This window comes from Salipiger sp. H15 (assembly GCF_040409955.1).
Classification (GTDB): domain Bacteria; phylum Pseudomonadota; class Alphaproteobacteria; order Rhodobacterales; family Rhodobacteraceae; genus Salipiger.
On sequence record NZ_CP123384.1, the window covers coordinates 56,663 to 168,453 of the forward strand.

The 111,791-nt window shown below is 67.7% G+C and carries 107 protein-coding genes and 2 tRNA genes (2 of these 109 running past the window's edge); 45 read left to right on the forward strand and 64 right to left on the reverse strand.

The annotated features are described in order from the left end of the window. From PVT71_RS00260 to PVT71_RS00310, 11 genes are all read left to right on the forward strand, one after another. A protein-coding gene (locus PVT71_RS00260; protein ID WP_353472494.1) for a hypothetical protein crosses the window boundary here: on the forward strand, positions 1 to 1,696 show its 3' portion. It extends 509 nt beyond the left edge of the window; the window shows 1,696 of its 2,205 coding nt (coding positions 510-2,205); its start codon lies beyond the left edge, outside the window; its stop codon occupies positions 1,694 to 1,696. 113 nt (positions 1,697 to 1,809) lie between these two features. Then, positions 1,810 to 2,433, forward strand: a complete 624-nt coding sequence (locus PVT71_RS00265) for a hypothetical protein (protein WP_353472495.1) — start codon at positions 1,810 to 1,812, stop codon at positions 2,431 to 2,433. A gap of 200 nt (positions 2,434 to 2,633) precedes the next feature. Further along, entirely contained in the window at positions 2,634 to 4,229 is a 1,596-nt protein-coding gene (locus tag PVT71_RS00270; RefSeq protein ID WP_353472496.1) for a class I SAM-dependent DNA methyltransferase, read from the forward strand. Beyond that, a complete protein-coding gene (locus PVT71_RS00275) occupies positions 4,226 to 5,164 on the forward strand; it encodes a GIY-YIG nuclease family protein (protein WP_353472497.1) in 939 nt (312 codons plus the stop codon). Before PVT71_RS00270 ends, PVT71_RS00275 begins: the two co-directional genes overlap by 4 nt. Continuing rightward, a complete protein-coding gene (locus tag PVT71_RS00280; protein ID WP_353472498.1) occupies positions 5,161 to 6,351 on the forward strand; it encodes a restriction endonuclease subunit S in 1,191 nt (396 codons plus the stop codon). Before PVT71_RS00275 ends, PVT71_RS00280 begins: the two co-directional genes overlap by 4 nt. Positions 6,352 to 6,366: 15 nt before the next feature. Continuing rightward, positions 6,367 to 9,801 (forward strand): DEAD/DEAH box helicase family protein, encoded by a 3,435-nt coding sequence (locus tag PVT71_RS00285; RefSeq protein WP_353472499.1) that lies wholly within the window; start codon positions 6,367 to 6,369, stop codon positions 9,799 to 9,801. Between the two features lie 72 nt (positions 9,802 to 9,873). After that, positions 9,874 to 10,770, forward strand: a complete 897-nt coding sequence (locus PVT71_RS00290) for a uracil-DNA glycosylase family protein (protein WP_353472500.1) — start codon at positions 9,874 to 9,876, stop codon at positions 10,768 to 10,770. A gap of 226 nt (positions 10,771 to 10,996) precedes the next feature. After that, complete coding sequence (locus PVT71_RS00295; RefSeq protein ID WP_353472501.1) at positions 10,997 to 11,638, forward strand: hypothetical protein; 642 nt, start codon at positions 10,997 to 10,999, stop codon at positions 11,636 to 11,638. Next, positions 11,610 to 12,263: a hypothetical protein gene (locus PVT71_RS00300; RefSeq protein ID WP_353472502.1), complete on the forward strand. Its 654-nt coding sequence runs from the start codon at positions 11,610 to 11,612 to the stop codon at positions 12,261 to 12,263. The genes PVT71_RS00295 and PVT71_RS00300 overlap by 29 nt, the downstream gene beginning before the upstream one ends. Before the next feature lie 555 nt (positions 12,264 to 12,818). Beyond that, positions 12,819 to 13,109, forward strand: a complete 291-nt coding sequence (locus PVT71_RS00305) for a helix-turn-helix transcriptional regulator (protein WP_353472503.1) — start codon at positions 12,819 to 12,821, stop codon at positions 13,107 to 13,109. 9 nt (positions 13,110 to 13,118) lie between these two features. After that, on the forward strand, positions 13,119 to 14,120 hold the full coding sequence (locus PVT71_RS00310) for a hypothetical protein (protein ID WP_353472504.1): 1,002 nt from the start codon (positions 13,119 to 13,121) through the stop codon (positions 14,118 to 14,120). Positions 14,121 to 14,300: 180 nt separating this feature from the next. Here the strand turns inward: PVT71_RS00310 and PVT71_RS00315 are convergent, their stop codons facing one another. Then, positions 14,301 to 14,927: a TetR/AcrR family transcriptional regulator gene (locus PVT71_RS00315; protein WP_353472505.1), complete on the reverse strand. Its 627-nt coding sequence runs from the start codon at positions 14,925 to 14,927 to the stop codon at positions 14,301 to 14,303. A 114-nt stretch (positions 14,928 to 15,041) separates the two neighbouring features. Here PVT71_RS00315 and PVT71_RS00320 point away from each other — a divergent pair, with 114 nt between their 5' ends. The 5 genes from PVT71_RS00320 to PVT71_RS00340 are packed head-to-tail and all read left to right on the forward strand — an operon-like array spanning position 15,042 to position 19,496. Continuing rightward, on the forward strand, positions 15,042 to 16,103 hold the full coding sequence (locus tag PVT71_RS00320) for a spermidine/putrescine ABC transporter substrate-binding protein (protein WP_353472506.1): 1,062 nt from the start codon (positions 15,042 to 15,044) through the stop codon (positions 16,101 to 16,103). Positions 16,104 to 16,112: 9 nt separating this feature from the next. Then, entirely contained in the window at positions 16,113 to 16,967 is an 855-nt protein-coding gene (locus tag PVT71_RS00325; protein WP_353472507.1) for an ABC transporter permease, read from the forward strand. Continuing rightward, the gene (locus PVT71_RS00330) at positions 16,967 to 17,737 is read left to right on the forward strand and encodes an ABC transporter permease (protein ID WP_353472508.1); all 771 of its coding nucleotides are present in this window, start codon (positions 16,967 to 16,969) and stop codon (positions 17,735 to 17,737) included. The genes PVT71_RS00325 and PVT71_RS00330 overlap by 1 nt, the downstream gene beginning before the upstream one ends. Further along, the gene (locus PVT71_RS00335) at positions 17,734 to 18,768 is read left to right on the forward strand and encodes an ABC transporter ATP-binding protein (protein ID WP_353472509.1); all 1,035 of its coding nucleotides are present in this window, start codon (positions 17,734 to 17,736) and stop codon (positions 18,766 to 18,768) included. The genes PVT71_RS00330 and PVT71_RS00335 overlap by 4 nt, the downstream gene beginning before the upstream one ends. Beyond that, a complete protein-coding gene (locus PVT71_RS00340) occupies positions 18,765 to 19,496 on the forward strand; it encodes an MBL fold metallo-hydrolase (RefSeq protein WP_353472510.1) in 732 nt (243 codons plus the stop codon). The genes PVT71_RS00335 and PVT71_RS00340 overlap by 4 nt, the downstream gene beginning before the upstream one ends. 10 nt (positions 19,497 to 19,506) lie before the next feature. On the opposite strand, the gene PVT71_RS00345 is transcribed toward PVT71_RS00340, so the two are convergent. The 10 genes from PVT71_RS00345 to PVT71_RS00390 form a co-directional block, all read right to left on the reverse strand. Then, positions 19,507 to 20,781: a hypothetical protein gene (locus tag PVT71_RS00345; protein WP_353472511.1), complete on the reverse strand. Its 1,275-nt coding sequence runs from the start codon at positions 20,779 to 20,781 to the stop codon at positions 19,507 to 19,509. Further along, entirely contained in the window at positions 20,778 to 22,370 is a 1,593-nt protein-coding gene (locus PVT71_RS00350; protein ID WP_353472512.1) for a VWA domain-containing protein, read from the reverse strand. The genes PVT71_RS00345 and PVT71_RS00350 overlap by 4 nt, the downstream gene beginning before the upstream one ends. Beyond that, positions 22,367 to 23,374, reverse strand: coding sequence for a VWA domain-containing protein (locus PVT71_RS00355; protein WP_353472513.1), 1,008 nt, complete (start codon positions 23,372 to 23,374; stop codon positions 22,367 to 22,369). The genes PVT71_RS00350 and PVT71_RS00355 overlap by 4 nt, the downstream gene beginning before the upstream one ends. Further along, a complete protein-coding gene (locus PVT71_RS00360) occupies positions 23,371 to 23,871 on the reverse strand; it encodes a DUF4381 domain-containing protein (protein WP_353472514.1) in 501 nt (166 codons plus the stop codon). Before PVT71_RS00360 ends, PVT71_RS00355 begins: the two co-directional genes overlap by 4 nt. Further along, complete coding sequence (locus PVT71_RS00365; protein WP_353472515.1) at positions 23,868 to 24,845, reverse strand: DUF58 domain-containing protein; 978 nt, start codon at positions 24,843 to 24,845, stop codon at positions 23,868 to 23,870. The genes PVT71_RS00360 and PVT71_RS00365 overlap by 4 nt, the downstream gene beginning before the upstream one ends. 10 nt (positions 24,846 to 24,855) lie before the next feature. Beyond that, positions 24,856 to 25,803, reverse strand: a complete 948-nt coding sequence (locus PVT71_RS00370; RefSeq protein ID WP_353473892.1) for an AAA family ATPase — start codon at positions 25,801 to 25,803, stop codon at positions 24,856 to 24,858. Positions 25,804 to 25,884: 81 nt separating this feature from the next. Then, positions 25,885 to 26,868, reverse strand: a complete 984-nt coding sequence (locus tag PVT71_RS00375; RefSeq protein WP_353472516.1) for an HAD family hydrolase — start codon at positions 26,866 to 26,868, stop codon at positions 25,885 to 25,887. 100 nt (positions 26,869 to 26,968) lie between these two features. After that, the gene (locus PVT71_RS00380; protein WP_353473893.1) at positions 26,969 to 28,501 is read right to left on the reverse strand and encodes an arylsulfatase; all 1,533 of its coding nucleotides are present in this window, start codon (positions 28,499 to 28,501) and stop codon (positions 26,969 to 26,971) included. Positions 28,502 to 28,852: 351 nt separating this feature from the next. Then, complete coding sequence (locus PVT71_RS00385) at positions 28,853 to 29,233, reverse strand: hypothetical protein (RefSeq protein WP_353473894.1); 381 nt, start codon at positions 29,231 to 29,233, stop codon at positions 28,853 to 28,855. Positions 29,234 to 29,899: 666 nt separating this feature from the next. Next, on the reverse strand, positions 29,900 to 30,835 hold the full coding sequence (locus PVT71_RS00390; RefSeq protein ID WP_353472517.1) for a LysR substrate-binding domain-containing protein: 936 nt from the start codon (positions 30,833 to 30,835) through the stop codon (positions 29,900 to 29,902). 107 nt (positions 30,836 to 30,942) lie between these two features. Here PVT71_RS00390 and PVT71_RS00395 point away from each other — a divergent pair, with 107 nt between their 5' ends. Next, complete coding sequence (locus PVT71_RS00395) at positions 30,943 to 32,457, forward strand: catalase (protein WP_353472518.1); 1,515 nt, start codon at positions 30,943 to 30,945, stop codon at positions 32,455 to 32,457. A gap of 81 nt (positions 32,458 to 32,538) precedes the next feature. Here PVT71_RS00395 and PVT71_RS00400 read toward each other — a convergent pair whose 3' ends face one another. Continuing rightward, entirely contained in the window at positions 32,539 to 33,594 is a 1,056-nt protein-coding gene (locus PVT71_RS00400; RefSeq protein ID WP_353472519.1) for a DUF6456 domain-containing protein, read from the reverse strand. A gap of 286 nt (positions 33,595 to 33,880) precedes the next feature. Between PVT71_RS00400 and PVT71_RS00405 the strand changes: the two genes are divergently transcribed. Further along, entirely contained in the window at positions 33,881 to 34,177 is a 297-nt protein-coding gene (locus PVT71_RS00405; protein ID WP_353472520.1) for a DUF6477 family protein, read from the forward strand. Positions 34,178 to 34,189: 12 nt separating this feature from the next. Here the strand turns inward: PVT71_RS00405 and PVT71_RS00410 are convergent, their stop codons facing one another. Beyond that, positions 34,190 to 35,734 (reverse strand): trimethylamine methyltransferase family protein, encoded by a 1,545-nt coding sequence (locus tag PVT71_RS00410; protein ID WP_353472521.1) that lies wholly within the window; start codon positions 35,732 to 35,734, stop codon positions 34,190 to 34,192. Positions 35,735 to 35,953: 219 nt separating this feature from the next. Between PVT71_RS00410 and PVT71_RS00415 the strand changes: the two genes are divergently transcribed. The 6 genes from PVT71_RS00415 (at position 35,954) to PVT71_RS00440 (ending at position 41,664) form a co-directional block, all read left to right on the forward strand. Next, positions 35,954 to 36,637 (forward strand): DUF2270 domain-containing protein, encoded by a 684-nt coding sequence (locus tag PVT71_RS00415; protein ID WP_353472522.1) that lies wholly within the window; start codon positions 35,954 to 35,956, stop codon positions 36,635 to 36,637. Between the two features lie 91 nt (positions 36,638 to 36,728). Further along, positions 36,729 to 37,688 (forward strand): delta-class carbonic anhydrase, encoded by a 960-nt coding sequence (locus PVT71_RS00420; protein ID WP_353472523.1) that lies wholly within the window; start codon positions 36,729 to 36,731, stop codon positions 37,686 to 37,688. Between the two features lie 91 nt (positions 37,689 to 37,779). Continuing rightward, positions 37,780 to 39,345, forward strand: a complete 1,566-nt coding sequence (gene guaA / locus PVT71_RS00425) for a glutamine-hydrolyzing GMP synthase (RefSeq protein WP_353472524.1) — start codon at positions 37,780 to 37,782, stop codon at positions 39,343 to 39,345. A 225-nt stretch (positions 39,346 to 39,570) separates the two neighbouring features. Further along, positions 39,571 to 39,843 (forward strand): antibiotic biosynthesis monooxygenase, encoded by a 273-nt coding sequence (locus PVT71_RS00430; RefSeq protein WP_353472525.1) that lies wholly within the window; start codon positions 39,571 to 39,573, stop codon positions 39,841 to 39,843. Between the two features lie 11 nt (positions 39,844 to 39,854). After that, complete coding sequence (locus PVT71_RS00435; RefSeq protein ID WP_353472526.1) at positions 39,855 to 40,745, forward strand: DMT family transporter; 891 nt, start codon at positions 39,855 to 39,857, stop codon at positions 40,743 to 40,745. A 52-nt stretch (positions 40,746 to 40,797) separates the two neighbouring features. Then, positions 40,798 to 41,664: an ATPase gene (locus PVT71_RS00440; RefSeq protein WP_353472527.1), complete on the forward strand. Its 867-nt coding sequence runs from the start codon at positions 40,798 to 40,800 to the stop codon at positions 41,662 to 41,664. Positions 41,665 to 41,675: 11 nt separating this feature from the next. On the opposite strand, the gene PVT71_RS00445 is transcribed toward PVT71_RS00440, so the two are convergent. Next, positions 41,676 to 43,433 (reverse strand): methyl-accepting chemotaxis protein, encoded by a 1,758-nt coding sequence (locus tag PVT71_RS00445; protein ID WP_353472528.1) that lies wholly within the window; start codon positions 43,431 to 43,433, stop codon positions 41,676 to 41,678. Then, positions 43,430 to 44,053: a hypothetical protein gene (locus tag PVT71_RS00450; RefSeq protein WP_353472529.1), complete on the reverse strand. Its 624-nt coding sequence runs from the start codon at positions 44,051 to 44,053 to the stop codon at positions 43,430 to 43,432. The genes PVT71_RS00445 and PVT71_RS00450 overlap by 4 nt, the downstream gene beginning before the upstream one ends. A 172-nt stretch (positions 44,054 to 44,225) precedes the next feature. Between PVT71_RS00450 and PVT71_RS00455 the strand changes: the two genes are divergently transcribed. Both PVT71_RS00455 and typA read left to right on the forward strand, forming a co-directional pair. Next, positions 44,226 to 44,555, forward strand: coding sequence for an SMR family transporter (locus PVT71_RS00455; RefSeq protein ID WP_353472530.1), 330 nt, complete (start codon positions 44,226 to 44,228; stop codon positions 44,553 to 44,555). Positions 44,556 to 44,618: 63 nt separating this feature from the next. After that, positions 44,619 to 46,436, forward strand: a complete 1,818-nt coding sequence (gene typA / locus PVT71_RS00460; protein WP_353472531.1) for a translational GTPase TypA — start codon at positions 44,619 to 44,621, stop codon at positions 46,434 to 46,436. Positions 46,437 to 46,580: 144 nt separating this feature from the next. On the opposite strand, the gene PVT71_RS00465 is transcribed toward typA, so the two are convergent. The 7 genes from PVT71_RS00465 to PVT71_RS00495 form a co-directional block, all read right to left on the reverse strand. Continuing rightward, complete coding sequence (locus PVT71_RS00465; RefSeq protein WP_353473895.1) at positions 46,581 to 46,877, reverse strand: DMT family protein; 297 nt, start codon at positions 46,875 to 46,877, stop codon at positions 46,581 to 46,583. Between the two features lie 61 nt (positions 46,878 to 46,938). Continuing rightward, positions 46,939 to 47,226 (reverse strand): DUF1330 domain-containing protein, encoded by a 288-nt coding sequence (locus tag PVT71_RS00470; protein WP_353472532.1) that lies wholly within the window; start codon positions 47,224 to 47,226, stop codon positions 46,939 to 46,941. Further along, positions 47,226 to 47,513 (reverse strand): DUF1330 domain-containing protein, encoded by a 288-nt coding sequence (locus PVT71_RS00475; protein ID WP_353472533.1) that lies wholly within the window; start codon positions 47,511 to 47,513, stop codon positions 47,226 to 47,228. Before PVT71_RS00475 ends, PVT71_RS00470 begins: the two co-directional genes overlap by 1 nt. Before the next feature lie 24 nt (positions 47,514 to 47,537). Continuing rightward, positions 47,538 to 50,213, reverse strand: coding sequence for an alanine--tRNA ligase (gene alaS, locus PVT71_RS00480; RefSeq protein ID WP_353472534.1), 2,676 nt, complete (start codon positions 50,211 to 50,213; stop codon positions 47,538 to 47,540). Between the two features lie 122 nt (positions 50,214 to 50,335). Then, positions 50,336 to 51,223: a DMT family transporter gene (locus PVT71_RS00485; protein WP_353472535.1), complete on the reverse strand. Its 888-nt coding sequence runs from the start codon at positions 51,221 to 51,223 to the stop codon at positions 50,336 to 50,338. After that, positions 51,220 to 52,284, reverse strand: coding sequence for a hypothetical protein (locus PVT71_RS00490; protein WP_353472536.1), 1,065 nt, complete (start codon positions 52,282 to 52,284; stop codon positions 51,220 to 51,222). The genes PVT71_RS00485 and PVT71_RS00490 overlap by 4 nt, the downstream gene beginning before the upstream one ends. 110 nt (positions 52,285 to 52,394) lie before the next feature. Continuing rightward, complete coding sequence (locus tag PVT71_RS00495; RefSeq protein WP_353472537.1) at positions 52,395 to 52,802, reverse strand: hypothetical protein; 408 nt, start codon at positions 52,800 to 52,802, stop codon at positions 52,395 to 52,397. Positions 52,803 to 53,131: 329 nt separating this feature from the next. On the opposite strand from PVT71_RS00495, the gene xth reads away from it, so the two are divergent. From xth to PVT71_RS00515, 4 genes are all read left to right on the forward strand, one after another. Further along, complete coding sequence (xth, locus tag PVT71_RS00500) at positions 53,132 to 53,941, forward strand: exodeoxyribonuclease III (RefSeq protein WP_353472538.1); 810 nt, start codon at positions 53,132 to 53,134, stop codon at positions 53,939 to 53,941. A 99-nt stretch (positions 53,942 to 54,040) separates the two neighbouring features. Beyond that, positions 54,041 to 54,283 (forward strand): BolA/IbaG family iron-sulfur metabolism protein, encoded by a 243-nt coding sequence (locus tag PVT71_RS00505; protein ID WP_164195384.1) that lies wholly within the window; start codon positions 54,041 to 54,043, stop codon positions 54,281 to 54,283. 54 nt (positions 54,284 to 54,337) lie between these two features. Then, positions 54,338 to 54,703 (forward strand): Grx4 family monothiol glutaredoxin, encoded by a 366-nt coding sequence (gene grxD, locus PVT71_RS00510; RefSeq protein WP_353472539.1) that lies wholly within the window; start codon positions 54,338 to 54,340, stop codon positions 54,701 to 54,703. A 28-nt stretch (positions 54,704 to 54,731) separates the two neighbouring features. Next, complete coding sequence (locus PVT71_RS00515) at positions 54,732 to 55,232, forward strand: GNAT family N-acetyltransferase (protein ID WP_353472540.1); 501 nt, start codon at positions 54,732 to 54,734, stop codon at positions 55,230 to 55,232. A gap of 10 nt (positions 55,233 to 55,242) precedes the next feature. On the opposite strand, the gene map is transcribed toward PVT71_RS00515, so the two are convergent. The 4 genes from map to PVT71_RS00535 form a co-directional block, all read right to left on the reverse strand. Then, positions 55,243 to 55,992, reverse strand: coding sequence for a type I methionyl aminopeptidase (gene map / locus PVT71_RS00520; protein WP_353472541.1), 750 nt, complete (start codon positions 55,990 to 55,992; stop codon positions 55,243 to 55,245). 185 nt (positions 55,993 to 56,177) lie between these two features. After that, complete coding sequence (ccmE, locus tag PVT71_RS00525) at positions 56,178 to 56,633, reverse strand: cytochrome c maturation protein CcmE (RefSeq protein WP_353472542.1); 456 nt, start codon at positions 56,631 to 56,633, stop codon at positions 56,178 to 56,180. 213 nt (positions 56,634 to 56,846) lie between these two features. Then, entirely contained in the window at positions 56,847 to 57,659 is an 813-nt protein-coding gene (gene murI / locus PVT71_RS00530; protein ID WP_353472543.1) for a glutamate racemase, read from the reverse strand. Positions 57,660 to 57,914: 255 nt separating this feature from the next. Beyond that, entirely contained in the window at positions 57,915 to 61,334 is a 3,420-nt protein-coding gene (locus tag PVT71_RS00535; protein ID WP_353472544.1) for an indolepyruvate ferredoxin oxidoreductase family protein, read from the reverse strand. A gap of 165 nt (positions 61,335 to 61,499) precedes the next feature. Here PVT71_RS00535 and PVT71_RS00540 point away from each other — a divergent pair, with 165 nt between their 5' ends. From PVT71_RS00540 to PVT71_RS00560, 5 genes are all read left to right on the forward strand, one after another. Beyond that, positions 61,500 to 62,405: a LysR family transcriptional regulator gene (locus PVT71_RS00540; RefSeq protein WP_353472545.1), complete on the forward strand. Its 906-nt coding sequence runs from the start codon at positions 61,500 to 61,502 to the stop codon at positions 62,403 to 62,405. A 261-nt stretch (positions 62,406 to 62,666) separates the two neighbouring features. Next, complete coding sequence (locus PVT71_RS00545; protein ID WP_353472546.1) at positions 62,667 to 63,527, forward strand: methyltransferase domain-containing protein; 861 nt, start codon at positions 62,667 to 62,669, stop codon at positions 63,525 to 63,527. A gap of 63 nt (positions 63,528 to 63,590) precedes the next feature. Then, a complete protein-coding gene (gene purL, locus PVT71_RS00550) occupies positions 63,591 to 65,750 on the forward strand; it encodes a phosphoribosylformylglycinamidine synthase subunit PurL (protein WP_353472547.1) in 2,160 nt (719 codons plus the stop codon). Between the two features lie 289 nt (positions 65,751 to 66,039). Next, positions 66,040 to 66,900: a LysR family transcriptional regulator gene (locus PVT71_RS00555; RefSeq protein ID WP_353472548.1), complete on the forward strand. Its 861-nt coding sequence runs from the start codon at positions 66,040 to 66,042 to the stop codon at positions 66,898 to 66,900. Positions 66,901 to 67,017: 117 nt separating this feature from the next. Then, the gene (locus PVT71_RS00560; RefSeq protein WP_353472549.1) at positions 67,018 to 67,407 is read left to right on the forward strand and encodes a hypothetical protein; all 390 of its coding nucleotides are present in this window, start codon (positions 67,018 to 67,020) and stop codon (positions 67,405 to 67,407) included. Positions 67,408 to 67,486: 79 nt separating this feature from the next. Here PVT71_RS00560 and PVT71_RS00565 read toward each other — a convergent pair whose 3' ends face one another. From PVT71_RS00565 to PVT71_RS00575, 3 genes are all read right to left on the reverse strand, one after another. After that, positions 67,487 to 68,959, reverse strand: coding sequence for a carboxypeptidase M32 (locus tag PVT71_RS00565; protein WP_353472550.1), 1,473 nt, complete (start codon positions 68,957 to 68,959; stop codon positions 67,487 to 67,489). Position 68,960: 1 nt separating this feature from the next. Then, positions 68,961 to 70,103 (reverse strand): heme A synthase, encoded by a 1,143-nt coding sequence (gene ctaA / locus PVT71_RS00570; protein WP_353472551.1) that lies wholly within the window; start codon positions 70,101 to 70,103, stop codon positions 68,961 to 68,963. Between the two features lie 80 nt (positions 70,104 to 70,183). Further along, entirely contained in the window at positions 70,184 to 70,927 is a 744-nt protein-coding gene (locus PVT71_RS00575; RefSeq protein WP_353472552.1) for an RNA methyltransferase, read from the reverse strand. Positions 70,928 to 71,096: 169 nt separating this feature from the next. On the opposite strand from PVT71_RS00575, the gene PVT71_RS00580 reads away from it, so the two are divergent. The 3 genes from PVT71_RS00580 to PVT71_RS00590 all read left to right on the forward strand — a co-directional run bounded on the left by PVT71_RS00580 (position 71,097) and on the right by PVT71_RS00590 (position 72,717). Then, entirely contained in the window at positions 71,097 to 71,612 is a 516-nt protein-coding gene (locus PVT71_RS00580) for an N-acetyltransferase (protein ID WP_353472553.1), read from the forward strand. An 86-nt stretch (positions 71,613 to 71,698) separates the two neighbouring features. Then, complete coding sequence (locus PVT71_RS00585; RefSeq protein ID WP_353472554.1) at positions 71,699 to 72,028, forward strand: TfoX/Sxy family protein; 330 nt, start codon at positions 71,699 to 71,701, stop codon at positions 72,026 to 72,028. A 68-nt stretch (positions 72,029 to 72,096) separates the two neighbouring features. Then, positions 72,097 to 72,717 (forward strand): thiamine phosphate synthase, encoded by a 621-nt coding sequence (locus PVT71_RS00590; protein ID WP_353472555.1) that lies wholly within the window; start codon positions 72,097 to 72,099, stop codon positions 72,715 to 72,717. A gap of 26 nt (positions 72,718 to 72,743) precedes the next feature. Here the strand turns inward: PVT71_RS00590 and PVT71_RS00595 are convergent, their stop codons facing one another. From PVT71_RS00595 to PVT71_RS00605, 3 genes are all read right to left on the reverse strand, one after another. Further along, a complete protein-coding gene (locus tag PVT71_RS00595; protein ID WP_353472556.1) occupies positions 72,744 to 73,574 on the reverse strand; it encodes a lysophospholipid acyltransferase family protein in 831 nt (276 codons plus the stop codon). Further along, the gene (locus PVT71_RS00600; RefSeq protein WP_353472557.1) at positions 73,571 to 74,329 is read right to left on the reverse strand and encodes a GNAT family N-acyltransferase; all 759 of its coding nucleotides are present in this window, start codon (positions 74,327 to 74,329) and stop codon (positions 73,571 to 73,573) included. Before PVT71_RS00600 ends, PVT71_RS00595 begins: the two co-directional genes overlap by 4 nt. Before the next feature lie 131 nt (positions 74,330 to 74,460). After that, complete coding sequence (locus PVT71_RS00605; RefSeq protein WP_353472558.1) at positions 74,461 to 74,643, reverse strand: DUF3553 domain-containing protein; 183 nt, start codon at positions 74,641 to 74,643, stop codon at positions 74,461 to 74,463. A gap of 26 nt (positions 74,644 to 74,669) precedes the next feature. Between PVT71_RS00605 and PVT71_RS00610 the strand changes: the two genes are divergently transcribed. Beyond that, entirely contained in the window at positions 74,670 to 75,275 is a 606-nt protein-coding gene (locus tag PVT71_RS00610) for a histidine phosphotransferase family protein (RefSeq protein WP_353472559.1), read from the forward strand. Between the two features lie 3 nt (positions 75,276 to 75,278). Here PVT71_RS00610 and PVT71_RS00615 read toward each other — a convergent pair whose 3' ends face one another. From PVT71_RS00615 to PVT71_RS00640, 6 genes are all read right to left on the reverse strand, one after another. Further along, positions 75,279 to 76,544: a glutamate-5-semialdehyde dehydrogenase gene (locus PVT71_RS00615; protein WP_353472560.1), complete on the reverse strand. Its 1,266-nt coding sequence runs from the start codon at positions 76,542 to 76,544 to the stop codon at positions 75,279 to 75,281. Between the two features lie 203 nt (positions 76,545 to 76,747). Continuing rightward, on the reverse strand, positions 76,748 to 77,854 hold the full coding sequence (gene proB / locus PVT71_RS00620) for a glutamate 5-kinase (protein ID WP_353472561.1): 1,107 nt from the start codon (positions 77,852 to 77,854) through the stop codon (positions 76,748 to 76,750). Beyond that, positions 77,842 to 78,873, reverse strand: coding sequence for a GTPase ObgE (gene obgE, locus PVT71_RS00625; protein ID WP_353472562.1), 1,032 nt, complete (start codon positions 78,871 to 78,873; stop codon positions 77,842 to 77,844). Before obgE ends, proB begins: the two co-directional genes overlap by 13 nt. A 247-nt stretch (positions 78,874 to 79,120) precedes the next feature. Next, positions 79,121 to 79,197, reverse strand: a tRNA-Asp gene (locus PVT71_RS00630). A 33-nt stretch (positions 79,198 to 79,230) separates the two neighbouring features. Continuing rightward, positions 79,231 to 79,307, reverse strand: a tRNA-Asp gene (locus tag PVT71_RS00635). Between the two features lie 226 nt (positions 79,308 to 79,533). Next, a complete protein-coding gene (locus PVT71_RS00640) occupies positions 79,534 to 79,794 on the reverse strand; it encodes a hypothetical protein (RefSeq protein ID WP_353472563.1) in 261 nt (86 codons plus the stop codon). Positions 79,795 to 80,247: 453 nt separating this feature from the next. Here PVT71_RS00640 and PVT71_RS00645 point away from each other — a divergent pair, with 453 nt between their 5' ends. From PVT71_RS00645 to PVT71_RS00655, 3 genes are all read left to right on the forward strand, one after another. Further along, the gene (locus PVT71_RS00645) at positions 80,248 to 81,099 is read left to right on the forward strand and encodes a LytTR family DNA-binding domain-containing protein (protein WP_353472564.1); all 852 of its coding nucleotides are present in this window, start codon (positions 80,248 to 80,250) and stop codon (positions 81,097 to 81,099) included. 91 nt (positions 81,100 to 81,190) lie between these two features. After that, positions 81,191 to 81,547, forward strand: a complete 357-nt coding sequence (locus PVT71_RS00650) for an SUF system Fe-S cluster assembly protein (RefSeq protein ID WP_353472565.1) — start codon at positions 81,191 to 81,193, stop codon at positions 81,545 to 81,547. Between the two features lie 134 nt (positions 81,548 to 81,681). Then, positions 81,682 to 83,343 carry a mechanosensitive ion channel domain-containing protein gene (locus PVT71_RS00655; RefSeq protein ID WP_353472566.1) on the forward strand — a complete coding sequence of 554 codons (1,662 nt, stop codon included), beginning with the start codon at positions 81,682 to 81,684 and terminating at the stop codon, positions 83,341 to 83,343. Between the two features lie 7 nt (positions 83,344 to 83,350). On the opposite strand, the gene PVT71_RS00660 is transcribed toward PVT71_RS00655, so the two are convergent. Then, complete coding sequence (locus PVT71_RS00660; protein WP_353472567.1) at positions 83,351 to 83,902, reverse strand: GNAT family N-acetyltransferase; 552 nt, start codon at positions 83,900 to 83,902, stop codon at positions 83,351 to 83,353. A 125-nt stretch (positions 83,903 to 84,027) separates the two neighbouring features. On the opposite strand from PVT71_RS00660, the gene PVT71_RS00665 reads away from it, so the two are divergent. Together PVT71_RS00665 and tpiA are read left to right on the forward strand one after the other, a co-directional pair. Beyond that, positions 84,028 to 84,411 (forward strand): iron-sulfur cluster assembly accessory protein, encoded by a 384-nt coding sequence (locus PVT71_RS00665; RefSeq protein WP_353472568.1) that lies wholly within the window; start codon positions 84,028 to 84,030, stop codon positions 84,409 to 84,411. A gap of 110 nt (positions 84,412 to 84,521) precedes the next feature. Next, on the forward strand, positions 84,522 to 85,262 hold the full coding sequence (gene tpiA / locus PVT71_RS00670; RefSeq protein WP_353472569.1) for a triose-phosphate isomerase: 741 nt from the start codon (positions 84,522 to 84,524) through the stop codon (positions 85,260 to 85,262). A gap of 167 nt (positions 85,263 to 85,429) precedes the next feature. Here tpiA and PVT71_RS00675 read toward each other — a convergent pair whose 3' ends face one another. From PVT71_RS00675 to PVT71_RS00695, 5 genes are all read right to left on the reverse strand, one after another. Beyond that, on the reverse strand, positions 85,430 to 86,806 hold the full coding sequence (locus tag PVT71_RS00675) for a TRAP transporter large permease (protein WP_353472570.1): 1,377 nt from the start codon (positions 86,804 to 86,806) through the stop codon (positions 85,430 to 85,432). A 5-nt stretch (positions 86,807 to 86,811) separates the two neighbouring features. Further along, positions 86,812 to 87,504, reverse strand: coding sequence for a TRAP transporter small permease (locus PVT71_RS00680; protein WP_353472571.1), 693 nt, complete (start codon positions 87,502 to 87,504; stop codon positions 86,812 to 86,814). Positions 87,505 to 87,612: 108 nt separating this feature from the next. After that, positions 87,613 to 88,617, reverse strand: coding sequence for a DctP family TRAP transporter solute-binding subunit (locus PVT71_RS00685; protein ID WP_353472572.1), 1,005 nt, complete (start codon positions 88,615 to 88,617; stop codon positions 87,613 to 87,615). A gap of 298 nt (positions 88,618 to 88,915) precedes the next feature. Then, positions 88,916 to 90,139 carry a sigma-54 dependent transcriptional regulator gene (locus PVT71_RS00690; RefSeq protein WP_353472573.1) on the reverse strand — a complete coding sequence of 408 codons (1,224 nt, stop codon included), beginning with the start codon at positions 90,137 to 90,139 and terminating at the stop codon, positions 88,916 to 88,918. Continuing rightward, positions 90,136 to 91,914 (reverse strand): ATP-binding protein, encoded by a 1,779-nt coding sequence (locus PVT71_RS00695; protein WP_353472574.1) that lies wholly within the window; start codon positions 91,912 to 91,914, stop codon positions 90,136 to 90,138. The genes PVT71_RS00690 and PVT71_RS00695 overlap by 4 nt, the downstream gene beginning before the upstream one ends. Before the next feature lie 78 nt (positions 91,915 to 91,992). On the opposite strand from PVT71_RS00695, the gene PVT71_RS00700 reads away from it, so the two are divergent. Next, complete coding sequence (locus PVT71_RS00700; protein ID WP_353472575.1) at positions 91,993 to 93,168, forward strand: cytochrome P450; 1,176 nt, start codon at positions 91,993 to 91,995, stop codon at positions 93,166 to 93,168. A gap of 69 nt (positions 93,169 to 93,237) precedes the next feature. Here PVT71_RS00700 and PVT71_RS00705 read toward each other — a convergent pair whose 3' ends face one another. The 20 genes from PVT71_RS00705 to PVT71_RS00800 all read right to left on the reverse strand — a co-directional run. After that, entirely contained in the window at positions 93,238 to 94,905 is a 1,668-nt protein-coding gene (locus tag PVT71_RS00705) for a ribonuclease J (protein ID WP_353472576.1), read from the reverse strand. Further along, positions 94,902 to 95,684, reverse strand: coding sequence for a type III pantothenate kinase (locus tag PVT71_RS00710; protein WP_353472577.1), 783 nt, complete (start codon positions 95,682 to 95,684; stop codon positions 94,902 to 94,904). The genes PVT71_RS00705 and PVT71_RS00710 overlap by 4 nt, the downstream gene beginning before the upstream one ends. An 11-nt stretch (positions 95,685 to 95,695) precedes the next feature. Next, complete coding sequence (locus tag PVT71_RS00715) at positions 95,696 to 96,439, reverse strand: biotin--[acetyl-CoA-carboxylase] ligase (protein ID WP_353472578.1); 744 nt, start codon at positions 96,437 to 96,439, stop codon at positions 95,696 to 95,698. 116 nt (positions 96,440 to 96,555) lie between these two features. Further along, positions 96,556 to 97,998 (reverse strand): NADH-quinone oxidoreductase subunit NuoN, encoded by a 1,443-nt coding sequence (gene nuoN / locus PVT71_RS00720; RefSeq protein WP_353472579.1) that lies wholly within the window; start codon positions 97,996 to 97,998, stop codon positions 96,556 to 96,558. 11 nt (positions 97,999 to 98,009) lie between these two features. After that, positions 98,010 to 99,560, reverse strand: a complete 1,551-nt coding sequence (locus PVT71_RS00725) for an NADH-quinone oxidoreductase subunit M (RefSeq protein WP_353472580.1) — start codon at positions 99,558 to 99,560, stop codon at positions 98,010 to 98,012. Then, the gene (nuoL, locus tag PVT71_RS00730) at positions 99,560 to 101,719 is read right to left on the reverse strand and encodes an NADH-quinone oxidoreductase subunit L (RefSeq protein ID WP_353472581.1); all 2,160 of its coding nucleotides are present in this window, start codon (positions 101,717 to 101,719) and stop codon (positions 99,560 to 99,562) included. The genes PVT71_RS00725 and nuoL overlap by 1 nt, the downstream gene beginning before the upstream one ends. A gap of 6 nt (positions 101,720 to 101,725) precedes the next feature. Further along, positions 101,726 to 102,031, reverse strand: coding sequence for an NADH-quinone oxidoreductase subunit NuoK (gene nuoK / locus PVT71_RS00735; protein WP_020038696.1), 306 nt, complete (start codon positions 102,029 to 102,031; stop codon positions 101,726 to 101,728). A 119-nt stretch (positions 102,032 to 102,150) separates the two neighbouring features. Continuing rightward, the gene (locus tag PVT71_RS00740; RefSeq protein ID WP_353472582.1) at positions 102,151 to 102,759 is read right to left on the reverse strand and encodes an NADH-quinone oxidoreductase subunit J; all 609 of its coding nucleotides are present in this window, start codon (positions 102,757 to 102,759) and stop codon (positions 102,151 to 102,153) included. Further along, positions 102,756 to 103,178: a carboxymuconolactone decarboxylase family protein gene (locus PVT71_RS00745; protein ID WP_353472583.1), complete on the reverse strand. Its 423-nt coding sequence runs from the start codon at positions 103,176 to 103,178 to the stop codon at positions 102,756 to 102,758. The genes PVT71_RS00740 and PVT71_RS00745 overlap by 4 nt, the downstream gene beginning before the upstream one ends. A 122-nt stretch (positions 103,179 to 103,300) precedes the next feature. Then, the gene (gene nuoI, locus PVT71_RS00750; protein WP_353472584.1) at positions 103,301 to 103,795 is read right to left on the reverse strand and encodes an NADH-quinone oxidoreductase subunit NuoI; all 495 of its coding nucleotides are present in this window, start codon (positions 103,793 to 103,795) and stop codon (positions 103,301 to 103,303) included. Positions 103,796 to 103,801: 6 nt separating this feature from the next. Beyond that, on the reverse strand, positions 103,802 to 104,839 hold the full coding sequence (gene nuoH / locus PVT71_RS00755) for an NADH-quinone oxidoreductase subunit NuoH (protein WP_353472585.1): 1,038 nt from the start codon (positions 104,837 to 104,839) through the stop codon (positions 103,802 to 103,804). A gap of 10 nt (positions 104,840 to 104,849) precedes the next feature. Further along, entirely contained in the window at positions 104,850 to 105,242 is a 393-nt protein-coding gene (locus PVT71_RS00760) for a hypothetical protein (protein WP_353472586.1), read from the reverse strand. A gap of 3 nt (positions 105,243 to 105,245) precedes the next feature. Then, positions 105,246 to 107,234 carry an NADH-quinone oxidoreductase subunit NuoG gene (gene nuoG / locus PVT71_RS00765; protein ID WP_353472587.1) on the reverse strand — a complete coding sequence of 663 codons (1,989 nt, stop codon included), beginning with the start codon at positions 107,232 to 107,234 and terminating at the stop codon, positions 105,246 to 105,248. A gap of 85 nt (positions 107,235 to 107,319) precedes the next feature. Further along, entirely contained in the window at positions 107,320 to 107,733 is a 414-nt protein-coding gene (locus PVT71_RS00770) for a DUF5333 domain-containing protein (protein WP_353472588.1), read from the reverse strand. A 128-nt stretch (positions 107,734 to 107,861) separates the two neighbouring features. Beyond that, positions 107,862 to 108,209, reverse strand: a complete 348-nt coding sequence (locus PVT71_RS00775; RefSeq protein ID WP_353472589.1) for a hypothetical protein — start codon at positions 108,207 to 108,209, stop codon at positions 107,862 to 107,864. 2 nt (positions 108,210 to 108,211) lie between these two features. Beyond that, positions 108,212 to 108,670, reverse strand: a complete 459-nt coding sequence (locus tag PVT71_RS00780; protein ID WP_353472590.1) for a DUF5333 family protein — start codon at positions 108,668 to 108,670, stop codon at positions 108,212 to 108,214. A 4-nt stretch (positions 108,671 to 108,674) separates the two neighbouring features. After that, positions 108,675 to 109,970, reverse strand: a complete 1,296-nt coding sequence (gene nuoF, locus PVT71_RS00785) for an NADH-quinone oxidoreductase subunit NuoF (RefSeq protein ID WP_353472591.1) — start codon at positions 109,968 to 109,970, stop codon at positions 108,675 to 108,677. Positions 109,971 to 109,973: 3 nt separating this feature from the next. Next, complete coding sequence (locus PVT71_RS00790) at positions 109,974 to 110,192, reverse strand: DUF5337 domain-containing protein (RefSeq protein WP_353472592.1); 219 nt, start codon at positions 110,190 to 110,192, stop codon at positions 109,974 to 109,976. A gap of 64 nt (positions 110,193 to 110,256) precedes the next feature. Continuing rightward, positions 110,257 to 111,000 carry an endonuclease gene (locus PVT71_RS00795; RefSeq protein WP_353472593.1) on the reverse strand — a complete coding sequence of 248 codons (744 nt, stop codon included), beginning with the start codon at positions 110,998 to 111,000 and terminating at the stop codon, positions 110,257 to 110,259. 27 nt (positions 111,001 to 111,027) lie between these two features. Next, on the reverse strand, positions 111,028 to 111,791 hold the 3' portion of the coding sequence (locus PVT71_RS00800; RefSeq protein ID WP_353472594.1) for an NADH-quinone oxidoreductase subunit E. It continues 385 nt past the right edge of the window; only the last 764 of its 1,149 coding nucleotides appear in the window; the start codon falls outside the window, past its right edge; the stop codon is at positions 111,028 to 111,030.

Below are 111,791 nucleotides of genomic sequence, written 5' to 3' on the forward strand. Positions count from 1 at the left end.
GATGGCGGGCGATGCCGGAATTCACTTCATGGCTCACAGCTATCTCGGGACATTTCCGCCCATCGACCGCTCAACACCGATTGCGCTCCGCGTCATTGACGAAAAGGTCTGGCCGAGCCTTGTTTCGGCAAGTGATATCCGTGTCGAAGAGTTTCTCCAGGCCCCAACGCGATCATTTCCGGTCGAACTCCAGGCCGATCTGGCGGTCGCAAAATCCGGGATCGTCGCGGCGCTTCAGAATGGGCTCGACGTCCGCTCCCATCTCCGAGTTCTCGGATTGGATCAGGGCAGGCTCGCGGCCCTGGCCAGGGCGGAAGCCGACTCTCAGGCAAGGCTGGATATCCACCCCAAGGACAGCCAGGCGCGTGTCGACTTCCTAATCAGCACCTTTGACCAGCGCGCGCTCTACGCGTCGCGAAAACGGCAGGCGCTTTTCGACTTGCTTGCATCTGCCGAAGCGATCGGTCCGAACAGGTTGACAATCGAAGACCAACAAACTCCGTCGGGCCAGAGGCAGACGATCCGGCTGAACCGCCTCATTGCCATCGATCGCGATGCGCCTCTGCTCATGCTCGATGCCGACGCCGACCCCCTCATCGCCGATAGACTGGCACAAGGGACCAGTTTTGTAGCAATTGAAGCAAGTCCCCGGGCAGAGATCGTCCAGATCTCAGACCGAACGCTTTCCAATACATGGCTCCTCGACAAGGCGCGCGGTTCGGAGAGGCGAGCGAAGGTGCTCGGGATTGTGAAGCGCGAGGTCGAGCGTGCCGGAGGTCAGGGCGTGCTTCTCGTTGCGACGAAGGCTGTGCTTGCCCAGCTTCACGCGGATCTCGGGCATCCGCTCTATCATGGTAGCGATGCCGAACTCACGCGTTCAATTCACGGGGCGACGACCCGCTGGTTTGGTCCGAAGATGCTCGGGGTCAACGACTTCGAGCGATATCGCTCGATCATCCTTGTCGGGCGCCTGCAACCCGACATCAGAGAGATGGAGCAGCAAACGCGCGCGCTCTTCCTCGAAGAAGAAAGGATTGAAGGGCATCAGAACGGCCCTCTGCCCGAAACGCCCTCGCTCCGCGTTTTGGGGGATGGAACGCTCAAAAACGCTACGTCGCGATCCCATGCCGACCCGCGGGTACGGGCGCTCCTGCGTCAGGTCCGTGAGTGCGCGACGATGCAGGCCATCGCGCGGCTGCGGCTCATTTCTCCATCGGAACCAAAACGGGTCGTCCTGCTCTGCAGCATGCCGCTGCCTGAGCTGCCGGTCTCGAAGCTGGTAACCCTGGAGACACTGTATCATGGCCTCGAGGACGAGCCTGATCCCGCCGGCTACCTTCGCCTCGAACGGTCGCTGCGCGCGACCATGGGCCAGACGGTTCGCGGCACCCGCGTATCCGCGGCCGGTCTTGCTGCCGACCTGCCGGCAGACTTCGAGAGCTTGAGCACGGCGAAAGAATTTCGGCGAGGTCGCGAGACGGACCACATGCTCGACCAAATCGAGCGTATCGCCGCCCGAAACGCCTGGCCAGCGACCCGTGTCCAACTCTCCCGCCGGGGCCACGGTGGCCGCCCTACATTTGGCATTGTCCTTGCCCCTTGCGAACGGGCGCTGTTCCAGGCTGGGAAGCTATGGCCCGAGCTCACCGCAACGGTGCCCCTACCCGCCTCGAAACGCCAAGGTGCCGCAAGGTAAATGCTTCCATGCGACTTGGAGGCGATCCGATCTCCTTTTTGCCTGCCCAAGACGGCAGGTTTCCGAAACCCCATTTCCGAAACTCTTTCGGAAACCTCATTGAGAGCACAGCCATGACCGAGAAGAACAAGGGCGGCCGCCCCCGCAAATACAATGACGCGCAAGTGCAGGAGGCCATCGACAGGATCGAGGCCCGCGGAGCGGTCGCCGACGGTGCCGCCGTAAAGAACCTCCTGCGCGACGAATTCGGCGTATCTCCAGGCATCGATGCCGGCATCCTCGACGGGGAGTTCCGTCGGATCTGCGCGGCGCGCGCCGAGGAGAAGGCCAGGAAGCTGGCGGCGAAGCTTCCGGCATCGGCGAAGTCCGCAGCTGCCGATATCGGCAAAGACGTCATTCGTGCGGTGACCGCCATGCTTGCGAAGCAGTTCGACGACCTCGGCAAAGAGAGCCGAGAGCGTGAGGAGGAACTGGAAGCCGATATCCGGGTCTTCCGGCAACGCATCCATGATCTGGAGGAGCAGGTCAACAAGAGGGATACCGCACTTGCGGAGCTCGAGATGGAGAACCATGGGCTCAAGGAGCAGGCAAAGAAGACCGATGCAAAGATCCTCCTGCTCAAAGCAAAAATTGCCACGCATGACCGAAACAACGAAATCGAGACACGCCTGGCATCACTCATCGAAGATATCGTTGCGAAGAACGCAACGGCACCGGCTAACGAGAACGCTGACTGAGCGACATCAGGTCGGCTTTACTCGCCCCCGGCGCATCGCCTGCCGAAAGACGTTGGTTTTCAAAGCAGAACATTCCGGCGGGACCATCTCGTCGGATTTTTTCCAAGTCATCAATCAGTCCATTGCTCTGCGGTCAGGTGGCTTCGCGGCTGGAAGCCCCCCACCCCCCTGTGCAATATGGCCGAAAAAGAGAGGCGGCCATGATCACCGGTGACTTGAAACGCAAGATTGACGACATCTGGGATGCGATGTGGACGGGCGGCATTTCCAATCCGCAGACCGTGATGGAGCAGCTGACGTTGTTGCTGTTCCTCAAGGGCCTCGACGACGCGCAAACCCTTGCGGAGCGTCAGGCGCGCGCGCGCAATGTTCCTCTCGAGCGCGACCTCTTCCCACCGGATCTCGATGGTATCCCAGTAGTCAGCGAGGGAGGCGAGAAAGTCGCTGAGGGGAGGCCCTATTCCGACCTTCGGTGGCCGCGCTTCACGACACTCCCTCCCGCCGAGATGCAGGAAGCAGCCGAGAACCATCTCGTCCCATTCCTCCGCCGCCTCGGCTCGGATGGGGCACCCTTGCGCAAACACATGGCGAGCGCCCGGTACGAAATTCCGACAGGGCGTCTTCTCGCAAAGGTCGTCGATCTCCTATCGGACCTTCCTATGAAGAGCCGCGACACCAAGGGCGATCTCTACGAGTACATGCTATCCAAAGTCGCCAGCGCTGGGCAAAATGGTCAGTTCCGCACCCCGAGGCATATCATCGACCTTATGGTTGCAATGACTGAACCTCGCCCCGACGACGTCATCTGCGATCCGGCTTGCGGAACGGCCGGTTTCCTCGTCGGGGCAGCCGAGTATCTGCGCGCGCAGCATTCCGATGCTTGGACAGACCCTGGAAAGCGCCTTCATATTGAAACGGCCATGTTCCATGGACACGACTTCGACGGAACCATGCTGCGGCTCGGCGCGATGAACATGGCACTCCACGGCTTTGAAGATGCCGCCATTGTCTACAGGGATTCCCTGACTCAGGCACATGGTGACGAAGCTGAGGCCTATTCCCTGATCCTCGCCAACCCACCCTTTGCCGGCTCCCTGGATGCCGAGGCGGTGGCCAAGGACCTCACCCGCATCGTCGACACCCGGAAGACCGAATTGCTTTTCATGGCGCTCTTCCTACGGCTATTGAAGCGCGGTGGGCGGGCGGCAGTCGTCGTCCCCGACGGGGTCCTCTTCGGCTCCCAAAAGGCGCACAAGGAGGTGCGCCGCATGCTGATCGAGGAACAGCAGCTGCAGGGGGTGGTGAAACTGCCAGCGGGCGTCTTCCGGCCCTACGCGGGGGTCTCCACGGCCATCCTGCTGTTCCAGCGCACCGACTCCGGCGGCACCGATGGCGTGTGGTTCTATGACCTGCATGCCGATGGCCTGAGCCTCGACGATAAACGCCAGCCTTTGGTGTCCGAGGACAAGCTCGGCCCCTGGGCCGAATTGACCGAGCAAGAAGCCAACTTCAACGATCTCCCCGACGCCCTCGCCCGCTGGCAGATGCGTGAGCGCACGGAGAAGGAGAACCCTCGCACCGCCCGCAGCTTCGTCGTCCCGAAGGCCGAGATCGTCGCCGCCAGCTACGATCTCAGCCTCAACCGCTACCGCGAGATCGAACACGACACGGTCGAACACGAACCGCCCGCCCAAATCCTGTCGCGCTTGCGCGAGATGGAGCGGGATATCTTTGACGGCCTCGAAGAGCTCGAGAAAATGCTCGGCGAGAGCATCGCGAAAGAGGCCGCCGAATGAGCATTGGCGAGACCTTCGGCCGCACGATCCAGCTTTTCCTGGTCGACGGCAAACCCACCGGCCTGCGCAAGGCGACCATCCATGGCTGGACCGGGCTCCTCTTCGTCTCGGGAGCCTCCGCCTTCGGTGATCTCACGGCGCGAGACGAGGTGGACCGCACGGGGGTTTACATCCTCTCTGGCCCTGATCCCGTCACTGCAGGCACGACGCGGATCTATATCGGCTCGGGTAACTCCGTCGCCGAGCGCATCAAGCAGAGCGCGGTGAAACGCGATTTCTGGGAGACGGCGATCACCGTCACGACCAGCGACGACGACATGTCGAAAGGCCACGCCGAATACCTGGAGGCCCGGCTGATCGAACAGACGGCCAAGGCCGGGCGAGTGGCGCTCGACAATGGCACGAACCCGGACATCGGCCGTCGGCGCCTGCCCGAGGCTGACATCGCCAACATGGAGCAATTCCTGGCGAACCTGCGGATCATCCTCCCGGTGATCGGGCTCGACATGCTGAAGCCGCAGCCGAAGGCGGTCAGTGCCAAGGCAAATCCCACCTCGCCCTCCGTCTCGGACGAGGTGCAATTCGAGATCCGGCACAAAAGCGGGGTCGAGGCTACGGCAGTAGAGGAGGAGGGTGAGTTCATCGTGCTTGAGGGCTCCGAGGCCCTGAAGGACACAGGCTATGTCCAGCAGAGCTATGGCGGTCTCAAGGCGAAGCTGATCGCCGACGGCGTACTGGTGCCTCAGGAGGTGTCTCCGGGCACGGGCAAGCTGCGCTTCGCCAGGCCCTGGTCCTTCTCCAGCCCCTCGGCGGCAGCCGCGGTCGTGCTGGACCGCAACAGCAATGGACGGCTGGAATGGAAGGTGAAGGGTGCGAGCCAGACCTACCACGACTGGCAGCAGGCGCAGGCGGCGAAGCAGGAGGCGGCGGAATGACTTGGCAGCTGGCCCCCCTCGGCGAGGTCTTGACCCCTATCCAGACGTGGAACCCGAGACGGGCGTCGTCGTCGGAAGTCTTTGACTACATCGACCTCAGCTCGGTCGACCGTGATGAAAAGGCGATCATGGCACCCACGCCGACGATCCCTTCCGAGGCCCCATCCCGGGCGCGCCAATTGGTTAAATCGGGGGACATCCTTGTCTCCACCGTGCGACCGAATCTGAATGCCGTTGCGGTGGTCGAAGAAGATCTCCACGGAGCGACTGCCTCGACCGGGTTTTCCGTCCTTCGCCCGGACGAGAAAAGGGCAGTGTCTCGCTACATCTATCACTGGGTTCGGACACCGTCTTTCGTGGCCGACATGGTTCGGAAGGCCACAGGTGCAAGCTACCCGGCCGTATCTGACAAGATTGTGGCCGAGTCCCTTTTCCCTCTCCCGCCCCTCGAGGAGCAGCGGCGGATTGCGGGGATCCTGGATGCGGCCGACGCCCTGCGCCGCCGACGCCGCGAGGCCCTCGCTCTGCTCGACACCCTCCCGGGCGCGATCTTCGCCGAGATGTTCGGAGTTCTCATGACCTCGAACCGATTCCCGCGAGGGCCATTGAGGAATCTCATCGCAGGGTTCGATACTGGGAAGAACCTCGCTCCGGCTTCGGACGAGGCAGGAACCAGGTACCGGGTCCTCAAGGTCAGTGCGGTAACCAAGGGCGAGTTCATAGAGTCGGAGTCGAAGCCACTCCCTGCCGAATATACTCCACCGGCATCTCATTTCGTAAAGCCTGGAGACCTCTTATTTAGCCGGGCGAATACTTCGTCGTTGATTGGCGCGACCGCCATGGTGGAGAAGGTATCGAACAATATTGTGCTCCCGGATAAGATCTGGCGATTCTGCGTCAACGAAGCCAAGGCCGAACCGATTTTTTTGCATTATCTATTTGGAACTCGGAAGTTTCGTGATGAAGTGTCTCAACGTGCAACGGGATCGAGTGGTTCGATGAAGAATATCTCAAAGGAAAAAGTCTTATCCATTGAAGTGGGTCAGCCACCCGTGGAAATGCAGCGCGAATTTTCCCGGAGGATCAGGATTGCGCGTGGTATGCGGACGCAGGTCACAGAGCACCTCTCCGAACTCGAAAACCTGTTCGCCTCCCTCCAGTCCCGCGCCTTCGCCGGAGAGCTCTGATCCCGGGACATCACCATGACCTCCAGTAACTTTGCCCACCTCGAACGCGACTTCCCCACTGTCCATGCCGCAGCGACTTCGGCGGAGAGACTCGCTATGTCAGAGCCGGAGGCCGCGGCAATCCTGGCGGGCAAGGCGCTTGAGCTGGCGCTCGGCTGGGCCTTTGCCCATGACGCGGGTCTCACGCCTCCTGGCCAGACCGGCGCGAGCCGGATGATCAACGACCCGGACCTGCGGGGCATCATGGGCCAGAAGGTCCATGCCAAGGCCCGCTTCATCAATCTCGTCCGCAACAAATCCGCCCACGAAGGCTCGAACCTGAAGCCCGAGGGCGCACGCCAAGTGGTCGAGGAATTGCACCACGTGATGCACTGGTTCGGGCGAACATATGGCAGGCGCCAGAAACCGCCCGAGCCGAACACCTTCGATCCGGCGCCACTGAGCGCTCGTCTGGACCTGGTCCGCGAGGCGCGGAAGCGCATCCAGTCCACGGACAAGGCGCTTGCGGCACGCACAGAGGAACTGGATGACCTCCGCGCCAGGTTCGCCACCCTTGATGAGGAGTTGAAGGCCAGACGCGCCGAGGTTGCCAAGGCCCGCGCCGATCAGTCTGCCGACCCGCACGACTACAACGAGGCCACCACCCGCCTACGCCTGATCGACCTGCTACTGGCCGAGTCCGGATGGGCTGGCCTGAAGGAAGGCCGGGATCTGGAGTACCGTGTGGAGCCGATGCCCAACGAGCGGGGCCATGGCTTTGCCGATTACGTCCTCTGGGGCGCCGACGGCCTGCCTCTGGCCGTGGTCGAGGCCAAGCGCACCCGGCGCTCTCCTTCCGAAGGGCAACAGCAGGCGAAGCTCTACGCCGACGCCTTGGAGCAGATGCACGGCCGACGCCCGATAATCTTCTACACCAACGGCTATGAGCATTGGATCTGGGACGACGCCCGCAGCATCCCTCCCCGCCGCCTCGGCGGATTCAAGACCGCACAAGAGCTGGGCGAAATGATCGCTCGGCGGTCCGAAGCGAAGCCCTTGACCTCGCAGCAGCCGAAAGCTGCCATCGCCGGGCGCCCCTACCAGACCCGCGCCCTGACCCGCATCGCCGAGCATTTCGATGCCGGCTCGCGCAAGGCGCTTCTGGTGATGGCCACGGGCACCGGCAAGACCCGGACCGTGATCGCCTTAGTGGACATGATGGTCCGGGCTGGTTTGGTGAAGCGCGCTCTGTTCCTTTGCGACCGGATCAGCCTCGTCCGGCAGGCGCGCAATGCCTTCGCCACGCATATGCCGGACAGCTCCCCGGTAAACCTGGTGACCGACTCCTCCGGCACGGGTCGCGTCTATGTTTCGACATATCCGACCATGTTGAACCTGATCGACCGTGCAGATCACAACGGCCGCCGCTTCGGCCCCGGCCATTTCGATCTGGTCATCATCGATGAGGCCCACAGGTCGATTTACAAGCGCTACCGCGCGATTTTCGAGTGGTTCGACAGTTACTTGGTCGGCCTGACGGCGACGCCCCGCGACGAGGTCGATCGCGATACTTATCGGCTCTTTGATCTCGATCCGGGACATCCTACCGATTTCTACGGGCTTGAGGAGGCCTTCCACGATGACTTCCTCAAGCCCTTCGACCCGATCTCGCTGCCGACCCGCTTCATGCGCGAAGGCATCCGCTATGACGATCTGACCGACGACGAAAAGGATCAGTGGGACGAGCTTGACTGGGGGGAGAGCGGCCGCCGCGAAGAGGTTTCCGCCGCTGAGATCAACAAATACCTCTTCAACGCTGACACCGTTGATAAGGTTCTGGCCCATGTCATGGCGCACGGGATCAAGGTCGATGGCGGCGACAAGATCGGGAAGACGATCATCTTCGCGGCCAACAAGGCCCACGCGAAGTTCATCGAAGAAAGATTCAACGCCGGCTGGCCGAACCTCGGCGGCACCTTTGCGCGCCGCATTGTTCATGGCGATAGCTACGCGCAGAGTTTGATCGAAAGCTTCGAGGTCGCCGGCAGGGAGCCGCAGATCGCCATTTCTGTGGACATGATGGACACTGGGGTTGATGTGCCCGAGGTGGTCAACCTGGTCTTCTTCAAACTCGTGCGCTCGAAAACAAAGTTCTGGCAAATGGTCGGGCGAGGCACGCGGCTCTGCCCCGATCTCTTCGGCCCAGGTCAGGACAAGACAGAATTTCGTATCTTCGATGTCTGCGGGAACCTCGAGTTCTTCGGCGCGAACCCCGAATTGTCCGATCCACCGGTCCCGAAATCCCTGACAGAGCGCCTGATCGAAGTCAGGCTGAAAGTTGCAGGTGCCATCGACCAATCTCTGGAAGTTCAGGGTGACAGAGTGAAAGTCGTCGCAGAGGCTCGGATCGCGCCGATCGAGGAAATGTCCAATGTCCGCATCGGCATCGTCGACGATGTCCGCCTTTTCGTCTTGGGTCTCGACACGTCGTCCTTCGTCGTCCGCGGACACCTGCGCGCCGTCGAAACCTGGCAGTCGGATCAGACGTCCTGGTCCAACCTCTCCGACGAGGCGAAAGACGAACTGATGGAGCTTGCAGCGCTTCCAAGCGCGCACGACCTCGGCAAAGAAGAAGCGAAAAGGTTCGACCTGCTCATGTTCGAACTCCAGCTGTGCCTGTTGGGGCGATCAGCCAAGTTGGAGACCTGCCGCCGAAAGGTCTTGGAGATAGCCACCGCGCTGTCGACCAAGATGGACATCCCGGCCGTCGCGCGGCACGGCGAGTTGATCGAGGAGATACTGACCGAAGCCTGGTGGCAGGGCCTGACGGTTCCTATCGCCGAGGTGGCGCGGCTGCGCCTTCGCGAGATCGTCCATCTTATCGATCAGACCTCCCGGGCCATCCTCTACACCGATTTCGAGGATGACCTGGGGATTCCCGCCAGTGTCACCCTCAACCCAGCGGCAGATTTTATCGTCTTCAAGAAGAAGGCCCGTGAATTCTTGTCTCTCCATGGCGAGCACGTCGCGCTGCAACGATTGAAGTCGGGGCGCCCTCTCACCCAACTCGACATCTCCGAGCTCGAAAGGATGCTCTTGGAGGCGGGTATCGGATCAGATGGCGACATCGAAAATGCGAGAAGAACCGAGGCCGCCCAGGTGCAGGGTTTTGGCGTATTCATTCGGTCTCTCGTTGGATTGGATCGCGGTGCCGCCCAACAGCACTTCGCGTCTTTCATCGCTGACGGAGCCTCCGCTGATCAGATTGAATTTGTGGGCATGGTCATCGACCATCTCACGAAAAACGGCGTGATCGATCCGGGCCTGCTCTATGAAAGTCCGTTCACCGACCTGAACCCGGATGGGCCGGACAATGTTTTCGGCGAAGCAAAGGTAGAGCCCTTCCTTTCGCAACTGCGTGCCTTGAATCGAACGGCGGTTGCCGACAGCGGAAGCGCCGAGACAGGTTAGCACGATGAGGATTGGGAGGTACTTGCGGAAAAGCTCGAAGAGTGACGCGGAGGCTACGCCAGGAAGAACACCATGGTGTCTCTGAGAGAGCGGATCGAACGGCATCTTGCCGGGAACTGGCGAGAGGATCTCGCACCGGCCTGGCGTAGGTTCTTTGAGAACGTAGAGCCGGTCATGGATGACCTCCCTGACTGGGACGCTCCGGAAGTGTTTCCGCCGCGCCTCGCTCTGGGCCGACCGCGCGAAGACGCAGATGAGGTTCCTTGTCGCCACATGACCCGAGCTTTCGATGACCTCATACCCGAGCGCGTCCGGGTCGTGATTATTGGCCAAGACCCCTACCCTTCTCAACCGAGAGCTACGGGACGTGCCTTCGAGGACGGAGCATGGAACGAAGCGCAACCCGCGAAAATTGCGGTCAGCCTGCGCCGCCTGCTCCAGTCCGCGGCATCTGCTTCCAGAGGTGACCTCGGAATCACCGAAGATCGCAGTGACTGGCCGTCAGTGCGTGCGGCTATCGCGGCAGGGGAACTTGCTCCCCCGGCAATGCCCGGCTTTTTCGATGCTCTGGCGTCGAGAGATGTACTGTCGGTCAATGCGGCATGGACCTTCACAAGCTCCCAACAACGAGTTCTGGACACTCATATTCGCATCTGGAGGCCCGTCATGGAGCAGCTGCTCTTGAAGTTGCTGCGGCGCGAGGGCGACCCGCCGCTTGTGTTCCTGCTGCTCGGGCGGAAAGCGCAAGACCGGTTCCGAGAAGCTACCTGGCAGCACTTTCAAAATCATCCGGCACGAAATGTCGAACTCGTCTATTGCGCCCATCCCAAAGCATGGACAGGGCGGACCTATTTCGAGCATGACAACCCCTTTGTCAGGATCAATGAAGCGCTGGACCGCCTTGAGTCCCCCCCAATCGAGTGGTGGCCCCGGAATCTTGCTGGACAGCGGGCGCTGGCAGTCCATTGACCATGGCGGTTCCACACCCCTCGCTGGGACTCTTTCGCGGTCAGCCTGTATCTACGCAGTCCACTCCTCATCGCGCCCGCGGTCCGGCGAGTGCGACGCGTTGGCCTGCAGAAGGGGGACGCTCATCGTGCCTCTGCCAAGACGCTCTGGAACGAGGGCAGAAAAGCCCAGGAGGACAACACTTTATGGGGGTCGCACTCGCGCACTCAGGAAGTGAGGCCTCTCGGTGACCCGCTCCGCTCAAACGCCGGCGGGAGATGACCTCAAGCGGCTTGACGAGGCCCTGACAGCCGTCGTGGCAGCCATGCTTCAGCAGTCAAACCGCGCCGCCGGCACGATCATCGGCGTCGCCGCATCCAAGCTCGTCGCTGCCGGGGTCATGGCCGGGACGTTTTGCACTCGATCATATCGGCCTGCTCCGCCGGAAAAACTCTCGCAGCGCTTCCTCGTAGCGTATCACGGTCGGACCGCTGCAACCGATACGGGTCAGAAGCTCCGAATGGAAGACAGCCCGGGAATTGAACTCGCGGTCCATCTTCAGCATCCGATCGACCATTGGCATGCTGTCGCCCATCACGTTCGACGCGTCTCGCATGAGCGATGGCACCAGCTCATTCATGCCCCGCGCAAAATCGTCGAAGGCGGACACCTGCACCGGAAACTGGTCTGCGACATAGCTCTCCCAGATTTCGTATTTCTGGAAGGGAATGTAGGAGTATTCCGGGCCACCCGATCGTGGAGGGACAGGTCACTCCATTCCCGTAAGGGTCCGCGACGGAAGCAATTGCTCTCTGCCGGGCGTCATGCTCTGTCGAAGGCGCACAAGAAAGGCCGTCGCCATGAAGCCGAATTTTCACCAGTTGGTTGAAGGCGCCCTCTGTGCGGTTGCGACCGAAGAGCCGATCTTCCAGTCGGAGGCCAGCCTGCAGCGCGCCCTGGCATCGCAGCTCAAGACCATGACGCCGCTCCTCGATGTCCAGACGGAAGTGCGCCTCTTCGATAACCGAAATACATCCGCAGACATCGTGTTGGGTTTCCGTGGCTGGAAGCATGTCGTTGAGCTGAAATACCCCAAGCAAAAGCTGCTCTGGACGGCACCGGACGGCGAGATCTTTGACCTCCGTTTCGGAGCCAATGACCTATACCGTCATGGCATCCTGATGAAGATCGCCCGCGTCGAGGAATTTATCGCCGCGCTGCCCCAAACGACGGGAAGCGTAGTCGCGCTCACCAATACCGCTGCCCTTTGGAAGACGCCGAAGCCCACCGGATGCGATGCGGAGTTCAACCTCGGTGATGGCGCCCTGGTGACTGGAGACCTCGACTGGGCGCCCCACACCGCAGAAAAGATCGTCGCGAGCTATGGGCGGGTCCCCGCCTTCCGCGGAAGATATCTCGCCCGATGGTCACCCTACTCCGACTTCCACGTGAAGAATGGCGAGTTCCGTTACCTTGCCGTGTCCATCGTTGATGGCTCAGAAGAGACATCGTGACAAGGGACGCAGGGGCAATCATGCACCTGCTCCAGAATTCCTTGATCGTCTCGGCGACGCTGTCGATGACCGCTTGCCCCTTGGCGCAAATCCGGGCACGATCCTTGGCACATCGCGGACTCGCAGAAGAGTCGCACAGAATGACGTCAATGAATTCAATGCCTTAGAGGCAAACCTCCGGCCCCTACCGCCGGAGCCAACTTCCCTCAAAAGAGGTTGGCAAGAACGAAAAAAGGCGCTCCTTCGGGAGCGCCTTTTTTCTTTGGCTCATCCTAGTTTAACATCTAAATCGCGCCATCCACGAATGACATTGGACCGCTCTGCGGCCTGGGCAGCAGCGTCTCGGCCGATATTGCCATTAGCCTTGGCGCGGCTCCTCTTCGCCCCCTGCCTCGAACCTTGCAGAAACCCGGCCCATCACGCTCAGGATCATTCGCACCGAGGTGAATCAATTTTGTGGATTTTTTGTGTACCTTGTAGTACACACTCCACATGACAGAGTTCGGATCATACCTCCGCGAACGCCGCGAGGCCCTGGGCGAGACGGACAGGACCATGTCCCTCCGGCAGGTCGCGCTGCGCATCGGCGTCGAGCCGGCCTTCCTCAGCAAGGTCGAGCGGGGCCTCACCCCGCCGCCGTCCGAGGCCAAGATCGTCGCGCTCGCCGAGGTGCTCGGAGAGGATCCGGACCTGCTGCTCGCCATGGCCGGAAAGGTCTCGTCGGATCTCCTGCAGATCATCCGCAAGCGCCCCCGGCTCTTCGGCGAGCTCCTGAGACAACTCAAGGAACAGCCCGATCATGCAATTCTGAAGGTCGTCCGGCAGGTGTCGGACGGCGACTGGTAGGAGGTACTGATGATTTCTCTCGAAAACGACAGGCTTGAGATCCGCTTCCCGAACATCGCGATCGACGCGGGGATCCACATCGATTTCCAGCGCACGTTGCGCATCCCCGATGACGGCCGCGACCACTTCCTGCCGCCCGGGCTCGGGCGTTTCCCGCTGCGCCACGTCGAGGATTGCGCGCTCGGCGGCCTCGAGCACCGCAAGGCGCGCGGCGGCATCGTCATGCCGATCTTCCAGACCGACGCACTCTGGCTCAACTTCGGCAGCTTCGGCGGCCTCTACCCGAAACTGCCCGTGGCTCTGAAGATCGGCGCGGGCAAGATCAATGCCGTCTCGGGGCTCAGGTGGGCCGAGGGCCTGTCGCAGGACCCGCAGGACTACGTGGTGCTGCCGGGACAGCCGTGGCTCGACGGGTTCAACACCGGCAGGCGCACCGTGCGCCAGTTCGTCGCCGCACCGCTCGGCGAGGGCTACACGGTCGAGGAGCAGATCGACCCGCAGAGCGACGTCGGCGGGCTGCAGATCGAGGCGATCCCGATGAAGAAGTCGCGCTATGCCGAGCTGATCGAGCGGTACAACCGCGAGGAGCGGGAGATACGTTATTGCCTGAGGGCATGCGCCAGCTCCGCGGAGATGGGCCTCGGCATGGGCGGCTCGATGCGCCAGGAGATCCAAGAGGACGAGTACGGGCTTGATGCCTGGGATCTCGAGAACCGCCAGCGCTGCTTCGTCATGCTCGCCAACGCGCAGCAATGGATGGCGATGACGGGAGAGGCGCCGCCGCTCTCGCCGATCTCGGCGCGCGAATACTCCAAGGCCGGCCTGCCCTGGTTCGACTATTACGACGGCGACCGGAAGGCCATCGAGGGCGCAAGGGCGCTTGGACGCATCAAGACGGTGAAGACCCTGTCGCAGCGCCTCCGCGCCGGGATCTGGCCCGAGGACGGGCCCTTGCCCGCCCCGAAGGTGAAGACGATCAGCCCCCACAAGGTCAAGGACGGGTCCTGGTAACACGCCCGTCACGGAGAAGGACGGTCAGGCGCAGCCCTTCATGCGCGGCGTAAGGGACGATGCCGGGCAGGCCACCGGCGCCAGGACCGAAGCTTCTTCGCCAAGGCGCTGCGGCGACGCGGGAAGCGCTCCCTCGGGGGCGCTTCTCTCGCATTCGGCGCTCCGGCAGGCGCGGCGGCCCTAGCCCGCCTCGGCGACGCCGATCTGCGCGGTCAGCGCGCGGACCTTGCGGAACATCGCGGCCTTCAGCTCGTCCAGCGCCATGTCCTCCGACACGGTGTAGGTGGTGAAGAGCCCGTTGAGCCCGAGGAAGGTCAGCTCTCCGAAGGCCCGCGCATCCACCCCGCGCAGCACCTGCCCGCCCTGCTGCAGCCGCTCCATCAGCGCCACCACCTGCTCGGCCAGCGCAAGGTCGAGCTCGCGGTAGCGGCGCGAGAAGGGCGTGTCCGGGCTCTGGATCGAGAAGGCCATGGCGGTGCGCCACATTTCCTTGGTCAGGTAGACCAGTGAGTGGTCGTAGTAGGTCGCCACCAGCGTGCAGATCGCGTCATAGGCATCGGCCTGCGGCGCATCCACCACGCCCTGCCCCTGGTTCAGCACCTCCTCGACCTCCATCGAGACGATCGCCAGCAGGAGGTCGGCCTTGTGCTCGAAGTAGTTGTAGAATGTGCCAACCGAGACCTCGGCGGCCTCGGCAATCGCCTCTATCCGCGCCGCCTCGTACCCGTTCTGCTTAAAAAGCGTGCTCGCTGCCTGAAGAATGGCACGTTGGCGTTTCGCCTTCTGTCTTTCGCGCAGTCCGGCCATGGGGCCCCCTTGGTCACTTCAAAATTGATATTGACTGCAAAACTGAACCGGTTCAACTTTTTTCCCAGACGCAGGGCGGAGAACACCGCCCGCGACCGACAGGAGAGGAAAAAAATGGCACTCACACACAGCTGCTCGCGTCTGGCCATCGCCGCCGGGCTTGCCGCATCCCTGACCTCCGCCGCGCAGGCCGAGGATCTGAACGCGCTGATCTGGTGCGACCACGCCGACCCCGAGCTGCTCGAGCCCTTCGAGAAGGCGCATGACGTCCGGGTCAACGTGAAGGAATACGAGGGCACCGCCGCCGGCCTCACGCTGCTGGAACAGTCCCGCCCGGGCGACTGGGACGTGATGGTGATCGACGCGGTGGACGTCGGCCGCGCGGTCGAGCGCGGGCTGCTCGCCCCCCTGCCCGCGGACCAGCTGAACACCTCCAGCTACTTCCCCGAGGCGGTGCTCGCCGACCACACCACCGTCGATGGCACCACCTACGCGGTGACCGAGAAGTTCGGCTACAACACCATCGCCTACAACAAGGCCAAGGTGGACCCGGCGGACATGCAGAGCCTCGATGCGCTCTGGTCGGGCAAGTACGACGGCCGCATCGCGATCTACGACTACTACCTGCCGGTGCTGGGCCTTGTCGGCCTCGAGGCGGGCATCAAGACGGCCGATCTGGACGCCGCCGCGCTCGAGACCATCCGCGAGCCGCTGATGAAGCTCGGCGCCGCCTCCAAGCAGGTGTCGGACGTGGTGGGCAGCCAGACGGCGCTCGCCACCGGCGAGGTCGACGTGCTGATCGGCGGCGGCGAGTGGCTGACCGCCGTGCTCAACGCCGAGAATCCCGACCTCGACTGGACCATCCCCGAGGAAGGCGGCCTCCTGTGGGCGCAGTCGCTCGCCATCGTCGAGGGCACCGAGAAGCCCGAGCTGGCGCTGGAATTCATCAAGTACATCACCTCGCCCGAGGGACAGGCGCGGCTTGCGACCTCGTCCTGCTACTGGGGCATGCCGGCCAACAAGGCCGCCGGTGACGTGCTGACGGATGAGCAGAAGGCGATCCTGCGCTGGGACGACCAGCCGGACTACCTTGCCCGCGCGCAGCTCTACCCGGTGCCGGACGCGGACACCGATGCCGCGATGCAGGACCTCTGGACCGACATGCTCCAGAACTAAGAGAGACAGATGAGCATCGAAAGACAGGAAAAACGTCAGGGAGCGGCCTTGGTCGCTCCCGCGCTGCTGTGGACGCTGGCCTTCTTCGCCCTGCCCTTCGCGGCGATGGTGATGATGAGCCTTGCCCATCTCGAGGGGCGCGAGATCGTCCAGGGCCATGACCTCGGCAACTACCTGCGGATCTTCACCGACCCGTCGCTGAGGCGGGGCATCTTCGTCTCGCTCGAGATCACCGCGGTGGTCACGGTGATCTCGGTGCTGCTGGCCTGGCCGCTGGCGTGGATCATCGCCACCCGCGTGCCCGCCCGCTGGCGGCGCATGGCGCTTCTGCTCGCGGTGCTGCCGTTCTGGACCTCCTACGTGGTGCGCTCCTATTCCTGGGCGCTGGTGCTGGGCGAGAAGGGCGTGGTGATGAACGCGCTCGTCGGTCTCGGGCTGCTGGCTGAGCCGGTGCAGATCATGGCGACGCGCTCGGCCACGATCATCGGCTTCGTCCATTTCTTCGTGATGCTCCTCACCCTCACCATCTATTCCAACCTGATCCAGCTCTCGCCGAACTACGCCCGCGCCGCCGAGGATCTCGGCGCATCCAAGTGGCAGGTGATCCGGCTGGTGATCCTGCCGCTCACCCTGCCCGGCGTGATGACCGGGGCCTTCCTGACCTTCGTGCTCTGCATCGGCGATTACATCACGCCGCAGATCCTCGGCGGCAACAACGAGCTGACCCTGCCGCAGCTGATCATGCTGCAGCTCGGACGGCGCGGCGACTTCCCCATGGCCTCGGCCCTGTCGGTGGTGCTGATGGCCATGGTCACCCTCGCCTATGCCGCCTGCGCGCGCTGGCTGAAGATGGATCGCGTGTGATGAAGTACTTCTCCTGGGCCTATCTCGTCGCGCTCTTCGCCTTCATCCTGCTGCCCGTCGTGACGCTGGTGATCTTCTCCTTCCAGGACGGCCGCCTGCCGGTGCCGCCGTTCAAGGGCGTGACCTTCGAGTGGTACGCCAAGATCCTGTCGGACCGCGCGATGATGGAGGCGCTCGGCAACTCGCTGGTCGTGGCGCTGCTGTCGTCGCTGGTCGCGCTGACGCTGGGCTTTCTCGCCGCCTCGGGCCTTGCCCGCGTGGTGCTGCCGGGCTCGGTGCTGATGCGCGGGCTGCTGATCGCGCCGATGACCGTCAGCTACCTGATCATCGCGCTCGGCCTCCTGCAGATGTTCAACCAGGTCGGCATCCGCCCCTCGCTGCTGGCGACCGGCATCGGCCACGTGGTGATCAACCTGCCGCTCTGCTTCGCCATCCTCTACGCCGCCATCGGCGAGCACCAGAAGAGCGCGCTGAAGGCGGCACGAGACCTCGGTGCCCGCGAATGGCAGGTGCTCTGGTTCGTCGCAGCCCCGATGCTGACCCCGGCGCTCGCCGCCGCCTTCTTCCTCGCCTTCACCTTCAGCTGGGACGAGTTCATCATCGCGTTCCTGCTGACCCGGTTCGACGTGACCCTGCCGGTCGAGATCTGGTCGATGCTGCGCTCGGGCCTCTCGCCCGCGACCAACGCCGTCGGCTCGCTGGTCTTCCTCGTCTCGGTCGTCGTGGTGGTGGCGCTCGAACTCACGCTTTTCCGAAAGGGATCGAAATGACCGCGGATGTGCATATCAAGGCCGTCGAGCACAGGTTCAACAGCTTCACCGCCCTGCACCGGGTCGACCTGCAGATCGCCGCGGGCGAGTTCATCGTGCTGCTCGGGCCCTCTGGCTGCGGCAAGACCACGCTCCTGTCGATCATCGGCGGGTTCCTCACGCCCTCCGAGGGGCAGCTGCTGATCGGCGGGCGCGACATGACCCACGTGGCACCGAAGGACCGGCCGACCACCACCATGTTCCAGGATTACGCGCTCTTCCCGCACATGAGCCTGCGCGACAACGTCGCCTTCGGCCTGCGCATGCGCGGCATGGGCAAGGCGGCACGAAATGCCAAGGCGCTCGAGATGCTCGAGATGGTGGGCCTCGCCGACAAGGCCGCGCGGCGCCCGCACGAGCTCTCGGGCGGCCAGCGCCAGCGCGTCGCGCTGGCCCGCGCGCTGGCGGTCGAGCCGGACGTTCTGCTGCTCGACGAGCCGCTCGGCGCGCTCGACCTCAAGCTGCGCCGCCAGATGCAGGAGGAGCTGAAGGCGATCCAGCGCCGCGTCGGCACCACCTTCGTGCACGTGACCCACGACCAGGAAGAGGCCATGGCCATCGCCGACCGCATCGTGGTGATGAACCACGGCCGGACCGAGCATTGCGGCACGCCCGAAGAGGTCTATCTCACGCCGAGGACCATGTTCTCGGCCGACTTCATGGGCGAGACCAACCGCATCCCCGTCAGCCCCGCCGGAGCGAGCGTCACCTCGCCGCTCGGCCCGCTTGCCATCGCGCCCGCCGAGGGAATGCTCTGCCTGCGCCCCGAGAGCATCGGCCTCACGGGCGAGTTCAGCCTCGGCCGCGCGACGCTGGTCGAGGCGGCCTTCTACGGCTCCTACCACCGCTGCCACTTCCGCCCGCTCGCCGCGCCGGAGACGCTCCTCACCGCGCACCTGCCGCAGGGCGAGCATCCCCGGCCCGGCGACGAGGTCGAGCTCTTCGGCCGCAACCCGGTCGTGCTGGCCCCCGAGGCGAAGGCCGCCGCATGAGCCCCCGCATCCCGCCCAAGGATTGGTACCGCCAGCGCACCGTCGGCGACGGGATCACCTGGATCGACGAGCCGTTCATCCAGGAATTCTACCGCTGCAACATCTGGCACGTGCGCGGGCGGGACCGGGATCTCATTGTCGACAGCGGCATGGGCGTGGTCAGCTTGCGCGAATGGGTGCCGCTGGTCTCCGAACGGCCTCTGGATGCCGTCGCCAGCCACACCCATTTCGACCACATCGGCTGCCACCACGAGTTTCCCTGCCGCCTCTGCCATTCCGCCGAGGCCGACCTTCTCGCCCAGCCCACCCGGCAGAACACCCTCGCCGATCCCTACGTGACCGACGCGATCTTCGACGCCCTGCCCGACGTGCCCTACAGCTCCGCCACCTACGCGGTGAAGGGCGCCCCCGCGACGCGGCTCCTCGAGGATGGCGACATCATCGACCTCGGCGACCGGCACTTCGAGGTGATCCACACCCCCGGCCACAGCCCCGGCGGCATCGCGCTCTGGGAGCAAGCCTCGGGTGTGCTGATCTCGGGCGACATCGTCTACGACGGCCCGCTGATCGAGGACACCTACCATTCGGACGCCGAGGCCTACATCCACTCGATGCAGCGCCTCGCCGCGCTGCCGGTGCGCATCGTGCATGGCGGGCATTTCCCCTCCTTCTCGGGCGCACGGCTGACCGAGATCGTCACCACCTGGCTGAAGGAAAAGGGCGTCTGATCCCCCGCGCCTAGGTCGCGCCGCCGGGGTTGAGCGGCGGCAGCGACGCGACGCCCGACCCGCGCCCGCCGCGCGGGCGGGCCTTGTCGAGCGCGCCCCTCAGCGCCGTCCAGGCCGTGTCGCCGGGATTGGCCGCGCCGCCGCCGTAGCGCTGCGCCCCGAGCGCCAGCAGCGCCGCCTCGACCGACGGATCGCGGCGCGGGTCCGGCCCCGCCACCCGCCCGGCCCAGAGATCGAGCGCCGGGCGCAGCCCCGCATGGTCGCGCCGCGCGATCACCTGCAGCAGCCCGCGCCAGGCATAAGCCTCGGACGCCAGCACCCTCTCGCGCCGCTCCGCCCGCCACTGCGCCAGCGCGGGCAGCAGGAAGCGCAGCATGGCCCAGAGCAGCACCAGCGCCGCCAGCCCCACCCCGGCCAGCATCGCGATGCGCCGGGGGTCGAGCGGTTCGTTCCGCGCAGGCGGCGGGCCGTCGACGTGAAGCTCCAGCCCCTCCGCGGTGGCAGTCTTCACCACGCCCTCGTCGGTGTCCCACCAGTCGAGCCGCACCTCCGGCAGCGCGCCGCCGCCGCCCGCCTCGGCGAGGTAGGTCACGCTCTCGACCCGGCTGCCGCTCGGCACGCCGCGGTCGTCCTGCTCGGAGACCTGCGGCTCGTCCGGGTAGGCGGCGAGACCCGGCAGCTCGACCGGCCCGAGCAGCACCGGCAGGAACATCGGCGAGACGCCCTGCACCTTTGCGGTCACCCGCCACTTGAGGCTGTCACCGGGCACCATGGCGGCGGGGTCGCCCTCGATCTCCTGCATGAGCGTGAGGTCCGCGGCGGCGATGAAGGGATCGAGCCCCTCGGCCCCCTCCGGCACCACCCCGGCGAAGGCGATCGGCCCGGTGCTCAGCACCGCCTGCCGCGGTTCGCCGGTCTCGAGATCCTGCCAGGTCACCTGCACCTCCTGCGGCGGCAGCGTCACCTGCCCGGGCACCATGGGCGAGATGCGGTAATGCCGCGAGATGCCCGCCCAGGTCTCGCCGTTCACCCGCTCCGAGACGGGGTTGGTGGACCGGGACGGCAGCCGCACCAGCAGGTTCGGCGCCTCGAGGCTGGGCCAGACCGGGGGCTTGGGCATGAAGGTCGGCACCAGCACCGTCAGGCGCAGGCTGAGCGACTGGCCGGGGATCGCCTCGGTCTCGGGAAAGTCGACGATGAGTTGCGGCAAGGTCTCGGGCGCGTCGTCCTGCGCCCGCGCGGCGGCGGGAAGCAGGAGCGCGAGCAGCAGCAGGAGCCGGATCATTCGCCGCCCTCCATCGGTGCAGCAGTCCCGCCCGCACCCCCTAACGCGCCGGGCTGTGCCGCCTCACCCGAATTTGACGGCGGCTGTGCCGCCTCGAGCGAGAACCGTATCCGCAGGAAATCCTCGGTGCGGGTGTCGACGGTGTTCATCCACTGCTCGGCGGTCAGCAGCCCGCTGCCCGCGTCGCTGCCGGCCTCGCGCTCGGTCTCCTCGCCCTGTCCGCTCTCGTTGTCATAGACCTCCTCGTCGGCGCCGATCCCCTCTTCCTCGCCGGTGTCCGAAGCCGCCTGCGCCGCCTCGACATATTCGACGATGCGCTGCGCGGTCTCGAGGTTCTCGGCCGCGCCGGGATAGTCCGGGTCGCGCGCGAGCGCCGTCTCGAAGGCGCGCACCCCGTCGCGGTAGTTGTGGCCCTTGATCTGGGCGAGCCCCTGGATGAAGGCGGCCTGCGCGGTCTCGACCCGGTCCAGCAGCTCGACGGCGGCGTCATACTGCCCGCTGCGGTAGAGCGCGTAGCCGCGCCAGAGCGGGTCAACAAACCGCTCGGCGGCGCGGTCGAAATGCTTGCGGTCAAAGGAGATGCGCCCCTGCTGGTCGGGGGTCAGGAACCAGTCGGCGAGGCCCTCCGCCCGCGCGCCCTGCGGCATCGCGAGCAGGGCAAGCCCGGTCAGCACAACCCAGCGCATGGTCCAGCCGCGGCGGAACCAGAGCAGCACGATCAGCGCCGCGGGCCAGGCCAGCCAATGCGCGCGGTCCTCCCAGGGCTGGTCCACATCGTCGAGCTGCGCCCGGCGATAGGCGGCGTTGAGCAGCCCGTCGAGCCTGCGGATGTCGGACGGGTCCGGCGTCACCTCGATCACCGGCGCGGACAGCGCGTCGAGCCCGCGGTCGCGGCTGCCCTCGGGCCTCACCGAGAGCACGGCGAGCGGCGAGCCGCTGGCATCGAGCGCCGCCACGTCCGCCGGGTCGAGGCTGTCGGTGACGAAGAGGATGCCGCCCGGCGCGCCCTCCCCGGCCAGCATCGCCTCGGCCAGCCCCAGCGCCTCGCCCGCCACCGCGCCCTCGCGCGGCATGATCTCGGGGCTCAGCCCCTCGAGATAGGGCACCATCACCTGCGCGTCCTCGGTCATCGGCAGCACCACGTGGGCGGTGCCCGCATAGGCCACCAGCGCGGTGCGCGCCCCGGCCCGGAGATCGAGGAAGTCGCGGATCTTCTGCTTGCCGCGCTCGAGCCGCGAGGGCGGCAGGTCGGTCTGTTCCATCGCCGGGGTGACCGCCAGCACGATAACGGCGGGGGCCGACTGCGCGGCAAAGGGGTCGGGCTGGCGCGACCATGTCGGCCCCGCCGCGCCAAGCGCCGAAAGGATCAGCACCGCGGCGGTGCCATCGATCGGCAGGACGCGCCGCCGTTCGGCCCGCCCCACGGTCAGCGCCTCGCGCAGGTGCGGCGCCAGCCCATCGACCTCGATCCCGCCGCGCCGCAACGGGCGGCGCACCAGCCACCAGAGCCCCAGCACCAGCGGCACCAGCAGCAGCCAGAGCGGGCGCAGGAAGTGGAAGGCTTCGAGATAGAGGCCAAGGTCGCTCATGCCGCCTCCTCCACCTGCCGCAACGCCCGGCGCCGCCTCTGCACGCGCAACTGAAGCCAGAGCACCGTGCCGAGCCCGAGCAGCGACGCGAGGCCCATCGGGATCCACGACAGCGACCGGCGCGGGCGGAACGACAGCGTTTCGGTCTCGCGCGGGGCGAGCGCGTCGATCCGGTCGTAGACCGCCTGCAGCGCGGCGGCGTCCTCGGCGAAGAAATACTGCCCGCCGGTGCGCAGGGCGATGGCCTGAAGCGTGGCAAGATCGACCCGGTTCTCGCCCGTCGCCTCGGGATCGCCGACGCCGATGGTGAAGATCTCGACCCCGCGGTCGGCGGCGATCTCTGCGGCGTTGACCGGGCTCATGCGGCTGGCGGTGTCCGACCCGTCCGAGAGCAGGATGAGCAGGCGCTGGTCGATGTCGCTGGCCTCGAAGGTTCGGATGGCAAGGCCGATGGCATCGCCAAGCGCGGTGTGCGGCCCGGCCATGCCGACCTCGGTCGTGTCCAGCAGCTCGGTGATCGTGGTCAGATCGTCGGTCAGCGGCGCCTGCAGGTAGGCGGCGGTGCCGAAGACGATCAGCGCCATGCGGTCGCCGTCGCGCCCCGAGACGAACTGGTCCACAACCTGCCGCACCCCGGCGAGGCGCTGCAGGCGCTGCCCGTCCGGCGCGGCGAAGTCCCTGGCGTCCATCGAGCCCGAGATGTCGATCGCCAGCACCACGTCGCGCGCCGCCTTATCGATGGTGATCGGCGCGCCCACCCGCTCGGGCCGGGCCAACGCCAGCACCAGCAGCGCCCAGCAGAGCGTGGCGGTGATCCACGAGATCACCGGGCGCGAGAGCACCACCGCCCCGGCGCGCGGCTCGGCCCCAGCGGCCTCGGTCATGCGGCGGAAGAAGGGAAAGCGCAGCGCGCTCTCGCGCTCGCGGTGCGGCGGCACCAGCCAGCGAACCAGCAGGGGCAGAGGCAGGAGCAGCAGGAGCCAGGGGGCGGCGAGCGAGATCATGCGGCGGCCTCCCCCCTGCGCTCGGCGGCGGGCGCGGCGCGGTGGGTCTTCAGCCAGCGCAGCGCGGCGCGGCGCAGCTCGGGCGAGGGCGCGGCCCGCGGCTGGCGGTAGGGCGCGCGGCGCAGCTCCTCGCCCGCGGTCTCGGGAAAGGTGCCCTTGCCGGTGCGCGACAGGAACCCGGTCCAGGCGGAGCCGGTCAGCGAGGCCACCTCGGTGCGCGGATAGGCGGCCAGCGCGGCGCGGCGCAGGATGGTGGCAAGCTCGGCGGTGGTCTGCGCCCGCTCCGCCTCGGCCAGCGCGGCGCGGCGGTAGGCGTTGGCGGCATGGTATCGATACCAGCGCCAGCCCGCCCAGACCAGCAGCGCCAGCAGGATCAGCGCCAGCGCCGCCCAGCCCCATGTCTGCGGGGTCAGCGGCACGGGCGGCGGCGGCGCGGGCTCGATCAGCTGGTTGACCAGCGCAACGAGGCTGTCGGCTTGCGGGCTCTCCTCGTTCATCGCGGCCCGAGCCCCAGCAGGCGGCGCATCTGCGGCAGCGTCTCCTCGCCGGCCGAGAGCGGCAGGATCGCCACCCCGAAGCGGCGCTGCCAGTCGAGCACATCGGCCAGCCGCCCCTTCGACATCTCGATCAGCCCGCGCCGCGTGCCGGGCTCGGCGGTGTCTATCTCGGCCTGCAGTTCGCCATCGGTGACGATGATGCGCAGCCCGCCCGGGATCTCTCCGGCGCTGGGGTCGGTCACCGGCACGAGGATCAGGTCATTGTGGCGGGAGAGCCCCGAGACGATGCGGTCGGTCTCGGCGTCGATGCCGTCGAAGTCGCTGAGCACGATGATGAGGTGGTTGCGCGAGGCGATGCGGGCGACGGCGCGCAGCACCTCGGTCAGACCGATGGGCGCGACGTTCGGCGCCTCGGCGTGCAGCAGCCCGTTCGCCTCGGCCAGCGCGGTGAGGAAGCGGTTGAGCGCGGCGCGGCTGCGCTGCGGGCGGATCTCGGCGATCACCTCGTCGCCGAAGACGATGCCGCCCACCCGGTCGCCCTGGTCGAGGATGCGGAAGGCGGTCATCGCGGCGGCCTCGGCGGCGGTCACCGATTTCATCGCGCGGCGGGTGCCGAAGAACATCGACATGCGCTGGTCGACGACGATCAGTGCCGGGCGGTCGCGCTCCTCGGTCATCACCCGCACATGCGGCTTGCCGGTGCGGGCGGTGACCTTCCAGTCGATGGCGCGGATGTCGTCGCCGGGCAGGTAGTCGCGCAGTTCCTCGAAGTTGAGCCCGCGCCCGCGCAGGCGCGAGGCGTGGCGGCCGTTGAGCACCGACTGCGCCGGCTGGCGCGGCAGGAAGCTGAGCCCGCGCGCCGGGCCCTCGAGGCTGCGCAGGTAGGCCAGATCGGTGTGGATGCGCGGATCGTCCGTGACCGGCGGGGCCTTCGGCTGTGTGCCGGTGCGGATGCGGGCGGCGCGGTCCTTCATCGTGTCCCCCTCAGGGCAGCGCCACCTGCCGGACGATCTCGGCAACCACCGCGTCGGGGCTGATGCCCTCGCCCTGCGCCTCGTAGCTGAGGCCGAGGCGATGGCGCAGCACGTCGGCGACCACGGCGCGGATGTCCTCGGGGTCGACGTAGTCGCGCCCGGCAAGCCAGGCATGGGTGCGGCCGCACTTGTCGAGCGCCAGCGAGGCGCGCGGGCTGGCGCCGACCTCGATCCAGCGCGGCAGGTCCTCGCCGAACTCGGCGGGCACGCGGGTGGCGTTCACCAGGTCGGCGATGTAGCGCTCCATCTCGGGCGCGACGCGCAGCGCGGCGATCTCGCGGCGGGCGGCAAAGACCGCCTCCTGCGGGATCGGCGTCGGGGGCTGGGCGGCCGCAGCCCCGGCCCCTCCCTGCGCCGCGATCTCCTCGGAGCGCACGAGGCGGATCACCTCGACCTCGTCCTCGACCGGCGGGTAGGTGATGTTCACGTGCATGAGAAAGCGGTCCATCTGCGCCTCGGGCAGCGGATAGGTGCCCTCCTGCTCGATGGGGTTCTGCGTCGCCATGACCATGAAGAGCGGCTCCATCCTGTGGGTGGCGCCCGCGACGGTCACCTGCCGCTCTTCCATCGCCTCGAGCAGCGCCGCCTGCACCTTGGCCGGGGCGCGGTTGATCTCGTCCGCGAGCACGAGGTTTGCGAAGATCGGACCCGGCTCGAAGCGGAACTCGCCGCCGCCCTCGCCCTGGTAGTAGACCTCGGTGCCGGTGACGTCCGAGGGCAGCAGGTCGGGGGTGAACTGGATGCGCGAGAAGTCGCATTCGAGGTTGCGGGCCAGCGCCTTGATCGCGCGGGTCTTGGCAAGGCCGGGCAGCCCCTCGACCAGCAGGTTGCCGTTGGCCAGCAGGCCGATCAGCAGCCGCTCGATCACCTCGCGCTGGCCGATGATCGCCTCGCCCATGCGGGCGCGCAGGGCCTCGATCTGTGCCCGCGCGCCGCTTTCGGTCATGCCTTCCATGGTCCTGTCACCTTTCACCCCCGCTCACTCTGTGGGGAACACCTTGGCCCAGTCCTGCGCCATGTCGACGATCGTCCAGCCGCGATTGGGCCCCTCGTCGAGCCCGCGGTTCAGCGTGCCGATGTGCCCCTCGCGATCATAGGCGAACTCGCGCGCGGCGTCGGTGTGGTGGACCAGCAGGCCGAAGCTCGGCCCCTCGCCCGAGGTGGTGTATTCGAGCATGGCGAAATCGCCATCCGAGTTGCCCGCGGCGAAGATCGGCTTGCGGCCGATGTGGCGCACGATGCCGACCGGCTTGCCCTCCTTGTCGTCGATGAAGGTGACGCCGCCGCTCTTGGTCAGCATCGGCAGCCCGTCGACCACCTCGTAGGCGGTGTTGCCCTCGGTGCCGACCACCTGCCAGGGCGGGATGCCATAGGTCTTCTCGGCGAAGGCGCGGATGAAGTCGATGCCGCCGCCCGAGACGATATAGGTGGTGAACCCCTCGTCGCGCAGGTAGCTCAGAAGCTCGAGCATCGGCTGGTAAACCATGTCGACATAAGGCTTCTTCGTCGTCGGATGGGTGTAGTTCGTCAGCCAATCGAGCGCGTCGGCCTGGAACTCGTCGACGGTCAGCCCGGAATGCGAGACGTTGATCACCTCGAGCAGCCCCTCCATGCCGCTGGCGAGGATGCCCTCGACATCGCCCTTGGCCCCGGCCTTCAGCGCGTCGGAGGTGAGGATGGCGGGATCGGCCTCGGCCTTCTCGTGCAGCACGTCGAGCGCGTAGAGCGCCTGGAAATAGAGCGGCTGCTCGGTCCAGAGCGTGCCGTCGTTGTCGAAGGTGGCGATGCGGTCCTCCTCGGGGACGTAGGTGTCGGAGGCGGGGTCGGTCACGCTCTCGACGAAGGCGATGATCGCCTGCTTGGAGCCCGTGTCGTTCCACGAGGGCAGCGGGTCGGCAAGGGCGGAGCCGGCGGCAAGCAGCGCCACGGCTGCGACGCCCGCGAGAAATCTCGGATGCATCATGAGGACAATCCCTTTTCCGGGAGCGCACGCGGCGCCGTCCGGTCTCAAACTGAAAATCGGTCGGGAGGGCCGCAGGTGGCCCTCCCGGGAAGACAGGAAATCAGTTGCCGCCGCTGATCGAAGCCAAGGCCGCGTTGATGTCTGCCTGGACCTGATCAATCGAGAAGCTGTCCGGGCGCTGCGCGGGCGGGTATTCCTTGAAGGTTTCGAGGAATTGCCCGACGACACCAGCAGCAGGCGCGGCGAGATAGGCATGCTGGAACACCCAATCCCAATAGGTGTTCGAGGTGATGTCAGCCTCTTCGTAGGGATCGGCGTGCAGGTCGAACATCTTGGGCAGGCGCAGCTTGACGAAGGGTTCCGCCCAGATCTGCATGGTGCCCTGCGCGCGCTGCTCCGCAAAGACGAACTTCCAGTTCTCGTACCGCAGGCCAACCACTTCGCCGTCGTCGTTGAAGTAGAAGAACGCGTCACGCGCACTTTCGTCGGACTCGCCCGTCAGATAGGCCAGTTGGTTGTAGCCATCGAGGTGGTTCTTGTATTCCTTGCCATCGATGGTCGTGCCGTCCAGCAGCCGCTGCGTGATGTCGGTGTCTCCGACGGCGGCCATCAGCGTCGGGAACCAGTCCAGACCCGAGAAGAGGTCGTTGGCGATGGTCCCCGGCTCGATGTGGCCCGGCCACTTGATCATGGCGGGCACACGATAGGCACCTTCCCAGTTCGAGTTCTTCTCGTTCCGGAAGGGTGAGGAGGCCGCATCGGGCCAGGTGTTCTTGTGCGGGCCGTTGTCGGTTGTGTAGATGACGATGGTGTTGTCCGCGACGCCCATTTCGTCGAGCGAGTCGAGGATCGTCCCGATCAGCGCATCATGTTCGACCATGCCGTCGGCGTATTCGGTCAATGCGGTCAGGCCGGGTTCGCTGCGGTGTTCCTCGCGGACATGAGTCCGGGCGTGCATCCGCGTGGTGTTGTACCAGGTGAAAAAGGGCGTGTTCGACTCCACCGCGCGCTTCATGAAGTCGATGGCGGCAGCGGCGGTTTCGTCGTCGACGGTTTCCATCCGCTTGCGGGTGAGCGGGCCGGTGTCCTCGATCTCGCCGTCGGCATAGGAGTGGATCACACCGCGCGGACCGAACCGTTCACGGAAGGCCGGATCCTTCGGATAGTTGCGGTCCTCGGGCTCTTCCTCGGCGTTGAGGTGGTAGAGGTTGCCGAAAAACTCGTCGAAGCCATGGGCGGTCGGCAGGAACTCGTCGCGGTCCCCAAGGTGGTTCTTGCCGAATTGCCCGGTGGTATAGCCGAGGTCCTTCAGCGCCGACGCCAGCGTCACGTCGGAATCCTGCAGACCTGCGTTGGCCCCCGGCAGGCCGACCTTCGAGAGGCCCGTGCGGAAGGTCGTCTGACCCGTCAGGAAGGTCGAACGCCCTGCGGTGCAGCTCTGCTCGGCGTAGTAGTCGGTGAATTTCAGACCTTCATTCGCAATGCTGTCGATGTTCGGCGTGGTGTAGCCCATCATGCCGAAAGTGTAGGTCGACAGGTTGGACTGCCCGATGTCATCCCCGAACATGACAAGGATGTTCGGCTTGTCGGAAGCACCGCTGTCCTGCGCCCATACCGCGGTCCCGTAGGCCATGGTACAGGTCGCCGTCAGGGCGACTAAAAGTTCCCGTTTCATGCAATTCTCCCAAGCAAAATCAATTCGAAAACCGCACTCGTAACCCGGCGCAACACATGCCGGGGACCGGACGCGCCGGCGGTACGAATTGCCGGGCCTTCCGTATTGCGGCGCAGCCACATTGCGACAGAAGGGGGACGCCATGTGTACTCAACCAGAGGGACACTTGAATGAAATTGACCGCCCCTGTCGGGAGTATTCTCCTGACGCTAGGGAAAAGCAACCGTGACCTTCCGAACCGCGTCAAACATTTCCTTGACTTAGCGCCGCCTTGCCCACGCGGATCATGGTCCCGCGACAATCCGCCCGTTACCTGAGGGATAGTCCCAGGACATAGGCCACGGTCTCTCCCGCATCGCGATCGTTTCCCCTGAGATAGAGTCGCAGCGTATAGGCGCCGTCCTCGGGAAGGCGCAGCGTCTCCTGCCCGTCATCGTCCATGGAACCTATGTAAATCGCCACGTCGGTGCTGCCGGGCGGCAGGATATTGAGATAGGCTGATCCCCGCTCGCCGCCCTGCGGCGCTTTCAGATCGACGTGGAGCTCCTGCCCCGCGCGCGCCTCGAGCCGGTAGTCGACATGCGCGCGCCCGGTGATCGTGCCGCCAAGCACGGTCGCCTGCCCGCCCGGCGCCAGGATCACGTCGGAGACCGCCTGCGCCGATGCCAGAGGCGCCGCGAGCGTTATCATCAGGAGCAACGCTGTGTTCCGAAGGCCACTCATCCCGAGCCTCCTCGACTCTCCCTTGCGGTGAACAGTATCCGAAGATTATCGTGTTCAGGTTGATCACATCATTGCGTGATCCGCCGCCATTGCGTAAGTATTTGCAACATGTCCCGACCCGCACTTCACATTATTGAAACAATTGGTTTGCGGAAATCGACGCTACGCCGCGGCATCGGCGAAATTTAGCCCATGATTTCCAAGCATTACGTTGCGGCAGCGCAGCAAGGTCTCCTGTTACCGCGATCCGGTGCCGAAATTGTGGGATGGGCGCATCGCACAAAGCCTGTATTCTGCACCTGTTACCAGTCTGACGTCATTTAGAATCATCTGTTGTTACGAGTCCCGCTAGGTCGACCAAGCGTCTTTGCGGCTCGGCGTTAAATTTCCCCAAACGCCGGGCTACCTCAAGGAGGGGAGCCGCGTCCCAAGGCTTCACTCCCCACGTCCTGAAACGACACTACCTGCCTCAGGCATCCTCGTTCCCCAGCGATCACGCGCCTGGGCAAGGGGTGTCGCGAATGGGCCCAGAAGCCGCGCAGTCCCCTGCGCGGCTTCATAGTGCCCTGCGATCAATTTCCGACAAAAAGGTAAATCTCCGACAGGCGTGTTCCGCCCGTGGAGCACCGTGGCTCACGCGGCGCCGGTCTCGGCGCTCTCGCGGACCTTCGCGACAAGGTCCTCGCCCACGGTCTGCAGCACATCCGCGAGTTCGGTGAACCAGCCCTCGCGGTGGCTCGAGGCGCGGCGCGCAAGCGCCACGATCCGCGCGGGCTCCGGCTCGGCAAAGCGACGCAACCGCATCCCCGGCGAGGCGCGCAGCTCGGTCAGCGCCGCCAGTTCGGGCATCAGGGTCAGCCCGAAGCCCGCCGCCACCAGCCGCGACAGGGTCGAGAGCGAGGTCGCCCCCATGTTGATCCGCGCGTTCCCCCGGCCCCGGCCGCAGACCGCCAGCGCCTGGTCGGTCAGGCAATGCCCGTCCTCGAGCAACAGCAGCTGGCTCTCGGCCAGCCCCTCGGGGCGCGACACCCGGCGGATCTGGTCGAGCCGCGCGACGCTGCCGGCGAGCAGGAAGCGGTCCTCGAAGAGCGGCAGCACCTCGATCCCCTCCGCCTCGATCGGCAGCGCCACCAGCGCCGCGTCGAGCCCGCCGTCAGCCAGCCGCGAGAGCAGCCGCTCGGTCTTGTTCTCGGTCACCTCGACGTCGAGCGAGATGTCCCCCGAGCGCAGCGCCGCCAGCGCCTCGGGCAGGAAATAGGGGGCGATGGTGGGAATGACCCCCAACGCGAGCTTGCCGGTCAGCCCGCCCCGCCGCCGCGCCGCGCGCTCGAGCCCGGCGACCTCCGCAAGGATGCGGTCGGCGCTCTCCAGCACCTCGCGGCCGAAGGGGGTCAGCACCACGTCGCGCGCCTGCCGCTCGACCAGCGGGCCGTTGAGCGCCGCCTCGAGCTCGCGGATCTGCACCGAGAGCGCCGGCTGCGAGACGTTGCAGGCCTCGGCGGCGCGGCGGAAGTTGCGCTGCTCGGCGAGGGCGCGGAAATAGCTGAGCTGGCGGAAGGTGACTGGCATAAGAATTTCCTATCACTTTGACAGGAATCTGCAATTGGGAACGAATGGCCGCCCCTCTAGTTGATCGCTCAGCAAGGCATTCCCGCCTGAGTTCCACGGAGGACGTCATGACCAAGCGACTGACCACATCCGCCGGCGCGCCGGTTCCCAGCAACGAGACCTCGGCCACCGCCGGCCCGCGCGGTCCGGTGCTGCTGGAGGACTACCAGCTGATCGAGAAGCTCGCGCACCAGAACCGCGAGCGCATCCCCGAGCGCGTGGTGCACGCCAAGGGTTGGGGCGCGCAGGGCACCTTCACCGTGACCCATGACATCAGCCGCTACACCCGCGCGAGGCTCTTCTCGAAGGTCGGCAACAGCTGCGACATCCTCTCGCGCTGGTCCACCGTCGCCGGCGAGCAGGGCGCGGCCGATGCCGAGCGCGACGTGCGCGGCTTTGCCCTGAAGTTCTACACCGAGGAAGGCAACTGGGACATGGTGGGCAACAACACCCCCATCTTCTTCATCCGCGACGCCTTCAAGTTCCCCGATTTCATCCGCACGCAGAAACGCCACCCCAAGACCAACCTGCGCTCGCCCGAGGCGATGTTCGACTTCTGGGCCGGCCAGCCGGAGTCGGTGCACCAGGTGACCATCCTGATGTCGGACCGGGGCATCCCGCAGAACCCGATGCACATGCACGGCTACGGCTCGCACACCTACTCGCTGTGGAACGACGCGGGCGAGCGGTTCTGGGTGAAGTTCCACTTCCGCTGCCAGCAGCCGATCGCCAACTACACCAACGAGCAGGCCGAGAAGATCGTCGGCGCGACCCGCGACAGCTTCCAGGAGGACCTCTACAACGCGATCGACGAGGGCAAATTCCCGAGATGGGAGATGAACATCCAGGTGATGCCCGAGGCGCAGGCGGAGGCGCTGGACTTCAACCCGTTCGACCTGACCAAGGTCTGGCCGCACGCCGATTTCCCGCTGATCCCGGTGGGCATGCTCGAGTTCAACAAGAACCCCGACAACTACTTCCAGATGATCGAGAACGCCGCCTTCTCGCCGTCGAACAAGGTGCCGGGCATCGGCTTCTCGCCAGACAAGATGCTGCAGGGCCGGATCTTCGCCTATGCCGACGCGCACCGCTACCGGCTGGGAACGCATTACGAGGCGCTGCCCGCCAATGCGCCGAAATGCCCCGTTCACAATTACCACAAGGACGGCGCGATGCGGTTCTTCCCGCCGCAGACCGGGCATATCGACGCCTATTACGAGCCGAACCAGTACGAGGAGGCGGCCAAGGCGGACCCCTCGGTCATGGAGCCGCCGCTGAAGATCTCGGGCGATGCGGACCGCTACGCGCAGGAGGACAAGGATGCCGATTACATCCAGCCGCGCGCGCTTTACGAGCGGGTGCTGGGCGATGACGAGCGGGCGCGCCTGCACCTCAACATGGCCCGCGCCATGGCGCCGGTCTCGGACAAGGTGAAGGAACGCTGGTACGCGGTGATCGCCCGCGTCAGCCCCGCCTACGAGGCGGGCGTGCGCAAGGCCGCCGAGGATCTCAAGAACGGCACCATCGACGACTACCCGGGCATCCCGGTCACCGGCGACACCCCGGTGCGCGCCGCAGAGTGATCCGCGCGCGGGGGCGGAGCCACCGGCTTCGCCCCCCGTCCCCCTGCCCCTGGCCTGCCACATCCGGCGCCACCGGCCGCGTCAGCCGATCAGCCCGCCGCCCGCGGCGTCAAGCTCGCCGTAGTGGCGCCGCAGCCGCTGCAACGCGATGCGCAGCACTACCTTGCCCGAGCGCGCCGCCCAGCCCATGCGCTGCTCGGTCTCCTCGAGCCCCTCGAGATAGCAGCAGCAGCGCAGCGCCACGTCCCCCAGCCCCGGCCCGAGATCGCGCAGCGCCCCGGTGAACCGCAGCCGCGCCGCCTCGGGACCATGGCACGGCGCCAGATCCGCCGCGCCCGGACGCACCCCGGCGGTCAGGAAGTGATCCCAGTTCTGCCCGGTGCGCGGCCCCATCTGCGCGAGCTCGAAATCCTCGCGCAGCCGCTCGCCCGCGCGCACGAGCCCGTCGTCGAGGAAGAGGTTGCCCTCGCGGTCGCGCCGCCGCGCCAGCCCGGCCAACGGGCTGTCACTCACCGCGAAGCGCCGCCGCCCGCGCGGGTCGGCCTCTTCCTCGGCCAGCGCCGCCTCGGCCGCCTGGCCGCTGTCGAAGCCCGCCTGCGACCCGGCAAACCCGCGCAGGCGGCTTTCCTGCTCCGCCATCAGGTGCCCGAGCGCGCCGCGCCCGGCCGGGGTGATGCGGTAGCGCGAGATGCGGCCCGGGCTGTCGCAACGGATCCAGCCCTTGAGCGCCATGGCCTCGGCCACCGGCGCGTCGACCACCGCGGTGCGCGCCGAGCCGCCCTCGCCCGTGTCCCGGACCACGACCGCCTTGTCCATCTCGGCGGCAACCGCCAGGACCGCGCCGCTTTCGCACAGGCGCCGCAGCACCCGCCGCGCTTCACGCGCGAGGGTCGCCGCGTCGGGCGTCATCTCTCCGCCCTGGGGCTGCTTCATCCTTCCGACCTCCATTGCAAGCGCGGCAGGCACCGCCCGCGCCGCGCCAAGCCGGCGCAGCGCCTCGTCCACCAGCGGGTCATCCCGCAGGGTCTCCATCCGGCGCACCTGGCGCAGCACGGTCGAGGCATGGCACCCCGCCGACCGCGCGAGGGCGCGGATTCCCTTCCCCTCCTCGGTGTGGGCCAGGTACAGGCGGGCCATTTCGGGCACCCATGCGGGAAGGCCCGGTGTCTTGGCAAATTCACGGCTCTGGATCATTGAACAAGTCCCCTAGGTTGCACCCTGCCAGCGCAGGATTCTCGGCAGTGAACCTGAAAACTGCTCGCCCCAAAGTTATCTAAAAGTTAATGATATTGTTGATCTATTAGGATTATCCACAAATCATAAACATCGGTGAAGGCGCCGTGCGCAAGCCTCCCCGAGCGGGCAACATCCCCCGATCCTGTGCCAGTCTTCCGCCCTGTCCATCGAATGGGGAGACGACCCGATGCAGGACCTCCAGAGCCTTCTCGGCGCGCTGCGCCGCCCATCCCTGCTGGTGCGCGCGGCGCGCTTCGGCGCGGCGGAGTACCGGCGCGAGACGCAGCTGGGCCGGATCGTCGGCACGCCGTTTCCGGCCCGCAGCGGCGCCGCGCTGATGCGTCTGCTGGAGATCGAGGCCGAGATCGACGCCGGGCGCCGCCGCCGCGCGGCCGGCTATTCGCCCGCCCGCCATGTCGAGGTGCTGGCCGCGATCATCGCCGAGGCGCGCATCCAGCAGGGGGCGGTGGACGCCCCGGCCTGAGCCCCTCCGCGTTCAGACGAAGGCGTCGGGCATCGACGCCTTGCGGCGCGCCACGAATTCCGCCAGCGCCTCGCCGATGCCGGGCTCCATGGGCGGCTGCTCGTAGCTCTCGAGCAGCGCCTTCACCCGCGCCGAGGCCAGCTGCATGGTGTCGCGCCCGCCCTCCTCCGACCAGGTCTCGAAGGGCTTGTAGTCGAAGAGCTCCGAGCGCCAGAAGGCGGTCTTGAAATTCTCCTGCGTGTGGGCGCAGCCAAGGTAATGCCCGCCCGGCCCCACCTCGCGGATCGCGCCCAGCGCCTGCGTGGCCTCGTCCACCGTCACGCCCTGCGCGAACTTGTGCAGCGCGCCGAGCTGGTCGGCATCCATGACGAACTTCTCGTAGGACGCCACCAGCCCGCCCTCGAGCCAGCCGCAGGCATGGAGCATGAAGTTCACCCCGGCGAGCAGCCCCATGTTGAGCGAATTGGCGCTTTCATAGGCGGCCTGCGCGTCGGGCAGCTTCGAGCCGCAGAAGGCCCCGCCCGAGCGGAAGGGCAGCCCCAGCCGCCGGGCGAGCTGCCCCGCGCCGTAGCTGATCTGCGAGGCCTCGGGCGTGCCGAAGGTGGGCGCGCCGGAATTCATGTCGATCGAGGTGACGAAGGCGCCGAAGATCACCGGCGCGCCCTTTCGCACCAATTGCGCATAGGCGATGCCCGCCATCGCCTCGGCCAGCACCTGCGTCAGCGTCCCCGCCACCGACACGGGCGCCATCGCCCCGCCGACGATGAAGGGCGAGACGATGCAGGCCTGGTTATTGCGCGCATAGACCTCGAGCGCGCCCATCATCGTGTCGTCGAAGGTCAGCGGCGAGTTGATGTTGATCAGCGAGGTCATCACCGTGTGCTGCTGCACGAAGTCCTCGCCGAAGAGCAGCCCGCACATGTCGACGCTGTCCTGCGCCCGGCTCGGCTCGGTCACCGAGCCCATGAAGGGCTTGTCGGACAGGGTCATGTGGGCGTGCAGCATGTCGAGGTGGCGCTTGTTCACCGCCACGTCCGTCGGCTCGCAGAGCGTGCCGCCCGAATGGTGCAGCCAGCGCGACATCTGCCCGAGCTTCACGAAATTGCGGAAGTCCTCGATCGTGCCGTAGCGCCGGCCCTTCTCGGCATCCAGCACGAAAGGCGGGCCGTAGACCGGCGCCAGCACCAGCGAGCGCCCGCCGATCTCGACGCTGCGCGCGGGGTTGCGGGCGTGCTGCGTGATGCGCGCGGGCGCATGTCCGCAGAGCTGCCGCGCCAGCCCGCGCGGGATGCGCACCCGCTCGCCCTCGATCTCGGCCCCGGCGTCCTTCCAGAGTGCGAGGGCGCCGGGGTTGTTGACGAAATTGACCCCGATCTCCTCGAGCACCGTGTCGGCCCCGGCCTCGATCATCGCGAGCGCCTCTTCGCCCAAGAGCTCGAAATCGGGGATGTTGCGCTCGATGAAGCGGGCCGTCTCGATGTGCACCGATCCCCGTTCCGCCCGCCGAGCCGCGCCGCCGCCGCTGCGTGTCCGTCTCCGCGTCTCCGTCTCCGGCATGGCGCCTCTCCCCGTTCCTGTCGCATGCCCTTCAAGGTGTACCCCGGCGGCGCCATGTCCAGCGACGGGTTTGCGCCGCCTCGCGGCCAAATGCGACATCGGCAGGCCCCGTCGGCGCGAGGGCGGGGATCTCGAAAGGGGATCTTAAGGTGTCGCGCGTAGCCTCCTTACCGGGTGAACAGCCCGGATCGGGCGTCGATCGCGAAGGCGGGACAGCGGATGAAGGACTTTCAGCTCGAAATCGGCGGACGCGCCCTCAACGGGGCCGAGATCGGGGCGCTGGCCCACCTCTACCGCGGCGAGGTCAACCGCTGCACCGTCTGGCGCACGCGGCTCGACACCACCACCAACTGGGCCGTGGTTACGCTCGGCGTCGCACTCTCCATCGCCTATGCCGCCCCCGATGCCTCGCCGCTGCCGCTGGTGCTGGTCGGCATCTCCAACCTCTTCTTCCTGACGCTCGAGGCGCGGCGCTATCGCTATTGCGACCTCTGGCGGCGGCGCTTCCGCTGCATGGAGATTAACCTCTACGGGCCGATCCTCAGCGGCGAGCGCGCTCCCGTCCCGGACTGGGCAAGCGAGCTGCGCGCCGATTACGAGCGGCCGGAATTCGGCATCTCCTACCTGCACGCGATGGGACGGCGCATCCGCCGCAGCTACCTGTGGATCATGCTGATCCAGCTCCTGGCCTTCCTCGGCAAGATCACCGTGCATCCCAGCCCCGTGCACGGCTTCGAGCAGGCGATGCAGCGCGCCTCGGTTGGCGCCATCCCCGGCGAGGCCATGGCGATCGGCGGCCTCGTCTACGCAGGTGCTTTCGCCGTGCTGGCCATCTGGACCTTCCTGCGCGACCGCCGGATGCGGATCGACGATGACCTCTCCATGCCCGACGCGGTCTACTGACCCGCGCCGGGCGCACAGACGCACCGCGCCCACAGGCCCTGAAGACCCGGGCCAGGGCGGCAACGATCCCTCCCTGCCATAGGATAGAGCCGTGAAATTTCCCCTCGCCAGCCTCGCCCTCGCGGTCGCCCTCCTGCCGTGCCTCCCGGAGCCCTCCCATGCCGAGAACAAGGTGACCTTCCCGCCCGCGGGCCACGGCGGCACGCAGCAGCCCGCCCCGGTCGGCGGCCAGGACGCCGGGCATGGCGCGGCGCAGGCGGCGGCGCACGGCAACACCGCGGCTCCGGCCGGTGGTCACGCGGTCGGCCCTGCAGCTCCCGCCGAGGGCGAGGCGCTCTGCCAGGGCTTCGGTCCGCAGACTCCGCGGGACATCGGCAATCCCTTCGGCCGCAACCCGGTCTCCTTCGGGCTCGCCCCACCCCCGGAAGAGATGAACCTGTGCAACATCCACACCCACACCAATGCCGAGCATCTCGGCCCGGGTTTTTCCATCTATGCCGGACCGGGCGAGCACGGCGGGTTCAAATGCGCGGGCTCGGCGAACCTGAGCCCGGCCGAGCTCTCCCGCCCGAGCGGCCCCGCCCGCTTCGACGGGGTGGAGCCCGGCGACACGATCGAGGTGCACTGGGTCTATTCCTCCTGCGACGTGGCGCCCGGCCCCGGGCTCGGGTCCTGCCTGTCGGACAGCTGCTCCAACCCCGAACTGCGGGTGGAGTCGCAGGTCTTCCTCGTGGTCAACGATCCCAACGCGCTCGACTTCCGCGACTTCATCTACCTCGGCACCATGCGGGGCGGCCACTACCAGGCCCGCGACCTGCCGAGCGGCACCGGCGCGCCGGTCGTCTTCCGCGGCTCGACCACCGGGCCCAGCTACAGCCAGCAGACCTGCTCGCCGCTGCAGGTCACCTGGTCCGTCCGACCGCGCTGCGCCCGGCTCGACATCTCGACGCTGGACGCCTGGGCGGGCATGGGCAACATCTTCGAGGAGACCCACAGCCACGGCGTGCGCCGGCTGGTCACCGCGCCCGCGCTGCTCAGCCAGATCGAGTGAGCCGGCCGCAACGCGCAGGGGGGCGCGGCAATTGGGTCCTGCCGTCACCCAACCTCTTGCGCGCAAGGCCCGGCCCGCCTAAAGCAGCCGCATGACCCAGCATGATCGCCTCCTCATCATCGACTTCGGTAGCCAGGTGACGCAGCTCATCGCGCGGCGCCTGCGCGAGCTGAACGTCTACTGCGAAATCCACCCCTATCAGAACGTCACCGATGCGTTCCTGAAGGACTTCGCCCCCAAGGCCATCGTCTTCTCCGGTGGCCCCGACAGCGTGACGCGCGAGGGCTCGCCTCGCCCGCCCAAATCCGCCTACGACCTCGGCGTGCCGATCCTCGGCATCTGCTACGGCCAGCAGGTCATGATGCATGACCTCGGCGGCAAGGTCGAAGCCGGCCAGAGCCACACCGCCGAGTTCGGCCGCGCCTACGTGACGCCGAAGGAAAATCGCCTCGACCTGCTGTCGGGCTGGTTCCTCGACGGTTCGGGCCGCGAGCAGGTGTGGATGAGCCACGGCGACCACGTCTCGGAAATCGCCCCGGGCTTCGAGGTCTACGCGACCTCGCCCGGCGCGCCCTTCGCGATCACCGCCGACCTCTCGCGCAGGTTCTACGCCGTGCAGTTCCACCCCGAGGTGCACCACACCCCGAACGGCAAGACGCTCTACGAGAACTTCATCCGCGAAGCCGGCTTCACCGGCGACTGGACGATGGACGCCTACCGCGAGGAAGCGGTGCGCAAGATCCGCGAACAGGTGGGCGAGTCCAAGGTGATCTGCGCGCTGTCGGGCGGCGTCGACAGCTCGGTCACCGCCGCGCTGCTGCACGAGGCGATCGGCGAGCAGCTGACCTGCGTCTTCGTCGACCACGGGCTGCTGCGCCTCAACGAGGCCGACGAGGTCGTCGCGATGTTCCGCGACCACATGAACCTCTCGGTGATCCACGCGCAGGAGCAGGACCTGTTCCTCGGCGAGCTCGAGGGCGTTTCCGACCCCGAGACCAAGCGCAAGATCATCGGCAAGCTGTTCATCGACGTGTTCCAGAAATACGCTGACCAGATCGAGGATGCGACCTTCCTCGCCCAGGGCACGCTCTACCCCGACGTGATCGAGAGCGTCAGCTTCTCGGGGGGCCCCTCGGTCACCATCAAGTCGCACCACAATGTCGGCGGCCTGCCGGAAAAGATGGGCCTCAAGCTGGTCGAGCCGCTGCGCGAGCTCTTCAAGGACGAGGTGCGCGCGCTGGGTCACGAGCTTGGCCTGCCGGCCAGCTTCATCGGCCGCCACCCCTTCCCCGGGCCGGGTCTCGCGATCCGCTGCCCCGGCGAGATCACCCGCGAGAAGCTCGACATCCTGCGTAAGGCGGACGCGGTCTACATCGACCAGATCCGCAAGCATGGCCTCTACGACGAGATCTGGCAGGCCTTCGTGGCGATCCTGCCGGTGCGCACCGTGGGCGTGATGGGCGACGGCCGCACCTATGACTACGCCTGCGCCCTGCGCGCGGTGACCTCGGTCGACGGCATGACGGCGGATTACTACCCGTTCACCCACGAGTTCCTCGGCGAGACCGCGACGCGGATCATCAACGAAGTGAAGGGCATCAACCGATGCACCTACGACATCACCTCGAAGCCTCCGGGAACGATCGAGTGGGAATGATCAGGGACTGATCGCGGAGGCCGGGGCAACCCGGCCTCCTTTTCGTTTGCGCCGCCGCAACACACCCCGCCCGCCGTCGCAGCGCCGCGCGCCGATTGCCCCTTGCCCCCGTCCCCGTGGCGCGCCAGTGTCCGCCCGGAGAGGACCCCCCATGACGACAAGAGTTTCCGCGGCGCCGTGCCGCACCGCCCCCTGCCCGCACCGCCAGTCGGACCGGAGCGCGACATGAGCGCCGTGCAACTGACCGGCCGCATGACCGCCCCCGTCGAGCGCTGTGCCGAGGTGCGCGCCGCCATGGCCGAGCATATCCGCCTGTCGCGCGCCGAGGCGGGCTGCCTCTACTTCGAGCTGCGCGAGACCGACCCCGGGGTCTTCGAGGTCTCCGAGCTGTTCCAGAGCCGCGCCGCCTTCGACGCGCACCAGGAGCGCACCCGCGCCAGCGCCTGGTTCCGGATCACCGGGGACCTGCCCCGCGATTATGACATGGCCGAGCTGTGAGCGCGCGGTCCATGTCCGAAACGCCCGCCGGCGCGGTGCCGAAGGCGGCGCTGTGGATGATCGGCTCGATCGTCTCGTTCAGCGCCATGGCGGTGGCCGGGCGCTGGGTCAGCAGCGGGCTCGACACGTTCGAGATCATGCTCTACCGCTCGCTGCTCGGCGTGCTGATCGTCGGCACCATCGTGCTGGTGACCGGCCGGCGCCGCGAGGTGGCCACGCGCCATCTCGGCACGCATATCATCCGCAATATCAGCCACTTCACCGGGCAGAACCTGTGGTTCTACGCGATCACGGTGATCCCGCTTGCGCAGGTCTTCGCGCTGGAATTCACCGGGCCGATCTGGGCCATGCTGCTGGCGCCGCTGGTTCTGGGCGAGCGACTGACCTGGCCGCGCAGCCTTGCCGCGCTGGTCGGATTCCTTGGCATTCTCATCGTCACGCGCCCTTCGCCCGAAACGCTCTCGCCCGGGCTCTTCGCCGCGGCCAGCGCCGCGATCGGCTTTGCCGGCTCGGCGATCTTCACCCGCAAGCTCACCCGCACCGACAGCACGCTCTGCATCCTCTTCTGGCTCACGCTGACCCAGGCGGTCATGGGCCTGGTCTGCGCCGGGTTCGACGGCGACATCGCGCTGCCCGCCGCCGAGGCCGTCCCCGGGGTGATCGTCATCGGGTTGGCCGGGCTCTGCGCCCATTACTGCCTCACCACGGCGCTCGGGCTGGCCCCGGCCTCGGTGGTCATGCCGATCGACTTCACCCGGTTGCCGGTGATCGCCATCGTCGGGATGATGCTCTACCAGGAGCCGCTCGATCCCTGGGTGCTGCTCGGCGCCGCCATCATCTTCGCGGCCAATTACGTCAATATCCTGCGCGAAACCCGCGCCGCGCGCCGCGCCGGGGTTTGACGCGGCCCCGCCGCGCAAGTACCTGTCGGGCCGGACGAACCAGGAGCCGATGATGCTGTATGAAACCGCCGCCGACTGGCAGACCGCGCCGCGCAGGCACGTGCTGCTCTTTGCCATGTCGGGTCTTGGCAAGACCTTTGTCTCGTCGATGCTGCGGCAATCCGGCAAATGGTTCCACTACTCGATCGATTACCGCATCGGCACACGCTACATGGGCGAATACATCGCCGACAACGCCAAGGCCGAGGCGATGAAGAACCCTTTCCTGCGCGAGCTTCTGCTGTCGGATTCGATCTACATCGGCTCCAACCTCAGCTTCGAGAACCTGACCCCGGTCTCGGCCTATCTCGGCAAACCCGGCGATCCGGCGAAGGGCGGGTTGCCGATCGACACCTACCGCATCCGGCAGGACCAGTTCCGACGGGCCGAGGAGCAGGCGCTTCTCGACACCGGGTATTTCATCGAGCGCGCCCAGCAACTCTACGGCTATCCGCATTTCGTCTGCGACACCGGCGGCTCGATCTGCGAATGGGTCGATCCCGAGAACCCGCGCGATCCGATCCTGTCCGAGCTGTCGCGGCAGGCGCTGATGGTCTGGGTCCGCGGCAGCGAAGCGCATACCGAAGAGCTGATCCGCCGCTTCGATCGCGCGCCGAAACCCATGGCCTACCAGCCCGAGTTCCTCGAGGCGGCCTGGACGCGCTACCTCGACGAGAAGGGCGTCGCCGAAACCGCAGTCGACCCCGACGCCTTCATCCGCTGGACCTATGCGCAGGCCCTGAACCACCGCCAGCCGCGCTACGAGGCGATGGCGCGCAACTGGGGTCTGACGGTCGACGCGTCGGACGTCGCGACCGTTCGCGACGAAGCGGATTTTGTCGCTCTCATCGCCGACGCGCTTCGCGCAACGGGCCGGTAGCGCCTTTCCCGTCAGGCGGCGGCGCTGGCCTGCCGCACCCCATGCTCTTGCTCGGCCCCCACGCTGAAGCCCTGCATGAGCTCGGACAGCCGCCCCGCATCGCCGCGCAGCATATGCGCCGCGGCGGTGCTCTCCTCGACCATGGCTGCGTTCTGCTGAGTGACCCGGTCGAGGTTGCTGACGCCGACGTTGATCTCGTTGAGGCCTTGGGCCTGCTCTGCCGCCACCCCGGCAATGCTGCTGACCAGGGTCGCGATCTGGCTCACCTGCGCGACCACCTCGCTCAGCGCATCGCCGGAGCGTTCGACCAGTTCGACACCGTCGCGGACGCGGTCCGCCGAACCGCTGATCAGCGTCTTGATCTGCCGCGCCGCGTCGGAGCTGCGCTGCGCCAGCGCGCGCACCTCCGAGGCCACGACGGCGAAACCCTTGCCGGAGGCACCCGCCCGCGCCGCCTCGACCCCGGCGTTCAGCGCCAGCAGGTTGGTCTGGAAGGCAATGTCGTCGATCACCCCGATGATCTCGTTGATCTGCTGCGAGCTGCGCTCGATCGCGCCCATGGCCTCGATGGCGGAGCGCATCACTTCGCCGTTCTGGTCGGCAAGCTTCGCCGCCGTCTCGACGCTGCTTTCCGCTTCCCGGGCCGACTGGGCCGCCTCGCGGACGCGCGACAGCATCTCGTCGAGCGCCGCGGCGGTCTGCTCTAGCGTGGCCGCCTGGGTCTCGGTCCGGCGCGACAGGTCGTCCGAGGCGCGGGCAATCTCCTCGGCGCTGCTGTGGATGTTGAGCGCGCCGGAATTCACCTCGGTCATGGTCATCCGCAGGCTTTCGACCGCGCGGTTGTAATTGCCGCGCAACTCCTCGTATTCGCCGGGGAATTCCTCGAGGATGGTGTGCAGCAGCGAGCCGCCCGCGAGCGCGTCGAGCGCGTCGCTCAGGTGCCGCACCACGCGGTTCTGCGCCTCGTGCGCGCGGCCGCGCGCCTCCTGCGCGTCGCGGCCGCGCGAGAGCGTCGCCGTCAGATCGGCGAGATGGCGGGCCAGCTCGCCGAACTCGTCGCGGCGCGCCTGCATGGCGAGCTCGGCCTCGTAATCCCCCGCGGCGACCTTCGACATCGCCGCCTGCAGCGCATTGACCGGCTTGAGCACGAGCCGGCGCAGCCAGAGCAGCACGAGAAGGAGCATCACCGCGAGCCCGCCCGCGGCGCTGGCGAGCATGATCTTCTTGTCGCGCTCGATGACGCCCTGCATGGCGCTGTCGGTCCAGGCCATGGCAACCGCGCCGAGGGGCGCGTTCTGGCCCTGCAGCACCACGGCCTCGGCCGCGAGATAGCCGCCCGCCGTGCCCGCGCGCCCGCCGCTCGACAGCGCTTCGTGCGCCACGGCCTCAAGCTCTGCCTGCTGCGCGTCGATGGCTCCGATGCTCGCCAGCACCTCGCCGTCGGCGCCGAGCACCAGCCCGCCGAGAAGATCGGCGCCGCCGTTGGAGAGCTGCTCCTCGAGCAGCGCGGAGGTCCGGGCCGCATCGCGGAACCGCAGTGCCGGCAGCAGTGTTGCGGCGGCCGCGTTCACCGATTGCCGCGCCATGCCCGCGATGCCGGCCTGGGTGACCTTCTCGCTGAGCCGCCAGGCCTGCCAGGCGAGCAGCCCCGCGACCACCAGCGTCGAGACGACGACCAGCGCCGCCACCTTGACGAAGACCGACGCGAAGAGGCGCCGGAGCGAGGGGTCCGCGAGCCGCGCTCCGAGCCGCGATGCCCGCGCCCTCACTGCACCATCTCCGCGTCGAGGCCGAGGGTCAGCGCGCCGATCGCCGCCCCGGTCTCGGGGTCGGGGACGCTGAGCGAGAGCTGCTGCATGTAGATCTGGCTCGATTCGTCGAAATCGACGCTGCCGACGTGGATCGCGTCGGGGCCGTGCGGATAGGTCTGCAGATACTTGTCCTCGTCGCCCTGCCAGTAGTCCGAGGTCAGGTGCGAGACCGCGACGTTGAGGCCGCGCGCATCCATCAGCAGCATCTCGCGGATCAGCCCGTTCGACTCGGTCACCTGCGCCCGCAGCAGATCGGCCACGGGATTGTCCCAGACCGGCTTGATCGTCGGGATCTCGGACGCGCCGATCTCGGCCTTCCAGAGCGCGTCGAGCTCGTCGATCCGCGCCGCGTCGTAGCCCGCCGTCACCGCGTTCTGCGCCCGGACCGCCGCGATCAGCGTCGGGTCGGCGAGCAGCGGGCGCACGTAGCGGGTGATCACCTCCTGCAGCGCCGGCCCCAGTTCCTGCGCGCGCGCGGCCGGGGCGACGGCCAGAAGCAGGACGGTGGCAGCCGCGAGCACGCAGGCTCCGAGACCGGAACGGCGCCCGCGCGGGGCTGACGGGTTTCGGATGGACATGGAACATCTCCGCAATTGGGGCTTTCGTCCCCGTCTAACGGCGATTTCCTCACGCCAAGTTAAGGCGCGCGGATTTTCCCGCCGGGCGCCCGCCACACCGCCGCGGGAACGCCGCCGCTTGCAGCCGCCTCCGCGCCGGGCCAGAAAGGCGGCAGCCGCCCCGGAGACCGCCATGCCCTACCTCACCCTCGCCCTCGCCGTGCTTGCAGAGACGATCGGCACCGCCGCGCTGCAGGCCAGCCAGCAATTCACCCGGCCCCTGCCCTCGGCGATCGTCATCGTCGCCTATGCCGCGGCCTTCTACCTGCTCTCGATCGTGCTGCGCACAATGCCGGTGGGGCTGGCCTATGCCATGTGGTCCGGGCTCGGCATCGTGCTCATCTCGGTGATCGGGCTGGTGGCCTTCGGGCAGAAGCTCGACCTTGCCGCGATCCTCGGAATGGGGCTGATTGTTGCCGGGATCTTCGTGATTCACCTGTTTTCGGGGGCCTCACCGCATTAAGGGCTGGCCTTTTGGGCCGACCCCGGCTAACCCGCGCGCAAACCTCCCTTCAAAGGCATTCCTATGGACCTGCGCAATATCGCGATCATCGCACACGTTGACCATGGCAAGACCACGCTGGTGGACGAGCTGCTCAAACAGTCCGGCGCGTTCCGCGAGAACCAGGCCGTGGCCGAGCGCGCCATGGACAGCAACGATATCGAGCGCGAGCGCGGCATCACCATCTTCGCCAAGCCGACCTCGGTGGAGTGGAAGAACACCCGCATCAACATCGTCGACACCCCCGGCCACGCCGACTTCGGCGGCGAGGTCGAGCGCATCCTGTCGATGGTCGACGGCGTGGTCCTGCTGGTCGACGCGGCCGAGGGCCCGATGCCGCAGACCAAGTTCGTGACCTCCAAGGCGCTGCGCCTCGGCCTGCGTCCGATCGTCGTGCTGAACAAGGTCGACAAGCCCGACGCCGAGCCCGACCGCGCGCTCGACGAGTGCTTCGACCTCTTCGCCTCGCTCGGCGCGGATGAAGACCAGCTCGACTTCCCGCATCTCTACGCCTCGGGCCGCAACGGCTGGGCCGACGCCGAGCTCGACGGGCCGCGCAAGAACCTCGACGCGCTGTTCCGCCTGATCGTCGACCACGTTCCCGCGCCGCGCCAGATCAAGCACCAGGACGAAGACTTCCGCATGCTCGCGACCACGCTCGGCAGCGACCCCTTCGTCGGCCGCCTGCTGACCGGCCGCATTGAATCCGGCCGCGTCAAGGTCGGCCAGACCGTGCAGGCGATCAGCCGCATCGGCCAGAAGATCGAGCAGTTCCGCGTCACCCGCGTGCAGGCCTTCCGCGGCCTCGCGCAGGCCGACATCGACGAAGGCCTCGCGGGCGACATCGTCTCGCTCGCCGGCATGACCAAGGCGACCGTGGCCGACACGATCTGCGCGCTCGCCGTGGACGAGCCGCTCGACGCCCAGCCGATCGATCCGCCCACCATCACCGTGACCTTCGGCATCAACGACAGCCCGCTCGCCGGCCGCGACGGCAAGAAGGTGCAGTCGCGCGTCATCCGCGAGCGCCTGATGAAGGAAGCCGAGGGCAACGTCGCGATCAAGATCGCCGACACGCCGGGCGGCGAGGCCTTCGAGGTCTCGGGCCGGGGCGAACTGCAGATGGGCGTTCTCATCGAGAACATGCGCCGCGAGGGCTTCGAGCTCTCGATCTCGCGCGCGCAGGTCATCATGAAGGAAGTGGACGGCCAGCTCATGGAGCCGGTCGAGGAAGCCACCATCGACGTGGACGACGAGTACACCGGCGCGGTGATCGAGAAGATCACCGGCCCGCGCAAGGGTGACCTCGTCGAGATGAAGCCCGCCGGCGCCGGCAAGACCCGCATCGTGGCCTACGTGCCCTCGCGCGGTCTGATCGGCTACCATGGCGAGTTCCTCACCGACACCCGCGGCACCGGCGTGCTGAACCGCACCTTCCATGGCTGGGTCCCGCACAAGGGCGCGATCGAGGGCCGCCGCGCCGGCGTGCTGATCTCGATGGAGAACGGCGAGGCCGTGGCCTACGCGCTGTGGAACCTCGAGGACCGCGGCAAGCTCTTCCTCGGTGCCCAGGCCCCGGTCTACACCGGCATGATCATCGGCGAGCACAGCCGCGACAACGACCTCGAGGTGAACCCGCTGAAGGGCAAGAAGCTGACCAACGTGCGGGCCTCGGGCACCGACGAAGCGGTCCGCCTCACCACCCCGATCACCTTCACCCTCGAAGAGGCGATCGCCTACATCAACGACGACGAGCTGGTGGAAGTGACCCCGAACGCGATCCGCCTGCGCAAGCGCTACCTCGACCCGCACGAGCGCAAGCGCCAGTCGCGCAGCCAGTAAGCCGCAGGTCGCGGGGGCTTTGCCCCCGCGCAGGGGAAAAGGCGGGGGCTCCGCCCCCGGACCCCCGGCGTATTTGGAAAGAGAAGAAGTTGCGAGCGCGGTCCCTTCGGGGGCCGCGCTTTTTTCATGCCGGGCGGGAACGGCTCAGCCGAAGGGACCGCGGAAGATGAAGAAGGCGCCGAGGGCGATGAAGCCGAAGCCGACCGCGTGGTTCAGCGTCAGAGGCTCCTTCAGCCAGACGGCCGAGAATCCGGCGAAGACCACCAGCGTGATGACTTCCTGCAGGGTCTTCAGCTCGGCGGCGGAATAGACGCGGTGGCCGAGCCGGTTGGCGGGCACCGCGAGCCAGTATTCCACCAGCGCGATGCCCCAGCTGATGAAGACCACGGCCCAGAGCGGCGCGCCGGGAAAGCGCAGGTGCCCGTACCAGGCCATGGTCATGAAGAGATTGGAGGCCACCAGCAAGAGGACCGGCAGCAGGTGCGCAAGGCTCAATCGCGGATCACTCGGTGGTCTCGACGATCAGCAGCTCGCGCTCGGACGCGCCGCGCGCGTGGCCGAGCGCCTCCTGGTACTCGGGCGAGTGGTAGCAGGCCTCGGCCGCCTCGACCGTGGCGAATTTCGCCACGACGTTGCGCGGGCGCTCCCTGCCCTCGAGCTGCACGTAGCGCCCGCCGCGGGCGATGAACTGCCCGCCGTGCTTGGCGATCGCGGGACCGGCGAGCTTGGCGTACTTGCCGTAGGCCTCCTCGTCGGTGACGGTGACATGGGCGATCCAGAGAGCGGGCATCAGTTCATTCCTTCGACGATGACGAGATCACGCTGCGCGGCGCGCAGGGCAAGCGGCAGGATGCGCTGGTATTCGGGCGAGCCGTACCAGCGCTCGGCGGCGATCCGCGAGGGGAACTCGATGATCACGTGCCGGCCCGGTCCCGCGCCCTCGACGAAGGTCTGGGGGCCGCCCTTCACAAGAAAGCGCCCGCCGAATTTCTCGGCGAGCGCAACGGTTTGGCCGGCATAGACGGCATATTCCTCGGGGTCGGTGACCTCGATGCGGGCGATGACATAAGCGGACATGAGCTCCTCCTCCCTCCGCGTCCGTCAGCCCGCGAGGACCGCTTCGGCCGCCGCGATGGCCGCCTCGGCCTCGCTGGCGTCCTTGGCCCCGCCCTGGGCGAGGTCGGGACGGCCACCGCCACCCTGCCCGCCGAGCGCGGCCACCGCGGCCTTGACCACGTCGACCGCCGAGACCTGGCCCTTGAGGTCCTCGGTCACGCCGGCGGCCACGGCCACCTTGTCGCCGGTGTCGGCGATCAGCAGCACCACGCCCGAGCCGAGCCGCGACTTGTGCTCGTCGATCAGCGGCGGCAGGTCCTTGCCCGAGACGCCCGAGAGCACCTGGCCGACGAACTTCATGCCGTTCACCTCGCGCGCCTCGACACCGCCGCCCTGGCCGGCACCGCCGGACATGGCGAGATCGCGGCGCAGCTGGGCGACCTCGTTCTCGAGCTTGCGGCGCTCATCGAGCAGCGCGGCGACGCGGGTCACAGCCTCCTCGCCCGAGGCCTTGAGCAGCCCCTCGATGCCCGAGAGCGCCTTGTCACGGGCGCGCAGCGCGGCCATGGCGGCCTCGCCGGTCAGCGCCTCGATCCGGCGCACGCCGGCCGAGGAGGCGGATTCCGAGGTCAGGGCGAACATGCCGATGTCACCGGTCTGGGCGACATGGGTGCCGCCGCAGAGCTCGAGCGAGTAGGTCTGCCCGTCCGAGCCCTTGCCCGAGCCCGCGAGCGTGCCCATCGAGACCACGCGCACCTCGTCGCCGTACTTCTCGCCGAAGAGCGCCTGTGCGCCGAGCGCGCGGGCGTCGTCGGGGGTCATGATCCGGGTGCTCACCGCCGAGTTCTGGCGGATGAAGGCGTTCACCTCGGTCTCGACCTTCGCGATCTCCTCGGCGCTGAGCGCCTTGGTGTGCGAGAAGTCGAAGCGCAGGCGCTCCGGCGCGTTCAGCGAGCCGCGCTGCGCGACGTGATCGCCGAGTGCGCGGCGCAGCGCCTCGTGCAGCAGGTGGGTCGCCGAGTGGTTGGCGCGGATCCTGCCGCGGCGCTTGTGGTCGACCTCGACCGCGACGGCGTCGCCGCGCCCGAAGCTGCCCGATTTCACCGTGACCATGTGGCCGGTGAGCTTGCCGCCCGCCAGCTTCTGCGCGTCGGTGACCTCGGCCTGGTCGTCCTCGTCCTCGAGCCGGCGCAGCCAGCCCCTGTCGCCGACCTGGCCGCCGCTCTCGCCGTAGAACGGGGTCTGGTTCAGGATGACCCAGCCGCTCTCGCCGGTCGCCAGCCTGTCGACCACGGCGCCGTCCTTGACCAGCGCGAGGATCTGGCCCTCGGCGGTCTCGGTGTCGTAGCCGAGGAAATCGGTGGCGCCCTTCGCTTCGGCGATGTCGTACCAGAGGGTCAGATCCGCCGCCTCGCCCGAGCCGGACCAGGCCGCGCGGGCCTTGGCCTTCTGCTCGGCCATGGCCGCGTCGAAACCGGAGGTGTCGACCTCGCGGCCGCGCTCGCGCAGGGCGTCCTGCGTCAGGTCGAGCGGGAAGCCGTAGGTGTCGTAGAGCTTGAACGCCGCCTCGCCGGGCAGCTTGGCGCCGTCACCGAGGCCGACGAGCTCGTCGTCGAGCAGCTTGAGGCCGCGGTCGAGGGTCTGCTTGAAGCGGGTCTCTTCCAGCTTCAGCGTCTCTTCGATCAGCGCCTGCGCGCGCACCAGTTCCGGGTAGGCCGCGCCCATCTGGCGCACCAGCGCCGGGACGAGACGGTACATGACCGGATCCTTGGCGCCCAGCATGTGCGCGTGGCGCATGGCGCGGCGCATGATCCGGCGCAGCACGTAGCCGCGGCCGTCGTTGCTGGGCATCACGCCGTCGGCGATCAGGAAGGAGGTCGAGCGCAGGTGGTCGGCGATGACCCGGTGGTGGGTCTTGCCGGGACCGTCCGGATCGCTGCTGGTGGCGTCGGCCGAAGCCTCGATCAGCGCGCGCATCAGGTCGGTGGCGTAGTTGTCATTCGTGCCCTGCAGCAGCGCCGCGACCCGCTCGATGCCCATGCCGGTGTCGATCGACTGCATGTCGAGCGCGCGCATCGAGCCGTCCTCGAACTGCTCGTTCTGCATGAAGACGACGTTCCAGATCTCGATGAAGCGGTCGCCGTCCTCCTCGGGCGAGCCCGGAGGGCCACCCCAGAACTTCTCGCCGTGGTCGAAGAAGATCTCGGTGCAGGGGCCGCAGGGGCCGGTCGGCCCCATCTGCCAGAAGTTGTCCGAGGTGGCGATGCGGATGATCCGGCTTTCCGGAACGCCGATCTTCTTCCACAGCTCGTAGGCCTCGTCATCGGTGTGATAGACGGTGGTGTAGAGCCGCTCGGGCGAGATGTCGAAATGCTTCGTCACCAGGTCCCAGGCAAAGGGGATCGCTTCGGTCTTGAAGTAGTCGCCGAAGGAGAAGTTGCCGAGCATCTCGAAGAAGGTGTGGTGCCGCGCGGTGTAGCCCACGTTGTCGAGGTCGTTGTGCTTGCCGCCGGCGCGCACGCATTTCTGTGCGGTCGTGGCGCGCTTGTAGTCACGGCTCTCGACCCCGGTGAAGCAGTTCTTGAACTGCACCATGCCGGAGTTGGTGAACATCAGCGTGGGGTCGTTGCGGGGGACAAGCGGGCTCGAGGGCACGATCTCGTGGCCCTGCTTGGCGAAGTAGTTCAGAAACGTCGAGCGAATGTCGTTCAGCGTGGGCATGGGTGTTCTCTTGCGCCTCGTCTGCGGGTTCCGGACGGGTGTATATCCCCATCCGGTCCCTGTCCATAAGCCGCCCGCGAAAAGCGTGGGTGGGCTCCGGGGCGCAAGAAGACTGCGCGCCGTCAGGCCCGGCGCACCCGGCGCGGCGGCATGGCCTCGTCGACCACCAGCCAGAGCCCCGAGCCGATCACCAGCGCCGCGCCCAGCATCGCCGCGGGGCTCGGCAACTCGCCGAAGCCGAGAAAGCCGATCGCCACCATCCAGACGAACTGCAGGTTCATCAGCGGCGTCGCGACATGGGCGGGCAGCAGCCGCAGCGCCTCGACCGAGACGAAGCGCGCGCCGAAGAGACAGAGCGCGTAGCCCGCCACCCAGATCAGATCCGCCAGCGGCATCGGCCGCCAGACGAAAGGCAAGGCCAGCGCCATGCAGAGCGCCAGCGCGAGGTTGGGCCAGAAGACCTGCGCCAGCGGCTTGCGCTCGGCCTTGGCGATGTGGCGCGCCGCGACCATCGAGCCGGTGCCGCTGACCGCGGCCAGCACCGCCCAGCCGTGGCCCGCGTCGAGCGCGAGCCGGCCCTCGGGCATGAGGAAGAGGATGCCGCAGGTGCCCGCGCCGAGCGCAAGCCAGGCGGCCGGGCGCACGGTCTCGCCCAGCGCCAGCCCCGAGAGCGCCGCGGCGATCAGCGGCATGAGCCCGATGAAGAGGAAGACGTCGGCGAAGGGCAGCAGCCGGAAGGCCTGGAAGAAGCCGATCGCGGCGAGCACAGTCAGCGCCGCGCGCAGCGCCATGGCCCGGCGGCTGCGGATCGCCAGCGCGTGGCGCACCCCGCCCTCGCGCCGCGCCAGCGCTGCCGCGAGAAGAAGGACGATCGCCGAGGAGAGCGCGAAGAGTTGCGGCGCCTCGTAGCCCCCGGCGATCAGCTTGGTGATACCGTCCGCCGCGGCGATGAGCGCGGTGTAAAGAGCTACCAGCCCCGCGCCCGCCAGCGGCGCCCGCAGCCCGCTCATGTGCGCCCCGCCCGGGCAAAGCCCTCGAAGAAGGCGTCGAAATGCTCCGAGCCCTGCGCCATCTCGTCGAGCAGGTCGCGCACCCCCGGCGAGAGCACCCCCGCCATGCGGCGGCGCATCACCGCCCAGTCGGGAGAGCGCCCGCCCTTCATGGCAAGCAGCGCCCGCGACAGCTCGCGCAGCGGCGCGAGCGTGCCGGGATGGCGCTCGAAGCGCATCCGCCCGGCGCCGAGCGGCGCCTCGAAGGGCGCGCCGCCCGTCAGGGCCAGGTGCCAGTTGCAGACGAGGAAATCGTGACAGTCGTCCTGCACCGACAGCTGCGCGCCCTGCTCGACGCGGAAGAGCCGGGTCTCGCGCAGCAGCCAGCCGGTCCAGAGCGCGGGCGGCACGGCGCCGGTGTAGCGCAGCGCGATGCAGATCTCGGCCAGCAGGTCCGAGTTCCGCTCGAGAAAGGCGAGGTTGCCGGCGAAATGCAGGCTGGTCAGCGCCTCGGCCCCGAGCCGCGGGTCGCGGCGGCCGTATTCGCTGAGGTAGAAGACGATGTGCGTGAGTTCATACGCGGCCTTCTTGTTGGGCAGCGCGAAGCCGCGCGAGGCGGCGCAGAAGCCGCGCAGCCGGTCCTCGAGCCCGAGGTCGCCATGTTTCGGCGCCACCCCGCGCCGCGCGAGCAGCCGCCGCGCCTCCATGCGCTGCAGATCCGACAGCTCGGCTCCGGGCAGGTCCATGGCGGCGACGCTTTCAGCCAGCCGCGCGCCGGTGTCGCCGGGCATGCCGAGGTCCTCGAGGTCGAGCACCATCGACAGCAGGAAGCGGTAGTATTGCGGGAAGAAGGCGAGCCGGTCCCCGACCGTGGCGTAGAACTCCGCATGGGTCCGCAGCGCCTGCGGCCCGACCTCGGTGCCGGTACACTCGAGGATGTTCAGCAGCTCCGCGTTCTCCTTGAGCCAGAACACGTCCTCCTCGCTGCGGCGATGCCGCGCGAAGCAAGAGATCAGCGCCTCGGCGCGGAGCTCCGGGGCAAGGGCGCGTGGGGCGGGACGGAGGGCAACGACATTCGACATCTGGACGGGCCTCTGATTGCGGTCACTGGGTCTGCGCGCCGCCGCGGGGCCGACAGCCTGGCACCCGCGACGATGCGGTGGGCGGGCCTCGGCCCGCCCCTGCCCGGCGCTCAGGCGCCCGAGGTGAAGAGCCCGGTGGCCTCGCCGGCGACGGCCTGGCCGGTCCGCGGCGCGGCGCCCGAGGTGAAGAGCGCGGTGGCATCGCCCGAACCGATCTCGGAGCGCAGCGGCGCGGCGCCCGAGGTGAACATCTCGACCGCGTCACCGGCCGAGGCGGCGCTGAGCGCGGGCGCGGCCCCCGAGGTGAAGAGCGCCGTGGCATCGCCCGAGCCGATCTCGGCGCGCAGCGGCGCGGCGCCGGAGGTGAACATCTCGACCGCCTCGCCCAGCAGCGTCTCGGCGCGGTCCATCGGGGCAGCGCCCGAGGTGAACATCGCGCAGCCCTCACCGGCGAAGAGATCCGCCTCGGCGGAGAGGTCGGACGGAACGGCAAAGCTTTTCTTGAGTTGAGCAGTCATGGAAGAACTCCCTGGTTGGGTTGGCACGAGAAACGTGCTTCAGGGTTTCTTGCATCGCTTGCTTGAGGCAATATGGTTTCTTGTTAAGGTTGATTAATACAGAAGTTCTTCACATAAACAATGACTTACAAAAATGCCGAGTCGCGAGACAATCCCGTTTCCCCACAGAAGAATATTTTCTGGGGATAGTTTCCCATTGGTTACCGAAGCCCGGTTTTTTTCACCGAATCGCGGTCCCGAATTCCCGAATCGATGGCGAATCCCGACGCTCCGCCTTGTCCCCCTGCCCGGTTTGCGCGATAGCTTGCGCAACTTTCGGAGGGCTCCAGATGAAGATCGCCACCTTCAACATCAACGGCATCAAGGCGCGCATCGACGCGCTGACCGACTGGCTCGACGAGGCGCAGCCGGATGTCGCGCTGCTGCAGGAGATCAAGTCGGTCGACGAGGCCTTCCCGCGCGAGCTCTTCGAGGAGCGCGGCTACAACGTCGAGACCCACGGCATGAAAAGCTTCAACGGCGTCGCGATCCTCTCCAAGCACCCGCTCGAGGACGTGACCCGAGGCCTGCCGGGCGACGACAGCGACGAGCAGGCACGCTGGATCGAGGCGACCGTCGTGGGCGAGAAGGAGGCGCTGCGCCTCTGCGGGCTCTACCTGCCGAACGGCAACCCGGTGGAGTTCGACGCCGACGGCCAGCCGATCCGCGGCGGCAAGTACGGCTACAAGCTCGACTGGATGGACCGGCTTCACGCCCGCGCGCAGCAGCTGCTGGCCGACGAGACCCCGGCGCTGATGGCCGGGGACTACAACATCATCCCGCAGGCCGAGGACGCCGCCAAGCCGCAGGCCTGGGAGAAGGACGCGCTCTATCTCCAGCAGAGCCGCGACGCCTTCCGCCGCATCCTCAACCTCGGCTTCACCGAGGCCTTCCGCGCCCGCGTGCAGGGGCCGGGCCACTATTCCTTCTGGGACTACCAGGCGGGCGCGTGGCAGCGGAACAACGGCATCCGCATCGACCACGTGCTGATGACCCCCGCCTGCGCCGACCTGATGCTGGACTGCGGCATCGACCGCGACATCCGCGGCCGCGACAAGCCGTCGGACCACGTGCCGGTCTGGGTCGAGCTGGCGCTCTGAGCCGCCGCCGACCCCGGCCAAGCCCGAGGCGCGCGCTTGCACCGGCGCGGCGCCCGTCTTACATCTGAACTGAACAGCAAGACAGCGGAGACCGCCCACATGGCAATCGAAGCGACGGAGATCGAACAGCTCATCCGCGCCGCCTTCCCCGAGGCCAAGATCACCATCACCGACCTTGCCGGAGACGGCAATCACTATGCCGCGGAGGTCATCGACGAAAGCTTCCGTGGTCAGAACCGCGTCCAGCAGCAGCGGGCCGTCTATGCCGCGCTGAAGGGCAAGATGGACGGCAACCACGGCGAGCTGCATGCGCTGGCGCTCACCACCAAGGCCCCGGACTAAGACATTCCACGCCGCACCCCCACCCGCGGAGGCGCGCGCAGACAGGAGACGATGATGACGACTGAAGCAACCACCCGGATCGAAGAGACGGTCAAGGCGAACGACGTCGTGCTCTTCATGAAGGGCACCAAGACCATGCCGCAATGCGGCTTCTCGAGCCGCGTCGCCGGCGTGCTCAACTACATGGGCGTCGAGTATCTCGACGTGAACGTGCTGGCCGACGATGCGATCCGCCAGGGCATCAAGGATTACTCGGACTGGCCGACGATCCCGCAGCTCTACATCAAGGGCGAATTCGTCGGCGGCTGCGACATCGTCACCGAGATGACCCTGTCGGGCGAGCTCGACACGCTCTTCGAGCAGAGCGGCGTGACCTACGACAAGGCCGCTGCCGAAAAGATCCGCGAAGCCAACGCCTGATCGCGTTCGGCCCGGTCCTGTTCCGAACGTGACCGCGATCACGATCCGCGCGGCGGCGAGTCCCGAGGATTTCGCCGCCGTCCGCAGGCTCTGCCTCGCCTACCGCGAGGACCTGCGCACCCACCACCCCGCCGCCCCGGCGCTGGTGGCGCTCTTCTACCCCGACCCCGCCTATACCGAGCTGCTGGACGCCCTGCCCGGCAAGCACGATGCCGTGCTGCTGGCCGAGCTCGCCGGCGCGCCGGTCGGCTGCGCCATGTCGCAGCGGCTGCCGGGCGGCGCGGTCGAGATCAAGCGTGTCTACGTGGCGCCCGAGGCACGCGGCCACGGGCTCGCCGGGCTGCTGGTCGAGGACCTCGCTTCCCGCGCCCGCGCCCGCGGCGCGCCGCTGCTGCAACTCGACACGATGCGGACGCTCGGGGCCGCCTGCCATCTCTATGCCAAGCTCGGCTTTTCCGAGCGCGGCCCCTACCAGCCGGTGCCCGAGGAGGCGCTGCCGCACCTGCGCTTCTTCGAACGCGCGCCCTGAGCGCGGCGGCTCAGCCGGGCTGGGTCACCAAGATCGCGCCCTTCTCGGTCGCCACCACCGTGTGCTCGAACTGCACCACGGGCGCGCAGGGCTCGCTGTAGAGCGTCCAGCCATCCTCGCCCTCGCTGGCCCAGAGCCCGCCCATCGACAGGAAGGGCTCGACCGTCAGCACCAGCCCCTTGGTGATCCGCCGCCGCTCGCCGCGCACCGGCCAGGTGGGGATCTCCTCGGGGTACTCGTGCAGCGAATGGCCGACACCGTGGCTGGCGAGGTTGCGGATGAGCGTGTAGCCCCGATCCTCGGCGAAGCGCCCGATGGCATTGCCGATCCCCGCCAGCGGCCGCTCCGCGCCAACCTGCGAGATGCCGATCTGCATCGCCTTCCGGCCGTCGCGGCAGAGCTTGTCGAGCGAGGGCCTCACCGCGCCCACGCGGAAGGTCGCGCCGGTGTCGGCGAAAATGCCGGCCTTCGAGGCCGAGACGTCGATGTTGACGAGATCGCCCGCCTTGATCACCCGCGGGCCGGGGATGCCGTGGGCGATCTCCTCGTTGATGCTGATGCAGGTCGCGCCGGGAAAATCATAGCAGGCTTCCGGAGCGGATTCGGCGCCCTCGCGCTCGAGCAGGGCGCGGCCGATCTCGTCGAGCTCGCGGGTGGTCATCCCCGGCTCCACCGCCTTTCCCATGCCCTGAAGGGTGTTGGCGACGATCCGGCCGATATCCTTCAGCCCCTCGAGGTCGTCCATTCCGGTGATCGTCATCCGCTGCTCCTTGCCTGCGCCGCCCCTGCGGGCCGCGGACGACCAGACTAGCGGGGAACGGCGGGAATGTCCCCTGCCGCCGCGGGCAATCCGCCTTGCACCGGGCGCAAGTCGCGCCGCACCGCCGATGCGAAAAAGGGCGCGCCGCCGGCACGCCCCATCGTCGATCCTGCAGGTGTCCGCGCTCAGCTGCCGGCGTTCGGGTCCTCGTAGACGCCCTGTTCCTTCAGCGCGTCGATGACCTCCTTCGGCATGTAGGTCTCGTCGTGCTTGGCAAGGATCTCGGTGGCGCGGAACACGCCGTCGACATAGCGCCCGGTGCCGACCATGCCCTGCTTCTCGCCGAAGAGATCCGGCAGCACCCCCTCGAAGACCACCGGCACCGAGGCGCCGCCGTCGGTTACCGAAAAGCTGATCTCGTGACCCTGCCCGCGCACCAGGCTGCCTTCCTCGACCAGCCCGCCGATGCGGAAGGTCTCGTTCGGCGAGGGCGGCGCCTCGACCACCTGGGTCGGCGAGCGGAAGAAGTTGATGCCGTCACGCATCGCGTAGCCGATCAGCGCGGTCGAGACGACCAGCGCCACCGCGGCCAGCGCCACGATCTGGATGCGCCGCTGCTTCTTCAGCGATTTGAGACCCATCTTCCTCTCCTCGGCAGGGATGCCGTTCTCCCTATATGGCACCTTAGGGCGCCGGGAGAACCGCTCCAAATCAAATTGCGTCACCGCGCCGCGCCCCCCTGCTTCCATATGTCGGAAATATCCCGGGGGTGCGGGGGCAGCGCCCCCGCTTCAACCTGCGTGCGGGGGCAGAGCCCCCGCCTCAACCAGCGTGCGGGAGCCAGGGCCGCCGGTTCAGGCGGACTCGAAGCTCAGCGGCCGCTTCAGGAACTGCGTCGCATGCACCGAGACCTTGCGCGGATCGCCGGTGGTCAGGAAGCGGCTCTCGGTGCTGGTGCCGTACATGTCGGGATGGCGCACGAGGTAGTCGGCAAGCGAGTCCGCCACGAGGTTGGCCTGCGAATAGACCGTGACCTCGGGGCCGAGCGCCTCCTGGAAGATCTCCTGCATCAGCGGGTAGTGGGTGCAGCCGAGGATCGCCGCCTGCGGCTCGGGCATCTTGCGCTTCAGCGCCTCGACATGGCTTCGCACCAGCGCCTCGGCGAGGATCATGTCGCCCTCCTCGATGGCATCGACCAGTCCGCCGCAGGCCTGCGCCTCGACGTCGACGCCGATAGCGCGGAAGGCGAGCTCGCGCTGGAACGCGCGGCTGCGCACCGTGGCCGGCGTGGCAAAGAGCGCGACATGCTGCACCGCGACCTCGCGCGGCGGCGAGTTGTCGCCCCACTGGCGTTCGGTCAGCGCCTCGATCAGCGGCACGAAGACCCCGAGCACGCGCTTGCCCTTCGGCAGCCCGCCCTCCTGCATGCGCCGCAGCGCCGCGGCCGAGGCGGTGTTGCAGGCGAGGATCACCAGGTCGCAGCCCGCGTCCCAGAGCTTCTGCACCGCGTCGACGGTCAGGTTGAAGATGTCATCCGCGTCGCGCACGCCGTAGGGCGCGTGCCGGCTGTCGGCGTAGTAGACGAAGGGCACCTCGGGCAGCCGCTTCGCGACCGCGTCCAGCACCGTGAGCCCGCCGAGCCCGGAATCGAACACACCAACCGCCATTCTCTGCCCTCCTTGCCGGAAGCTCTCGCCCGGCATGCCTTGGATGACCCCGCCGACTCACGCGGCGGAAGCCTTGGGCATCGGTCTTACGGCGCTTTGCCCGGGAGATCCATTGCGCCAAGTGGCGGGGTCACGACATCGTTCGCGGGCGCCGCCCGGCGGGCAGGAGCGGGGGCTCTGCCCCCGCACCCCCGGGATATTTTCGACATATGGAAGCAGGGGCGCGGCGCGTGCCTCCGCGCCCCTCCGGGCCCTTTACTCCGCGGCCTTCGAGAGCGGCGTGCCGCCGGCGCGGATCACCGCGAGCAGCTCCTCGCGGCGCTTGGCGGCCTTGCGCTCGGAGGCCTCCTTGACCGGGCCGTAGCCGCGGATCTGCAGCGGCAGCTCGGCGAGGGCGACGGTGGCATCGAGCGTGGCCGGCGTCACCTTCGGCAGCACCTCGGCCATGTCGCGCTCGTACTGCGCGATGAGGGCGCGCTCCATGCGGCGCTCGGCGGTCCGGCCGAAGGGGTCGAAGGGCGTGCCGCGCAGCCATTTCAGCTTCGCCAGAAGGCCGAAGGTCCTCAGCATCGACTCGCCGTAGGTCTTCTTCACCGGGCGGCCGTCCGAGCCCTGCTTCGCCAGCATCGGCGGGGCGAGGTGGAAGCGCATCTCGAAGCCGGGCTCGAAGCTTTCCTCGGCCTTCCTGCGGGTCTCGAGATGCATGCGCGCAACCTCGTACTCGTCCTTGTAGGCGAGCAGCTTGTGGTAGCCCCTGGCCACCGCCTCGCGCAGGCGGCGGTCGGGGATGCCGTCCACCAGCGCGCGGTATTTCCTCGCGAGCCGCGCGTTCTGGTAAACCGCGAGGTGATCCGCGCGGAAGGCGATCTTCTCGTCGAGCGACTTCGGCTTCGGGGTCACCTTCGGGGTGATCAGCGCCGCGGCCTCGGCGGGGTGGAGCACCGCCCAGCGGCCGATCTCGAAGGCCCGCAGGTTGCGCTCGACCGCCGCGCCGTTGAGGCGGATGGCCTCCGCGATGGCGTCATGCGGCAGCGGCAGCAGGCCGCGCTGCCAGGAGGCGCCGAGGATCATCATGTTGGAGAAGATCGAGTCCCCCATGGTGATCCGCGCCAGCTCGGTCGCGTCGAAGATCGCGAGATTGCCCTGCATCCGTGCCTCGAGCGCCACGCGCAACTGGTCGAAGGGCAGCTGGAACTCTGTGTTGCGGGTGAACTCGCCGGTGATGATCTCGTGCCCGTTGACCACGGCGCCGGTGCGGCCGCGTTTCGTCAGCCCCAGCGTCTTGGCCCCGGCGCTGACCACGAGGTCGCCGCCGATCAGCGCATCGGCCTCGCCGGTCGCCACGCGCACCGCCGAGATGTCCTCGGGGCGCCTGGCCAGCCGCAGGTGGATGTGCACCGCGCCGCCCTTCTGCGCGAGACCGGCCATCTCCATCATGCCCGCGCCCATGCCGGCGATCTGCGCCGCCTGCGCCAGCACCGCGCCGATGGTCACGACGCCGGTGCCGCCGACGCCGGTGATCACCACGTTGTGGGTCTTGTCGATCGTCGGAAGCACCGGCTGCGGCAGGTGCGGCAGGTCGAGGTCGGTCGTCTCACCCTTGCGGATCTTCGCGCCCTCGAGGGTCACGAAGGAGGGGCAGAAACCCTTGAGGCAGGAGTAGTCCTTGTTGCAGCTCGACTGGTCGATGGCGCGCTTGCGGCCGAGCTCGGTCTCGGCGGGGACGATCGAGACGCAGTTCGACTGCACGCCGCAATCGCCGCAGCCCTCGCAGACGTCGGTGTTGATGAAGACCCGCTTGTCCGGATCCGGGAAGGTGCCCTTCTTGCGGCGGCGGCGCTTCTCGGCGGCACAGGTCTGGATGTAGAGGATGACCGAGACGCCGCCGATCTTCTCGAAGCGCTTCTGCACCGCGTCCATTTCCGAACGCTCGAATTTCTCGATGCCGCCGGGGAAGAGGTCGAAGTTCACCTCCTCCTTCTCGTCGTAGACCACGGCAAGGTGCTCGACCCCCATCGCCTTCAGCTCGCGGGCGATGCGGTCGGCGGTAAGCCCGCCCTCGTTGGGCTGGCCGCCGGTCATGGCGACGGCGTCGTTGAAGAGGATCTTGTAGGTGATGTTGGTGCCCGCGGCGAGCGCCGCGCGGATCGCCAGCGAGCCCGAGTGGTTGTAGGTGCCGTCGCCGAGGTTCTGGAACACGTGGCTGCGCTTCGAGAACGGCGCCTCGCCGACCCAGTTCACCCCCTCGCCGCCCATGTGGGTGAAGCCGGTGGTGCTGCGGTCCATCCATTGCACCATGTAGTGACAGCCGATCCCGGCATAGGCGCGCGAGCCCTCGGGCACCTTGGTCGAGGTGTTGTGCGGGCAGCCCGAGCAGAAATAGGGCAGCCGCGCCGCGAGGTCGGGGGCGTTGTCGGCCTTGCGCGCCTCGTCGAGCGCGGCGAGCCCCGCCTTGATGCCGTCGGTGTCGCGGCCTTCCTCGAGGAAGATGCCGCCGAGCTTCTCGGCGATCCACACCGGGTCGAGCGCGCCGCGGGTCGGGAAGAGCTCCTCGCGGTGCATGCCGCCCGCCCCGCCCTTGTACCAGCCATAGACGCGGCGGCCGCGGCGGTCGTCGAAGATCGCCTCCTTGACCTGCACCTCGATCAGCTTGCGCTTCTCCTCGACGATGACGATGAGGTCGAGCCCCTCGGCCCAGTCGTGGAAGCCCTTCATGTCGAGCGGGAAGGTCTGGCCCACCTTGTAGGTGGTGATGCCGAGACGCTCGGCCTCGGCCTCGTCGATGTTCAGCAGCGACAGGGCATGCTGCAGGTCGAGCCAGTTCTTGCCGGCCGCCACGAGGCCGATCTTTGCGCCGGGCTTGCCCCAGACGCGCCGGTCCATGCCGTTCGCGCGCGAGAAGGCCTCGGCGGCGAAGCGCTTGTAGTCGATCATCCGCGCTTCCTGCGCGTGCGGCGTGTCGCCGAGGCGGATGTTGAGCCCGCCCTCGGGCATCAGGAACTCGGGGGTGACCAGCGACATGCGGTCCGGGCGGCCATCGACGACGGCGGTGGCCTCGACCGTGTCCTTCATCGTCTTGAGGCCGACCCAGAGGCCGGAGAAGCGGGAGAGCGCAAAGCCGTAGATGCCGAAGTCCAGCACCTCCTGCACCCCGGCGGGCGAGACCACCGGCATGTAGGCATCGACAAGCGCCCATTCCGACTGGTGCAGCACCGTCGAGCTTTCGCCGGTGTGATCGTCGCCCATCGCCATGAGCACGCCGCCGTGCCTCGAGGTGCCCGCCATGTTGGCGTGGCGCATCACGTCGCCCGAGCGGTCGACGCCGGGGCCCTTGCCGTACCAGAGCCCGAAGACCCCGTCGTACTTGCCCTCGCCGCGAAGCTCGGCCTGTTGCGAGCCCCAGAGCGCCGTGGCCGCGAGATCCTCGTTCAGCCCTTCCTGAAAGACGATGTCATTCTCGGCCAGCAGCTTTCCGGCGCGCTTCATCTGGATGTCGACCGAGCCCAGCGGCGAGCCGCGGTAGCCGGTCACGTAGCCGGCCGTGTGCAGCCCGGCGGCGCGATCGCGCTCTTTTTGCATCAGCATCAGGCGGACCAGCGCCTGTGTGCCATTCAAAAGGACGGAATTCTTGTTTAGATCGAACCTGTCCTGCAGGGAAATTGCTTGCTTGCTCATGCGCGCCTCCCTTCGCTCATAGTGCTTGCAGCCATGCCCCATGATAGGTCACACATGCTGACCCGGATAGGGAAATCTTCGTGATTTTCCGCCACACAGGTAAGATGTGTTTCCGTTAATCGTTCCTGTCGTATACAGGGCGCCAAAGTTGAATAAGATGCCGCCATGGATTGGGATAAGCTCAGGATCTTTCACGCTGTCGCGGATGCGGGCAGCCTGACACACGCGGGAGATGCGCTGCATCTGTCGCAATCCGCCGTGTCTCGGCAGATCCGGGCGCTGGAAGAGGCGCTCGACACCACTCTGTTCCACCGTCACGCCCGCGGACTGATTCTCACCGAGCAGGGCGAGCTGCTGTTCGACGCGACCGCCGCCATGGTGAAACGCATCGACAGCGCCACCGCGCGGATCCGCGACAGCGAGGAAGAGGTGTTCGGCGAGCTGAAGGTCACCACGACCCACGGCTTCGGCGTGCTCTGGCTCGCGCCGCGCCTGACCAAGCTCTACGAGAAATACCCCGACCTGAAGATCGACCTCATGCTTGAGGAGCGGGTGCTCGACCTGCCGATGCGCGAGGCCGACGTCGCGATCCGCATGAAGGAACCCAGCCAGGCGGACCTCATCCGCAAGCGGCTGATGTCGATCCGCATGCGCATGTATGCCTCGCCCGCCTATCTCGAGGCGAACGGCCTGCCCGAGTCGCTCGAGGATCTCTCGGCGCACCGGCTGATCTGCCAGAACCCGAACTCGGCGCAGGTGCTCTCGGGCAAGGCGCTGGTCCAGAAGCTGCTCACCTATGACATCCGCACAGGGCTCACGGTGAACAACTACTTCGGCGTGCTGCAGGCGGTGATCGCCAACCTCGGCATCGGCGTGCTGCCCGACTATATCATCGAGGATTTCCCGCACGTGGTCCGGGTGCTCCCCGACGTCGAGAGCAACGAGGTGCCCGTGTTCCTCGCCTATCCCGAAGAATTGCGTCATTCCAAGCGGGTAACCGCCTTCCGCGACTTCGTGCAGGACGAGATCTTCGCGCATCGGCGGCAGCTGAAGGCGATGGGCGCCGACTGACGGCGCCCAAAAATCGGGCGCCATGCAAACAGTGCATGGCAGCAATGTCCGATTGAAGCCGCTTCCGGCCTTGATCGACTCAATACTGATCACATATTCAGCACACGAAGCTTGAGGCGCCCTTGTGCGCGTCATCTTCAACCTCCCTGTTGGACTTCGGCCGAGCTTTGTGCTCGGCCTTTTTTTTTGCCGGAACGCCTGCCCGCGTTTGGGAGACGGTCCCGATTGCGCTACGCTTGCCCCCGCGAGGTGGAGGCGATCATGGCGGCAGACGAGATTTCCCCGGACAACGCGGCGCAGCAGGCCTTCTGGACCGAGGGCCCCGGCCTCAACTGGGTTGCCCTGCGCGAGGAGCTCGACACGCTCCATGCCGACATCTCCGAGCAGGTGCTTGCCGCCGCCGCGGCGCAGCCCGGCGAGACGGTCTTCGACATCGGCTGCGGCGCGGGCGCGACGACGCTGGCGCTGGCCGCGGCGGTCGCCCCCGGCGGGCGCGTGGTCGGCCTCGACGTCTCGAGCAGCCTGCTCGAGGTGGCGCGCGCCCGCGCCGCCGCCCTGCCCGGCCCCCAGCCCGAGTTCATCCATGCCGATGCGCAGGTCTGGCGCTCGGAGAGGCCCGCCGACCTCTGCATGTCGCGCATGGGGGTGATGTTCTTCGCCGACCCGGGCGCGGCCTTCGCCAACATCCTCCAGCTGCTGCGGCCCGGCGGGCGGCTCGCCTTCATCTGCTGGCGCGGCATCGAGGAGAACCCGTGGTTCGACCTGCCGCTCAGGGCTGCGGTCGCGCAACTCGGCCCGCCCGCCCCCGGCGATCCCGATGCGCCCGGCCCCATGGCCTTCCGCGACCCCGAGCGGGTGCGCGGCATCCTCGCGCGTGCGGGCTTTGCCGAGCTCGCCATCGAGCCGGTCGAGGCCGAGCTGCGCCTGCCGCAGGGGATCACCGCCGCCGATCTCGCCTCGCGCATCGGCCCGGCGGTGCGGCACATCCGCGACATGGGCGCCACCGAAGCGCAGGCCGAGGCCATCCGCGCGGACATCCGCAGCGCCTTCGCGCGCTTCGAGACGCCGCAAGGGGCCATTGTGCCCGCAAGAATGAACCTCGTGACCGCCCGCAGGCCCTGACCCCTCTTCCCCCTTTGCGCCCCTTGCCTTAAAGAGCCCCCAACCACGCTAAGGGGAGTCAGGATGCAGGAACCGTCCATCACCGAAGAGCTCATCGCCGCCCACGGGATCAAGCCCGACGAATACGAGCGGATCCTGCAGATCATCGGCCGCGAGCCGACCTTCACCGAGCTGGGGATCTTCTCGGCGATGTGGAACGAGCACTGCTCCTACAAGAGCTCGAAGATCCACCTGCGCAAGCTGCCGACCAAGGGCCCGCAGGTCATCTGCGGCCCGGGCGAGAACGCCGGCGTCGTCGACATCGGTGACGGCCAGGCGGTCATCTTCAAGATGGAAAGCCACAACCACCCCTCGTACATCGAGCCCTACCAGGGCGCGGCGACGGGCGTGGGCGGCATCCTGCGCGACGTCTTCACCATGGGCGCGCGGCCGATCGCGGCGATGAACGCGCTTTCCTTCGGCGAAAAGGACCACCCCAAGACCCGCCAGCTCGTGCACGGCGTCGTCGAGGGCGTCGGCGGCTACGGCAACTGCTTCGGCGTGCCGACCGTCGGCGGCGAGGTGCGCTTCCACCCCGCCTACAACGGCAACTGCCTGGTCAACGCCTTCGCGGCGGGCCTCGCGGACACCGATGCGATCTTCTACTCCGCCGCCTCGGGCGTCGGCCGCCCGGTCGTGTACCTCGGCGCCAAGACCGGCCGTGACGGCGTCGGCGGCGCGACCATGGCCTCGGCGGAGTTCGACGACACCATCGAGGAGAAGCGTCCCACCGTGCAGGTCGGCGATCCCTTCACCGAGAAGCGCCTGATGGAGGCCTGCCTCGAGCTGATGCAGACCGGCGCGGTGATCTCGATCCAGGACATGGGCGCCGCGGGCCTGACCTGCTCGGCCGTGGAAATGGGCGACAAGGGCAACCTCGGCGTGCGCCTCGATCTCGAGAAGGTCCCGGTGCGCGAGAAGAACATGACCGCCTACGAGATGATGCTCTCGGAAAGCCAGGAGCGCATGCTCATGGTGCTCGACCCCGCCAAGGAGGCCGAGGCCAAGGCAGTCTTCGACAAGTGGGACCTCGACTTCGCCATCGTCGGCGAGACCATTGCCGAGGACCGCTTCCTCATCGTGCTGAACGGTGAAGTGAAGGCCGACCTGCCGCTCAAGGCGCTGTCGGGCAACGCCCCCGAATACGACCGTCCCTGGGTTCCCACCCCCGCCGCCGCGCCGCTGGGCGAGGTGCCGGGCGTCGATCCGATCGACGGTCTGAAGGCGCTGGTCTCCTCGCCGAACTACTGCTCGCGCGAGTGGGTCTACGAGCAGTACGACAGCCAGGTGATGGCCGACACCGTGCGCATCCCCGGCTTCGGCGCCGGCGTGATCCGCGTCCACGGCACCGACAAGAAGCTGGCCTTCACCTCGGACGTGACGCCGCGCTACGTGCGCGCCAACCCGGTCGAGGGTGGCAAGCAGGCGGTGGCGGAAGCCTATCGCAACCTCGTCTCGGTGGGTGCCCGTCCGCTGGCGACCACCGACAACATGAACTTCGGCAACCCCGAGAAGCCCGAGATCATGGGCCAGTTCGTCGGCGCGATCGACGGCATCGGCGCGGCCTGCCTCGCGCTCGACACGCCGATCGTCTCGGGCAACGTCTCGCTCTACAACGAGACCGACGGCGCGGCGATCCTGCCGACGCCGACCATCGGCGCGGTGGGCCTGATCGCCGCGGGTGAAGAGCCGATCCTCGGCTATGCCCGCGAAGGCCACGTCGCGCTGCTCGTCGGCGAGACCCACGGCCACCTCGGCCAGTCGGCCCTGCTCGCGGAAGTGTTCAACCGCGAGGAAGGCGATGCGCCGACCGTCGATCTCGAGGCCGAGCGCCGCAATGGCGAGTTCATCCTCGCCAACCGTGACCTCATCCGCAGCTGCTGCGACCTCAGCGACGGCGGGCTTGCCATGGCCGCCTTCGAGATGGCGGAAGCCTCGGGCGTGGGCGTGCACATCGACGCCGCCGACACCCCGACGCTCTTCGGCGAGGACCAGGGCCGCTACCTGATCGCCTGCAACTTCGACGCCGCAGAGGCGCTGATGACCGCGGCTTCCGCGGCGGGCGTCACCCTTGCCACCGTCGGCAAGTTCACCGGCGACACGGTCCGCTTCGGCAGCGCCGAGGCCCCGCTCGCGGAGCTCAAGGCGGCCTACCGCGCCAGCTTCGGCGACTATTTCGGCTGATTCGACCGGGCGCGCCTTGGCCGCGCCCGGCTCGACCTGACAGGTCTTCCGGCAGGATTTTGCCGATGGAACGCCGCATCTCCCCCGAGATGCGGCGTTCTGACCTTCCCCAGCGTCACGCTGACACAAAACTCCGCCTATCTGTGCCCGGCGCGACCTTGCCTGACAAAGGCAATGTCCTAAATTAATCGGGATACCACCCTTAAGAGCGTCCGCATTGCCTCACTCAACCGTGAGTAGTGCCCGCACCGCCGACCCGACGGCCCAGCATACCGAGTAAAACAAGACCATGAACAATTGGGACGACCTTCGGTTCCTCGTCGCACTTTCCAAGACTGGCACGATGACCGCCGCGGCCAAGCTGCTCGGCACCAACACGGCCACCGTGTCGCGCAGGATCGAGCGCCTGTCCGAAACGCTGGGCGTGCCGGCCTTCGTGAAGACCTCCGACGGGTGGCGCCCCTCCGAGGCGGTGCGCGAGCTGATCAACGTGGCGCAGAATTTCGACGGGCAGCTCAAGTCCACGCTCAACAACCAGGGCGCCGGGCTCGAGGTCGAGTCCGTGGCGCTGAGCCTTGGTGCCGCGCCGATCATCTCGTCGCTGGTGCTGTTCCCCGGGCTCGGCCTGCAGGCCGACCTGCTGCGCGGCGTGCAGCTCACGATGACCGAGCGCCAGCAGCGCGAGGGGCTCGGAGAGAACGACATCGTGGTGCAGTTCGGGCGCCCCGACCAGGGCCGCATCGTCGCGCGCAAGGCCGGCGAGATCAGCTTCCGCCCCTACCGCTTCCGCGACGCCGACCCGCAGGGCGACTGGGCCGGGCTCAACGTCAGCCCGAGCCGCTCGCGCGTCCAGCGCCACGCCTACGAGACTTTCGGCAAGGAGCCGAAGATCAAGGTCGACACCTTCATCTCGCTGCACGCGCTGATGCAGATCACCCGCCTTGCCGGCCCGTTGCCGGATCTTCTCGCGCGCAGGACACCCGATCTTGTCCCGGTCTCGCCCGAGGCCGCGCCGGAAACGCTGGAATGTTGGCTCTTCTACCACGAGAGCCGCCGTTCGGACTCCGGGATGCGCCGGGCGGTTGACTGGATTATTCAATCATTCGAAGTACATGGCGGCGTTTCTGCGGCTGGCGAAGACAACGGCTGACGAAGTTTACGCAAAGTTAGAGTTGAACATTTCCCGCTTGGTTTTGCGTCAACCAAATGTAACACTCAGGCATATTTCAAGCGGACCGAACGCGGTCCGGACGTAATGAGCGAGGCCATGGTAAGCCTGATTTCAACTCTTCAATGCGTGCTCCGACTGGCATTCGCGCTGGTCCTCGGGCACACCGCGATGCAGGAGATCTTCACCGCCGATCCGGTGTTGATCGGAGCCATCGCGATTCGGACTCCCGGACTTGCCACGTCGATTCTCTGCATCGCCCTCGCCGTCCTGAGCATCTGGCTCATCCTTGGTGTCGGAACCCGCGCGGTCGCCCTGACCGGCTTCGGGATCTACGCCGCGCACGAACTTCTCCTGCAGGATTTTGACCTGCTCGGGCTCGAACTGTCGCAAAGCTGCGTCCTCGTCGCCCTCCTTGCGCTGCCCCTCGTATTCTTCGGAGGCGGGCGCTTCAGCGTCGTTTCGACCTACAGCCGCGAACCGATTTGATCGCGGCGCCACCACTCACGCATACCTCTCCTGCAAGCGGCCCCGAAAGGGGCCGCTTCTGCTTTGGGAGCTGCGCGTCTCAGAGCGCGTAGAGATCGGAGAACTTGGCCTCGAGGTAGTCGAGCAGCGGCGCCTCCGAGGGGGCGAAGCCGCAGGCGCGCTCGATCACCTCGCGCGGGGCAAAGAGCCCGCCATGGCGCTGCACGGTCTTGCGCAGCCAGCCGGTCGCCGCCGAGAGATCGCCCTCGGCCATCTGCGCATCGAGGTCGGGCACCGCCTGCCGCAGCGCCTTGTGCAGGCAGCCGGCGTAGACGTTGCCAAGGCTGTAGGTCGGGAAGTATCCGAAGAGCCCCGCCGACCAGTGCACGTCCTGCAGCACGCCGTCCGAGGGCTTGTCCACGGCAAAGCCGAAGTCCGCCCGGAAGCGGTCGTTCCAGGCCGCCTCGAGGTCGTCCACCGCCAGATCGCCAGAGATCAGCGCGCGTTCGAGATCGAAGCGCAGCAGCACGTGAAGGTTGTACTGCACCTCGTCCGACTCGGTGCGGATGTAGTTGTTCTGCACGCAGTTGACCGCGCGGTAGAACTCCTCGGCCGAGAGGCCGATCTCGCCGAAATGCGCGCGCATCTGGCCGTGCAGCCAGCCGGTGAAGGCGCGCGACCGGCCAAGCTGGTTCTCGTAGATGCGGCTCTGGCTCTCGTGCACGCCCATCGAGACGCCCTCGCCCAGCGGGGTGAAGCGGAAGGCGGGCGCGATCGCCTGCTCGTAGGCGGCGTGGCCGGTCTCGTGGATGATCGAGTAGATGCAGTTGAACGGGTCGAGCGGGTTGGTGCGCGTGGTGATCCGCACGTCGTCGCCGCTGCCCGAGCTGAACGGGTGCACCGCCTTGTCGACCCGGCCGCGCGCCATGTCGTAGCCGAAGGCCTCGGCGAGCTTGCGGGCGAGCTGCATCTGCGCGGCATCGTCGTAGGTGCCGGAGAGCGGCCTGGGTGCGGGCTTCGCAAGCACCGCCTGCCGCAGTTCCACGAGCCGCGGGCGCAGCGCGCCGAACATCTGCGACAGCTGCGCCGCGGTGGCGCCGGGCTCGTAATCGTCGAGCAGCGCGTCGTAGACGTCGCCGCCATCCGCCAGCGCCGCGCCCTCCTCGCGCTTCAGCGCGACGACCTCCTTCAGCACCGGGGCGAAGGCGGCGAAATTGTCATCCGCCCGCGCCTCGGCCCAGACGCGGTGCGCCCGGCTGGTCAGCCGCGCGAGATCCGCCGCCAGCTTGCCCGGCACGCGGCCGGCGCGGGTGAAGCTGCGGGCGATGTGCCGCAGCTGCGCCTGCCCCACCTCGTCGAGCGCGGCGGCGTCGATCGCCGCCAGCCACGCGCCGACGCGCGGATCGGTGCGCCGTGCGTGCAGCACGCCCTCGAGCGCCGCGATCTCTTCCGAGCGCTGGTCCGCCGCGCCATGCGGCATGGTGGTCTCCTGGTCCCAGCCAAGACGGCCGGCCACCTGCGCCAGCGCGCCGGTCTCGCGCTGGAACTCCATCAACGCGTCAAACGCACTCATCTCAACGGGCCTCGCGGATCGATTGGGCTTTCGGGAACTGCGCGCCGAAACGCGCGCGCAGGATCAGCACCCAGAGCACCACGGCCCCGAGCTGGTGGGTGATGGCGATGTGCCAGGGCGCGATGTAGAGCACCGTGGTGATGCCCAGCACCACCTGCACGCAGAGCATCGCCATGACCGCGTTGAAGCGGAAGCGGGTGTCGGCATTGGGCGACTTGCGCCCGCGCAGCCAGACCACCACGCCGAAGGCGAAGAGCAGGTAGCCGACGATCCGGTGCATGAACTGCACGAGGCCCGGGTCCTCGAAGAAGTTGCGCCAGACCGGCACGAGGTCGAAGGGCTGTGGCGGGAAGAACCCGCCCGCCATCAGCGGCCAGTCGGTGAACGAGCGACCCGCGTCGATCCCGGCGACCAGCGCGCCCAGCAGGATCTGCAGGAAGGCCGCGTGCAGCAGGCCCGTGGACATGGAAAAGAGCTTCGGCTCGCGCAGGCGGCGGGCCTGCATCAGGTCACGCTCCTCGCGGCCGAGCAGGAAGATGTCCCAGGCGATGAAGCCGAGGATGACGAAGGCCAGCCCGAGGTGCGTCGCCAGCCGGTAGGAGGCCACGGCGGTCATCTCGCCGACGAGGCCCGAGGAGACCATCCACCAGCCCACGGCCCCCTGCAGCCCGCCGAGCCCGCCGAGCAGCAGCAGCCGCCCGGTCCAGCCGGTGGGGATCTGCCGCGCCACGAGGAAGACGAGGAAGCCGAGCGCCCAGACGAGGCCGACCACCCGGCCAAGCTGCCGGTGACCCCATTCCCACCAGTAGATGCCCTTGAACTCCGACAGGGTCATGCCCTTGTTCATCAGCTCGTACTGCGGGATCTGCTGGTAGAGGGTGAACTCCTCCTGCCACTCGGCCTCGCTCAGCGGCGGGACCGCGCCGTGCAGCGGCTTCCACTCGGTGATCGACAACCCGCTGTCGGTCAGCCGGGTCAGCCCGCCGACGCAGATCATCGCGACGACCAGCACGAAGAGCAGCATCAGCCAGACCCGGATCGCGCCGCGCGCGCCGCCGCGGCCCTTGTCGATCATGCCGCCCGAAGGGGCGGCTTTCGGGGTCTCCGCCCCAACCTCCTCGAAGAGCTTGCGGTTACCGGCCATGGTCTTCTCCTACATGCGTCGCGGCGACGATAGGAGGCCGACCGCCCCCCATCAAGCCGCCTTCCAACAAGCTGCGCGGCTCAGCCGCGCTCCTTCCAGCGCACCATCTGGCGCATCACCCCGTGCAGGGTCTTCACGTCCTCGCGGGTGAGCGGCATGCGGCTCCAGAGGTTGCGCAGCGTGAGCTTCATGCTCTCGGCCTTGTGCTCGGGGAAGAAGAACCCCGCCTCGGTCAGCCGCTCCTCGTAATGCTCGGCCAGCTTCTCGACCTCGATGCCGCTGGCCCATTCGGCCCCGGCCATCTCGACCCGCAGCGCCTCGATCTGCGACGAGGCCCGCTGCCATTCATAGGCGCAGAGCAGCACGCATTGCGCGAGGTTGAGCGAGGGAAACTCGGGGTTCACCGGCACGTTGATCAGCGCATTGGCCAGCGCCACGTCCGAGTTCTCGAGCCCGGCGCGCTCGGGGCCGAACATCACCGCGACCTTGCCGCCCGCCGCGATGCGCTCCTGCGCGACCTTCATCGCCTGCTCGGGCGAGTAGACCGGCTTGGTGAGGCCGCGCATCCGCGCCGTGGTGGCCAGCACGAGGTCGCAGTCGGCCACCGCCTCGGCGGTGGTCTCGACCAGCTGCGCCTCGTCCAGCAGCCGCCCGGCCCCCGAGGCCATGGCGGTGGCCGAGGGGTTCGGCCAGCCGTCGCGCGGGCTCACCAGACGCATCCGGTCCAGCCCGAAATTCCACATGGCCCGCGACGCGGCCCCGATATTCTCGCCCATCTGCGGCCGCACCAGCACGAATGCGGGCTGCCTCGTCTCGCTCGGCATGACAAACTCCGTAAATCCGGCTCCCGCATAGTCCCGCACGGCCCGAAGAGCAAGAAAGCGACGCCGCTCCCGCCCGTTTTGTCGCGCCGCGCCTCGGCACCCTTGCCGCCCCGGCCCCGACCTGCCAAGAGGGCGCCCGACCCGACAGCAGAGCCGCGATGATCGACCGATGACCCTCAGAGACGCCCGCCACGAAGATGCCTCCGCCCTCGCCGCCCTCTCGATCGAGGTCTGGCTCGGCACCTACATCCGCCGCGGGGTGAATGCCCATTATGCCGATCACGCGCTCGAAACCTTCACCAAGGCGGCGTTCGAGCAGGCGCTGGCGCGGCCCGCCGAGCGGTTCATCGTCAGCCAGAACGAGGACGGCATCGACGGCTTCCTGCGCCTCACTTCCGGGGTCCGCGGCCCGCTGCCGCGCTGCTCCGAGACCGAGATCGCCACGCTCTACGTCCAGCCCCGCCACCAGGGCCGCGGCATCGGGCGCGCGCTGCTGCAGGCCGGGCTCGGTGCGGCGCTGGCACAGGGCGCCTCCTCGGTCTGGCTCAGCACCAATTCCGAGAACACGCCCGCCATCGACTTCTACCTCGCGCAGGGCTTCGAGCGCATCGGCCGGACCTATTTCCGCATCGGCGAAGAGGCCTATCCCAACGAGGTCTTCCGCTTCGCCCTGCCGGCGGTCTGAGCGCCGCGGCCTCTTCCGGGCAGAAATATCCCCGCCGGAACCCGCCGAAGGCTATGCTGCCGCTGCACCGCAGGGGAGCGCCCGACATGAGCTACGACGAAGGTCTTGCCGAGACCGTCCGCGACGACATCGGCCCCATCCCCGGTCTCTCCGAGAAGCGCATGTTCGGCGCGCTCTGCCTCATGCTCGACGGCAACATGATCTGCGGCGTGCGCGCCGAGGGCGGGCTCTACCGGGTCGGCAAGGAGGCGCAGGACGAGGCCACGGCGCTGGACGGTGTCGGCCCGGCGATCATGGGCGGGCGGCGCATGGGCGGCTACGTCGAAGCCACACCCGAGGCCATGGCCGACGACGTCACCCGCGCCCGGCTCACCGCGCTGGCGCTGGCCTTTGTCCGCAGCCTGCCGCCGAAATGACGCTGCCCCCTTTCTTGTGCCCTAAAGGCGCGATATAGGGGCGCAATTCGCAAGTCAGGAGCCGCGCCATGGCCGAAGCAGACCAGCCTCAGCTCTATCTCGTCACCCCGCCGGAGTTCGACCTTTCGAGCTTCCCGGACAGGCTCTCGTCGGTGCTCGATGCCGCCGACATCGCCTGCATGCGGCTCTCGCTCGCGACGCGCGACGAGGACCGGCTGCTGCGCGCCGCCGACGTGGTGCGCGAGGTGGCGCATCGGTACGACATCGCGCTGGTCATCGACACCCACGTGGTGCTGGCGCAGCGGCTCGGCCTCGACGGGGTGCACCTGACCGACGGCTCGCGCTCGGTGCGCGCGGCGCGCAAGGACCTCGGCCCCGACGCCATCGTCGGCGCCTTCTGCGGCAGCTCGCGCCATGACGGCATGGTCGCCGGCGAGGCCGGGGCGGATTACGTCGCCTTCGGCCCGCTCAGCGGCGAGGCGCTCGGCGACGGCACGCTGGCCGATTTCGAGATGTTCGAATGGTGGTCGCAGATGATCGAGGTGCCGGTGGTGGCCGAGGGTGGCCTCACCCCGGAACTGGTGGCCAAGCTCGCCCCGGTGACCGACTTCCTCAGCATCGGCGAGGAGATCTGGAACACCGAGGATCCGGCCGCGGCCCTGAAGGCTCTCACCGCCGCAATCCGCTGATCTTCCAGCGCGTTACGGCGCGCTTCTCAGCTTTCACCTTCAGACGGATGCGCGGCCCTGAGCCGCGCTTCCGCCGCCCGCGCAAGCGCCTTGCGGTCCGGGTAATCGGCCACGCGCAGGGGCGCGTGATAGGTCACCTCGACCCGGCCCTGGCGGCGCGCGCCCAGCACCTGCACAAGATGCGGCCCCAGCGCCATGTCGCCCCACCAGCCATAGAAGGCCGGGTCCGCGCCCGGCGGCGCGTGATAGGCCACGGTCACCGGCTGGACCTGCAGCGTGTCCTTCAGATCTTCTGACAGGAACGCCTCGAAAAGCGTTGTCTTGAAAGGAAGAATCCGAAGACCGTCGGTCGAGGTGCCTTCCGGGAAGAACAGCAGCCTGTCCCCCGCCAGCAGCCGCGCCTCGATGATCTTGGGCTGCGCCCGCGCCTCGCGCCGGTCGCGGTTGATGAAGACCGTGCCGGTGAGCCTCGCCAGGAGCCCGATGCCCGGCCAGCCCGCCACCTCGGCCTTCGAGACGAAGAGCACGTTGCGCCGCGCGTTGAGGGCGAAGATGTCGAGCCACGACGAATGGTTCGCCACGTAGGCCCCCGGCCCGGTCATCCGCGGCCCCCGCGCCTCGTGCCGCATGCCGAGGACCACGAAGACCAACCGGCACACCGCCTGCGTCACCGCCGGCGACCAGACCCGCCGGCCCTGCCGGAAAAGCCGTTCGGCGAGCAGCACCGCCAGCTTGACGAGGATGCCGCAGAGCAGCAGCAGGGCGATCAGCCCGCCGCGCAGCACCGCCCGCACCCAGTCCGCCCAGCCGTGCGCGATGGCCCCGGGCTCGGCCCCGCGCCAGGTGGGATCGCTCACCCGCGGCCCCGGCGCACCCGCGCCGCCGCCTGCTCGTTGAGCCGCTGCGTGTCCATGACGAGGCACACGTCGGTGGTGTTGAAGGCATGGTCCACGAAGGCGCCGTCTCCCACCATGCCGCCAAGCCGCAGGTAGCCCTTGATCAGCGCCGGGGTCTCGACCATGGCGCGGCGGCGGTCGATCTCGTCTTCCGGCAGCAGGTCCATCGGCTGGTACACCCGGCTGCGCACGCGCAGTTCCTCGGGCGCAAGATGGCGTTCGTGCAGCAGCGACAGCGGGTGCGCCAGCGCCTGCACGTCGGTGCCGTGGAAGGAGGCGGTGCCGAAGAGGATCTCGATCCCGTGCCCGGCAACATAGTCCGACAGCGCCTGCCACATCAGCATGACGCCGGGCCCGCCGCGGTAGTCGGGATGCAGGCAGGAGCGCCCCAGTTCGAGCAGCCGCCGCCCGGTGGCGCGCAGCGGCGCGAGATCGTACTCGTCCTCGGAATAGAACTGCCCCGCGGCCTCGGCCTGGTCGTCGCGCAGCAGCCGGTAGACCCCGACCACCTCGCCATCCCGGCGCGCGTCGGTCAGCAGCAGGTGATCGAAGAAGGGATCGAACCGGTCGCGCTCGAGCCGGTTCTCATGGTCGACGAGCGCCCCGCCGCCGCCCAGTTCCTCGACAAAGACCGCGTAGCGCAGGCGCTGCGCCGCCGCGATCTCGTCTTCCGTGCGCGCCAGCCGCACCGTCAAGTTCCTGTCGTCCAGCGCCATGGCCGTCCTCTGCTGCTTGCCGGGGTTCTAATGCGGCGGCGCGCAAAGGAAAACAGCTTTTCCCTCCGGCAGGCCCGGCGCGAGAATTTGGAAAGCTTGGTTAACCATTCGTAAACGACTGCGCCCCTAGGCTAGGCGTCGAACACCGGCAGGAGGGTCACGCGCTCGCCATCCAGCACGACCTTGCCCTGCTCCCGAAAGTTGACAGTGACACGGCCGCCGATATTGGATTGCACCTGCCCGATCCCCCAATCCGGTCTGTCGGGATGCTGCACCAGCATGCCCGGCTCCAGCAAGGCGTTGAGATCGCTCATATCCATCCCCTTTCCACGAGGCTTTGATGCAACAGCTTAACGCCAAACTCGCGACGCTGGTAGCCTCGCGCCTCTGCCATGACCTGGTGAGTCCGGTGGGCGCGATCTCCAACGGGCTCGAGCTTCTCGCCCTCACCGGCACCGAGATGAACCAGCCCGAGCTGGCGCTCATCGCGCAGAGCTGCCAGGCCGCCCGGGCGCGGATCAGCCTCTTCCGCCTTGCCTTCGGCCATGCCGAGGGCGAGCAGATGATCGGCCCGCCCGAAGCAACCCGGCTGCTGCGCGACTATTGCGAGGGCGGGCGGCTGAAGAGCGACTGGCGCCGCCAGAGCGACGCGCCGCGGCAGGAGGTCCAGCTGGCCCTGCTCGCCGCGCTCTGCTGCGAGAGCGCGCTGCCGCTCGGCGGGCAGATCGAGGTGGAGGAAATGGACCATGGCTGGCGGATCACCGGCACCGGCCCGCGCGTCAGCTGCGACCAGGCGCTCTGGGCCCTGCTCGAGCGCCCGGGCAAGCTGCCGCCGCTGAATGGGGCGCAGGTGCATTTCCCCTTCCTCGCCGCCCTCGCCGAGGACCGTGGCCGCAGCATCCTCGTGACCGCGGGCAAGGCCGCGGTCACGATCGAGATCAGCTGAGGCTCAGCCCCGCACCGCGCCGTCCGAGCGCACCACGTACTTGAAGCTGGTGAGCTGCTCGGCGCCGACCGGGCCGCGCGCGTGCATCTTGCCGGTGGCGATGCCGATCTCGGCGCCCATGCCGAACTCGCCGCCGTCGGCGAACTGGGTCGAGGAGTTCACCATGACGATGGCGCTGTCGACGCGCTGGATGAACTTGTCGACCGCCGCCTCGTCCTGCGACAGGATGCAGTCGGTGTGCTGCGAGCCGTAGCTGCGGATATGGGCGATGGCCTCGTCCTCGTCCGCCACGACCTTCGCGGCGATGATCCGGTCGAGATACTCGCGGCCCCAGTCCTCGTCGGTGGCGGGCACGACGCCGTCGATCCGGCTCAGCTCCGCGTCGCCGCGCACCTCGACACCTGCGTCCATCAGCGCGCGGATCACGCCCTGCCCGATGGTGTCCGCCACCTCGCGGTGGACCAGCAGGCATTCCGCCGCGCCGCAGATGCCGGTGCGCCGGGTCTTGGCGTTGAGCACGACCTTGAGCGCGGTGACCGGATCGGCCGCCTTGTCGATGTAGACATGCACGATGCCCTCGAGATGGGCAAAGACCGGCACTCGCGCCTCGCGCTGGACGAGGCCGACGAGCCCCTTGCCGCCGCGCGGCACGATCACGTCGACGTAGTCGGTCATGGTCAGCAGCTCCTGCACCGCGGCGCGGTCACGCGTCGGCACGAGCTGGATCGCGTCCTCGGGCAGGCCGGCCTTGCGCAGCCCCTCGACGAGGCAGGCGTGGATCGCCCCCGAGCTGTGGAAGCTCTCCGAGCCGCCGCGCAGGATCACCGCGTTGCCCGACTTGAGGCAGAGCGCGCCGGCGTCGGCGGTGACGTTGGGGCGGGATTCGTAGATCACCCCGATCACGCCGAGCGGCGTGCGCACGCGCCTGATGTGCAGCCCGCTCGGCCGGTCCCACTCGGTGATCACCTTGCCGACCGGATCCTCCTGCGCGGCAATGGCGCGCAGCCCGTCGACGACACCCTGCAGCCGCTCCTCGGTGAGCAGCAGGCGGTCCATCATCGCCTCGGACAGGCCCTTGTCGCGGCCGTAGGCCATGTCCTTTTCATTGGCGGCGAGGATCTCGGCGCGGCGGGCCCAGACGGCCTCGGCCGCGGCCTCCAGCGCCGCGGTCTTGCGCTCTGGCGGGGTAAAGGCGAGCTCCGCGGCGGCGGCCTTGGCGCGCTGGCCGAGGTCGATCATGGTCGCGTGGATGTCTGTCAGGTCTTTCATCGCTCTTTACCCTAGGTTTGGGGTTTGGAGCCTTCTTATAGCGCCGGGTCCGGAAGGGATACAGAGCGGATTGCGCCCCGTCCGGACGCCCCGCCCCCGGGTCCGCGCGGCGCCATGCGTATTTGGAAAGAGAAGAAGCAGCTGGCCTTCTTCTCTTTTCAAATACGCACTTTACCGGCGGTGCAGGTGGCGCGGCGCGGGGGTCAGAGCGCCATGTCGTCGCGGTGGATCAGCACGGCGCGGCCGGGATAGCCCAGAACCTGCTCGATCTCCGAGCTGTGGTGGCCGATGATCGCCTTGGCTTCCTCGGCGGTGTAACGGGTGAGACCCTGCCCCAGCGAGCGCCCCTCGGCGTCGCGGATGGCGACGGGATCGCCGCGCCCGAAGGCGCCCTCGGCGCGCGTCACGCCGACCGGCAGCAGCGAGCGGCCCTCGGAGAGCGCCCGCGCCGCGCCGGCGTCGACGGTGAGCGTGCCGCAGGGCTTCATCGCGAGGATCCAGCCCTTGCGCGCCGCGTGCGGGTCCATCTGCGGGGTGAACCAGGTGGCGTTGGCGCCGTTTTCCAGCGCGCTCAGCGGATGCAGCACCGAGCCCTCGGTGATCGCCATGGCGCAGCCCGCGCCGGTGGCGGTCTTGGCGGCCATCAGCTTGGTCTTCATCCCGCCCTTCGAGAGGCCCGATCCGGCATCGCCGGCCATCGCCTCGATCTCGGGGGTGATCTGGTGGATGACGTCGTAACGCCGCGCTTTCGGATCCTGCGCCGGGTTGGCGGTGTAGAAGCCGTCGACGTCCGAGAGCAGGATCAGCTGGTCGGCACCGACGGTCACGGCGACCTGCGCCGCGAGACGGTCATTGTCGCCGTAGCGGATCTCGTCGGTGGCGACGGTGTCGTTCTCGTTCACGATCGGCACCGCGCCGAAGCCGATCAGCGTCTCCATCGTGGCGCGCGAATTGAGATAGCGCCGGCGCGAGGCGGAATCCTCAAGCGTGACAAGAACTTGCGCCGTGGTGATGCCGTGCGGGGCGAGCGCCTCTTCCCAGGCACGGGCGAGGCGGATCTGCCCGACGGCGGCGGCGGCCTGGCTCTGTTCAAGCGGCAGGGCGACGGGCGGCAGCTTGAGCACGCCGCGCCCCAGCGCGATCGAGCCCGAGGAGACCAGCACCACGTCGGCGCCGCGCGCCTTCACGCGGGCGACGTCCTCGGCCATGGACCTGAGCCAGTCCTGGCGCAGCGCGCCGGTCTGCTTGTCAACCAGGAGGGCCGATCCGATCTTTACGACGAGGCGCCGGGCCTCGCTCAGGGTCGCCATGTGGTGTCGTCCTCGGCTGCCTCGCGCAGGCGGTTCTCGTCGATATGGGCGCGCAGCGCGCGCAGCACCTCGGTCACGCCCTCGCCCGCCGCGCCGGACATGAGCAGCACCTTGCCGCCGATCTTGGCCTCGAGCTCTTCGCGCAGGAAGGCCCGCTCCTCGTCGTCGAGCGCGTCGATCTTGTTGAGCACGGTGACCCGCGGCTTGTCGGCAAGCCCGGCACCATAGGCCTCGATCTCGTTGATGATCGTCTCCCAGTCCTCGAGCAGCGTGCCCGAGGTGCCGTCGACGAGGTGCAGCAGCACGGCGCAGCGCTCGACGTGGCCGAGGAAGAGATCGCCGAGACCCCGCCCCTCGTGCGCGCCCTCGATCAGGCCGGGGATGTCGGCGACGACGAATTCCTTGCCATCCACGCCGACGACCCCGAGGTTCGGGTGCAGCGTGGTGAAGGGATAGTCGGCGATCTTCGGCCGGGCGTTCGAGGTGGCGGCGAGGAAGGTCGACTTGCCGGCGTTGGGCAGGCCCAGCAGGCCGACGTCGGCGATCAGCTTGAGCCGCAGCCAGAGCGTGCGGTCGACACCCGGCTGGCCGGGGTTGGCGCGGCGCGGCGACTGGTTGGTCGAGCTCTTGAAGTGCAGGTTGCCCCAGCCGCCGTTGCCGCCCTTGGCAAGCAGCACGCGCTGGCCGAGCTCGGTGATGTCGGCGATCACCGTCTCCTCGTCCTCGTCGAGGATTTCCGTCCCCACGGGGACGCGCAGCACGATGTCGTCGCCATCCGCGCCGGTGCGCTGGCGGCCCATGCCGGGAATGCCGTTGCCGGCGAAGAAATGCTGCTGGTAGCGGAAGTCGATGAGCGTGTTGAGCCCGTCCACCGCCTCGGCCCAGACGTCGCCGCCGCGGCCGCCGTCGCCACCGTCGGGCCCGCCGAATTCGATGAACTTCTCGCGGCGGAAGGAGACGCAGCCTTTGCCGCCCTGGCCGGAGCGGATGTAGACCTTGCAAAGATCGAGGAATTTCATGGTCGGGCTTTCCGGCTGGGTGATGTCGCGGCGCAGCGTCTGCGCGGTTTAGCGCGACTCGGCGCGCGGCTCAAGTTGCGGGCGGGGCGACATGGGAGCGCTGCTCCCGCCGCGCGGCGCGCGACTCCCCCGGGATGGTTCCGCCTCGAAGATACGGCGTGTCAGCCCGGCCCTCGGATGCGGCTCTCCCAAAAGCAGAAACGCCGCGCGGCCCGGAGGCTGCGAGGCGTCTGCGTTCCGAAGAAAGTGGCGCGGTTGACGGGGCTCGAACCCGCGACCCCCGGCGTGACAGGCCGGTACTCTAACCAACTGAGCTACAACCGCGCATTTCTGCCGGTCACAAATCCAAGGTAGCGGTGGCGCGGTTGACGGGGCTCGAACCCGCGACCCCCGGCGTGACAGGCCGGTACTCTAACCAACTGAGCTACAACCGCTCGCTACCGTCTGGACTGTGTCCCGAACGTGGGGCGCTTTTAGGCGGGGGGCCGGACAGCGTCAAGCGCTTTCCTAAGGGCAATTGCGGATTTTTCCGCGGCGCCCGAAAATTCCCGGCGGCAAGCTTGCCGGAACCGGGCTCCGGTTCGCCGACCGGGTCATTTTCATCGGTTTATCAGACGCTTGGTAAAGCACCGCGCGACGGGGCCGTCGCGCGTGGCGGCATCACTGCAGCGCCGCGTCCCCTGCCATGCGCTCAAGTTCCGCTGAAATCAGGATGATCCGCGACACCTGCCCGCGGCTGTCGCTGCGCGCCAGTTCATAGGCGCAATGTTCGAGGAGCGCCGCCGAGAGCCGCAGCAGTTCCGAGACCGCGCCGCAGCCCTGCATCTGGTACGCCTTGGCGATCACGTCCCTGATTTCGCCACCGTCCAGCACCCCGCAGGGTGCGGGGACTGCCACCGCTTCCTTCACAGAATGACTCATCACGCTATTCCCGTTCACGCAATCCAAAGTCCCCACGCCGGAAAATCCTGTCGGCGCGCGGCTGCGCTGCAACCGGCTTCCCCCCGCACAAGATCGATTCCCCGGCGCCCCCAGCCGATTCCCGCGATCAGCCTGTCCGAGCCGCGATCCCTTGCCCCGGAACGCGACTCCCTGGAACGGGCGCCGAGTGGACCCGCGCGATGCACGGGAGCCGGAGACGGGACGCCAAGCAGGGAATGATCAGACTGACGCCGATGCGCATCACGATAGCACGGGAATCGCCCAGAAAAAGACATTTTTAACCCCTCGGGGCGGGCCGAAGCCGGAGCGTTGCAGCCGGAGCGCCCCAACCTTCGGGCGGCGCGCCCGCCCCGGCTTGTGCCCCGGCGCCGAGTTTGGCAGAAAAGTCCCAGTGAATTTAGGTAGATAGATAAGCGGTACGGCGTGAGGGCAATGCTGGCTCGGGATCTCGGGCTGATCGACATCACCGGCAGGCGACTCGCGCTCAGCGCCGGGGAGTTCGCCGCGACCTTCCGCGAGGCCCGGACGTGGCGCTACCTCGCGCTGGTGATCGGGGCGCTGCTCGCCTCGGATCCGGTCTCGGTCGCGCATCTTTTGCCCCTGCCCGTCTACGTGCTGGCCTGGGTGATCGGGATCAGTTGCTACTTCGCTGGCCAGACGCTGCTGATGGTGGTGCTCGCGATCCTGCGAGACCTCATTCCGCGCAGGCGCATCTACTGGCCGCTGGTCTCGCTGATGGCGATGGCGCCGACGCTGGTGGCGCTCGAGCGCGGGCTCGAGCTGGCGACCGGGCTGCAGATCTCGCCGATCCTCACGCAGAAGATGGGCTACCTGCTGGTGACCGTGGTGATGTTCGAGACGATCTTCATGAGATTCGTCCATGCGCCCGTCACCCACAGCGTCGCGGTCCCGGACCTGCCGCCCGACGCGGAGCCTGCCGCCGTCCCCGCCCCGCGCGTCCTGCTGATCGGGGCCCAGCCCGTGCCGCTCGACGAGCTGATCTACCTCGAGGCCCGGCAGCACCACGTCTGCGCCGCGCTCACGACCGGCACGCTGACCTTGCGCACGCGGCTCTCGGACGTGCTGGCCCAGACCCGGGCGGAGGACGGGCTGCGGACGCACCGCTCCTGGTGGGTGGCGCGCCGGGCGATCCGCGGCCTCGAGCAGCAGGAGGGCAGGCCCGTGCTGCGGCTCCACAGCGGCGCCGCGGTGCCGGTGGCGCGCGGGCGGCTGCGCGAGGTCGGGCTCTGGCTCGCGGCCCATTCCGGTGGCGACGCCGGCTGAGCCCGCGGCACCCCGCAATGGTGCAGTGCCCTTTACCCCGGCGCGCGCTTTTCCTATATCTTCGGTCAGGAACCCCCAGGAAGGACCCGCCATGACCGACGCACCGCTTGAAGGCGCCCCGCTGATCGCGCCCTCCAGCACCGATCACCCGCTCTACGATTCGGTGGTCGAGGCCTGCCGCACGGTCTTCGATCCGGAAATCCCGGTGAACATCTACGACCTCGGCCTGATCTACACGATCGAGATCTCCGCCGAGAGCGAGGTGAAGGTGATCATGACCCTGACCGCGCCGGGCTGCCCGGTGGCCGGCGAGATGCCGGGCTGGGTGCAGGATGCCGTGGCCTCGCTGCCGGGCGTCAAGGGCGTCGACGTCGACATGGTCTTCGATCCGCCCTGGGGCATGGACATGATGTCCGACGAGGCCCGGCTCGAGCTCGGCTTCATGTAAGCCGCTCGCCGGACAGGACGACACGGAATTCGAGGCGCGCCCGTTGCGGCGCGCCTTCTTCTTTGCCCGCCCCTCGCGCCGCTCCGCGCAGGCCACGCGCGGAACCATTGCCCGCACCGCGCGGTTGGGCAGCGATGATCCTGCTCCGAGCCCTCCTCCCGCTGACGCTGCTGGCGCTGGCCCTGGTCCTTCCGGCCCCGTCGCGGGCGCAGGACGAGGCGCTCGACCGCTGGTACGAGACCGAGATGGTCAACCCCGGCCTCGGCGCGGCGCCGCAGAACATCGACCGCAGCACGCCCCGTTCGAGCCTCGAGAGCTTTCTCTTCCGCGCCGACGACGAGGACTGGGAGGGCGCGGCGCACCTGCTCGACCTCTCGAGCATAGAGCCCGGCGAGCAGGCAGAACTCGGCCCCGAGCGCGCCCGGCAGTTCGCCACGCTCATGGACCGCAAGATCATGATCGACTGGTACGCGCTGCGCGACCGGCCCGACGGCGTGGACGCGCTGACCAAGGACGCGCCCATGGCGGGTCAGCCGCGCCGCTCGCTGCTGCTGTGGTACGTCAAGCTTGGCGACCGGCCCGTGCCGATCCGCATCAACCGCGTGAAGCCCGCCACCGGCGAGCCGGTCTGGCTGGTCTCGCGCCAGACCGTGCAGGCGCTGCCTGCGCTGGCCGAGGCCTACGGGCCGACCGAGCTCGAGCAGGCCCTGCCCGCCCCCCTGCGCGAGCGCGCCTTCATGGGGCTGCGTTGGTGGGAGGTGATCGCCCTGCCGCTGGTGCTGCTGCTCACCGGGATCGTCGGCCTCGCGGTCAACCGGCTGATGTCGCGCGGGCTCAACCGCACCCACCGCGACGCGCCCTATTCCATGCTGGTCGCGCTGCGCGGCCCGGTGACACTGGCGGTGGTCACCACCTCGATGTCGCTGCTCACCCGGCAGGTCTTCGTCTTCTCGGGTCGGATCGACACGATCCTGTCGCCGCTCATCATCCTCGGCTTCGTCGCGGCGGTGCTCTGGCTGGTGATCAACGTGGCGGACGTGATCCTCAACCGGCTGGTGAAGTTCGACGGCGACGAGCTTTCGGAGATGGGCGAGGGCCAGGAGCAGCGCCGCAACATCGCCACCCGCGTCTCGGCGGCGCGGCGCGCGGTGATCGTGCTGGTGGTTCTGGTCGGCGCGGGCATCGTGATTTCCGAGGCCAGCGTCATGCGCTCGCTCGGCATCTCGCTGCTGGCCTCGGCGGGCACAGCGACGATCATCCTCGCCTATGCCGGGCGCAACGTGCTGACCAACATCATGGCCTCGATGCAGATCGCGCTGAACCAGTCGGCGCGGATCGGCGACAAGGTGCTGTTCCGGGACCACCTCTGCTCGGTCGAGCGCATCCACTTCACCTACGTGCAGCTGCGCGTCTGGACCGGGCAGCGGCTGGTGGTGCCGGTGGTGGATTTCGTCGCCGAACCCTTCGAGAACTGGACCATGCAGGAGCATTTCCTGATCCGCGAGGTGGTGCTGCGCCTGTCGCATGGCGCCAGGGTCGACGCGCTGCGCCAGCGCTACGAGGCGATTCTCGACGACATGGAGGGCATCGCCGACCGGCCCGAATCGCGCGGGGTCTACGTCGCCAAGCACGACGTCTTCGGCCAGGAGGTGCTGTTCCTCATCCCCTGCCCCGATCCCAACGTCGCCTGGGCGCTGGAATGCGAGGCGCGCGAGCGCCTGCTCGCCGCCGCGCAGGAACTCGACGAGGCCGCGCGGCCGATCTTCCCCGATGCCTCCGCCGCCGAGGCCGCCTGAGCCGCGCTCAGGGCAAAATTGCGTCGTTGATCCGCGCCGTCAGCACGTGGTCGCGCCAGCGCCCGTCGATCTGCAGGTAGTCGCGCGCCCGGCCCTCCACCTCGAAGCCGAGCCGCGCCAGCAGCGCGGCGCTGCGGGCATTCTCCGGCAGGTGGTTGGCCATGATCCGGTGCAGCCCGGCCTCGGTCTCGAGCCAGGGAATCACCGCCGCCAGCACCTCGTGCATCAGCCCCCGCCCCTGATGCGCCGCATCCATGGAATAGCCGAGCGTGCAGGCAAGGAAGGGCCCGCGCACCACGTTGGTGAAATTCGCCACCGCGAGGACCTCCACCTCGCCCCGCAGCCGCGCGACGAATCGGAACGCCCGCCCCTCCGCCGCCTCCGCGGCATGGGCCCGCGCCCGCGCCTGCCACGCCGCCGCGTCGTGGAACCCCGCCGGGCGCCGCGGCTCCCAGGGCTCAAGGTGCGCGGCGTTGCGCAGGTAATAGGCGCGCAGCGGCGCCGCATCGCTCTCGGACACCAGCCGGGCCTCGGTGCGCGGGGTTGTGATCATGACCATGGCCTGCCTCCTGCCGCCGGGTCTTCGGCTATCGGCCCGTGCCGCCCCCGCTGTCAACCGCCGCCGCCCCTTGTTTCCCCCGCCGCAGGGCCTTAAATTCCTGACAAAGCTCATAGGAGACGCGGATGTTCGGCATTCCCGGAAAACAGGCGGTCACCATCACCCCGGCCGCGGTGACGCAGGTGCGCAAGCTGATGGAACGCGACGGCCGCGCCGGTCTGCGCATCGGCGTGAAGAAGGGCGGCTGCGCGGGCATGGAATACACCATGGATTTCGTCGACGCGCCCGAGGCCAATGACGAGGTCGTCGAGCAGGACGGCGCGCGGGTGCTGATCGCCCCGATGGCGCAGATGTTCCTCTTCGGCACCGAGATCGACTACCAGACCTCGCTGCTGGAATCGGGGTTCAAGTTCAACAACCCCAACGTCGCCGACGCCTGCGGCTGCGGCGAGTCGATCAAGTTCAAGGACATCGAGGAGCTCGAGGCCGAGCGCCGCGGCTCCGAATAATCCCCCTCCCGCGCGCGAAACCGCGCCCTATCTCCTTGATTGCGCAACCGAGCTTGACGCTGCCGGCTGCGCCGCGATGATACCCGCGAACAACACCGAGAGGAGCGACGATGCGCAGGAAACTTGCCGCCGGAAACTGGAAGATGAACGGGCTGGCCGCCGCGCTGGACGAGCTGCAGGCCATGTCCGCCGCCGCCGGGGGCGAGACCGAGGTGCTGATCTGCCCGCCCGCCACGCTGGTGGCGCAGGCCGCCGCGCGCGCCGAGGGCATCGCCATCGGCGGGCAGGACTGCCACGCCAGTGCCTCGGGCGCGCATACCGGCGACATCTCGGCGCAGATGCTGAAGGACGCGGGCGCGCGCTACGTCATCCTCGGCCATTCCGAGCGCCGCACCGACCACGACGAGCATGACGAGGACGTGCGCGCCAAGACCCGCGCCGCCTGGGAGGCCGGGCTCACCGCCGTGGTCTGCGTCGGCGAGAGCCTCGCCGAGCGCGAGGCGCAGAACACGCTCGACATCATCGCCGGCCAGCTCGCCGGCTCGATCCCCGACGGCGCGACCGGTCACAACCTCGTGGTCGCCTACGAGCCGATCTGGGCGATCGGCACCGGCAAGGTGCCGACCACCGACCAGATCGGCGAGGTGCACGACTTCATGCGCGCGAAACTCGAGAAGCGCTTCGGCGAGGGCGCGGGCCGCTCGGTCCGCCTGCTCTACGGCGGCTCGGTGAAGCCGGGCAATGCCGCCGAGATCTTCGCGGTCTCGAACGTCGACGGCGCGCTGGTGGGCGGCGCGAGCCTCAAGGCGGCGGATTTCCTGCCCATCATAGAGGCGCTCGGCGCGAGCTGAACCGTCGCAGAAGAGCGTATTTGAAAAGAGAAGAAGCAGGGGGCGGCGCGCTGTTCCCTGCTTCTTCTCTTTTCAAATACGCCCGCCGGAGGCGGTCCTGCCCCCGGAACGCGCGCGGCGCCCGGGTGGGGCGCCGCGCCTTTTCGTGTCCGTGAGTGTGTGACGGATCACCTGGTGATGATTTCCGGCCCCATGAAGGTGGTCGGCAGCCAGGTGGAGAGCCAGGGGATGTAGGTCACCAGGATCAGGAAGACGAAGAGCACGGCGAGGAACGGCAGCGCCGCCTTCACCACGCGCATCATCGACATGCCCGCGACCCCCGAGGTCACGAAGAGGTTGAGGCCCACCGGCGGGGTGATCATGCCGATCTCCATGTTCACCACCATGATGATGCCGAGATGGATCGGGTCGATGCCGAGCTCGATGGCGATCGGGAAGACCAGCGGCGCCACGATCACGATGAGGCCCGAGGGCTCCATGAACTGGCCGCCGATCAGCAGGATCACGTTGACGATCACCAGGAACATGATCGGCCCGAAGCCGGCGTCGAGCATCATCCCGGCGATGTGCTGTGGGATCTGCTCGTCGGTCAGCACGTGCTTGAGGATCAGCGCGTTGGCGATGATGAACATCAGCGTGATCGTCAGCTTGCCGGCCTCGAAGAGCGTGTCGCGCGTGTCGCGGTGGAAGAAGGCGGTGATGAGCGCGATGGGCTTGCGGAGCAGCGGCAGGTTCGGCGCGCCGTCCCGGCCGGCGAGCGGGCCCATGTCACGGTAGACGAAGTTGGCGATGAGGAAGGCGTAGACCGCCGCCACCGCCGCCGCCTCGGTCGGGGTGAAGATGCCGCCATAGATGCCGCCGAGGATGATGACGATGAGGAAGAGCCCCCACATCGCGTCGCGCCCCGAGCGGACCACCTCTCCCCAGCCATGCCATTCGCCCTTGGGCAGGCCGCGCAGGCGCGCGATGGCGTAGATGGTGATCATCAGCATGGTGCCCGCGAGCAGGCCCGGGATCACCCCGGCGAGGAACATCCGGCCCACCGAGACGTCGGTCGCCGAGGCGTAGACCACCATCACGATCGACGGCGGGATGAGGATGCCGAGCGTGCCGGCGTTGGCGATGACCCCCGCCGCGAAGTCCTTGGAATAACCGACCTGGCGCATGCCGGCGATGACGATCGAGCCGATCGCGACCACGGTCGCCGGCGACGAGCCCGACAGCGCGGCGAAGAGCATGCAGGCGAAGACCCCGGCGATGGCGAGGCCGCCGTGGAAATGCCCGACGAGCGAGATCGAGAAGCGGATGATCCGCCGTGCCACCCCGCCGGTCGACATGAAGGACGAGGCGAGGATGAAGAAGGGAATGGCGAGCAGCGTGTAATGCCCGGCCATGGCCTGGAACATCGACTGCGCGACCGAGGCGAGCGAGGTGTCCGAGAGCACCAGCAGGAAGATGATCGACGACAGGCCAAGCGAGACCGCGATCGGCAAGCCGATGAGCATCAGGCCGATGATGCAGATGAAGAGGAGAAAGACTTCCATCGCGATCAGTCCTCGCGGTTCATGTGGGCGACGTCATCGACGGCGTCTTCGGCCTCGTGACTGACGATCAGGCTGTCCTGCCTGCCGGTCCAGATGCGGACCCCGGCCTGGACGAAGCGGAACAGCAGCAGCGCCATGCCGAAGGGCAGGATGAAATAGGGGATGAAGCGCGGCAGCTTCTCGTAATGCTCGCCCTCGTTGATCCAGGGCTCGATGAAGCGCAGCCAGTCCGGCATCGGGATGTCGACCACCTCGTACCAGGAGCGGTAGGAGGTGCGCTTCATCTCCTCGAAGCCGGTCGGGAACCAGCGGCCGGTGGTCTGCGGCAGGTTCATGAAGTTGGCCCAGTAGTCCCAGGCGCCCTTGAGCAGCAGGAAGGCGTAGAAGATGCAGAGCGCGGCGGCAACCAGCGCCAGCGCGCGGCGCGCGGCGGGCGGCAGCAGGCCGGTGATCGCGTCCACGCCGAGATGCGCGGTGACCTTCACCGCGTAGCTCACGCCGAAGAGCACGAGCCAGGCGAAGAGGATCGAGACCGCCTCGAGCCCCCAGATCACCCCGGTGTTGAACCCGTAGCGCAGGACGACGTTGACGAAGGTGAGAAGCGTCATCAGCCCGAGGATCACGGCGATCGCCGTCTCCTCCAGCTCGTTGACGAAGCGGCCGAGTGCCGAGCCGCCCTGGATGTGAGGATTGGACATCTTGTCCCCCGCTAGGACCGGTTGGGTTTTCCCAAGGTGAGAGAAGGCTGCGTGCAAGAAACCCGGCCCCGCGCGGAGCAGGACCGGGCCACGGGTCCGGATGCCGGATCAGAACTGCGCGTTGAATTCCTGCGCGGCGGCGATGTTCTCGGCGCCGACCTCGTCCTGGAAGCGCTCCCAGACCGGCTTCATCGCGTCGACCCAGGCCTGGCGCTGGTCGGGGGTGAGCTCGCGGATCACGCCGCCGGCATCGAGGATGGCCTGGCGGTTCTCGGCGTCGACCTCGGCGATCGCGGCGTTGCGCTCTGCGGTCACCTCATCGAGGATCTGGCCCATCTGGGTGCGCACGTCCTCGGGCAGGCTTTCCCACCAGTCAACCGAGGTCACGACCATGTAGTCGAGCACGCCGTGGTTGGTCTCGGTGATGCCGTCCTGCACCTCGAAGAACTTCTGGCCGTAGATGTTCGACCAGGTGTTGTCCTGCCCGTCGACCACGCCGGTCTGCAGCGCGCCGTAGACTTCCGAGAAGGCCATCGGCTGCGGCGAGGCGCCGAGCTGCTCCATGTTCGCCTTAAGCACCTCGGAGGGCTGGACGCGGAACTTCAGGCCGCGCGCATCCTCGGGCGAGATCAGCGGCTTGTTGGCCGAGAACTGGGTCAGGCCGTTGTGCCAGAAGCCGAGGCCCAGCAGGCCGCGGCGGACCATGGATTCCTTCATCGCCTGGCCGGTCTCGCTGTTCTGGAACGCGTCCACCGCTTCCATGTTCACGAACATGAAGGGCAGGTCGAAGATGCGGAACACCTTGGTGAACTGCTCGAATTTCGACAGCGAGGGCGCGGCGAACTGCACGTCGCCGTTCAGCATGGCCTCGAGCACCTGGTCATCGTTGTAGAGGGTCGAGTTCGGGAAGACCTCGACGCAGGCCTTGCCGTCCATCTCGGCGTTCACGCGGTCGGCGAACAGCTGCGCCGCGATCCCCTTGGGGTGCTTGTCGGTGTTGGTGACGTGGCTGAACTTTACGACGATCTCGCCCTCGTCGCAGGCAGCGGTGGCGGCCTGGGTGCCGGACACGAGTGCGGTCACCGCGGCTGCGGTCATCAGAAACTTCTTCATGGTATCCTCCCGGAACTTCCGTTTTCCGTACTTGGCGGCCCCGGTGCTCCCCATCGCGGCCGTCCCGGGGAAAAGAAACAGCCCGGCGGAAAGTCGCGCAAGCGATTGTGCGCGGTATGGCAGATTTCTTGATTTATAATTATTATTCAATGCTTTGAATTGAGATCACGGCGCCTCATCCGAAATGACGCCAGCGTGATGTGCGAATTCCCGCACGCGCTCCCGCAGGAACTGTGCGGAAATCCGCACAGTTTTCAGGCTGCCGGAAAATGTGGCGGGAAGCGGAATCGTTGCCCGCTCAGCGGTAGTCCTCGGCCCGGACGCCGTATTTCGCGAGCTTGTCGTAGAAGGTCTTGCGCGGCAGTTTCAGCGCCTGCGCCGCGGCGCTGGCCTGCCCGCCCGTGCGCCGCAGCGCCTCGACCAGCAGCGAGCGTTCGACCTGCGCCATGCGCTCGGCCAGCCCCAGCCCCTCGCCCGCATCCTCGCTCTCGCCGAGCCCGAGCGCGAAGCGCATGGCCGCCGACATGAGCGCGCGGGTGTTGCCCGGCCAGTCGCGCGCGATGAGGCCGTCGATCACCTCCTCGGTGATCTCGGGCGGCTCGAGCCCGGCCTGCTCGGCCGCCTGCGCGACGTAGTGGCGGAACAGCACCGGGATGTCCTCGGGGCGCTCGGCCAGCGCGGGGATGTGGATCTGCATGACCTCGAGCCGGTAGAAGAGCTCGGTCGAGAAGGCGCCCGCCTCGGCCTGCTTGCCGAGGTCGTGCACGGTGCCGGCGATCAGCCGCGCGCCGCCCTCCTCCATGAGGTCGATGAGCGCGAGCTGGCTGTCCTTCGGAAGCTGGCAGATCTCGTCGAGGAACACTGTGCCCCCCGCGCAGCCGCGCCAGACCTCGGCCAGCGCCGCGCGGTCCAGCCCCGCGGCCGAGCGTTTCTCGAAGGGCCCCTTGGAGCGGTTCGAGCAGAGGTGCACCACCTCCGCCACCTTCGAGATGCCCGAGCCCGGCGCGCCGGAGATCAGCACGTCGGTCCCGGCCCGCGCCGCGACGCGGCAGCGCGCGCGCAGCCCGTCGGCCTTGCGCGAAATGCCGAAGAGCATCCGCGCCGCCGCGTCCCCGGTCTCGAGCTCGGCCTTCAGGCGGCGGTTCTCCAGCACCAGCGTGCGGGTGCGCAGCGCGCGTTCGACCACCGCGGTCAGATCGCCCGGCGCGCAGGGTTTCTCGAGGAAGTCGAACGCCCCCGCCGCCATCGCCCGCACCGCCATGGGAATGTCGCCCTCGCCGGTCAGCAGGATCACCGGCAGCTCGGGGTCCTGCCGGTGGGCGTAGTCGAGCAGGTGGAACCCGTCGCGCCCCGGCATGCGGATGTCCGAGACGATCACCCCTTCGAAACCGGGCTCGATCATCTCCTTGCACTCGACGAAGCTGCCCGCCGTCACGGCATCCAGATCGGCCAGCTCCAGCGTCTGGCCAAGCGCCTCGCGCACCGCCGCGTCGTCGTCCACCAGCAGCACCCGCCGCGTCATGCGCTTTTCTCCACCTGCGTCATGTCCAGATCCGCCTGCCGCAGGTCGAGGGTGAACTGCGCCCCGCCGCCGGGCAGGTTCTCGCCCCTTAGCTTGCCGCCGAAGCCCTCGACGATGCCGTAGGAGATCGAGAGGCCCAGCCCCATCCCCTCCTCCGGGCCGACCTCCTTGGTCGAGTAGAACGGATCGAAGATCCGGTCGGGCTCGCGGATGCCGGGGCCGGTGTCGCGGATCGTCAGCCGCACCACCCCCGCCGCGTCGTCATGGGTCATGCGCAGGGTCAGGCGGCGCAGCTCCTGCCCATCCATCGCCTCGAGCGCGTTTGAGATGAGGTTGACCACCACCTGGCTCAGCCGCACCTCGCCGCCCATGACGATCGCGGGCCGGTCCGGGCGCCGCCAGTCGACGCTGGCGCCGCTCTTCTCGATCTTGCGCTGCATCAGCTCGAGCGCCTGCTCGACCACCGCCGCCAGCCCGACCCGGTGCGCCGGACCCGGCTCGGACTTGGCGAAGGCGCGCAGGTTCTTGATGATCCGCCCCATCCGCCCGGCCATATCCGAGATCCGCACGAGGTTCTCGGCCGCGCGCTCGGGCTTGCCGCGCTCGAGGAAGGCCGCGCCGTTCTCTGCAAAGGAGCGGATCGCCATCAGCGGCTGGTTCAACTCGTGGCTGATCCCGGCGCTCATCTTGCCGAGCGCCGAGAGTTTCGAGGCCTGCACCAGCTCGGCCTGTGCGCGTTTCAGCGCCGCCTCGGCCTCCTGCCGCTCGACCACCTCGCGGCGCAGCGCGAGGTTGGCCTCCTCGAGATCGCGGGTGCGGGCAAAGACCCGCTCTTCCAGCTCATGGTTGATCGCCGCGAGCGCCCGGCGGCGTTCGAGCAGGAACCACAGCAGCGCGAGGAAGAACAGCAGCCCCGCCGCCACCGCCGCCGCCTGTACCAGCGCGTAGCGCCGCGCCGGGCGCACGTCGATCAGCAGCACGCCGCTCATGTTGATCACCGGGATCTCGACCGTTTGCCGCAGCGCGCGCGCTGGGATGTAGGGCGACCAGCTCTGCGCGAGGATGGTGAACTCGTCGAGCTGGATGGTCTCGCTGCCCCGCCGCTGCCCGCCGGGCGAGACCATGGTCCCGTCGTCCTCGCGCCGCCAGCCCAGCAGCTCGGTGCGGTTGGTGACGAAGACCGTGCCGCTCTCGTCGAGGAAGAACACCGCCGGCAGCGAGCCGCGCCAGTCGCGCTCGAGCTCGGCCGCGTCGACGATGACCACCAGCGCGCCGCGCACCTCGCCCGAGGGCGCGAAGCTGGGCGCGGCGAAGAAGAAGGCACGGTCCACGTCTCCCGGCCCCGCGCCATGCGCGATGCCGAGCGCGCCGGTCAGGGCGCGGCGGAAATAGGGGCTTCGCGCCGCATCGGCGGGCACCATGTCGCCGGAGCTGGCCAGCACCTCGCCAGAGCCGGCGATGTAGAAGGCGCTGACCGCGCCGGTGCGGTCCGCAGCGCCCAGCAGCATCTCGTCCGCGGGACCCTTCGGCCCGCCGTCGAGCAGCGCCTCGAGCGCCGGGTGGCGCGCCGTCAGCACGGCGAATTCGCGGAAGCGCTGCAACTGGCTGACCAGCCGGTCCGAGGCGAGGTCGAGGTCGCTCTGCCCGCGCGCGGCCAGCGGCCCCAGCGCCTGCAGGTAGCCGTAGTGCCACACGCTGCCCGACAGCGCGGCCACGAAGGCGAGCGTCAGCACCAGCCATGTGGCGCGGCTCCGGGTCAGCAGGTCCCAGCTCATGGCCTGTCATAGCAAGACCGCCCTTGCCAAGAAAGCGCGCGCGTGGCCTAGGGTTGCGCGAAATTCAGGATGAGACCCATGCACCGCTTTTCCCGCTCCCCGACCGACCCCGCCTTCGTGCAGGACCCCTACCCGTTCTACGACGAGATGCGCGCCGCCGGTGACCTCGCCTACTGGGAGGAGTACGCCCTGCCCTGCGCCGTCTCGCAGCGCGCCGTCTCGGCGCTGCTGAAGGACCGCCGTTTCGGCCGCGAGGTGCCGCCCGAGATGGCGCCCGAGATCCCGGCCCACCAGGCGCCCTTCTACGCGGTCGAGGCGCATTCCATGCTGGAACTCGAGCCGCCGCGCCACACCCGCCTGCGCGGGCTGGTGCTGCGCGCCTTCACCTCGCGCCGCATCGCTGCGCTGGGACCGGAGATCGCCGCGCTGGCGCACCGGCTGATCGACGAGATGCCCGCGGAAGGCGAGATCGACCTGCTCCCGGCCTTCTGCCAGCCGATCCCGGTGATCGTCATCGCGCGCCTGCTCGGCGTGCCCGAGGAGATGGCGCCGCAGCTGCTGCGCTGGTCGGCGGACATGGTGGGCATGTACCAGGCGCGGCGCGACATGGCGATGGAGCTGGCGGCGGCGCGGGCGGCGACCGAATTCTCGGACTTCCTGCGCGGCTACGTGGACCAGCGCCGCAAGAGCCCCGGCGACGACCTGCTCTCGCACCTCATCGCGGCCGAGGAAGGCGGCGAGAAGCTCTCGACCGACGAGCTGATCACCACCTGCATCCTGCTGCTGAACGCCGGGCACGAGGCGACGGTGCACACCATGGGCAACGGCATCAAGACGCTGCTCGAACAGGGTGTGACCATCACCGCGGAGAATGCCGCGCCGGTGGTCGAGGAGGTGCTGCGCTTCGACCCGCCGCTGCACATGTTCACCCGCTACGCCTACGAGGAGGTCGAGGCCTATGGCCACACCTTCCGGCGCGGCGAGCAGGTGGCGCTGATGCTCGGCGCGGCGAACCGCGACCCGGCGGCCTGGGCCGAGCCTGCGCGCTTCGACCCGGCGCGCCCGGCGGTCACCAACACCAGCTTCGGCGGCGGCATGCACTTCTGCGTCGGCGCGCCGCTGGCGCGGCTCGAGCTGGTGACGGCGCTGCCGATCCTGTTCGAGCGGCTAGCCGGGATGAGACTGGCAGGCGCGCCGAAATACGCGGACCTCTACCACTTCCACGGGCTCGAGGCGCTGCGCGTCACGCGCTGACCCTGCACCGCACAAGCAAAAAGGCGCGCCGCTCTCGCGGCGCGCCTTTCTATTCGCTGACCCGAAGGCTCAGGACAGGCGGCTGATCACCACCGTCACCTCGGGCTTCTTGCCGATCTCGTTCACCGCCGAGTTGCGCACGACGCGGCGCATGCCTTCCTCGAGCTTGTCGTCGTCGCTCAGGGTCTTCTCGCCGGCGCGGCCGAGGAACTGGCTGAGGTCTTCCTCGAGGATGTCCACCAGCGGCGCGTTCGAACGGCCGATCTCGGACAGGCCCATCAGCTCGCACCAGGGCTCGCCGAGCGGCTCGTCTTCCTCGTCGAGGATGACCGTCACCACCACGTGGCCATTGAGCGCCATGCGGATCCGGTCGCGCACGATGCCGTCCATCGCGCCGATCTGCACCGAGCCGTCAAGGTAGGTGCGGCCGGTCTCGACGTAGCCCGCCACCGTGGGCTGGTTGCCCGAGAGGTCCACCATCGTGCCGTTGATCGCCAGCACGCCGGCGCGGCCGCGGCCCTCGGCGAGCTTCATGTGCTCGCGCAGATGGCGGTGCTCGCCGTGCATCGGCACGACGATCTGCGGGTTCACGATGTCCTGCATCCGCTCGAGGTCCGGCCGGTTGGCGTGGCCCGAGACGTGGTACTTGCCGCCGTCGTCATCGACGATGTCCACGCCCTTCTCCGAGAGCGAGTTCATGATGCGGATCACGTCCTTCTCGTTGCCCGGGATGGTCTTCGACGAGAAGAGGAACAGGTCGCCCTCCTTCAGCTCGATGCCGTTGTACTTGCCGCGCGCCAGCTGTGCCGAGGCCGCCCGGCGCTCGCCCTGCGAGCCGGTGACGATCAGCATGACGTTCTCGCGCGGGATCTGCACCGCGTCCTCGGGGGCGATCACCTTGGGGAAGGAGCTGATGACGCCGGTCTCCACCGCCGCCTCGATCATCCGGCGCATGGCGCGGCCGAGCAGGCAGATCGAGCGCCCGGCGCGCTCGCCGGCCTCGGCCAGCGTCTTCACCCGGGCGACGTTCGAGGCGAAGGTGGTCGAGACCACCATCTGCGGCGCGCTGGCGACCAGCTTCTCGATCTCGGGGCCCACGGTCACTTCGCTGCGGCCGGGGTTCGGAGAGAAGACGTTGGTCGAGTCGCAGATCAGCGCCTTGACGCCATCCTTCGACACCTCGGCCCAGAGCTCGGGATCGAAGGCCTCGCCGACCACGGGCTCGGGGTCGAGCTTGAAGTCGCCGGTGTGGATGAGCCGCCCACCGGGCGTGTCGATGACGAGGCCCGAGCTTTCCGGGATCGAGTGCGAGATCGGCAGGAAGCCGACGCTGAAGGGACCGGCCTTGGTGGTCTGCGGCCAGGGCGAAACCGTCGTCACCGTCTCGGGCGAATGGCCGTATTCCGCGAGCTTGCCGCGCGCGATGTTGGCGGTGAAGGCGCGCGCGTAGATCGGCACGCCGAGGCTTTCCCAGGTGTGGCCGATGGCGCCGACGTGGTCCTCGTGGGCGTGGGTGATGAAGATCGCTTCCAGCCGGTCGCGGTTCTCCTTCAGCCAGGTGATGTCGGCAAAGATGATGTCGACGCCGGGGGTGGTGTCCATGTCGGGGAAGGCGACGCCGATATCGACGAGGATCAGACGTTCCTCGCCCGGTTTGCCGTAGCCGTAGACGTAGGCGTTCATGCCGATCTCGCCGGCACCCCCGAGGGGAAGATAGATGATGCGTTCACTGCTCATGAGCTTTGGCTCCTGCCAAGATTGTATGCGTGAATGACGGTGAGACCATGCATGGTCAAATCCTCCCGCCAGTCATCGAAGAGGTCTTCGGATTGCTGGAAGAGCGGCGCCAGCCCGCCGGTTGAGATGACGCGCATCGGCCGGTCGCGTTCGGCCTTGATGCGCGCGCAGATTTCACGGACGAGGCCGACATAGCCCCAGAAGACGCCTGACTGCATGCAGGCGACGGTATTCGTTCCGACCACGCGCTGTGGCTTGGTGATGTCCACGTGCGGCAGGGCCGCGGCGGCCTGGTGCAGCGCCTCGAGGCTGAGGTTGACGCCCGGTGCGATCACCCCGCCCTCGTAGGCGCCGTCCTGCGCCACCACGTCGAAGGTCGTCGCAGTGCCGAAGTCGACCACGATGAGATCGCCGCCGTAGAGGTCAAAGCCCGCCACCGTGTTCACCAGCCGGTCCGGCCCCACGTTGGTTCCGGCATCGACCCGCACGTCCACGGGAAGCACGCATTCGGGCTTGCCTACCACCATGGCGCGGGTGTTGAAATAGCGATCCGCGAGGACCCGCAGGTTGAACACCACCCGCGGCACGGTCGAGGAGACGATCACGTCGGTGATCTCGGCCTCGATCTTCTGGAAGGCCATCAGCGTCGAGAGCCAGACGTAATACTGGTCGGCGGTGCGCTGGTGCTCGGTCGAGGTGCGCCAGGTCGCAAGGAAGCGCGTCCCGTCCCAGATCGAGAAGACCGTATTGGTGTTGCCGCAGTCGATGGCCAGAAGCATGGGTCGCTCCCTCAGAAAAACACGTCTGCCGCGGCGATCGCCTGCCGGCCGCTGGCTGTCCTTAGGACAAGATTGCCGGCATCGTCCACAGTTTCGAACGTGCCGGTGACTTCGTGGCGCCCGGTCCGCGCGGTGATCACCGAGCCGAGCCGCGCGGCGCGCGACAGCCAGGCATCGCGCAGGCCGGCAAAGCCCAGCGACAGGAACCGCGCCTCCTCCTGCGCATAGGCCGAGGCCAGCACCGAGAGGAACTCCTCAGGCGTGACCCGCACCCCCGCCTCGGACAGCAGCGAGACCGGGCGCAGCGCACCGGGCTCGACCTCGCCCACGTCGGGCGCACCGGCGAGGTTGACGCCCATGCCGATCGCCAGCCAGTCGCGCCCGGCGTGGCGGCCGAGGCTCTCGAGCAGGATGCCCGCCACCTTGCCGCCGTTGACCAGCACGTCGTTGGGCCATTTCAGCGCCAGCATGTCGGCCCGGCCGGTCACCGCGACAAAGGCCTCGTGCAGCGCCAGCGAGGCGACGAAGCTGCGCAGCGCCACCACCTGCGGCGGCTCCGAGACCGGCAGCACCAGCGTTCCGGCGAAATTCCCCGCGGGCATGGTCCAGGGGCGCCCGCGCCGCCCGCGCCCGGCGACCTGGTTCAGCCCGAGGATCCACTCGGGGCCGCTCAGGCCGGCGACGATGCGCGCCGCCTCGGCATTGGTGCTGTCCACTTCGGCCAGCACGCGCCGGCCATAGCCGTCAGGCCACATCCGCCTGCCCTTTCATCTTTCCGGAAATACTCCCGCCGGAGGCGTTTCCGCCGCAGGCGGAAAAAAAAGCGACGCGCGGTTGGCGCGTCACTTCAGGGCTCCTAGCGGGACGACGCTCAGTTGACAAGCGTCGCCGCCGCGGCCGCGGCCGCACCCTCGATGCCGAAGAGGTTCACCACCCCCGCGACCATGATGAAGGCCGACACGGCCAGGAAGCCCCAGAGCAGCGGCGAGCCGCCGGCGTCCAGCGCATCCTCGCGGTCCTCGCCGAAGTACATGTAGAAGACGATCCGCAGGTAGTAGAAGGCGCCGATGGCCGAGGCGATGGCCGAGGCCACGACGAGCCAGACCATGTCCTGCGCGATGGCCGACTGCCAGACGCCCAGCTTGGCGAAGAAGCCGAGCAGCGGCGGCACGCCGGCGAGGCTGAACAGCAGCACCAGCATGGCGAGGGCCCGGCCGGGCTCGCGCTTGGAATACATGCCGAGCGCGCGGATGTCGGTGACCGGCTGGCCGTCCTTGCTCATCGACATGATGAAGGCGAAGGTGCCGATGTTCATCGTCACGTAGATGACCATGTAGATCAGCATCGCCTGCACGCCCGCCTCGGTGCCGGCGGCAAGGCCGATCAGCGCGTAGCCCATGTGGGCGATCGAGGAATAGGCCATCAGGCGCTTGATGTTGGTCTGGCCGATGGCGGCGATCGAGCCGAGGAACATCGACAGGACCGCGATCAGCGAGACCACCTGGCTCCAGTCGGCGACGGCGCCGCCGAAGGCGTCATGCATCACGCGGGCGAAGAGCGCCATCGCGGCCATCTTCGGCGCGGTGGCGAAGAAGGCGGTGACCGGGGTCGGCGCGCCCTGGTAGACGTCCGGCGTCCACATGTGGAACGGCACGGCCGAGACCTTGAAGGCGAAGCCCGAGATCATCAGCACGAGGCCGATCAGCAGGCCGACCGACAGGTGACCCTCGGAGGCGGCGTTGATGATGCCCGAGAACAGCGTCGTGCCGGCGAAGCCGTAGGTCAGCGAGGCGCCGTAGAGCAGCATCCCCGACGAGAGCGCGCCGAGCACGAAGTACTTCAGGCCCGCCTCGGTCGACATCTCGCTGTCGCGGCGCAGCGAGGCGACCACGTAGAGCGAGAGCGACATCAGCTCGATGCCCATGTAGAGCGTCATCAGGTCGGCGGCCGAGACCATGACCATCATGCCGACGGTCGAGAGCGCCACCAGCACCGGGTACTCGAAGCGCAGCAGCTTGGTCTTCTGCATGAAGCCGAGGCCCATGACCAGCACGCAGGCCGCGGCGACGAGGATCACCACCTTGGCGAAGCGCGAGAAGGCGTCGTCGGTGAACATGCCGTGGAAGGCCGGGTTGGTGCCCCCGCCGGTGCTGCCGATCCACAGCGCGAGGATCGCCATCACCGCGGCGGTGAGCCAGACCAGCGCCGGGGCGAGCTTGTCCTTGCCGGTGTAGACCGCCCCGATCAGGGCCAGCATGGCGTAGACCGCCAGCAGGATCTCCGGAAGGATGGTGTTCAGATCAGCCGAGATCATGCCTCGCCCCCTCAGTGGTTCGCTTCGGCCACGGTGCTGCCGCCGAGGTCGGCGGCCGCCACGGCCGTATCATAGTGGTTGACCAGCGCCTCGACCGACGGGCCGATGATGTCCAGCGCGGCGGCGGGGTAGACCCCGAGCCAGAGCGTCATCACGACCAGCGGCGCGAAGGTCCAGCGCTCGCGGGTGTTCATGTCCTGGATGGTCTTCAGGCTCTCCTTGATGAGATCCCCGAACACCACGCGGCGGTAGAGCCAGAGCGCGTAGCCCGCCGAGAGGATCACGCCGGTCGCGGCAAAGGTCGCGACCCAGGTGTTGACCTGGAAGATGCCCATCATGGTGAGGAATTCACCGATGAAGCCCGAGGTGCCCGGCAGGCCGACGTTGGCCATGGTGAAGAACATGAAGATCAGCGCATAGGCCGGCATGCGGTTCACGAGCCCGCCGTAGGCGTCGATCTCGCGGGTGTGCATGCGGTCGTAGATCACGCCGACGCAGAGGAAGAGCGCGCCCGAGACGAAGCCGTGGCTGATCATCTGGAAGATCGCGCCGTCGACGCCCTGCTGGTTGGCCGAGAAGATGCCCAGCGTCACGTAGCCCATGTGGGCGACGGATGAGTAGGCGATGAGCTTCTTCATGTCCTCCTGCACCAGCGCGACGAGCGAGGTGTAGACGATGGCGATGGCCGACATCCAGAAGACCAGCGGCGCCAGCACTTCCGAGCCCACCGGGAACATCGGCAGCGAGAAGCGCAGGAAGCCGTAGCCGCCCATCTTCAGCAGGATCGCCGCCAGCACGACCGAGCCCGCGGTCGGCGCCTGAACGTGGGCGTCGGGCAGCCAGGTGTGCACCGGCCACATCGGCATCTTCACCGCGAAGGAGGCGAAGAAGGCCAGCCACAGCATGGTCTGCAGGCCGCCGACGATGTGGATGCCGAGCACCGAGAAGCCCGCGGTCGAGAATTCATGCGTCAGCAGCGTCGGGATGTCGAGCGTGCCGGCATCGGCATACATCGCGACGATCGCCACCAGCATCAGCACCGAGCCGAGGAAGGTGTAGAGGAAGAACTTGAACGACGCGTAGATGCGGTCCTTGCCGCCCCAGATGCCGATGATCAGGAACATCGGGATCAGGCCCGCCTCGAAGAAGAGGTAGAAGAGCACGAGATCGAGCGCCATGAACACGCCGAGCATCAGCGTCTCGAGCAGCAGGAAGGCGATCATGTACTCCTTGACCCGGGTCTTCACGCCCCAGGAGGCGAGGATGGTCAGCGGCATCATGAAGGTGGTGAGCATGATGAACAGCACCGAGATGCCGTCGACGCCCATCTTGTACTTCAGCCCCATGATCCAGGTGCCCTCTTCGACCATCTGGAAGCCAGTGTTGGCCGGGTCGAACTGGAACAGGATGAAGAGCGAGATCACGAAGGTCGCCGTGGTCGCGATCATCGCGAGCCACTTGGCGTTCCGGTCCGCCGCGGCGTCCCCGCCGCGCAGGAACAGCGCGAGGATCAGCGCCGCCAGCGCGGGCAGGAAGGTGACGATGGAGAGAAGGTTGGCCATCAGTGAGCCCCTCCGAGGATCGACATCCAGGTGACAAGAACGGCGATGCCGATCACCATGGCGAAGGCGTAGGTGAAGATGTAGCCGGACTGCGCGCGGCCCGCGAGCTTGGTGAAGAAGGGGATGATCCCCATCGCCACGCCGTTGATCGTTCCGTCGATGACCTCGCCGTCACCGCGCTTCCAGAAGAAGCGCCCGATCGACTTGGCCGGCTGCACGAAGATGAAGTCGTAGATCTCGTCGAAATACCACTTGTTCAGCAGGAAGAGGTACAGCGGACGCTGGTTCTCCGCGAGCCGCTTCGGCAGCGCCGGGTTCACGATGTAGAAGAGATAGGCGACGGCGAAGCCGATCAGCATGGCGAAGAAGGGCGAGACCTTGACCCAGACCGGGGCCTCGTGTGCCTCGGACAGGACGTGGTTGTCCGGTGCCATGAAGATCGCGCCCTCGGGGGCCATGCCGGTCGCGACATGCGCGGCCTCGGCGTGGGTGCCCTCGGCCGCGGACTCGGTGCCGTGCTCTGCGGTGCCGTGCTCCTCGGTCGCGACGGCGGTCTCGCCATGCGCCTCGGTTGCGGCGTGCTCTTCGGTGGCCGCGTCGCCGTGGCCCGCTTCCGAGGCTTCCGCGTGATGCGCGGGAATGCCGAAGAAGCTGTTCACCTTGTCATGGTCGCCGAAGAACGGGCCGTAGAAGACCATGCCGGCAAAGACCGCACCCACGGCGAGGACCGCCAGCGGAATGGTCATGACCTTGGGGCTTTCATGCGCGTGCTCGTGCGTGTGCTTGTCGCCGCGCGGACGGCCGTAGAAGGTCATGAAGATCAGGCGCCACGAGTAGAACGAGGTGAACAGCGCCGCAATGACCAGCATCCAGAAGGCGTAGCCGCCCGAGGTGCCTGCCCATGCGCTCTCGATGATCGCGTCCTTCGACAGGTAGCCGGCAAAGCCGATGTGGGTCAGCGGGATGCCGACGCCGGTGATCGCCAGCGTGCCGATCATCATCGCCCAGAAGGTGTAGGGGATCTTGCCGCGCAGGCCGCCGTAGTTCCGCATGTCCTGCTCGTGGTGCATCGCGTGGATGACCGAGCCGGCGCCGAGGAACAGCATCGCCTTGAAGAAGGCGTGGGTCAGCAGGTGGAACATGGCCGCCGAGTAGACGCCCACGCCCGCCGCCACGAACATGTAGCCGAGCTGCGAGCAGGTCGAATAGGCGATGACGCGCTTGATGTCGTTCTGCACGAGGCCGACGGTCGCCGCGAAGAAGGCGGTGGTGGCCCCCATGAAGGTGATGAAGGCGGTCGCCTCGGGCGCGTATTCCATCAGCGGCGACATGCGGCAGACGAGGAACACGCCCGCGGTCACCATGGTTGCCGCGTGGATCAGCGCCGACACCGGGGTCGGGCCTTCCATCGCGTCGGGCAGCCAGGTGTGCAGCAGCAGCTGCGCCGACTTGCCCATCGCGCCGACGAACAGCAGGAAGGCCAGCAGGTTCGCGGCATTCCACTCGGTCCAGAGGAACGACAGCTGCGTCTCCGCCAGCTGCGGCGCCGCGGCGAAGATGTCGTCGAAGCGGATCGAATCCGTCAGGAAGAACAGGCCGAGGATGCCGAGCAGGAAGCCGAAGTCACCGACGCGGTTGACGATGAAGGCCTTCATGGCCGCGGCACCTGCCGAGGGTTTCTTGTAGTAGAAACCGATCAGCAGGTAGGACGCGACGCCCACGCCTTCCCAGCCGAAGAACATCTGCACGAGGTTGTCCGAGGTCACCAGCGCGAGCATCGCGAAGGTGAAGAAGGACAGGTAGGCGAAGAAGCGCGGCTTGTAGCTCTCGCCGTGCTTGAACTGCGGATCATGCGCCATGTAGCCGAAGCTGTAGAGGTGCACGAGCGCCGAGACCGTGGTGACCACGATCAGCATGATCGCCGTCAGCCGGTCCGAACGGATCGCCCATTCGGTGCTCAGCGAGCCGGACTCGATGAAGCGGAACAGCGGAATCGTCTCTGCCTCGCCGAGCGTGAGGAACACGATCCACGACAGCAGGCAGGCCAGGAACAGCAGGCCGGTGGTCACCCACATGGCCCCCTTCTCGCCGATGAAGCGCCAGCCGAACCCGGCCAGCACCGCGCCCAGCAGCGGGGCGAAGAGAATGATCGTCTCCATGGGCGGTCAGCCTTTCATCACGTTGACGTCTTCCACGGCAATCGTGCCGCGGTTGCGGAAGAAGCAGACGAGGATCGCCAGGCCGATCGCCGCCTCGGCGGCGGCCACGGTCAGCACGAAGAGCGTGAAGACCTGCCCCGCGAGATCGCCCAGGAAGGACGAGAAGGCGACGAAGTTGATGTTCACCGAAAGAAGGATGAGTTCGATCGACATCAACAGGATGATCACGTTCTTCCTGTTCAGGAAAATCCCGAAAATCCCGATGACGAACAGCACGGCCGCCACCGTCAGGTAATGTTCAAGTCCGATCATGCATCCCTCCGGGTCTCTGCCCCGATTCTTCTAGTCCCTCGCGGCCCTTTGTCGGGTGGGTCCGCGTCATATCCCGTTGCCCGCCGCGCCTGCCCCGAAGGCGGCGCAGCGGTGGTAACTCAGAGCCCCTGTCCGGGCTTCACGTCCTTCAGCTCCATCGCGGTCGCAGGGTCGCGCCACATCTGCGCGAGCACGTTCTGGCGCTTGACGTTGGTGCGGTGACGCAGCGTGAGGACGATCGCGCCGATCATCGCGACCAGCAGGATCAGGCCGGCGAGCTGGAACAGCAGGAAGTAGCGGTCATAGAGCAGCACGCCGAGCGCGACGGTGTTCTGCATCTCCTCGGGCGCGGGGGCCGGGGCGGTCAGCTGGCTCGAGGCCAGTTCCGACGCCTGCCAGCCGCCGAAGGCCATGCCGAGCTGCATCAGGATGACCACCCCGATGAGCAGCGCGAGCGGCATGTATTTCGCCATCCCGGCGCGCAGCTCGGCGAAGTCGACGTCGAGCATCATCACCACGAAGAGGAAGAGCACCGCCACCGCGCCGACGTAGACGATGACCAGCAGCATCGCCACGAACTCCGCGCCCAGCAGGACGAAGAGACCGGCCGAGCTGAGGAAGGCGAGGATCAGCCAGAGCACCGAGTGCACCGGGTTCCGGGCGATCACCGTGAACAGCCCGCCCACGATGGCGCAGAGCGAAAAGAGGTAGAAGGCGAACACGGTCATTTTGCGTCATCCTTGTTGTCTTCCATCACCTCGCGCGCAAGCTCCATGGCGCGGGTCATGGCGGGTATGCCGGCGAACATCGACATGTGGGCGATGGTCTCGGCGATCTCGTCTTTCGTGGCGCCGGCCTCGATGAGGTGGCGCACGGTCATGCGCACCGGCGTGTCGGCCTGTGCGCCCTGCATGGTCAGCCCGGCCAGCGTCAGCAGCAGCCGGGTCTTGGAATCGAGCCCGTCCTTCGACATGCCCTTGCCGAACCAGAACTCCATGATGTCCTTCGGCATGGTCGGCCAGAGCTTCTCGAACTCCTTCGGCGCGAAGCTTTCCAGCGCGGGGTTGAAGGCCTTCGCCATCTCCTGCGCCTGGGTCATCATCAGCTCGAAGGGGGTCTTGTCGAAGGGCGTCTTGGGATCGGTCATGACCGACCTCCCCCGAACGCGCAGCCTTCCCGGCCCCGCGCGTCGGCGCGGAGGGCTTGGCGGAGGGCGGTGGCGGCGGTGGCGGTCATGGCTTCCCTTGATGTGTCAGGTGTCGGTCGGTCTCAGCGGTAGGGCGCGTCGAGCTCGAGGTTGCGGGCGATTTCCGCCTCCCAGCGCTCGCCGTTCGCCAGCAGCTTCTCCTTGTCGTAGAAAAGCTCCTCGCGGGTCTCGGTCGAGAACTCGAAGTTCGGACCCTCGACGATCGCGTCCACCGGGCAGGCCTCCTGGCAGAAGCCGCAGTAGATGCACTTCGTCATGTCGATGTCGTAGCGCGTGGTGCGGCGGCTGCCGTCGTCGCGCGGCTCGGCGTCGATGGTGATGGCCTGCGCCGGGCAGATCGCCTCGCAGAGCTTGCAGGCGATGCAGCGCTCTTCCCCGTTGGGGTAGCGGCGCAGCGCGTGCTCGCCGCGGAAGCGCGGCGACAGCGGGCCCTTCTCGTGCGGGTAGTTCAGCGTGGACTTGGGCGCGAAGAAGTACTTCAGGCCCAGCTGGAACCCCTTGATGAAGTCCGCCAGCAGGAAATACTTGGCTGCCCGGCCGTAATCGATCGATGCCATGGTTGCTTAACCTCCCGTGGTCCAACGGGCGAAGATGCCCCAGAACCATCCGAATTTCGCCGCGAAGGACACGAAGACCACCCAGAACAGGCTGAACGGAAGGAAGACCTTCCAGCCAAGGCGCATCAGCTGGTCGTAGCGGTAGCGCGGGGTGATCGCCTTCACCATCGCGAAGACAAAGAAGAAGAACGCCATCTTCGCGACCATCCACAGCACGCCGTCGGGCAGGCCGGGGATCGGCGAGAGCCAGCCGCCGAAGAACAGCAGCGTGGTCAGTGCGCACATCAGGAAGATCGCGATGTATTCGCCCGCCATGAACAGCAGGAAGGGCGTCGAGGAATATTCCACCTGGTAGCCGGCCACGAGTTCGGATTCCGCTTCGGGAAGGTCGAACGGCGGGCGGTTCGTCTCGGCCAGCGCCGAGATGAAGAACAGGAAGACCATCGGGAAGTGCGGCAGCCAGTACCAGTTGAAGAAGCCGAAGCTGCCGTCCTGGGCGCGCACGATGTCGCCGAAGTTCATCGAGCCGGTGGAGATGATCACGCCGATGATGATCAGGCCGATCGACACCTCGTAGGAGATCATCTGCGCCGCCGAGCGGAGCGAGCCGAGGAACGGGTACTTCGAGTTCGACGCCCAGCCCCCCATGATCACGCCGTAGACCTCGAGCGAGCTGATCGCCATCACGTAGAGGATCGCCACGTTGATGTCCGCCAGCACCCAGCCGTCGGCAAAGGGAATGGCCGCCCAGGCGATCATCGCCATGACGAAGGAAATCATCGGGGCAAGCAGGAAGACGGCCTTGTCAGAGCCCGCCGGGATCACCACTTCCTTGAGGATGTATTTCAGAGCGTCCGCCACCGACTGGAGAATGCCGAACACCCCCACGACGTTGGGGCCGCGCCGCATCTGGACGGCCGCCCAGATTTTCCGGTCGCCATAGACCAGGAACAACAGCGAGATCATCACGAAGGCCACGACCGCAAGGGTTTGCGCGAGCACAAGGATGAAGATGCCGAAGGGGGTTGCGAAGAAGTCTGCCATCAAGTGTCCCTCACACCATCGGTATTCCGTTCTCGGCGCAGGCTGACGCGACGACTTCCGCGTCGATCGTCTTGAGCCCGCGGGGCAGCGCCGCCGAGATGGTGTAAACAGCATCTCCGCGCCAGAGGCCACCCTCTTCCGACACATTCGTCCGCAGATGACGCGCGAATCCGTAGCCCCGGATCAGCGCATATTGCGCCGCGGCGCAGTCTGCGTAGTTTTCCACGTCCTCCGAGCCGCGCGCACCGCGCATGGCCACGAGGAAGTTCACCAGGTCGCCGTCCAGCAGCCGCGTCTCGATTCCCTCGTAGGCCGGCACGAACGGCCCCGTGTCCTGCGAGCGCTGCTCGCAGGCACAGAGTGCGGCCAGTGCCGCCAGAGAGAGGGATATCGGCGCGCGCATGGATCACTCGGCGGCCAGCGGCGCGGCCCGGCGCGCCTTTGCGTTCGCCGAGAGCTCGGCCATCAGGACCGAGGCGCGGGCGATCGGGTTGCTGAGGTAGAAGTCCTTGACCGCGTTGCGGAAGGTGGCTTCGCCCAGCTTGTCGGTCGCGAGCGGGGTCCACTCGTTCTCCGGAACCATATCGACCTGCGCGAGGTGCGGCACCGCCGCGACCAGCGCCTGGCGGAGCTGCCCGAGGCTGTCCCAGGGCTGGGTCTTGCCGACCTCGGCCGAGAGCGCCCGCAGGATCGCCCAGTTCTCCTTCGCCTCGCCCGGCGCGAAGCCGGCGCGGAAGGCCAGCTGCGGCCGGCCCTCGGTGTTGACGAAGAGACCGTTCTCCTCGGTGTAGGCGGCGCCCGGCAGGATCACGTCGGCGCGGTGTGCGCCGCGGTCGCCGTGCGAGCCCTGGTAGATCACGAAGGCACCGGCCTCGATCTCGATCTCGTCCGCGCCGAGGTTGTAGATCACGTCCGCGTCCTTGGTGGCCGCCTCCAGACCGCCCTCGGTCACCGCGCCCACGTCGAGCGCGCCGACGCGCGAGGCGGCGGTGTGCAGGACCAGGACCTTGCCCGAGAGCGCCTGTGCGGCGGCCAGAACGGCCAGACCGTCGGCCTCGCGCAGCGCGCCCTGCCCCACGATCACGATGGCATTCTCGCCGACCTTCGCCTTGGCGAGGGCCGCGCGGTCGGTGCCGAGGTGCGTGACGTCATAGGTCAGGTCGGCAGCCTCGCCGATCAGCTTGACCTCGGCACCGGCGATCCAGGCCTTGCGGATGCGCGCGTTCAGCACCGGCGCCTCGTCGCGCGGGTTGGTGCCGATGAGCACGATTTCCTTCGCCGTGTCGATCTCCTCGATCGCCACGTTGCCCACGTAGGCCGAGCGGTTGCCGACCGGCAGGCGCGTGCCGTCGGTACGGCACTCGACCGAGCCGCCGAGCCCTTCGACCAGCTGCTTGAGCGAGAAGGCCGCCTCGACCGGAACGAGATCGCCGACGAGACCGGCCACCTTCTTCGCGCCCTTCAGCGCCGCGCCCACGGCGGCAAGCGCCTCGGGCCAGGTGGCGGGCTTCAGCTTGCCATTGGTGCGGATGTACGGGCGGTCGAGACGCTGGCGGCGCAACCCGTCCCAAACGAAGCGGCTCTTGTCCGACAGCCACTCCTCGTTCACGCCGTCATTGTTCCGCGGCAGGAAGCGCATGACTTCGCGGCCCTTGGTGTCGACGCGGATGTTCGAGCCGAGCGCGTCCATCACGTCGATGGATTCGGTCTTGGTCAGCTCCCACGGACGGGCGGTGAAGGCATAGGGTTTCGAGACCAGCGCGCCCACCGGGCACAGGTCGATGATGTTGCCCTGCAGGTTCGAGTCGAGCGTCTGGTTGAGGTACGAGGTGATCTCGGCATCCTCGCCGCGCCCGGTCTGGCCCATCTGGGTGATGCCCGCCACCTCGGTGGTGAAGCGCACGCAGCGGGTGCAGGAGATGCAGCGGGTCATGTGCGTCTCGACCAGCGGGCCGAGGTCGAGGTCCTCGGTCGCGCGCTTCGGCTCGCGGAAGCGCGAGAAGTCGACGCCGTAGGCCATCGCCTGGTCCTGCAGGTCGCACTCGCCACCCTGGTCGCAGATCGGGCAGTCGAGCGGGTGGTTGATGAGCAGGAACTCCATCACCCCCTCGCGGGCCTTCTTGACCATCGGCGAGTTGGTCTTGACCACCGGCGGCTGGCCTTCCGGCCCGGGCCGCAGGTCGCGCACCTGCATGGCGCACGAGGCCGCCGGCTTGGGCGGGCCGCCGACCACCTCGACAAGGCACATGCGGCAGTTGCCGGCGATGGACAGGCGCTCGTGATAGCAAAAGCGCGGCACCTCGATGCCGGCTTCCTCACAGGCCTGGATCAGGGTCATCGACCCGTCCACCTCGAGCTCTTTGCCGTCGATGATGATCTTACGAAGGTTGGTCATTGGCATCTTCCCATGACTGGTGACACACGCGACGCTCCCGCCGGCTGCGGCAGGGCGCTGGGGGATATGCACGTCGCGTGTCGCATCAATTCTCCCTCAGGAGCGCGCCGATGGCGCTGCCCCTGGCAATTTCCTCGCGGCCGACGCGGCAGAGCCCTGCCGTGTCGTCCGCCGCGACGCCGCGCTTGGCCATCCAGGCCACGCCCTCGGCGCGCATCTTCTTCTTCTCGGCCTTCGAGGTGACGTAATCCTCGATTTCCTGCCGGCTGTAGCCAAGCGCGCGCGCCCGGTTCTTCAGCGTGTTGAGCGTGCTCATCGCGGTCAGCATCCGCGCGCTGATCGTGTCGCAGCGGTTGCGGATCTCGTCGGCGATGCCGACGGCCAGCAGCCCGTCGTGGATCTCGCGCACCTCGCCGAGTGGCGGCTTGGCCATCCCGGTTCCGGGCAGGGCAACGACACCGATCGTGGCGGCGAGGACGGCGGTTCTGAGCTTGCTCATATCATCTCTCCTTTGGCGCAGCACGGAGGCCGCCGAAAGGCGGACTCCCTCGCCGTGGGACATGGGGCTTCCGGTGCCGGCTATGCAATAACCGCCCGGAAAACCCGCAGATATGAGCGTGGACTCTCTCATCCGAGGCAGCGCCCGCGCATCACGAGGTCGCTGCCCGACAGCCGGGGCTGCGCGCGCATCGCCTCGGGTTCCACCGCCCAGGCGATGTCCGAGGTGCCGAGGTAGTGGATGCAGTACTTGGTGCCCTCGTAGAGCCCGGCATCCACCGCCGAATAGGGTGCGCGCGCCGCGTTGCTGACGGTGGCGACAAAGTTCGCCCGGTCGTCACCCGCGGGCTTGGCATTGCCGCGGAACTGCAGCCCGCCGAACTCGGGATCGTCCTTGCTCGCCCCGCAGGCGCCAAGCAGCGCGGCAAGCGCCAGCGCGGCGCCGGTGCGGAGAAGCGGTCGGCTGTACTGTCCCATGGTCATCCCTTCTTCAGCGTCAGGCCCAGGTCGGACCCGGCGGCGATCTCTTGCGCGCCGACGCGGCAGAGGCTCTGCGCCTGGCCCTTCACGGCGCCCTTGCGGGCCAGCGACTCGTCGATCTGCACCGACAGCGCCCCGAAGTCCTGCGCCTGGTAGGCGGCCTGGAGCTCGGCCCGGTCGGCACCGGCGGCGACCATCTCCTCGGTGGCGCGGTGCACCGCGCCGCCATAGGGCGACGGCGCAAGGTTGATGCCGTCGTCGTGGCAGGCATCGGCGATGCGCTCCGCCATCGAGATCGTCACGACCCGCTGTTCCCAGCGGCCCGCGACCGAGCCGCTGCCGAAGCCACCACCGCTGCCGAGGCTCGCCGCCGGGCCGCTCGACGGCACCGCCGCGCATCCCGCCACGGCAAGCGCCGCCATCACACCGAATACACCACGCACTCTTGCCACTCGCATCGGATCACTCGGCCGCCATCGCGCCCATGCGGCCGGTCCGCTTGGCCTTGATCCGGTCCTCGATCTCCTCGCGGAAGTGACGGATCAGGCCCTGGATCGGCCAGGCGGCCGCGTCGCCGAGCGCGCAGATGGTGTGGCCTTCGACCTGCTTGGTGACGTTGAGCAGCATGTCGATCTCCTCGACCTCCGCGTCGCCGCTCACCAGGCGGTCCATGACCCGCATCATCCAGCCGGTGCCCTCGCGGCACGGCGTGCACTGGCCGCAGCTCTCATGCTTGAAGAACTTCGACAGGCGCCAGACGGCTTTGATCACGTCGGTGCTCTGGTCCATGACGATCATGCAACCGGTGCCGAACGAGGACTGGTTCTGGCGCATCCAGTCGAAGTCCATGATCGCGTCTTCGAGCTTGTCCTTGGGCAGGATCGGGCAGGACGCGCCGCCGGGGATGATCGCCTTGAGATTGTCCCAGCCGCCGCGGACGCCGCCGCCGTGCTTCTCGATCAGCTCGCGCACCGGCAGCGACATCTGCTCTTCGAAGACCGAGGGCGTGTTCACGTGGCCGGTGATGGCGAAAAGCTTGGTGCCGGCGTTGTTCTGCCGCCCGAAGGACGAGAACCAGGTCGCACCGCGACGCAGGATGGTCGGGCAGACAGCGATGGATTCGACGTTGTTCACCGTGGTCGGGCAGCCGTAGAGCCCCGAGCCCGCCGGGAACGGCGGCTTCATCCGCGGCATGCCCTTCTTGCCCTCGAGGCTTTCGAGCAGCGCGGTCTCCTCGCCGCAGATGTAGGCGCCGGCGCCGTGGTGCAGGTAGAGATCGAAGTCCCAGCCCGAACCCGCGGCGTTCTTGCCGAGCAGGCCCGCGTCGTAGCACTCGTCGATCGCCGCCTGCAGCGCCTCGCGCTCGCGGATGTATTCACCGCGGATGTAGATGTACGAAGCATGTGCGCCCATGGCGAAGGAGGCGATCAGCGCGCCCTCGATCAGCGTGTGCGGGTCGTGGCGCATGATCTCGCGGTCCTTGCAGGTCGCGGGTTCGGATTCGTCGGCGTTGATCACCAGGTAGGACGGGCGGCCGTCCGACTCCTTGGGCATGAAGGACCACTTGAGACCGGTTGGGAAGCCTGCCCCGCCCCGACCGCGCAGGCCCGAGGCCTTCATCTCGTCGATGATCCAGTCGCGGCCCTTGGCGATGATGCCGGCCGTGCCGTCCCAGTGGCCACGCTTCTTCGCCCCGGCGAGGGAGCGGTCATGCATGCCGTAGAGATTGGTAAAGATCCGATCTTCGTCCTTCAGCATCGCTCAGTCCTTGTCTTTCCGGCGTGACCGCCAGAGCCCGTAAATCATCCAGATCGCCGTCCCGAACCCGGCCAGAGCGGCAAGGTCGAAGAAGGCCCTCGTGCGCTGGGTCCAGCCCAGCATCTCGCCCGCGACCGTCGCGGCGATCCAGGCCAGTCCGACCCCGGCGATGACGAGCGCGATGATGCGCCCCTGCCGGCTGTGCTGGTCCTGTCCGCTCATCTTCGGTCCGGTCCCTCGTTACCGCACCGCCGGGCAGGCCCGGCGGCACCATTCCATCGGCAGGTCAGTAGACCTCGCCATCCTCGACGCGCCTGGAGAACTCGGTCTCCCCGCCCGCCGCAAGTATCCTGGCCTGCCCGATCCAGTCATCGCGCGAGACCCGGCCGCGGAACCCTTTCAGGTTCTGATCCATCCATGCGACCTCGGCAGGGCTCCAGCCCGCGATCTGGTCGAAATGGTAGATGCCCAGCTCGTGCAGCAGCTGCTCGAGCTTGGGCCCCACGCCCTTGATTTCCTTCAGGTTGTCCGCCGCACCGGAGCGCGGCTTGGCCAGCGCCTCGGGCTGCGAGCCCCCTTCATCCAAGTCCACCAGCTTCGCCGGGGCCGCGGCCTTTGCCGGTTCCGCCGGTTTCGCCGCGACCGGCTCGGGCTTCGGCGCTTCCGCGACCTTTGCCACCTCCGGTTTCGGCGCCGCCGGGGCCGGGGCCGCGGGTGCCGCTGCGGGAGCGGGAGTGACCTTCACCGGGGCCGCCGCGGCTGCCGGACGTGCCGGAACCGGGGGAACCTCGCCCTCGACCACGCGGGTCAGCCGCGAGGTGGGCGAGCGTTCGCCCAGCTTCGGGACCGGGGCGCAGAAGAGCCAGGTGAAGATCGAGCCGAGCAGTCCGGTCGCGAGAAGCCCGAGCAGCAGCGCCGCCGGAAATCCCCTGTGTCCACCCAGCGCGAAGAGCGCGACGACGAGGCCGATCACGGCCGCTGTTATCCAGCACTTGCGGGTGCATCCGTCCTGCATCGTCACGTCTGTCATCTCTCACTCCCGAGTTATGTCATTGGATCAATCTTCGTCGTAAACCTCGCCCTTCTCCACGCGGGCAGAGAATTCCGTCTCGCCACCTTCGGCCAGCGTCCTGGCCTGGGCAACCCATTCGTCGCGCGACGCGCGACCCTTGAACCCTTCGAGATTGGCGTCCACCCAGGCCAGCTCGTCCTCGGTCCACGAGGCGATCTGCGCGAAGTGGAAGAAGCCGAGCCCGTGCAGCAGCTGCTCGAGCTTGGGGCCCACGCCCTTGATCATCTTGAGATTGTCCGCGCCACCCTCGAGCGGGGCGGACAGCGTTTCGGGCTTGCGGCCCCCGGTCGCCACGGGCTCGGATTTCACCGCGGCCGCGGACTTCACCGGCGCCTCGCGCTTGTCGATCCCGGTCTCGTCCACCGGCGCGCCCTTCGAGAGCTTCGGCGCGTGGGTGTCGGGCGCGGCGTCGCCCTTCTCGGACGAGCGGTCACGCCACGGCGCGCGCAGCGGCACCTCGGTGCCGTCGATGCGCTTGACCGTGTCGCCGATCGAGGTCGCCAGCGCGACGGAGGCGTTGAGCGCCTCGCGCTCGCCCACGCCCTCGGTCAGCACGACCGGGCCGCCGAGCGGCTCGGCGGCGAAACGGCCGTTCTGCGGGCCCGGCACCGGGACATTGCCCGCCGCCATGGCGTCGAGGATCTCGGCCAGCTTCTCGCCGGTCAGGTCCTCGTAGTAATCCTTGCCGATCTGCGCCATCGGGGCGTTCGAGCAGGCGCCGAGGCACTCGACCTCTTCCCACGAGAACT

Bases quoted from the DNA above. Each gene is read 5' to 3' on its own strand.
- PVT71_RS00265 (WP_353472495.1), top strand. From the start codon at position 1,810: ATGACCGAGAAGAACAAGGGCGGCCGCCCCCGCAAATACAATGACGCG.
- PVT71_RS00270 (WP_353472496.1), top strand. From the start codon at position 2,634: ATGATCACCGGTGACTTGAAACGCAAGATTGACGACATCTGGGATGCG.
- PVT71_RS00275 (WP_353472497.1), top strand. From the start codon at position 4,226: ATGAGCATTGGCGAGACCTTCGGCCGCACGATCCAGCTTTTCCTGGTC.
- PVT71_RS00280 (WP_353472498.1), top strand. From the start codon at position 5,161: ATGACTTGGCAGCTGGCCCCCCTCGGCGAGGTCTTGACCCCTATCCAG.
- PVT71_RS00285 (WP_353472499.1), top strand. From the start codon at position 6,367: ATGACCTCCAGTAACTTTGCCCACCTCGAACGCGACTTCCCCACTGTC.
- PVT71_RS00290 (WP_353472500.1), top strand. From the start codon at position 9,874: ATGGTGTCTCTGAGAGAGCGGATCGAACGGCATCTTGCCGGGAACTGG.
- PVT71_RS00300 (WP_353472502.1), top strand. From the start codon at position 11,610: ATGAAGCCGAATTTTCACCAGTTGGTTGAAGGCGCCCTCTGTGCGGTT.
- PVT71_RS00305 (WP_353472503.1), top strand. From the start codon at position 12,819: ATGTCCCTCCGGCAGGTCGCGCTGCGCATCGGCGTCGAGCCGGCCTTC.
- PVT71_RS00310 (WP_353472504.1), top strand. From the start codon at position 13,119: ATGATTTCTCTCGAAAACGACAGGCTTGAGATCCGCTTCCCGAACATC.
- PVT71_RS00315 (WP_353472505.1), bottom strand. From the start codon at position 14,927: ATGGCCGGACTGCGCGAAAGACAGAAGGCGAAACGCCAACGTGCCATT.
- PVT71_RS00320 (WP_353472506.1), top strand. From the start codon at position 15,042: ATGGCACTCACACACAGCTGCTCGCGTCTGGCCATCGCCGCCGGGCTT.
- PVT71_RS00325 (WP_353472507.1), top strand. From the start codon at position 16,113: ATGAGCATCGAAAGACAGGAAAAACGTCAGGGAGCGGCCTTGGTCGCT.
- PVT71_RS00330 (WP_353472508.1), top strand. From the start codon at position 16,967: ATGAAGTACTTCTCCTGGGCCTATCTCGTCGCGCTCTTCGCCTTCATC.
- PVT71_RS00335 (WP_353472509.1), top strand. From the start codon at position 17,734: ATGACCGCGGATGTGCATATCAAGGCCGTCGAGCACAGGTTCAACAGC.
- PVT71_RS00340 (WP_353472510.1), top strand. From the start codon at position 18,765: ATGAGCCCCCGCATCCCGCCCAAGGATTGGTACCGCCAGCGCACCGTC.
- PVT71_RS00345 (WP_353472511.1), bottom strand. From the start codon at position 20,781: ATGATCCGGCTCCTGCTGCTGCTCGCGCTCCTGCTTCCCGCCGCCGCG.
- PVT71_RS00350 (WP_353472512.1), bottom strand. From the start codon at position 22,370: ATGAGCGACCTTGGCCTCTATCTCGAAGCCTTCCACTTCCTGCGCCCG.
- PVT71_RS00355 (WP_353472513.1), bottom strand. From the start codon at position 23,374: ATGATCTCGCTCGCCGCCCCCTGGCTCCTGCTGCTCCTGCCTCTGCCC.
- PVT71_RS00360 (WP_353472514.1), bottom strand. From the start codon at position 23,871: ATGAACGAGGAGAGCCCGCAAGCCGACAGCCTCGTTGCGCTGGTCAAC.
- PVT71_RS00365 (WP_353472515.1), bottom strand. From the start codon at position 24,845: ATGAAGGACCGCGCCGCCCGCATCCGCACCGGCACACAGCCGAAGGCC.
- PVT71_RS00370 (WP_353473892.1), bottom strand. From the start codon at position 25,803: ATGGGCGAGGCGATCATCGGCCAGCGCGAGGTGATCGAGCGGCTGCTG.
- PVT71_RS00375 (WP_353472516.1), bottom strand. From the start codon at position 26,868: ATGATGCATCCGAGATTTCTCGCGGGCGTCGCAGCCGTGGCGCTGCTT.
- PVT71_RS00380 (WP_353473893.1), bottom strand. From the start codon at position 28,501: ATGGCCTACGGGACCGCGGTATGGGCGCAGGACAGCGGTGCTTCCGAC.
- PVT71_RS00385 (WP_353473894.1), bottom strand. From the start codon at position 29,233: ATGATAACGCTCGCGGCGCCTCTGGCATCGGCGCAGGCGGTCTCCGAC.
- PVT71_RS00390 (WP_353472517.1), bottom strand. From the start codon at position 30,835: ATGCCAGTCACCTTCCGCCAGCTCAGCTATTTCCGCGCCCTCGCCGAG.
- PVT71_RS00395 (WP_353472518.1), top strand. From the start codon at position 30,943: ATGACCAAGCGACTGACCACATCCGCCGGCGCGCCGGTTCCCAGCAAC.
- PVT71_RS00400 (WP_353472519.1), bottom strand. From the start codon at position 33,594: ATGGCCCGCCTGTACCTGGCCCACACCGAGGAGGGGAAGGGAATCCGC.
- PVT71_RS00405 (WP_353472520.1), top strand. From the start codon at position 33,881: ATGCAGGACCTCCAGAGCCTTCTCGGCGCGCTGCGCCGCCCATCCCTG.
- PVT71_RS00410 (WP_353472521.1), bottom strand. From the start codon at position 35,734: ATGCCGGAGACGGAGACGCGGAGACGGACACGCAGCGGCGGCGGCGCG.
- PVT71_RS00415 (WP_353472522.1), top strand. From the start codon at position 35,954: ATGAAGGACTTTCAGCTCGAAATCGGCGGACGCGCCCTCAACGGGGCC.
- guaA (WP_353472524.1), top strand. From the start codon at position 37,780: ATGACCCAGCATGATCGCCTCCTCATCATCGACTTCGGTAGCCAGGTG.
- PVT71_RS00430 (WP_353472525.1), top strand. From the start codon at position 39,571: ATGAGCGCCGTGCAACTGACCGGCCGCATGACCGCCCCCGTCGAGCGC.
- PVT71_RS00435 (WP_353472526.1), top strand. From the start codon at position 39,855: ATGTCCGAAACGCCCGCCGGCGCGGTGCCGAAGGCGGCGCTGTGGATG.
- PVT71_RS00440 (WP_353472527.1), top strand. From the start codon at position 40,798: ATGCTGTATGAAACCGCCGCCGACTGGCAGACCGCGCCGCGCAGGCAC.
- PVT71_RS00450 (WP_353472529.1), bottom strand. From the start codon at position 44,053: ATGTCCATCCGAAACCCGTCAGCCCCGCGCGGGCGCCGTTCCGGTCTC.
- PVT71_RS00455 (WP_353472530.1), top strand. From the start codon at position 44,226: ATGCCCTACCTCACCCTCGCCCTCGCCGTGCTTGCAGAGACGATCGGC.
- typA (WP_353472531.1), top strand. From the start codon at position 44,619: ATGGACCTGCGCAATATCGCGATCATCGCACACGTTGACCATGGCAAG.
- PVT71_RS00465 (WP_353473895.1), bottom strand. From the start codon at position 46,877: ATGACCATGGCCTGGTACGGGCACCTGCGCTTTCCCGGCGCGCCGCTC.
- PVT71_RS00470 (WP_353472532.1), bottom strand. From the start codon at position 47,226: ATGCCCGCTCTCTGGATCGCCCATGTCACCGTCACCGACGAGGAGGCC.
- PVT71_RS00475 (WP_353472533.1), bottom strand. From the start codon at position 47,513: ATGTCCGCTTATGTCATCGCCCGCATCGAGGTCACCGACCCCGAGGAA.
- alaS (WP_353472534.1), bottom strand. From the start codon at position 50,213: ATGCCCACGCTGAACGACATTCGCTCGACGTTTCTGAACTACTTCGCC.
- PVT71_RS00485 (WP_353472535.1), bottom strand. From the start codon at position 51,223: ATGAGCGGGCTGCGGGCGCCGCTGGCGGGCGCGGGGCTGGTAGCTCTT.
- PVT71_RS00490 (WP_353472536.1), bottom strand. From the start codon at position 52,284: ATGTCGAATGTCGTTGCCCTCCGTCCCGCCCCACGCGCCCTTGCCCCG.
- PVT71_RS00495 (WP_353472537.1), bottom strand. From the start codon at position 52,802: ATGACTGCTCAACTCAAGAAAAGCTTTGCCGTTCCGTCCGACCTCTCC.
- xth (WP_353472538.1), top strand. From the start codon at position 53,132: ATGAAGATCGCCACCTTCAACATCAACGGCATCAAGGCGCGCATCGAC.
- PVT71_RS00505 (WP_164195384.1), top strand. From the start codon at position 54,041: ATGGCAATCGAAGCGACGGAGATCGAACAGCTCATCCGCGCCGCCTTC.
- grxD (WP_353472539.1), top strand. From the start codon at position 54,338: ATGACGACTGAAGCAACCACCCGGATCGAAGAGACGGTCAAGGCGAAC.
- map (WP_353472541.1), bottom strand. From the start codon at position 55,992: ATGACGATCACCGGAATGGACGACCTCGAGGGGCTGAAGGATATCGGC.
- ccmE (WP_353472542.1), bottom strand. From the start codon at position 56,633: ATGGGTCTCAAATCGCTGAAGAAGCAGCGGCGCATCCAGATCGTGGCG.
- murI (WP_353472543.1), bottom strand. From the start codon at position 57,659: ATGGCGGTTGGTGTGTTCGATTCCGGGCTCGGCGGGCTCACGGTGCTG.
- PVT71_RS00535 (WP_353472544.1), bottom strand. From the start codon at position 61,334: ATGAGCAAGCAAGCAATTTCCCTGCAGGACAGGTTCGATCTAAACAAG.
- PVT71_RS00540 (WP_353472545.1), top strand. From the start codon at position 61,500: ATGGATTGGGATAAGCTCAGGATCTTTCACGCTGTCGCGGATGCGGGC.
- PVT71_RS00545 (WP_353472546.1), top strand. From the start codon at position 62,667: ATGGCGGCAGACGAGATTTCCCCGGACAACGCGGCGCAGCAGGCCTTC.
- purL (WP_353472547.1), top strand. From the start codon at position 63,591: ATGCAGGAACCGTCCATCACCGAAGAGCTCATCGCCGCCCACGGGATC.
- PVT71_RS00555 (WP_353472548.1), top strand. From the start codon at position 66,040: ATGAACAATTGGGACGACCTTCGGTTCCTCGTCGCACTTTCCAAGACT.
- PVT71_RS00560 (WP_353472549.1), top strand. From the start codon at position 67,018: ATGGTAAGCCTGATTTCAACTCTTCAATGCGTGCTCCGACTGGCATTC.
- PVT71_RS00565 (WP_353472550.1), bottom strand. From the start codon at position 68,959: ATGAGTGCGTTTGACGCGTTGATGGAGTTCCAGCGCGAGACCGGCGCG.
- ctaA (WP_353472551.1), bottom strand. From the start codon at position 70,103: ATGGCCGGTAACCGCAAGCTCTTCGAGGAGGTTGGGGCGGAGACCCCG.
- PVT71_RS00575 (WP_353472552.1), bottom strand. From the start codon at position 70,927: ATGCCGAGCGAGACGAGGCAGCCCGCATTCGTGCTGGTGCGGCCGCAG.
- PVT71_RS00580 (WP_353472553.1), top strand. From the start codon at position 71,097: ATGACCCTCAGAGACGCCCGCCACGAAGATGCCTCCGCCCTCGCCGCC.
- PVT71_RS00585 (WP_353472554.1), top strand. From the start codon at position 71,699: ATGAGCTACGACGAAGGTCTTGCCGAGACCGTCCGCGACGACATCGGC.
- PVT71_RS00590 (WP_353472555.1), top strand. From the start codon at position 72,097: ATGGCCGAAGCAGACCAGCCTCAGCTCTATCTCGTCACCCCGCCGGAG.
- PVT71_RS00600 (WP_353472557.1), bottom strand. From the start codon at position 74,329: ATGGCGCTGGACGACAGGAACTTGACGGTGCGGCTGGCGCGCACGGAA.
- PVT71_RS00605 (WP_353472558.1), bottom strand. From the start codon at position 74,643: ATGAGCGATCTCAACGCCTTGCTGGAGCCGGGCATGCTGGTGCAGCAT.
- PVT71_RS00610 (WP_353472559.1), top strand. From the start codon at position 74,670: ATGCAACAGCTTAACGCCAAACTCGCGACGCTGGTAGCCTCGCGCCTC.
- PVT71_RS00615 (WP_353472560.1), bottom strand. From the start codon at position 76,544: ATGAAAGACCTGACAGACATCCACGCGACCATGATCGACCTCGGCCAG.
- proB (WP_353472561.1), bottom strand. From the start codon at position 77,854: ATGGCGACCCTGAGCGAGGCCCGGCGCCTCGTCGTAAAGATCGGATCG.
- obgE (WP_353472562.1), bottom strand. From the start codon at position 78,873: ATGAAATTCCTCGATCTTTGCAAGGTCTACATCCGCTCCGGCCAGGGC.
- PVT71_RS00640 (WP_353472563.1), bottom strand. From the start codon at position 79,794: ATGAGTCATTCTGTGAAGGAAGCGGTGGCAGTCCCCGCACCCTGCGGG.
- PVT71_RS00645 (WP_353472564.1), top strand. From the start codon at position 80,248: ATGCTGGCTCGGGATCTCGGGCTGATCGACATCACCGGCAGGCGACTC.
- PVT71_RS00650 (WP_353472565.1), top strand. From the start codon at position 81,191: ATGACCGACGCACCGCTTGAAGGCGCCCCGCTGATCGCGCCCTCCAGC.
- PVT71_RS00655 (WP_353472566.1), top strand. From the start codon at position 81,682: ATGATCCTGCTCCGAGCCCTCCTCCCGCTGACGCTGCTGGCGCTGGCC.
- PVT71_RS00660 (WP_353472567.1), bottom strand. From the start codon at position 83,902: ATGGTCATGATCACAACCCCGCGCACCGAGGCCCGGCTGGTGTCCGAG.
- PVT71_RS00665 (WP_353472568.1), top strand. From the start codon at position 84,028: ATGTTCGGCATTCCCGGAAAACAGGCGGTCACCATCACCCCGGCCGCG.
- tpiA (WP_353472569.1), top strand. From the start codon at position 84,522: ATGCGCAGGAAACTTGCCGCCGGAAACTGGAAGATGAACGGGCTGGCC.
- PVT71_RS00675 (WP_353472570.1), bottom strand. From the start codon at position 86,806: ATGGAAGTCTTTCTCCTCTTCATCTGCATCATCGGCCTGATGCTCATC.
- PVT71_RS00680 (WP_353472571.1), bottom strand. From the start codon at position 87,504: ATGTCCAATCCTCACATCCAGGGCGGCTCGGCACTCGGCCGCTTCGTC.
- PVT71_RS00685 (WP_353472572.1), bottom strand. From the start codon at position 88,617: ATGAAGAAGTTTCTGATGACCGCAGCCGCGGTGACCGCACTCGTGTCC.
- PVT71_RS00690 (WP_353472573.1), bottom strand. From the start codon at position 90,139: ATGACGCGGCGGGTGCTGCTGGTGGACGACGACGCGGCGGTGCGCGAG.
- PVT71_RS00695 (WP_353472574.1), bottom strand. From the start codon at position 91,914: ATGAGCTGGGACCTGCTGACCCGGAGCCGCGCCACATGGCTGGTGCTG.
- PVT71_RS00700 (WP_353472575.1), top strand. From the start codon at position 91,993: ATGCACCGCTTTTCCCGCTCCCCGACCGACCCCGCCTTCGTGCAGGAC.
- PVT71_RS00705 (WP_353472576.1), bottom strand. From the start codon at position 94,905: ATGAGCAGTGAACGCATCATCTATCTTCCCCTCGGGGGTGCCGGCGAG.
- PVT71_RS00710 (WP_353472577.1), bottom strand. From the start codon at position 95,684: ATGCTTCTGGCCATCGACTGCGGCAACACCAATACGGTCTTCTCGATC.
- PVT71_RS00715 (WP_353472578.1), bottom strand. From the start codon at position 96,439: ATGTGGCCTGACGGCTATGGCCGGCGCGTGCTGGCCGAAGTGGACAGC.
- nuoN (WP_353472579.1), bottom strand. From the start codon at position 97,998: ATGATCTCGGCTGATCTGAACACCATCCTTCCGGAGATCCTGCTGGCG.
- PVT71_RS00725 (WP_353472580.1), bottom strand. From the start codon at position 99,560: ATGGCCAACCTTCTCTCCATCGTCACCTTCCTGCCCGCGCTGGCGGCG.
- nuoL (WP_353472581.1), bottom strand. From the start codon at position 101,719: ATGGAGACGATCATTCTCTTCGCCCCGCTGCTGGGCGCGGTGCTGGCC.
- nuoK (WP_020038696.1), bottom strand. From the start codon at position 102,031: ATGATCGGACTTGAACATTACCTGACGGTGGCGGCCGTGCTGTTCGTC.
- PVT71_RS00740 (WP_353472582.1), bottom strand. From the start codon at position 102,759: ATGACCGTGTTCGCCTTCTACCTCTTTTCGCTCTGCGCCATCGTGGGC.
- PVT71_RS00745 (WP_353472583.1), bottom strand. From the start codon at position 103,178: ATGACCGATCCCAAGACGCCCTTCGACAAGACCCCCTTCGAGCTGATG.
- nuoI (WP_353472584.1), bottom strand. From the start codon at position 103,795: ATGGCATCGATCGATTACGGCCGGGCAGCCAAGTATTTCCTGCTGGCG.
- nuoH (WP_353472585.1), bottom strand. From the start codon at position 104,839: ATGGCAGACTTCTTCGCAACCCCCTTCGGCATCTTCATCCTTGTGCTC.
- PVT71_RS00760 (WP_353472586.1), bottom strand. From the start codon at position 105,242: ATGCGCGCGCCGATATCCCTCTCTCTGGCGGCACTGGCCGCACTCTGT.
- nuoG (WP_353472587.1), bottom strand. From the start codon at position 107,234: ATGACCAACCTTCGTAAGATCATCATCGACGGCAAAGAGCTCGAGGTG.
- PVT71_RS00770 (WP_353472588.1), bottom strand. From the start codon at position 107,733: ATGAGCAAGCTCAGAACCGCCGTCCTCGCCGCCACGATCGGTGTCGTT.
- PVT71_RS00775 (WP_353472589.1), bottom strand. From the start codon at position 108,209: ATGGGACAGTACAGCCGACCGCTTCTCCGCACCGGCGCCGCGCTGGCG.
- PVT71_RS00780 (WP_353472590.1), bottom strand. From the start codon at position 108,670: ATGCGAGTGGCAAGAGTGCGTGGTGTATTCGGTGTGATGGCGGCGCTT.
- nuoF (WP_353472591.1), bottom strand. From the start codon at position 109,970: ATGCTGAAGGACGAAGATCGGATCTTTACCAATCTCTACGGCATGCAT.
- PVT71_RS00790 (WP_353472592.1), bottom strand. From the start codon at position 110,192: ATGAGCGGACAGGACCAGCACAGCCGGCAGGGGCGCATCATCGCGCTC.
- PVT71_RS00795 (WP_353472593.1), bottom strand. From the start codon at position 111,000: ATGACAGACGTGACGATGCAGGACGGATGCACCCGCAAGTGCTGGATA.